Annotated in this window: 110 protein-coding genes and 6 pseudogenes; 53 read left to right on the forward strand and 63 right to left on the reverse strand. The window is 64.0% G+C overall.

The features are described 5' to 3' along the window. From ACX80W_RS10840 to ACX80W_RS10860, 5 genes and pseudogenes are all read left to right on the forward strand, one after another. Positions 1-163: pseudogene (locus tag ACX80W_RS10840) on the forward strand (acyl-CoA desaturase); the annotation flags it as partial. A gap of 272 nt (positions 164-435) precedes the next feature. Continuing rightward, a complete protein-coding gene (locus ACX80W_RS10845) occupies positions 436-1,977 on the forward strand; it encodes an alpha/beta fold hydrolase (RefSeq protein ID WP_459283339.1) in 1,542 nt (513 codons plus the stop codon). A 27-nt stretch (positions 1,978-2,004) separates the two neighbouring features. Then, positions 2,005-2,895 carry a diacylglycerol/lipid kinase family protein gene (locus tag ACX80W_RS10850; RefSeq protein ID WP_459283136.1) on the forward strand — a complete coding sequence of 297 codons (891 nt, stop codon included), beginning with the start codon at positions 2,005-2,007 and terminating at the stop codon, positions 2,893-2,895. Positions 2,896-3,250: 355 nt separating this feature from the next. Beyond that, positions 3,251-3,997, forward strand: coding sequence for a hypothetical protein (locus tag ACX80W_RS10855; protein ID WP_459283138.1), 747 nt, complete (start codon positions 3,251-3,253; stop codon positions 3,995-3,997). 66 nt (positions 3,998-4,063) lie between these two features. Then, positions 4,064-4,840, forward strand: a complete 777-nt coding sequence (locus tag ACX80W_RS10860; RefSeq protein ID WP_459283140.1) for a hypothetical protein — start codon at positions 4,064-4,066, stop codon at positions 4,838-4,840. Positions 4,841-5,466: 626 nt separating this feature from the next. Here ACX80W_RS10860 and ACX80W_RS10865 read toward each other — a convergent pair. The 5 genes from ACX80W_RS10865 to ACX80W_RS10885 form a co-directional block, all read right to left on the reverse strand. Then, the gene (locus ACX80W_RS10865; RefSeq protein WP_459283142.1) at positions 5,467-6,672 is read right to left on the reverse strand and encodes a low temperature requirement protein A; all 1,206 of its coding nucleotides are present in this window, start codon (positions 6,670-6,672) and stop codon (positions 5,467-5,469) included. 175 nt (positions 6,673-6,847) lie between these two features. Next, positions 6,848-7,765, reverse strand: coding sequence for a sugar phosphate isomerase/epimerase family protein (locus ACX80W_RS10870; protein ID WP_459283144.1), 918 nt, complete (start codon positions 7,763-7,765; stop codon positions 6,848-6,850). A 353-nt stretch (positions 7,766-8,118) separates the two neighbouring features. After that, positions 8,119-10,122, reverse strand: a complete 2,004-nt coding sequence (locus ACX80W_RS10875) for a GAF domain-containing sensor histidine kinase (RefSeq protein ID WP_459283146.1) — start codon at positions 10,120-10,122, stop codon at positions 8,119-8,121. A 2-nt stretch (positions 10,123-10,124) separates the two neighbouring features. Beyond that, positions 10,125-10,802 (reverse strand): response regulator transcription factor, encoded by a 678-nt coding sequence (locus ACX80W_RS10880; RefSeq protein ID WP_459283148.1) that lies wholly within the window; start codon positions 10,800-10,802, stop codon positions 10,125-10,127. A 9-nt stretch (positions 10,803-10,811) separates the two neighbouring features. Then, entirely contained in the window at positions 10,812-11,171 is a 360-nt protein-coding gene (locus ACX80W_RS10885) for a response regulator transcription factor (protein ID WP_459283150.1), read from the reverse strand. Between the two features lie 158 nt (positions 11,172-11,329). Here ACX80W_RS10885 and ACX80W_RS10890 point away from each other — a divergent pair, with 158 nt between their 5' ends. The 6 genes from ACX80W_RS10890 to ACX80W_RS10915 all read left to right on the forward strand — a co-directional run bounded on the left by ACX80W_RS10890 (position 11,330) and on the right by ACX80W_RS10915 (position 15,775). Then, positions 11,330-12,067, forward strand: a complete 738-nt coding sequence (locus ACX80W_RS10890) for an alpha/beta fold hydrolase (RefSeq protein WP_459283152.1) — start codon at positions 11,330-11,332, stop codon at positions 12,065-12,067. A gap of 48 nt (positions 12,068-12,115) precedes the next feature. Continuing rightward, positions 12,116-12,478, forward strand: a complete 363-nt coding sequence (locus ACX80W_RS10895; RefSeq protein WP_459283153.1) for a cupin domain-containing protein — start codon at positions 12,116-12,118, stop codon at positions 12,476-12,478. Positions 12,479-12,527: 49 nt separating this feature from the next. Further along, positions 12,528-13,487: an alpha/beta hydrolase gene (locus ACX80W_RS10900; protein ID WP_459283155.1), complete on the forward strand. Its 960-nt coding sequence runs from the start codon at positions 12,528-12,530 to the stop codon at positions 13,485-13,487. 112 nt (positions 13,488-13,599) lie between these two features. Next, positions 13,600-14,028, forward strand: coding sequence for a nuclear transport factor 2 family protein (locus ACX80W_RS10905; protein ID WP_459283157.1), 429 nt, complete (start codon positions 13,600-13,602; stop codon positions 14,026-14,028). A gap of 42 nt (positions 14,029-14,070) precedes the next feature. Then, positions 14,071-14,904 (forward strand): sulfite exporter TauE/SafE family protein, encoded by an 834-nt coding sequence (locus ACX80W_RS10910; protein WP_459283159.1) that lies wholly within the window; start codon positions 14,071-14,073, stop codon positions 14,902-14,904. Positions 14,905-15,025: 121 nt separating this feature from the next. Beyond that, positions 15,026-15,775: an SDR family NAD(P)-dependent oxidoreductase gene (locus tag ACX80W_RS10915; protein WP_459283161.1), complete on the forward strand. Its 750-nt coding sequence runs from the start codon at positions 15,026-15,028 to the stop codon at positions 15,773-15,775. A 694-nt stretch (positions 15,776-16,469) separates the two neighbouring features. On the opposite strand, the gene ACX80W_RS10920 is transcribed toward ACX80W_RS10915, so the two are convergent. From ACX80W_RS10920 to ACX80W_RS10940, 5 genes are all read right to left on the reverse strand, one after another. Further along, positions 16,470-17,072 carry a TetR/AcrR family transcriptional regulator gene (locus ACX80W_RS10920; RefSeq protein ID WP_459283163.1) on the reverse strand — a complete coding sequence of 201 codons (603 nt, stop codon included), beginning with the start codon at positions 17,070-17,072 and terminating at the stop codon, positions 16,470-16,472. A 258-nt stretch (positions 17,073-17,330) separates the two neighbouring features. Next, complete coding sequence (locus tag ACX80W_RS10925; protein ID WP_459283165.1) at positions 17,331-17,510, reverse strand: response regulator transcription factor; 180 nt, start codon at positions 17,508-17,510, stop codon at positions 17,331-17,333. Next, a complete protein-coding gene (locus ACX80W_RS10930; protein ID WP_459283167.1) occupies positions 17,498-17,647 on the reverse strand; it encodes a hypothetical protein in 150 nt (49 codons plus the stop codon). Before ACX80W_RS10930 ends, ACX80W_RS10925 begins: the two co-directional genes overlap by 13 nt. A gap of 29 nt (positions 17,648-17,676) precedes the next feature. Continuing rightward, complete coding sequence (locus ACX80W_RS10935; protein WP_459283168.1) at positions 17,677-18,294, reverse strand: GNAT family N-acetyltransferase; 618 nt, start codon at positions 18,292-18,294, stop codon at positions 17,677-17,679. Between the two features lie 401 nt (positions 18,295-18,695). Then, positions 18,696-19,067, reverse strand: coding sequence for an antibiotic biosynthesis monooxygenase family protein (locus ACX80W_RS10940; RefSeq protein ID WP_133404905.1), 372 nt, complete (start codon positions 19,065-19,067; stop codon positions 18,696-18,698). 128 nt (positions 19,068-19,195) lie between these two features. Between ACX80W_RS10940 and ACX80W_RS10945 the strand changes: the two genes are divergently transcribed. Next, on the forward strand, positions 19,196-19,381 hold the full coding sequence (locus tag ACX80W_RS10945; protein WP_459283170.1) for a hypothetical protein: 186 nt from the start codon (positions 19,196-19,198) through the stop codon (positions 19,379-19,381). A gap of 1,186 nt (positions 19,382-20,567) precedes the next feature. Then, positions 20,568-21,554, forward strand: a complete 987-nt coding sequence (locus ACX80W_RS10950; RefSeq protein ID WP_459283172.1) for a carbon-nitrogen hydrolase family protein — start codon at positions 20,568-20,570, stop codon at positions 21,552-21,554. A gap of 609 nt (positions 21,555-22,163) precedes the next feature. Here ACX80W_RS10950 and ACX80W_RS10955 read toward each other — a convergent pair. The 5 genes from ACX80W_RS10955 to ACX80W_RS10975 form a co-directional block, all read right to left on the reverse strand. Then, on the reverse strand, positions 22,164-22,481 hold the full coding sequence (locus tag ACX80W_RS10955; protein ID WP_459283174.1) for an SGNH/GDSL hydrolase family protein: 318 nt from the start codon (positions 22,479-22,481) through the stop codon (positions 22,164-22,166). Positions 22,482-22,906: 425 nt separating this feature from the next. After that, complete coding sequence (locus tag ACX80W_RS10960) at positions 22,907-23,578, reverse strand: GntR family transcriptional regulator (protein ID WP_459283176.1); 672 nt, start codon at positions 23,576-23,578, stop codon at positions 22,907-22,909. A 105-nt stretch (positions 23,579-23,683) separates the two neighbouring features. Further along, entirely contained in the window at positions 23,684-24,703 is a 1,020-nt protein-coding gene (locus ACX80W_RS10965; RefSeq protein WP_459283178.1) for a transketolase family protein, read from the reverse strand. Beyond that, positions 24,700-25,596, reverse strand: a complete 897-nt coding sequence (locus ACX80W_RS10970; RefSeq protein WP_459283180.1) for a transketolase — start codon at positions 25,594-25,596, stop codon at positions 24,700-24,702. Before ACX80W_RS10970 ends, ACX80W_RS10965 begins: the two co-directional genes overlap by 4 nt. A 70-nt stretch (positions 25,597-25,666) precedes the next feature. After that, positions 25,667-27,004, reverse strand: coding sequence for an MFS transporter (locus tag ACX80W_RS10975; protein WP_459283182.1), 1,338 nt, complete (start codon positions 27,002-27,004; stop codon positions 25,667-25,669). Positions 27,005-27,168: 164 nt separating this feature from the next. Between ACX80W_RS10975 and ACX80W_RS10980 the strand changes: the two genes are divergently transcribed. Further along, positions 27,169-27,942, forward strand: a complete 774-nt coding sequence (locus ACX80W_RS10980) for an SDR family NAD(P)-dependent oxidoreductase (protein ID WP_459283183.1) — start codon at positions 27,169-27,171, stop codon at positions 27,940-27,942. A gap of 991 nt (positions 27,943-28,933) precedes the next feature. Here the strand turns inward: ACX80W_RS10980 and ACX80W_RS10985 are convergent. The 6 genes from ACX80W_RS10985 to ACX80W_RS11010 all read right to left on the reverse strand — a co-directional run bounded on the left by ACX80W_RS10985 (position 28,934) and on the right by ACX80W_RS11010 (position 33,329). Next, positions 28,934-29,770 (reverse strand): MBL fold metallo-hydrolase, encoded by an 837-nt coding sequence (locus tag ACX80W_RS10985; RefSeq protein ID WP_459283185.1) that lies wholly within the window; start codon positions 29,768-29,770, stop codon positions 28,934-28,936. A gap of 222 nt (positions 29,771-29,992) precedes the next feature. Continuing rightward, complete coding sequence (locus tag ACX80W_RS10990) at positions 29,993-30,841, reverse strand: SGNH/GDSL hydrolase family protein (protein ID WP_459283341.1); 849 nt, start codon at positions 30,839-30,841, stop codon at positions 29,993-29,995. Positions 30,842-31,072: 231 nt separating this feature from the next. After that, positions 31,073-31,657, reverse strand: coding sequence for a hypothetical protein (locus tag ACX80W_RS10995; protein WP_459283187.1), 585 nt, complete (start codon positions 31,655-31,657; stop codon positions 31,073-31,075). 140 nt (positions 31,658-31,797) lie between these two features. After that, complete coding sequence (locus ACX80W_RS11000) at positions 31,798-32,070, reverse strand: hypothetical protein (protein WP_459283189.1); 273 nt, start codon at positions 32,068-32,070, stop codon at positions 31,798-31,800. A 235-nt stretch (positions 32,071-32,305) separates the two neighbouring features. After that, positions 32,306-32,758: a hypothetical protein gene (locus ACX80W_RS11005; protein ID WP_459283191.1), complete on the reverse strand. Its 453-nt coding sequence runs from the start codon at positions 32,756-32,758 to the stop codon at positions 32,306-32,308. Then, positions 32,745-33,329 (reverse strand): YidH family protein, encoded by a 585-nt coding sequence (locus ACX80W_RS11010; RefSeq protein WP_459283192.1) that lies wholly within the window; start codon positions 33,327-33,329, stop codon positions 32,745-32,747. Before ACX80W_RS11010 ends, ACX80W_RS11005 begins: the two co-directional genes overlap by 14 nt. A 192-nt stretch (positions 33,330-33,521) precedes the next feature. Here ACX80W_RS11010 and ACX80W_RS11015 point away from each other — a divergent pair, with 192 nt between their 5' ends. Continuing rightward, positions 33,522-33,902 (forward strand): AI-2E family transporter, encoded by a 381-nt coding sequence (locus ACX80W_RS11015; protein WP_459283194.1) that lies wholly within the window; start codon positions 33,522-33,524, stop codon positions 33,900-33,902. A 359-nt stretch (positions 33,903-34,261) separates the two neighbouring features. Continuing rightward, entirely contained in the window at positions 34,262-34,510 is a 249-nt protein-coding gene (locus tag ACX80W_RS11020) for a hypothetical protein (RefSeq protein WP_459283196.1), read from the forward strand. A gap of 121 nt (positions 34,511-34,631) precedes the next feature. Here the strand turns inward: ACX80W_RS11020 and ACX80W_RS11025 are convergent, their stop codons facing one another. Beyond that, positions 34,632-34,850 carry a three-helix bundle dimerization domain-containing protein gene (locus tag ACX80W_RS11025; RefSeq protein WP_459283198.1) on the reverse strand — a complete coding sequence of 73 codons (219 nt, stop codon included), beginning with the start codon at positions 34,848-34,850 and terminating at the stop codon, positions 34,632-34,634. A gap of 678 nt (positions 34,851-35,528) precedes the next feature. Between ACX80W_RS11025 and ACX80W_RS11030 the strand changes: the two are divergent. After that, a pseudogene (locus tag ACX80W_RS11030) lies at positions 35,529-35,660 on the forward strand (IS30 family transposase); the annotation flags it as partial. 104 nt (positions 35,661-35,764) lie between these two features. Here ACX80W_RS11030 and ACX80W_RS11035 read toward each other — a convergent pair. Further along, the gene (locus ACX80W_RS11035) at positions 35,765-36,355 is read right to left on the reverse strand and encodes a sigma-70 family RNA polymerase sigma factor (RefSeq protein WP_459283200.1); all 591 of its coding nucleotides are present in this window, start codon (positions 36,353-36,355) and stop codon (positions 35,765-35,767) included. A gap of 834 nt (positions 36,356-37,189) precedes the next feature. Here ACX80W_RS11035 and ACX80W_RS11040 point away from each other — a divergent pair. Both ACX80W_RS11040 and ACX80W_RS11045 read left to right on the forward strand, forming a co-directional pair. Further along, positions 37,190-37,960 (forward strand): GVDTG sorting domain-containing protein, encoded by a 771-nt coding sequence (locus ACX80W_RS11040; RefSeq protein WP_459283201.1) that lies wholly within the window; start codon positions 37,190-37,192, stop codon positions 37,958-37,960. A 140-nt stretch (positions 37,961-38,100) separates the two neighbouring features. Next, entirely contained in the window at positions 38,101-38,709 is a 609-nt protein-coding gene (locus ACX80W_RS11045; protein ID WP_459283203.1) for a flavodoxin family protein, read from the forward strand. Between the two features lie 292 nt (positions 38,710-39,001). Here ACX80W_RS11045 and ACX80W_RS11050 read toward each other — a convergent pair whose 3' ends face one another. The 4 genes and pseudogenes from ACX80W_RS11050 to ACX80W_RS11065 all read right to left on the reverse strand — a co-directional run bounded on the left by ACX80W_RS11050 (position 39,002) and on the right by ACX80W_RS11065 (position 42,210). Then, positions 39,002-39,778, reverse strand: coding sequence for an SDR family NAD(P)-dependent oxidoreductase (locus tag ACX80W_RS11050; RefSeq protein WP_459283204.1), 777 nt, complete (start codon positions 39,776-39,778; stop codon positions 39,002-39,004). Positions 39,779-39,824: 46 nt separating this feature from the next. Then, positions 39,825-41,066: a glycoside hydrolase family 15 protein gene (locus tag ACX80W_RS11055; protein WP_459283343.1), complete on the reverse strand. Its 1,242-nt coding sequence runs from the start codon at positions 41,064-41,066 to the stop codon at positions 39,825-39,827. Positions 41,067-41,135: 69 nt separating this feature from the next. Beyond that, a pseudogene (locus tag ACX80W_RS11060) lies at positions 41,136-41,729 on the reverse strand (trehalase-like domain-containing protein); the annotation flags it as partial. 34 nt (positions 41,730-41,763) lie between these two features. Beyond that, positions 41,764-42,210, reverse strand: coding sequence for a hypothetical protein (locus ACX80W_RS11065; protein WP_459283206.1), 447 nt, complete (start codon positions 42,208-42,210; stop codon positions 41,764-41,766). Positions 42,211-45,206: 2,996 nt separating this feature from the next. Between ACX80W_RS11065 and ACX80W_RS11070 the strand changes: the two genes are divergently transcribed. The 6 genes from ACX80W_RS11070 (at position 45,207) to ACX80W_RS11095 (ending at position 51,393) form a co-directional block, all read left to right on the forward strand. Beyond that, a complete protein-coding gene (locus ACX80W_RS11070) occupies positions 45,207-45,350 on the forward strand; it encodes a hypothetical protein (RefSeq protein ID WP_459283208.1) in 144 nt (47 codons plus the stop codon). 62 nt (positions 45,351-45,412) lie between these two features. Beyond that, positions 45,413-46,258, forward strand: coding sequence for a hypothetical protein (locus tag ACX80W_RS11075; RefSeq protein WP_459283210.1), 846 nt, complete (start codon positions 45,413-45,415; stop codon positions 46,256-46,258). A gap of 655 nt (positions 46,259-46,913) precedes the next feature. Then, entirely contained in the window at positions 46,914-47,810 is an 897-nt protein-coding gene (locus ACX80W_RS11080; RefSeq protein ID WP_459283212.1) for a ketopantoate reductase family protein, read from the forward strand. Positions 47,811-47,871: 61 nt separating this feature from the next. Beyond that, the gene (locus ACX80W_RS11085) at positions 47,872-49,080 is read left to right on the forward strand and encodes a cysteine desulfurase-like protein (protein ID WP_459283214.1); all 1,209 of its coding nucleotides are present in this window, start codon (positions 47,872-47,874) and stop codon (positions 49,078-49,080) included. A 599-nt stretch (positions 49,081-49,679) separates the two neighbouring features. Further along, positions 49,680-50,036: a YciI family protein gene (locus ACX80W_RS11090; protein WP_459283216.1), complete on the forward strand. Its 357-nt coding sequence runs from the start codon at positions 49,680-49,682 to the stop codon at positions 50,034-50,036. A 1,063-nt stretch (positions 50,037-51,099) separates the two neighbouring features. Next, positions 51,100-51,393: a hypothetical protein gene (locus ACX80W_RS11095; protein ID WP_459283353.1), complete on the forward strand. Its 294-nt coding sequence runs from the start codon at positions 51,100-51,102 to the stop codon at positions 51,391-51,393. Between the two features lie 211 nt (positions 51,394-51,604). Here ACX80W_RS11095 and ACX80W_RS11100 read toward each other — a convergent pair. Beyond that, positions 51,605-51,760, reverse strand: a pseudogene (locus ACX80W_RS11100) (IS110 family transposase); the annotation flags it as partial. A gap of 347 nt (positions 51,761-52,107) precedes the next feature. Between ACX80W_RS11100 and ACX80W_RS11105 the strand changes: the two are divergent. Both ACX80W_RS11105 and ACX80W_RS11110 read left to right on the forward strand, forming a co-directional pair. Further along, complete coding sequence (locus tag ACX80W_RS11105; RefSeq protein WP_459283218.1) at positions 52,108-53,034, forward strand: ApeA N-terminal domain 1-containing protein; 927 nt, start codon at positions 52,108-52,110, stop codon at positions 53,032-53,034. 17 nt (positions 53,035-53,051) lie between these two features. Then, positions 53,052-53,543, forward strand: a complete 492-nt coding sequence (locus ACX80W_RS11110; protein ID WP_459283220.1) for a hypothetical protein — start codon at positions 53,052-53,054, stop codon at positions 53,541-53,543. A gap of 565 nt (positions 53,544-54,108) precedes the next feature. On the opposite strand, the gene ACX80W_RS11115 is transcribed toward ACX80W_RS11110, so the two are convergent. Beyond that, complete coding sequence (locus ACX80W_RS11115) at positions 54,109-54,546, reverse strand: GNAT family N-acetyltransferase (RefSeq protein ID WP_459283222.1); 438 nt, start codon at positions 54,544-54,546, stop codon at positions 54,109-54,111. A 23-nt stretch (positions 54,547-54,569) separates the two neighbouring features. Continuing rightward, on the reverse strand, positions 54,570-54,998 hold the full coding sequence (locus ACX80W_RS11120) for a rhodanese-like domain-containing protein (protein ID WP_459283224.1): 429 nt from the start codon (positions 54,996-54,998) through the stop codon (positions 54,570-54,572). A gap of 111 nt (positions 54,999-55,109) precedes the next feature. Here ACX80W_RS11120 and ACX80W_RS11125 point away from each other — a divergent pair, with 111 nt between their 5' ends. Beyond that, positions 55,110-55,550, forward strand: a complete 441-nt coding sequence (locus tag ACX80W_RS11125; protein ID WP_459283226.1) for an Lrp/AsnC family transcriptional regulator — start codon at positions 55,110-55,112, stop codon at positions 55,548-55,550. A gap of 99 nt (positions 55,551-55,649) precedes the next feature. Here ACX80W_RS11125 and ACX80W_RS11130 read toward each other — a convergent pair whose 3' ends face one another. From ACX80W_RS11130 to ACX80W_RS11150, 5 genes are all read right to left on the reverse strand, one after another. Then, a complete protein-coding gene (locus tag ACX80W_RS11130; RefSeq protein ID WP_459283228.1) occupies positions 55,650-56,195 on the reverse strand; it encodes a hypothetical protein in 546 nt (181 codons plus the stop codon). Continuing rightward, positions 56,192-56,509 (reverse strand): hypothetical protein, encoded by a 318-nt coding sequence (locus ACX80W_RS11135; RefSeq protein WP_459283230.1) that lies wholly within the window; start codon positions 56,507-56,509, stop codon positions 56,192-56,194. The genes ACX80W_RS11130 and ACX80W_RS11135 overlap by 4 nt, the downstream gene beginning before the upstream one ends. A 197-nt stretch (positions 56,510-56,706) precedes the next feature. Further along, positions 56,707-57,975, reverse strand: coding sequence for an RNA polymerase sigma factor (locus ACX80W_RS11140; protein ID WP_459283232.1), 1,269 nt, complete (start codon positions 57,973-57,975; stop codon positions 56,707-56,709). Between the two features lie 16 nt (positions 57,976-57,991). Next, a complete protein-coding gene (locus ACX80W_RS11145) occupies positions 57,992-58,339 on the reverse strand; it encodes a YciI family protein (protein WP_459283234.1) in 348 nt (115 codons plus the stop codon). A 152-nt stretch (positions 58,340-58,491) separates the two neighbouring features. Then, entirely contained in the window at positions 58,492-58,638 is a 147-nt protein-coding gene (locus ACX80W_RS11150; protein WP_459283236.1) for a winged helix DNA-binding protein, read from the reverse strand. A 717-nt stretch (positions 58,639-59,355) separates the two neighbouring features. Here ACX80W_RS11150 and ACX80W_RS11155 point away from each other — a divergent pair. After that, positions 59,356-59,859, forward strand: coding sequence for a winged helix-turn-helix transcriptional regulator (locus ACX80W_RS11155; RefSeq protein WP_459283345.1), 504 nt, complete (start codon positions 59,356-59,358; stop codon positions 59,857-59,859). Beyond that, complete coding sequence (locus ACX80W_RS11160; protein WP_459283238.1) at positions 59,852-60,544, forward strand: 4'-phosphopantetheinyl transferase family protein; 693 nt, start codon at positions 59,852-59,854, stop codon at positions 60,542-60,544. Before ACX80W_RS11155 ends, ACX80W_RS11160 begins: the two co-directional genes overlap by 8 nt. 138 nt (positions 60,545-60,682) lie before the next feature. Here the strand turns inward: ACX80W_RS11160 and ACX80W_RS11165 are convergent, their stop codons facing one another. The 3 genes from ACX80W_RS11165 to ACX80W_RS11175 form a co-directional block, all read right to left on the reverse strand. Continuing rightward, the gene (locus ACX80W_RS11165; protein WP_459283239.1) at positions 60,683-62,050 is read right to left on the reverse strand and encodes a M1 family metallopeptidase; all 1,368 of its coding nucleotides are present in this window, start codon (positions 62,048-62,050) and stop codon (positions 60,683-60,685) included. Between the two features lie 41 nt (positions 62,051-62,091). Beyond that, a complete protein-coding gene (locus tag ACX80W_RS11170; protein ID WP_459283241.1) occupies positions 62,092-66,024 on the reverse strand; it encodes a Pls/PosA family non-ribosomal peptide synthetase in 3,933 nt (1,310 codons plus the stop codon). 313 nt (positions 66,025-66,337) lie between these two features. Further along, complete coding sequence (locus tag ACX80W_RS11175) at positions 66,338-67,858, reverse strand: CYTH and CHAD domain-containing protein (RefSeq protein ID WP_459283243.1); 1,521 nt, start codon at positions 67,856-67,858, stop codon at positions 66,338-66,340. 287 nt (positions 67,859-68,145) lie between these two features. Here ACX80W_RS11175 and ACX80W_RS11180 point away from each other — a divergent pair, with 287 nt between their 5' ends. Further along, positions 68,146-68,466, forward strand: a complete 321-nt coding sequence (locus tag ACX80W_RS11180; protein WP_459283245.1) for a hypothetical protein — start codon at positions 68,146-68,148, stop codon at positions 68,464-68,466. Between the two features lie 221 nt (positions 68,467-68,687). On the opposite strand, the gene ACX80W_RS11185 is transcribed toward ACX80W_RS11180, so the two are convergent. Beyond that, the gene (locus tag ACX80W_RS11185) at positions 68,688-69,266 is read right to left on the reverse strand and encodes a TetR/AcrR family transcriptional regulator (protein ID WP_459283247.1); all 579 of its coding nucleotides are present in this window, start codon (positions 69,264-69,266) and stop codon (positions 68,688-68,690) included. A gap of 146 nt (positions 69,267-69,412) precedes the next feature. Between ACX80W_RS11185 and ACX80W_RS11190 the strand changes: the two genes are divergently transcribed. Further along, positions 69,413-70,708 (forward strand): FAD-dependent oxidoreductase, encoded by a 1,296-nt coding sequence (locus tag ACX80W_RS11190; RefSeq protein WP_459283250.1) that lies wholly within the window; start codon positions 69,413-69,415, stop codon positions 70,706-70,708. 492 nt (positions 70,709-71,200) lie between these two features. Here ACX80W_RS11190 and ACX80W_RS11195 read toward each other — a convergent pair whose 3' ends face one another. Continuing rightward, entirely contained in the window at positions 71,201-71,785 is a 585-nt protein-coding gene (locus ACX80W_RS11195) for a TetR/AcrR family transcriptional regulator (protein WP_459283252.1), read from the reverse strand. A gap of 86 nt (positions 71,786-71,871) precedes the next feature. On the opposite strand from ACX80W_RS11195, the gene ACX80W_RS11200 reads away from it, so the two are divergent. Beyond that, the gene (locus tag ACX80W_RS11200) at positions 71,872-73,104 is read left to right on the forward strand and encodes an MFS transporter (protein WP_459283254.1); all 1,233 of its coding nucleotides are present in this window, start codon (positions 71,872-71,874) and stop codon (positions 73,102-73,104) included. A 450-nt stretch (positions 73,105-73,554) separates the two neighbouring features. Here ACX80W_RS11200 and ACX80W_RS11205 read toward each other — a convergent pair whose 3' ends face one another. The 5 genes and pseudogenes from ACX80W_RS11205 to ACX80W_RS11225 all read right to left on the reverse strand — a co-directional run bounded on the left by ACX80W_RS11205 (position 73,555) and on the right by ACX80W_RS11225 (position 77,317). Continuing rightward, positions 73,555-74,214 carry an arsenate-mycothiol transferase ArsC gene (locus ACX80W_RS11205; RefSeq protein WP_459283255.1) on the reverse strand — a complete coding sequence of 220 codons (660 nt, stop codon included), beginning with the start codon at positions 74,212-74,214 and terminating at the stop codon, positions 73,555-73,557. A 34-nt stretch (positions 74,215-74,248) separates the two neighbouring features. After that, positions 74,249-75,625, reverse strand: a complete 1,377-nt coding sequence (locus tag ACX80W_RS11210; protein ID WP_459283257.1) for an NAD(P)-binding domain-containing protein — start codon at positions 75,623-75,625, stop codon at positions 74,249-74,251. Positions 75,626-75,678: 53 nt separating this feature from the next. Then, positions 75,679-75,948: pseudogene (locus tag ACX80W_RS11215) on the reverse strand (thioredoxin-disulfide reductase); the annotation flags it as partial. A 77-nt stretch (positions 75,949-76,025) separates the two neighbouring features. Continuing rightward, positions 76,026-76,448, reverse strand: coding sequence for an arsenate reductase ArsC (locus tag ACX80W_RS11220; protein ID WP_459283259.1), 423 nt, complete (start codon positions 76,446-76,448; stop codon positions 76,026-76,028). A 194-nt stretch (positions 76,449-76,642) separates the two neighbouring features. Next, positions 76,643-77,317, reverse strand: a complete 675-nt coding sequence (locus ACX80W_RS11225) for an arsenate reductase/protein-tyrosine-phosphatase family protein (RefSeq protein WP_459283260.1) — start codon at positions 77,315-77,317, stop codon at positions 76,643-76,645. 45 nt (positions 77,318-77,362) lie between these two features. Here ACX80W_RS11225 and ACX80W_RS11230 point away from each other — a divergent pair, with 45 nt between their 5' ends. Next, complete coding sequence (locus tag ACX80W_RS11230) at positions 77,363-78,103, forward strand: MIP/aquaporin family protein (RefSeq protein ID WP_459283262.1); 741 nt, start codon at positions 77,363-77,365, stop codon at positions 78,101-78,103. Positions 78,104-78,165: 62 nt separating this feature from the next. Further along, on the forward strand, positions 78,166-78,351 hold the full coding sequence (locus ACX80W_RS11235; protein ID WP_459283264.1) for a hypothetical protein: 186 nt from the start codon (positions 78,166-78,168) through the stop codon (positions 78,349-78,351). A gap of 100 nt (positions 78,352-78,451) precedes the next feature. On the opposite strand, the gene ACX80W_RS11240 is transcribed toward ACX80W_RS11235, so the two are convergent. The 5 genes from ACX80W_RS11240 to ACX80W_RS11260 all read right to left on the reverse strand — a co-directional run bounded on the left by ACX80W_RS11240 (position 78,452) and on the right by ACX80W_RS11260 (position 83,026). Beyond that, positions 78,452-79,126, reverse strand: a complete 675-nt coding sequence (locus ACX80W_RS11240; RefSeq protein WP_459283266.1) for a winged helix-turn-helix domain-containing protein — start codon at positions 79,124-79,126, stop codon at positions 78,452-78,454. Between the two features lie 101 nt (positions 79,127-79,227). Further along, positions 79,228-80,001: a phosphate ABC transporter ATP-binding protein PstB gene (gene pstB, locus ACX80W_RS11245; RefSeq protein ID WP_459283347.1), complete on the reverse strand. Its 774-nt coding sequence runs from the start codon at positions 79,999-80,001 to the stop codon at positions 79,228-79,230. A 150-nt stretch (positions 80,002-80,151) separates the two neighbouring features. Next, positions 80,152-81,054: a phosphate ABC transporter permease PstA gene (gene pstA / locus ACX80W_RS11250; protein WP_459283268.1), complete on the reverse strand. Its 903-nt coding sequence runs from the start codon at positions 81,052-81,054 to the stop codon at positions 80,152-80,154. Further along, a complete protein-coding gene (gene pstC, locus ACX80W_RS11255; protein ID WP_459283270.1) occupies positions 81,054-82,007 on the reverse strand; it encodes a phosphate ABC transporter permease subunit PstC in 954 nt (317 codons plus the stop codon). Before pstC ends, pstA begins: the two co-directional genes overlap by 1 nt. A 50-nt stretch (positions 82,008-82,057) precedes the next feature. Further along, positions 82,058-83,026 carry a PstS family phosphate ABC transporter substrate-binding protein gene (locus ACX80W_RS11260; protein ID WP_459283272.1) on the reverse strand — a complete coding sequence of 323 codons (969 nt, stop codon included), beginning with the start codon at positions 83,024-83,026 and terminating at the stop codon, positions 82,058-82,060. 839 nt (positions 83,027-83,865) lie between these two features. On the opposite strand from ACX80W_RS11260, the gene ACX80W_RS11265 reads away from it, so the two are divergent. The 6 genes from ACX80W_RS11265 to ACX80W_RS11290 all read left to right on the forward strand — a co-directional run bounded on the left by ACX80W_RS11265 (position 83,866) and on the right by ACX80W_RS11290 (position 90,217). Continuing rightward, positions 83,866-84,132 carry an aquaporin gene (locus ACX80W_RS11265; RefSeq protein ID WP_459283274.1) on the forward strand — a complete coding sequence of 89 codons (267 nt, stop codon included), beginning with the start codon at positions 83,866-83,868 and terminating at the stop codon, positions 84,130-84,132. Between the two features lie 62 nt (positions 84,133-84,194). Beyond that, positions 84,195-84,545, forward strand: coding sequence for an ArsR/SmtB family transcription factor (locus tag ACX80W_RS11270; RefSeq protein ID WP_459283276.1), 351 nt, complete (start codon positions 84,195-84,197; stop codon positions 84,543-84,545). Further along, positions 84,542-85,051 carry a GNAT family N-acetyltransferase gene (locus tag ACX80W_RS11275; RefSeq protein WP_459283278.1) on the forward strand — a complete coding sequence of 170 codons (510 nt, stop codon included), beginning with the start codon at positions 84,542-84,544 and terminating at the stop codon, positions 85,049-85,051. Before ACX80W_RS11270 ends, ACX80W_RS11275 begins: the two co-directional genes overlap by 4 nt. 1,052 nt (positions 85,052-86,103) lie before the next feature. Next, a complete protein-coding gene (gene nhaA, locus ACX80W_RS11280) occupies positions 86,104-87,447 on the forward strand; it encodes a Na+/H+ antiporter NhaA (protein ID WP_459283279.1) in 1,344 nt (447 codons plus the stop codon). Positions 87,448-87,644: 197 nt separating this feature from the next. Further along, a complete protein-coding gene (locus tag ACX80W_RS11285; protein ID WP_459283281.1) occupies positions 87,645-88,598 on the forward strand; it encodes an ABC transporter ATP-binding protein in 954 nt (317 codons plus the stop codon). Continuing rightward, the gene (locus tag ACX80W_RS11290; RefSeq protein ID WP_459283282.1) at positions 88,598-90,217 is read left to right on the forward strand and encodes an ABC transporter permease; all 1,620 of its coding nucleotides are present in this window, start codon (positions 88,598-88,600) and stop codon (positions 90,215-90,217) included. The genes ACX80W_RS11285 and ACX80W_RS11290 overlap by 1 nt, the downstream gene beginning before the upstream one ends. A gap of 45 nt (positions 90,218-90,262) precedes the next feature. Here the strand turns inward: ACX80W_RS11290 and ACX80W_RS11295 are convergent, their stop codons facing one another. Continuing rightward, positions 90,263-90,475 carry a hypothetical protein gene (locus ACX80W_RS11295; RefSeq protein ID WP_459283283.1) on the reverse strand — a complete coding sequence of 71 codons (213 nt, stop codon included), beginning with the start codon at positions 90,473-90,475 and terminating at the stop codon, positions 90,263-90,265. Between the two features lie 298 nt (positions 90,476-90,773). Here ACX80W_RS11295 and ACX80W_RS11300 point away from each other — a divergent pair, with 298 nt between their 5' ends. Beyond that, the gene (locus ACX80W_RS11300) at positions 90,774-91,118 is read left to right on the forward strand and encodes a hypothetical protein (protein ID WP_459283284.1); all 345 of its coding nucleotides are present in this window, start codon (positions 90,774-90,776) and stop codon (positions 91,116-91,118) included. A gap of 1,015 nt (positions 91,119-92,133) precedes the next feature. Here ACX80W_RS11300 and ACX80W_RS11305 read toward each other — a convergent pair. Together ACX80W_RS11305 and ACX80W_RS11310 are read right to left on the reverse strand one after the other, a co-directional pair. Beyond that, complete coding sequence (locus ACX80W_RS11305; RefSeq protein ID WP_459283286.1) at positions 92,134-92,841, reverse strand: MFS transporter; 708 nt, start codon at positions 92,839-92,841, stop codon at positions 92,134-92,136. Continuing rightward, positions 92,796-92,987: a hypothetical protein gene (locus ACX80W_RS11310; RefSeq protein WP_459283288.1), complete on the reverse strand. Its 192-nt coding sequence runs from the start codon at positions 92,985-92,987 to the stop codon at positions 92,796-92,798. The genes ACX80W_RS11305 and ACX80W_RS11310 overlap by 46 nt, the downstream gene beginning before the upstream one ends. Before the next feature lie 923 nt (positions 92,988-93,910). Between ACX80W_RS11310 and ACX80W_RS11315 the strand changes: the two genes are divergently transcribed. Beyond that, complete coding sequence (locus ACX80W_RS11315) at positions 93,911-94,423, forward strand: hypothetical protein (protein ID WP_459283290.1); 513 nt, start codon at positions 93,911-93,913, stop codon at positions 94,421-94,423. Positions 94,424-94,705: 282 nt separating this feature from the next. Here ACX80W_RS11315 and ACX80W_RS11320 read toward each other — a convergent pair whose 3' ends face one another. From ACX80W_RS11320 to ACX80W_RS11340, 5 genes are all read right to left on the reverse strand, one after another. After that, complete coding sequence (locus tag ACX80W_RS11320; protein WP_459283292.1) at positions 94,706-95,797, reverse strand: fatty acid desaturase family protein; 1,092 nt, start codon at positions 95,795-95,797, stop codon at positions 94,706-94,708. Between the two features lie 1,073 nt (positions 95,798-96,870). After that, positions 96,871-97,065 carry a hypothetical protein gene (locus ACX80W_RS11325; RefSeq protein WP_459283294.1) on the reverse strand — a complete coding sequence of 65 codons (195 nt, stop codon included), beginning with the start codon at positions 97,063-97,065 and terminating at the stop codon, positions 96,871-96,873. Positions 97,066-97,163: 98 nt separating this feature from the next. After that, positions 97,164-97,787: a hypothetical protein gene (locus ACX80W_RS11330; protein ID WP_459283295.1), complete on the reverse strand. Its 624-nt coding sequence runs from the start codon at positions 97,785-97,787 to the stop codon at positions 97,164-97,166. Between the two features lie 157 nt (positions 97,788-97,944). Next, entirely contained in the window at positions 97,945-98,811 is an 867-nt protein-coding gene (locus tag ACX80W_RS11335) for a DUF2382 domain-containing protein (RefSeq protein ID WP_459283297.1), read from the reverse strand. Positions 98,812-99,168: 357 nt separating this feature from the next. After that, positions 99,169-99,819 (reverse strand): MarR family winged helix-turn-helix transcriptional regulator, encoded by a 651-nt coding sequence (locus ACX80W_RS11340; protein ID WP_459283299.1) that lies wholly within the window; start codon positions 99,817-99,819, stop codon positions 99,169-99,171. A 741-nt stretch (positions 99,820-100,560) separates the two neighbouring features. Here ACX80W_RS11340 and ACX80W_RS11345 point away from each other — a divergent pair. Next, on the forward strand, positions 100,561-101,334 hold the full coding sequence (locus tag ACX80W_RS11345; RefSeq protein ID WP_459283301.1) for a GAF and ANTAR domain-containing protein: 774 nt from the start codon (positions 100,561-100,563) through the stop codon (positions 101,332-101,334). A 9-nt stretch (positions 101,335-101,343) separates the two neighbouring features. Next, a complete protein-coding gene (locus ACX80W_RS11350; protein ID WP_459283303.1) occupies positions 101,344-102,057 on the forward strand; it encodes a GAF and ANTAR domain-containing protein in 714 nt (237 codons plus the stop codon). A 108-nt stretch (positions 102,058-102,165) separates the two neighbouring features. Here the strand turns inward: ACX80W_RS11350 and ACX80W_RS11355 are convergent, their stop codons facing one another. Then, positions 102,166-102,903: a GAF and ANTAR domain-containing protein gene (locus ACX80W_RS11355; protein WP_459283305.1), complete on the reverse strand. Its 738-nt coding sequence runs from the start codon at positions 102,901-102,903 to the stop codon at positions 102,166-102,168. A gap of 528 nt (positions 102,904-103,431) precedes the next feature. On the opposite strand from ACX80W_RS11355, the gene ACX80W_RS11360 reads away from it, so the two are divergent. The 3 genes and pseudogenes from ACX80W_RS11360 (at position 103,432) to ACX80W_RS11370 (ending at position 105,139) form a co-directional block, all read left to right on the forward strand. Then, positions 103,432-104,082 (forward strand): ANTAR domain-containing protein, encoded by a 651-nt coding sequence (locus ACX80W_RS11360; RefSeq protein WP_459283307.1) that lies wholly within the window; start codon positions 103,432-103,434, stop codon positions 104,080-104,082. A gap of 454 nt (positions 104,083-104,536) precedes the next feature. Continuing rightward, positions 104,537-104,920 (forward strand): annotated as a pseudogene (locus tag ACX80W_RS11365) (GAF domain-containing protein); the annotation flags it as partial. A 3-nt stretch (positions 104,921-104,923) separates the two neighbouring features. Next, the gene (locus ACX80W_RS11370) at positions 104,924-105,139 is read left to right on the forward strand and encodes an ANTAR domain-containing protein (protein WP_459283349.1); all 216 of its coding nucleotides are present in this window, start codon (positions 104,924-104,926) and stop codon (positions 105,137-105,139) included. Positions 105,140-105,196: 57 nt separating this feature from the next. Here ACX80W_RS11370 and ACX80W_RS11375 read toward each other — a convergent pair whose 3' ends face one another. Continuing rightward, complete coding sequence (locus tag ACX80W_RS11375; RefSeq protein ID WP_459283309.1) at positions 105,197-105,454, reverse strand: hypothetical protein; 258 nt, start codon at positions 105,452-105,454, stop codon at positions 105,197-105,199. A gap of 423 nt (positions 105,455-105,877) precedes the next feature. Continuing rightward, a complete protein-coding gene (locus tag ACX80W_RS11380; protein WP_459283310.1) occupies positions 105,878-106,549 on the reverse strand; it encodes a TetR/AcrR family transcriptional regulator C-terminal domain-containing protein in 672 nt (223 codons plus the stop codon). A 313-nt stretch (positions 106,550-106,862) separates the two neighbouring features. On the opposite strand from ACX80W_RS11380, the gene ACX80W_RS11385 reads away from it, so the two are divergent. The 3 genes from ACX80W_RS11385 to ACX80W_RS11395 all read left to right on the forward strand — a co-directional run bounded on the left by ACX80W_RS11385 (position 106,863) and on the right by ACX80W_RS11395 (position 108,765). Then, a complete protein-coding gene (locus ACX80W_RS11385; protein WP_459283312.1) occupies positions 106,863-107,168 on the forward strand; it encodes a hypothetical protein in 306 nt (101 codons plus the stop codon). 302 nt (positions 107,169-107,470) lie between these two features. Next, on the forward strand, positions 107,471-107,767 hold the full coding sequence (locus ACX80W_RS11390) for an alpha/beta fold hydrolase (RefSeq protein WP_459283314.1): 297 nt from the start codon (positions 107,471-107,473) through the stop codon (positions 107,765-107,767). Between the two features lie 95 nt (positions 107,768-107,862). Further along, entirely contained in the window at positions 107,863-108,765 is a 903-nt protein-coding gene (locus ACX80W_RS11395; RefSeq protein ID WP_459283316.1) for a diacylglycerol/lipid kinase family protein, read from the forward strand. 610 nt (positions 108,766-109,375) lie between these two features. Here ACX80W_RS11395 and ACX80W_RS11400 read toward each other — a convergent pair. Continuing rightward, the gene (locus ACX80W_RS11400) at positions 109,376-109,612 is read right to left on the reverse strand and encodes a hypothetical protein (RefSeq protein WP_459283318.1); all 237 of its coding nucleotides are present in this window, start codon (positions 109,610-109,612) and stop codon (positions 109,376-109,378) included. A gap of 224 nt (positions 109,613-109,836) precedes the next feature. Here ACX80W_RS11400 and ACX80W_RS11405 point away from each other — a divergent pair, with 224 nt between their 5' ends. Both ACX80W_RS11405 and ACX80W_RS11410 read left to right on the forward strand, forming a co-directional pair. Further along, on the forward strand, positions 109,837-110,490 hold the full coding sequence (locus ACX80W_RS11405) for a maleylpyruvate isomerase family mycothiol-dependent enzyme (RefSeq protein WP_459283319.1): 654 nt from the start codon (positions 109,837-109,839) through the stop codon (positions 110,488-110,490). 182 nt (positions 110,491-110,672) lie between these two features. Then, positions 110,673-110,948: a hypothetical protein gene (locus tag ACX80W_RS11410; RefSeq protein ID WP_459283321.1), complete on the forward strand. Its 276-nt coding sequence runs from the start codon at positions 110,673-110,675 to the stop codon at positions 110,946-110,948. A gap of 622 nt (positions 110,949-111,570) precedes the next feature. On the opposite strand, the gene ACX80W_RS11415 is transcribed toward ACX80W_RS11410, so the two are convergent. Beyond that, positions 111,571-112,497, reverse strand: coding sequence for a glycosyltransferase family 2 protein (locus ACX80W_RS11415; protein WP_459283323.1), 927 nt, complete (start codon positions 112,495-112,497; stop codon positions 111,571-111,573). Between the last annotated feature and the right edge of the window lie 630 nt (positions 112,498-113,127).

Consider the following 113,127-nt stretch of genomic DNA (forward strand, 5'->3'; position numbering starts at 1 on the left):
CGCCGTGATCGTCCGCGAGCACTGCGAGACCCTCAAGGTCCCCTACACCGAGGTCGGCGTCGGCGCCTCCTACGCCGCCGTGGTCACCTACCTCAACCGGGTCGGCCTCGCCGCCCGCGACCCCTTCGACTGCCCCCTGGTCAACAAGTACCGCCGCCCATGAGCCCCACCACTCCCCGGGCCTTCACCGCCGGCCAGCGCATCCGGCGCGTCCGACGCCCCGGCCCAAAGCGGGTTGGTTTCACCCGGCTCCGCACCGCTCTCAGGCACAGCAGATCCGCCTCCCACCACAGCGCTGCCTCCGGTCCGGCGGCCCCTGCGCCCACGGCGCCGTTCGACAGTGACGATGCCGCACCGGGATATCGGCTTCACTCCTCCCGGCCTGCAGGCGCGGCTCCCAGCGCACCCGTGTTTGTGCTGGTCCACGGCCTCGGCATGTCCCACCGCTACTTTGCAGGGCTTCAGAGCGAACTGGATGCCTCAGGAGAAACCCATGTGTTGGATCTTCCCGGTTTCGGTGGCACACCCACGCCTGGCCGCACGCTCAGTGTCGGGGACTACGCGGACGTCATTGCCGAGGCCATGGATGCCGCGCAGCTAAGTTCCTGCACTCTGATCGGTCACTCCATGGGCGCCCAGTTCGTCACCGAACTCGCCGTACGCCGCCCGGATCTGGTCGCAGGAGTGGTACTCATCGGGCCCGTCACCGACCCGTCCCGCGCGTCGGCCTTGTCGCACACCCTGTCCCTGGGGTTGGACACACTGCTGGAACGTCCGCACACCACGGTGCTTGCCGCCGGCGCTTACGCCCGGTGCGGACTGCCCTGGTACTTCACCGAACTGCCCGTCATGCTCAAGTACCGCCTCGACGAACGGCTTCCCCTGGTTGCCCGGCCCGTCCTGATTATCCGCGGCACCCTGGACCCCATCGCCCGTCGAAACTGGTGTGCCCGGCTCGCCGGTGCCGCCCGGCACGGACGACTCGTGGAGATACCGTGGCAGGCCCACGCCGCGCACCGGGCAGGCGCCGCCGCCGTTGGCGCAGCCATCACCCGTTTCATCACCGACTCCCCGGGCGCCTCGGCCTTAAGTACAGCGCCCTCCAGCACCCTCCCCTCCCCCCGGCAGGTGGCCACCGTGCAGGACGCGGCGCAACCCGGGGCACCGTCGGCACCTACACCCGGGCAGCTAAGCCTTACCGCCGGAGACCGGCAGGCCCGCGCCCATCTGATCCCCCATCGGCCGGGCGGACCGCTGCCAGCCGCGGAGGGGGACGTGCCGGTACTTGTCCTCATCCACGGCATCGGCATGTCCCACCGATACCTCAAACGCCTCGGGGACCAGTTGTCAGCCCACGGACGGGTGGTACTGCTCGACCTGCCCGGCGCCGGGCGCACCCTAACCCCAACCGCCACAATGCCCAACGCCGCGAAGGCGAAAATCATCGGGGACCTCCTCGACGAAATGGGGGTATCTTCCTGCGTGGTGATCGGGCATTCCATGGGGGTCCAGAGCGCCACCGAACTGGCCCTCGAGCGCCCCGGACTGGTATCGCAGCTGGTCCTGATCGGTGCGGCCGTGGACGCACACCGGCGCACAGTCCCCCAGCAGGCACTGACCCTTGCTTTGAATAACGCGCTGGAAAAGCCGTCGTTGAATGGCATCCAGTTCACCGACATGCTGCGCTGCGGCCCGCGCTGGTATTTCGCCGAGCTAGCAGTGGCCATGGAGTACCCCCTCGAGGAGCAACTTCCCTTGGTGGAGCAGCCGGTTCTTCTCATGCGCGGCGCCCGCGATCTCGTCGCCGGATCCGCATGGACCCACGCACTGGCAGAGACTGCCTTCGACGGGGAACTGGTCGAGGTTGAGGGTGCCTTCCACGGCGTGCACCACAGCGCCGCCGGGACTGTCGCCGAGCGGATTATGACCTTTCTCGCCGACACAGCGGACCGCCTCGATGAACCTGAAGCCGCCTAGGACAAGCCCACAACCAAAGGCAGACCCATGAACACACCCCACAAGTTTGACTCGATCACCATCATCTTCAACCCGAACAGCACCGGCGACGCCCCCATGCTTGCCGAGGAACTCCGCGACCAACTCGTGCCAGCGCTGCCCGAAACAGATGTCCGGCTCCAGCCCACCGAACACGCCGGCCACGCAGTGGACCTGGCCCAGAAGGCGGCCTCGGCACCCAATTCCCTGATCATTTCGGTGAGCGGGGACGGCGGATACAACGAGGTCGTCAACGGCGTTATGGCCAGCGGCAGCACCGAGGCCGTGTGCGCGGTCCTGGCCGCCGGCAACGCGAACGACCACAGCCGCGTCACCGGCCGCAAACCCCTGGCCGAGGCCATTCTTGAGGGACATGTCCGCCGGATCGACCTGCTGCGCATCAGCATAGACAGGGCCGACACGGCCCCGGTGTATGCGCACTCGTATATCGGGTTCGGGCTCACCCCGGTGATGGCAATCGACCTGGAAAAAGGCAGCAAGGGCGCACTGAAGGAAATGTTTTCCGTCGTGCGCACCTTCTCAAAGTTCAAGCCTTTCGAGATCCGCCAAAGCGATGGCAGACGCCGGAAGTTCGACAGCCTCGTGTTCGCGAACATCTCCCAGATGGCCAAGTACGCCACCCTCAGCGAAGCCGACGACCACCCCGCCGACGGGAAGTTCGAGGTGATCATCTTCCCGCACATGGCCAAGTGGCGGATCCTGTTGACTGCCCTGCGTGCCACCACGAAGGGCCTAGGCGATCAGCCCAGCTACGCGCAGTACCGGTTCTCCACGCTGAAGCCCATGCCTTACCAGATCGACGGCGAAGTGAAATCAGTGGAGACCAGCACCGACATCATGATCGACAGCATCCCCCGGGCCCTGTCGATCCTCGGTTGAGCGCCCTCAAGGAACCGTCCCGGCCAGGACGTCCTCAGTGAACGCCACTACGCACTGACCTGCGAGAACTCCGGCATGGCACCATCAGCGGCACCCGAACTTGGTCCGGCGCGTATCACCATCGGGTGGTCTTGGCACTGCTGCATCCCCCGCTGCTGGAGTGGGGCATGTTCGTTGCGGGCAGCGATCTGCTTACCGACGATTAGGATCGGGCATACTGATATCGGCGACCTCGAAGTCCACGTTTTCATCTCTGCCTGAACAAAGGCCGCTTACATGCTAATCGGCTGCCCCTACGAGAAAGGCTCACTCGGTGGCTCCTCGACGGGTGTTCCGGGAAGGCGCCTGGCGTCTCATGGAGCCGATGCAGAAGGGCTTGGTCCTTGGCGTGCTGGGCGGCTCGGTGCTTTCCCTATTGACAGGGCAGCTGCCTTGGATGGCCGCGGGGGTTTTCCTTGGTGTCGGGGTGGGCCACATCATTGGCCGCCGCCGACGGCACGTGAACCCAGAGCCGGTTACGACACACAAAATCGAGCCTCCCCTACGGCGTATGCGCGCCAGCCCGGAGGAGACAGGCGAGGACCGGGAGGAACAGTTGCGCTGGCCCGCCACGTTCCGGGGCATCCGGATACTCGATTGCAAGACGGACCGTGTAGGCGCGCTCGAGCAGATCCGCGACACGGTTCCCGGCTTCCCTCCTGAGCGTTACGAAGCCGAGCTCGACGAGGCCCTGGCCCGAATCGAGGAGTACCGGGTGGGCATCCGGACCCGCCGGGCGGAGCTCGTCCAGGAGGCCCGGGAAATGGATGCACTCAACGGGGTGTTCGCCCTTCGGTATTTCAACCGCCGCTTTTCCGGGAACCTCGGAGAGTACGGCCTGGGGCCAATCAACCTCCCGCAGGCGCTGGGCGACCTGTATCCGCGAGAGGTGATTGAGGAGGCGGTGGCCCGTTCCGATGCCATGATCGATGAGGGCATCGGAATGGGCGTCGGCTCATGGGATCACGAACCCAACATCGCCTATCTGCGCCAGGCACACCCCGGGTTCAACGACCGGGCGCTGAGTGACGCCCTCGACTGGGGTCACCTCATTCATCGCTGAGTCCAAAGCTGGGCAACGCTCACCTTGAGGCCCGCCATCACGTCAACCCTCCACGATAGGACGCCCATGAAGAAGTGGCAGCTGGGCTGGCGGATGATGACTCCGCCGCAAAAGGCGGTGACCGCCGCGCTCATCGCCTGCGCTATAGTCGCCCTGGTGCTCCCCGAGATTCCATTCCTGATCCGCGTGGCCGGCCTGGGCGCACTCGGCGCCTGGCTGCTCGCCCGCCCGCGCCGACAACGGCCCCTTCATTATCTGACGGTTGACATGGAAGATGATCTCAGCCCTTACCGGGAGCCCACCCATGAGGTCCTTACCGCAGCGGACCGAGCCAGCATACGCACGGCCGGCTGGTACAACGGCTGCCGGATGGCCGAAGGAAAGACCAACCGTGCCGGGGCGCTTCAGCGGATGCGCGATACCATCCCCGGTCTCCCGGCCGAGCATTACGAGGCCGGACTCGACGAAGCCCTGATGCGGATTGAGGCGTTCAAGGCGGAGGTTCGCGACCGCCGCGCCCGGCTCGTGGCCGAAGCGCGTGAATCGGACGCGCTCAACGCCGTCTTCGCCCTTCATTACTACAACCGCCGCTACTCCCGGCATGTCGGACAGTACGGCCTGGGAGAAATTGACCTTGAGGACGCTCTAGGCGACCTGTTCTCACGGAAGCAGATTCATGAGAAAGTGATGCGATCCGATGCGCTGATAGAGGAGGGCATCCGCATGGGCAGGGGCTCCTGGGACCACGAACCCAACATGGCCCATCTCCGTCAGACCCATCCCGGGTTCAACGACCAGGCGCTAAGCGACGCCCTCGGCTGGGGCCACGTCATGCACCGCTGACGGTGACCCCGGTGTAGGTGCAGCACCACTTCCCTCCACGCCCATGAGGCGCATGACGAACAGACTCCGGTGCGGCCCGACTTCATCAACTTGCTCACTCCGGCCACTGACTCGACCGACCACTTGCGCAGATCGAATGTGTTCACGCCCTCAATAGGCTCGACCTGTGCACCCGAGATCGTCGACGCCGCCAATATCCCGCTGATCGACGAGGCCTGCAATGTTCGGCCTCCGGCCTTCGAGCCTAGCCGCAACGGATGGGCAAGACCCTTCGAGCGCCGGTCGATACGATCCTTGAATTGGCGGCGCTTCATCTGCTCGGCATTGAGGCAGCGTGCACCCGCTACGACGCAGGTGTCTGCTGACGGGGTGGCGGGGGAAGGACTTGGTCAACCGAGCCGCTCAGCGAGGGAGATGACCAGGCCAGCTAGAGAGCAAGAGGGCCTCTGACTAGCGGAAACATTTGCCTGAGGTGGGACTCGAACCCGACTCCAGCCCCTCATGGTCGCCTGCTTTCGCGGTGGTGATCACCCGTGCGCCGGGACGAAGCGAACCCAGCGGACCGGGTGTGTTTTTTACATCTGGTCCGATCGGTCATCGGTCGTCACCACGTTCCGAGAGGCGGCTTAGGCGGCGGAGTGGCTTCCCCGGATCTCTGCGCGCTGTTGCGCATAGACGGTTCTTTCGATGAGGACAAGGAGCAGGCAGAGTCCGAACACCATTCCCAGGGCTGTCAACGGGGCGAATCCGGAGGCTGCCGGGATAAGGGCCACCAGGAGGGCGGCCGTGCCGAGCCTCCAGGGTTTCCAGGACCTGCGGATCCTGCGACAAAAGGCGGCATGGGCGAGAAGGTACAGCGCGGTCCCGCCGAGCAGCGCCCCGGCTCCCAGCCAGCCGTAGCCCGACGGTTCATCGACATGGGCGAGGGCGTCCTCGACGCCGAGCGCGGACAGGACCACCCCGGCGATCAGGGGAAGGTGGAGGTAGGAGTAGGCGTCCACGGCCAGTGCCGACCTCGCACGGCCCCGGAGCCGCGCCAGCACGTGCTCGGCTGCGATCGCCATTGTGTCGAAGTACAGCCACCACAGGCAGATGGACAGTCCGACGCCGAAGACGGACCCGACGATGATCAAGGTGCCCACGGGAAGCTGTGAGGCGCCTACGCCGATGGCGACAATTGATTCTCCCAGGGCGAGGATCACAACAAGCCCGTACCGCTCGGTCCAGTGGGCGGCGGAATGAACCCGCCAGTTACCCCCGGTGGAGGTGAGGTAGGTGAGGGTGATATCCACGGCGAGCCCGGCGAGCCAGAACCAGGTTTGGGCCGATCCGCCGATGAGGGCTCCCGTGATAATGATGCCGGAGCCGGTGAACATGGCGCTGGATGTCTTGATCACCTGGCGCCGGAGCGGGACGTCGTCCCCGGCGGCGATGAGGTACAGCCCGAGGTGAACCAATCGGACGATGAAGTAGGCGACTGCGAGCACCAGGGGGCCATTGAGGCCGCCGTCGAGGTCGTGGAAGGCCTCGGGGATGGCCAGGGCCGAGATGAAGATCGTGATCATGGCCACCGACATTCCGAGGCGGACGATGCCCTCGTCGACGTGCGTCTGGTTGGCGAGCCAGGAGTACGTGACCCAGGACCACCAGAGGATGCCCAGGATGATCATCCCCTGAAGGACGCCGAGGCCCGTGTGTTCGTGAGCCATGAAGGCGGTGACCTGGGTGAAGGCGAAGACGAAGACCAGGTCAAAGAAGAGTTCGAAGGTCGTGACCCGGTGGGATTCGTCCGAGACCCGGATCTGACGCATCAGTCTGAAGGGAGAAAACATAGGGGTGCGGGGCCTTTCTGCCGCGGGCCGGGCGGCGTGTTGAGCGGGTTCGCTGTCTGTTTGCCATTCCACCGGCGGCCGGTTCCGCCGTCGTGCGGGCTGTGCCCCTTTGAATTTCATGGTTGTCTTCGTGGACCGGTTGCAGGCTGGCACGCCCCGATGCCGCGGCAGGAGTCTAGGACCGCCGTTCCCGTTCGAGTGGGGGAACCGAAAAACCCGCCGCAGTCAACGCTGCCCTGCTTGTTTCGCCGTCGCGACGGCCCGCCTCTTCCGGTGCCATGGCATTAGCGGCCGCAGAAAAGGTTTCCGGGCCGGCCTGGCGCAGGTTGCCTTTCTCCCGAAGGATCTGCAGCACGTCCTGGATGGGAAGTTCGCCGTCGCCGGGGAACATGCGTCCGTTCAAGCCCTCTTCGAGCAGAGTCGCCGCGCTGGGCCCCTTCGTGCCATCGGTCAGCTGCACGCTCCACAGGTATTCGGCGGGAACCTTCCGCAGCAGTTCAAGGTCCAGGCCGCCCTTATAGAAATGCCAGATATCGATGGTGAGTCCGGAGTTCGGGCTGGCCGCGGTGCGGACAATGTCCCACGCGGCGGCGAGGGTCTTGACGCCGGTCACCGGCGTGAACTCGAGCTGGACCTTGGCTCCGCGCTCCTGGGCCCGGTCGGCGAACCGGCCGAACCCGTCGGCCAGTGCCTCCAGTTCCAGTCCCTCGGTGCCGTCGAAACCGGGAAAGGCGAGGATCGTTTCCATCCCGAACGCATCGACCATCGCCAGGATGTCATCGGAACTGACATCGAAGCGGTCCTTCAGGGGTCCCTCCAGCCAGGAGGGGTAGCGCACCGGGGCCCAGTCGGTAATCGTGTCGATGTGGCGCAGCGGAGCACCGGCATCGGCGGCCATGCTCATCATGTCCCGGTCCGACAGCCCAGAAGCCCGGGCCGCCCGGTAGCCGTCGGGCGACAGAGCGAAACTCGTGAATCCGCCGGCGGCGGCGGCCTTGAGCTGCTCCTCGAACGGGCGCGTCCGGACCGAGGCGGTCCAAAAGACCAGATCGAGGGCGGGCCCGGAGTCTGAAACGGGTGTGGAGGTGGTCATGGTGGTGGCTCCTGCCAGGGGTGGTTCATGGGCGGGTGGGTTCCGCAGCCGGCGCAACACAACGCCTCGGCCGCGTTTCCGGCATCGCCACCTGACGCGTACCCGCCTCTTTCGGGCAGTCTTCTCGCCAAGTCCCGAAACCTTTCACGATCGACGACGAGTACGAATTGGGCCCTCCCTCAGCCTCCCACTCCGTCTGCTCTCCAGCAGGGGGGGTTTACCAGAGAATTAGTCTGGGCATCCCCGGCACGGCAGTGTGCACGGAGGACGAGACTTGATCTGTCACTGGCTCAAGACCTCTGGACAAAGGGCTCAGCGATCAGGGCTCCGACGCTGGGGTTGGGCGGCCCCCATCACCTGTCCCGGTGGTGACGGGAAGCTGAGGACAGTGGAAGAGTCACTTCCAAGTCCGTGCCAGATCCTGGTGGGCTCGCGATGGTGATCCTTCCACCGGCGGCCTCGATGCGGTCGGTGAGTCCCGTGAGTCCGGTTCCCATGTCTGGGTCGGCGCCGCCCACGCCGTCATCACGCACTCGTAGGTGAAGCTCGTCGCCTGCTTCCGAGAGCCAGGCTGTGACGTCCACATGCTCTGCATGCGCATGCTTGATGGCGTTGGTGATCGCCTCGGCAACAGTGAAATACCCGGTCGTCTCGACAGCCGCGGGAAGTCTGGGCAGCAGCAGGTGCAACGTGACCGGCACCGGCAGGTCGGCGACGAAGGATTCGATGCCGGCCACAAGACCTCCTCGCGTGAGCGCGACGGGCAGGATGCCCCGCACCAGGTCCCGCAGTTGCCGGTTGGCTTCTTCGGCGTGCGTCAACGCTTCCTGAATAAGGGCTGCCGTGGACATCCCGTGCGCGCCTTGGTCACGGGCGAGCTTCAGCGCCAGGATGGTGTGTACCAACCGCTGCTGCGCTCCGTCATGCACATCGCGTTGCAGCTGGTGCCGTGCGTCGTTTGCGGCTTTGACCATGCGCTCCCTGGATGCGATGAGCGCTTCCCTGGTCCAGGCGTTGGCAATAGTGGCCGCAGCGAGGTCAGCAAAAGCTTCCAGATGAGTCCCAGCAGGGTCCGCCTTGGGATTCGAACGGGGCGCAATGAGCAAAGCGCCGGACAACTGGTCTGCGACTGTAACGGGTACAGTGACGTCGGCTTCTGCGTCGCTCCCGAACACGCAACGAGCGAGGGACTTCATCTCGTCGACATGCCTTGAGCCGCGCCGGCTCCGTTCCACGAGTGATTCCTCGCCCCCGGGCAGTCTTGTCCCTACGGGGATCCCGCTTCGACAGGCCGCCGCTATTACCGGGCCATCCGCGTCGAACCGCACGATCACGACCGGCGTGTCATCGAGCAGGAGGGATAGTTCGGTCGCGATGGAATGGAAGACGTTCGACGGAGCTGCGCCGCTTGCAATGAGCTCGGCAATCCTGCGAAGTGCTGCCTGCTCCTCGGCAAGGTGGCGCAGGTGCAGGCGGGTCAGGATCGCGGACACGACCTGGCCGGCGACCTGCGCGAGGTTCCTTAACCGTGCACTGGTTGTGTCGGCTAGTGGGTGAGTCTGCGCTTCAATCTCGAGATACGCCCAGGTGCGCTCGTCGGTCTGGATGGGGTAGGACAGGGATAAATGGTCCTTTGCTGTCGAGGTCGAGCTTTCTGGAGGTGATGGAAGTCTCATCGGGGGCGGACTGATCGATGCCCGCGCCACGCCTCGCAGGGTGAGCGCGTGATCCACGGTCATGATCAGCGCCCTCTCGGATGAGGTGCCAGTGACTGATTGCTCGGCCAACAGTCGGATCGCGAGATCGTGCTGGGCCATAGCACGCAGTTCCTCCCGAGCCTCAATGTTGGCGATCGTCGTAACAACGAGTTGAGCGAAGCTCTCAAGTCTGTCTTCAGTACGCCTGGGTAGGGGTCCGGTCAGTGAGGTGGCTGAGAATGCACCCCAGACGACGCCTTCGATGATCACCGGTACTGAAACGCACGCCCGAAGCCCATATTTCTCGGCGAGAGCGGCGTTAACCTCGAGCCTGAAGTCATCGACACGCACGCTGCATTTCTGCTGGCGTACGCGATACGGCTGGGTATCCGGTCCGAACTTTATGCGGGTGCCGATCGGCGTCGGGCCGGCATGGGCGGCCACGACCGTGATTTCGTCGACGGCGGTGTATCGAGTGATGGTGACTGCGTCACCATCGAGTTGCCGGGATGCCTCAATCGCTGCCATTTGGAACACATCTTCTGTGCGGCTCGCTCTCGCAACGAGGTCAGCGATGTCGCGGAGAGAGCGCCCTTCGCTGGCTAGTCTCTGTAACCCATCGAGGTCATGATCGGGAACTGGAAGCTCGGACGGGCTCATGATCAGGGGCCCTGAGCGGCGAGGTAGCGGAGTACGGCCTGCACCCGGCGGTGGCCATCGGTCTGCTGTGCGAGCCCGAGCTTCCGGAACGTGGCCGTGACGTGCTTCTCGACAGCCGCTTCGCTGATGAGAAGAGCACGGGCGATGCCTCGATTCGATAAACCCTCTGCCATGTGGGCCAGGACGCTGCGCTCGCGGTCGGTGAGGTCAGCGAGCTCGGAAGGCACAGAGCGCGGCCGCAGCATCCGTGTGACAACCTCGGGATCCAGGGCGCTTCCTCCATGGGCAACTCGTCTAACCGCCGCTACAAAATCGTCGACGTCCCCCACACGTTCTTTGAGTAGATAACCGACGCCCTGCGGCCGATCACCAATCAGGTCGATCGCGAATTCGGGCTCGCAGTACTGCGTCAGCAGCACCACTCCCGTACCGGGCAGGCGTTTGCGGACTTCGATGGCGGTACGCAGGCCATCGTCACCGCGATGTGGAGGCATTCGAACATCGACGATGACGACATCGGGACGGAACGCCAAAGTCATGGCGAGAAGTTTGGTCGCATCCCCGGTCGAAGCGACGACATCCAGTCCTGCACCCAGGAGCACCCGCGTCACTCCCTCACGGAGGAGTACATCGTCCTCTCCGACGGCAACGCGGACCGGGGACGGTGCGGGTGAACTCACCAACCTTCCCTACCCGTCGCCGATGATCGACCGAAGCGTCGAGCACGACAACTCGCTTTTCGGAATGAACCCGTCCGCCCCGACCGCGGCGGCTCCCTCAGCCGAGGTTGCGTCGCTATCGGCGGAAATCAGCACTACCCGCACCCGGTACGGTGCTCCGGTGAGTTGCCGGCTCAGTTCCAGGCCGTCGCTGTCAGGAAGCCCAATATCGACGAGTGCGACGTCTGGTCGCGAGGCGGCGGCACAACGCAATGCCTCGGCCATATTGCCAGCATCGCCCCCTGGCGCGTACCCGCAGCTCTCGAGCAGTCTTCTGGCCAAGTCCCGAAACCTTTCATCATCATCGACGACGAGCACGAATTGGGCCATCCCCCAGCCTCCCACTCAGTCTGCTCTTCTGCAGGGGGGTTTACCAGAGCATTACTCCGGGTATCCCCGGCGCGGCGGTGGAAACGACGGACGAGACTTGAGCTGTCAAAGGCCCGCGTGGGCACGGCACCCGTGCTCACTGCACAAGGGAGAACATCATGAGCATCACCGAACCGTCCCCCGCCAAGCCCACCGTCGTGCTCGTCCACGGCGCGTTCGCGGATTCATCGAGCTGGAACGCGGTGATCAGCCCGCTTCTGGCCGAGGGCTACCCGGCGATCTCCGTCGCGAACCCGCTGCGCGGGGTCACCGTCGATTCCGAATACCTCCGGGCCCTGCTGGCCGACATCACCGGCGAGATCATCCTGGTCGGGCACTCCTACGGCGGCACCGTCATCAGCGGCGGCGGCACCGGCAACCCCAACGTGAAAGCCCTGGTGTTTATCGGCGCCTTCGCACCCGAGGAAGGAGAGACCCCCGGGGAGCTTGCCAACAAGTTCGAAGGCTCCACCCTCGGGGACACGCTCGCTGCGGTGGATGTCCCCGGCGGCAGGGACCTTTACATCATGCAGAGCCGCTACCACGCGCAGTTCGCGGCCGATTCCCCGGCGGAGGTCGCCGCGGTGATGGGTGTCGGCCAGCGCCCCATCCTGGAGGCCGCCTTCTCGGAGGCCTCCACAGAGCCGGCGTGGAAGTCGGTGCCCTCATGGTTCCTCTTCGGTGCCGAGGACCGGAACATCCCGGCCGCCGCCCACCGTTTCATGGCCGAGCGCGCCGGGTCACGGAAAACGATCGAGCTTCAGGGCGGCTCCCACACGGTGGCGATTCCCGAGGCAGCCCAGGTCGTTGACCTCATCCGCGAAGCCGCCGCCGCGACCACCGGCCGCCGCCAGTAAGAGGATAACCGGGCAACACGAGCTGCCAAGCTCAGAAGGATTAGGAACATGGCCGAAGCACAAGAGGCCAAGCCGGCTCTGACCCGGGTCAGTTTGCAGGATGCGTCCAGTCCGGTGCAGGGCTGGAGGATCCGTCAGACCCTGGTGGAAATCCCCGAAGGCACCTCCTCCGGCCGGCACAGCCATCCTGGGCCCGAAGTGGGCTACATCATCCGCGGAGACGTGTCCATGGAGTTCGACGACAGGCCCCCGCTTGAGCTCCACGCCGGAAGCCCCTTCCTTATTCCGCCAGGGGCCATTCACAACGCGGTGAACGTCGGTTCGGTCACCACGAGAATGCTCTCGACCTACTTCGTCGAAGCGGACCAGCCACTGGTCACCAACTACCCCGCACCGGAACGTGCCGAATGAACCTCAGTGCACATCATCCATCCATGCAGCAGCCCCGAAAGGTACCACCATGTCCAAAGTAGTGCTCGAACCAGGTGCCCAGATCATCGCCGACGCCACCGCCCAGCCACCGGCTCTGGCCGACCTGGGGGTCGAAGGTGCCCGCAAACTGCTCGATGACCTCCAGGCAGCCCCGGTCGACAAGGTCGAGATCGGCGAGGACAAATGGATCACCGTCCCGGCCGAGGTCGGAGACGTACAGGTGCGCATCATCAAACCCGTGGGCGCCACCGGGACGCTGCCGGTGATCCTCTACGTCCACGGAGGCGGCTGGATCCTGGGCAACTCCGGCACCCACGACCGCCTCATCCGGGAACTGTGCGCCGGGGCCAACGCCGCCCTGGCCTTCGTGGAATATGACCGCTCCCCCGAGGCCCAGTACCCGAAGGCCATCGAGCAGGCCTACGCCACCGCGCAGTGGGTCACGAAGCAGGGCGCCACGGAGGGCCTGGACGGGTCCCGCATGGCCGTTGCCGGTGACTCGGTCGGCGGCAACATGACCGCGGCCCTGACTTTGCTCGCAAAGCAGCGCGGTGACGTGACCTTCGTCCACCAGTCCTTGTACTATCCGGTCACGGACGCCGGCCAGGACACCGAAAGCTACCGCACCTTCGCCGACGGACCGTTCCTGACAGCCAGAAGCATGGCCTGGTTCTGGGACGCCTACCTCCCCGACGTCAGCCGTCGCTCGGAGATCACCGTCTCACCGCTGAGGGCCACGCTCGAGGACCTTCGAGGGCTTCCGCCGGCCCTGCTGCTCGTGGACCAAAACGACCCGCTCCGGGACGAGGGCGAGGCCTACGCGGCGAAACTCGTCGAAGCCGGGGTGCCCACCACCAGCGTCCGCTACAACTTCGTCACCCACGACTTCATGATGCTCAACCCCGAACGCGTCACCCAGGGAACGACCGCCGCCATCGAGCAGGCAATCCGCTCGCTTCAGAAGGCGCTGGGCACCGGAAGCAACTAGAGCGGACCTCCCCCAGCATCCTCCACCCGGTCCCGAGGCCTCAGCAACCAGCCCACGAGACCGGGAACAGGTGTGGGCTCCCCTGAACGCAGGAACTGAAAGGCACATCACTATGGATCAGGACCAGATCAGTGCGGCGGAGCGGATTGCTCTTGCCATGGAGTACTTCAGGAAAGTCGACTCCGGTGACCCCAACCTGCTCGATATGTTCACCGATGACACCGAGATCTTCTTCCCGAAGTTTGGATTCGCGCATGGGAAAGCGGAGATCGTTCCGTTTCTCGTCGGCTTGACCTCGGCCGTGACCTCGTTCGATCACCCACAGTCCCGCATGACCTTTACCTCCAGCGACAACCGCGTGGTTGTCGAAGGAGCGGAATCGGGCATGCTCGCCTCCGGAGTGCCTTTCCCCGGTGACGCCCGGAGCAGCGGTCTTTTCTGCAATGTCTTCGAGTTCCGCGGCCAGCTGATCAGCCGCCTGCATGTCTACGCCGACCCGGATCTGGCCGGCCAGCAGCCCGCACTCTTCGCCTGGAACTGAACGACGGCCACTCCAAGCGCATCCGCCCAACTGAGGAGAGAAATGAGTGGCGTGAAGGAAGGTTCCCCGCCGGCGCCCAGTGTGGCGGGGACGGGCTTCTGGATCGTTCTCATTGGAGTCGGAGTGGTGGGAGGGCTCCTGTCCGGCCTGTTCGCCATCGGCGGCGGAATCATCATGGTGCCGCTGCTGATGGCCCTGGCGAACTTCGACCAGCGCTCGGCCGCCGCGACCTCGCTTGCCGCGATCGTACCGGCATCGGTCGTGGGCTCCACCACCTACCTGCTCGCCGGTGAGATTGACCTCCTCGCGGGGTTCTTCATCGCCATCGGCGGCATCGTCGGGGCGCTGCTCGGAAGCGCCCTCCTCAAAAGAATCCCCATCGTGTGGTTGCGCTGGATGTTCATCGTCTTCATCCTCCTGGTCGCAGCACGCATGGTCCTGGTCTCGCCGGTCCGCGGAGAAAGCCTTGAATTCTCCGCGCTGGTCGCCCTTGGCTATGCCGTGCTCGGCCTGGCCATGGGGATACTCTCTGGCCTGTTCGGAATCGGAGGCGGAATCATCGTCGTACCGGCCCTGATCGGAATTTTCGCCGCCAGCGACCTCATCGCCAAAGGCACCTCCTTACTGGTCATGATCCCCACCAGTGCCATCGGCACGGCCGCCAACTGGCGGGCCGGCACCGTCGACGTTGGAGCCGGCCTCATCGTTGGGGTGGCCGCAACGGCCGCTTCCATACCGGGCGCTGCACTCGCTCTGGCCCTGCCGGCGCGGTTGTCCGGCATTCTCTTTGGCCTGCTGCTCCTCGTCGTCGCCGCGCAGCTCACCCTCCGCGCCATCAAAACATCCCGCACCCCGCACGCCTCCCCGGCGAGATAACCCCTTGACGCCCGGGAGGAAAACGCACTCGCGACCGCATGCCATGTCCATAATTGACCATATCGACAAAAACAATCTACGATGAGACATCCAAGTCCTATTAGAAGAACAGAGGCCCGCCATGGGACAGCTTGAGAACAAAACCGCATTGATCACCGGAGGGACATCGGGCATCGGCTTCGCCACCGCCCAGCGCTTCGTCCAGGAGGGAGCGCAGGTCTTCATCACCGGCCGCCGCGAGGCGGAACTAAATGCCGCGGTCGCCGCACTGGGAGATAGGGCGACAGGAATCAGGGGCGACGTCGCGGATCTTGACGATCTCGACCGCATCTTCTCCGTTGTGGCATCCAACGGGAAGGACCTGGATGTCCTGTTCGTGAACGCCGGCGGCGGAGGGTTCGCAACCCTTGAGCAGCTGACCCCCGAGGCGTTCGACCAGACCTTCGGCGTCAACGTGCGGGGGACGGTCTTCACGGTGCAGAAGGCGCTGCCCAGGCTCGCGGATCACGCCTCCGTCATCATCACGGGATCGAACGCGGCAAGCAAGGGAAACCCTGCGTTCGGCGTCTACGCCGCAACAAAGGCAGCACTGCGCTCATTCACGCGCACCTGGGCGGCCGAGCTCGCCGGCCGCCACATCCGGGTCAACACGATCGCCCCGGGCCCCACCGAGACCCCCGGCCTGACCGGACTCGCCCCCGACCCCAGCCAGACACAGGACATGCTCGATGCGATGGCCGGAAACGTCCCGCTCGGACGCCTCGCCCAGCCGGCCGAGATCGCCAACGCCGTGCTGTTCCTCGCCTCGGATCAGGCAAGCTACGTCACCGGCACCGAACTGTTCGCAGACGGCGGGGAAACCCAGGTCTAAATATCCAGCGGGATTCGGGCAGCGCTCCACCGTGGAACAGCCCGAACGGCCCTGATTGCCTCGAGAACACCGCGAATAAGCCACCAGGTTCAATAGCGCGAGTACGCGACCAGGTTCAATAGTTGGAGCTCTCCCCGACAAGGGAAGAGCTCCAACTGCGTAAGGCAACTCATCCAAACTCAGCACTGCTCACCCGTCCGGCCACGGGAGATTATGCAGAGACGCAGGTGGCTCTTCCTTGCACGGCACCGGGTTAAAAACCCTCACCGCAGTCATGCACTCACACCGCCGCTCCCCCCCTTGAAGTAGTTATAAAACCCGAACCGGGCTTCGCGGGAGAAGGAGGCACCCTGCCACCGGGAAACCGCACCCCAGCCACCAAACCCGGCACCCCGACCGCGCACACTGCGCCGGATTGCCCACAGCCAGAGAGCAAAACCGCCTCTGACTTTACGTTCCATGCACAGTCGGTCACGGAGTAGACAGCGGTGCTTGCCGAGCTTCAGTGGGAGCTGTCGAATCGCGGTGACGCGCCCGCGCGCGGTTGCGGCTGTGCAGGCGATGAGCGCGGAGGTCGAGTCTTCGAGCCAGCCCGCTTCACTGTCACCTCGTCGTCGCTGAACTCCTCGAGGGTCGCTGACTGCTCCAGGGTCCAGCCATCCGTGAGGGCTTTGGAGGCGTGTCCGGCTGCCGGTTAGTCCGGCCTGCGTTCCGGCGCGGACAGGATGCGGAGCGAGGTCAAGGCAATAGCCGTCAGTTCAGTCCTATTGACGCCAGCCGCGCCCAGGACCTCCATTCCCCGCGTCAGGGCGAGGAAGAAGGACGCCAGTGGCGCAGGATCGAGGGTTGGATCGACCTCCCCGCAGCGTTGCGCATCCTGAATGCACTGGTGGTAGATCTGCTCAAGGTCACGGAAACCCTGCAGGGCGGAGTCGGACACATCGCTGTCCCGGCTGCCTATTTCCACTGCGGCTTTGGTGAAAAGGGTTCCACCGCCATTGCCATCGCTGAGGGTAATCGCGAGCTTTATTAGGTAGGCCCGGATCCGCTCCAGCGGAGTAGCTGTCAGGTCGCCCAGTGCTTCATTCAGGGCCGCCACCGCGTCTCCAGTGTCGGAGCTCAAGGCCCGCAGGAAGAGTTCGCGCTTACCGCCGAATGCGTTGTACAGGCTTTGCTTTCCCAAGCCTGTCGCCCCGCTCAGGGCATCGAGGGTGGTGCCGGAGTAGCCATTATCCGTGAAGGCCCTGCGGGCGGAGTAGATGACGTCGGCTTCGAGGAACTTGCGTGGCCTGCCCATCAGATAAGTATGGAGCTAATTGACCTTTCCGTCAATAATCTCGCGCAACCCGCTCGGCTACATCAGGGTTTCACCTTGGAGCGGCCACTCACATTCCGCCCAGGAGACACCCGAGAGTGATCCACCGCCGTCGACGAGCACTTTCGGACTTACCTCCCGCAACTGCCGGGGGCCCGCACGCATCACCGACCGTCTGGCTCAGCAGATCCCTGAAAGCGGCGGGGGTTACGGCCTCGGGCACTACCCCTTTCGGGCGGGCTAGACCGTGTCGAGGAACTTGATCACGGCGAGGATCCGGCGGTGGCTGGCAACACCGGCGGTGCCCAGATCGAGCTTATCCAGGATGTGATGGACGTGTTTCTCGATGGTGCCCTCGGAGAGGTAGAGGGCTTGGCCGATGCCCTGGTTGGAGCACCCCTCGGCCATCAGGGAGAGCACGTCCCGCTCCCGGCGGTGAGCGCGTCGAGCGGTGTGGAAACACGACGGGCGAGGAGCAGTTCCTGGACTAGGGAGGGGTCGATGACCGAATCCCCGGTGCAGACCCGCCGGAGGCTGGAGATGAAGTCATCGATCATGGGGACGCGCTGTTTCAGCAGATACCCAGCTAAACCGGGCTGCCCATCAGCGGATCCAGTTCGACCCCGCACTCAGCTGCCCATTCCCGGTCCAGTATCGCGAAAGCACACTCGCTTCCCCATGCTCCTTTGAAGAAGATGTTCTCCTGGAAATACGCCTCCCTCCGCATCCCCACCCGGTCGAGAAGCAGGGCCGCGGGATAGTTGAGGGCGTCGGTGACCGCGGTGAGGCGGCGGAGGTGCAGTGTCCCAAAGGCGTAGCCGAGCAATCCCTGAACTGCCTCAACGCCATAGCCGTTCCCCCAATACTTGGGCGCGAGGGTGAACCCCAATTCGGCCATACTCGGTTCGGCGTCATCGACCTTCAATGCGAGGTCGCCAATGAGGGCGCCGCCCTCGCGCTCCTCGAGGGCGAACTGGTACCACTGCCCCGGTACGCCCGGCAGGGCGTCGTGCATTGAGTCGATCAGGGCTCGGCCCTGTTCGATGGTGTAATTGCTCCAGCTTTGGTACCGCTCGACGTCGGGATGGGCTCGATAGGCGGTGAAGGCACCAGCGTCCGCCGCAACAAACGGGCGGACGCGAAGACGAGGTGTTTCGAAATGGACAGGGATGGACCCTGATCGGGAGCTCTTGTTCACGGTCATTCTGTGCTTCTCTCTGCATGACGGTTGGCTTTGCTGATAGGTGCTGTGGTTGCTGAGGGTGCCCCAGGATGAATGGTGCCCTGGCTTCATTTTGGGGGTCTGGTTGCATTCCAAATGCGCGGCACGCGGGAGGGAAACCTATGTTCCCAGCTCGCTCCGCGCTCAGATGTCCTGGCTGACGGTACCGGCCACGGTCGAGCTCCAGATGCTGGATCAGCTCGCGCACTTTTGGCGGGCAGTAGCCAACGCCGGCGACACAGTGCGCTTCCGACGTCTCCCCGTCACCGAGGAGGAGGTTCAGTCGTCCGCCCCCGCCAGTCACAGCGACTCCGCCGTCTTGCGGGCAGCTGGCTGGATCGCGGGCTGTGGGAGGGCTGCACCCTCCCCCGCGTTGCTGGAGACTACCGGTCTACACAGATTCCCGACACCGCCACCTTTTGGAAGAGGTGGGGCGAGGCAACTGTTGAGTCGGGGTACTGGGCAAATTTGGCCTGGAAGTGCGGATCGCCGAAGGCGTTGCGGAAGGCCTCAACCGACTCCCAGATGGCGTAATTGAGGAACACTCCGCTTCCGGCGATGCCTCGGTGCAGCTGGGTGGAGATGAAGCCCGGTTTAGTCTTCAGGTAGGCGGCATCGGCAGCCCAAGCGTCTAGCAGCTGGTCGGCGTCTTCTGTCGCGACCCGGAAGGTGTTGATGAGAACGACGGGCCCCACTTCATTGGAAAGTTGGCTGTTCAAGGTGACCCGGTCGTCCATCTCGCTGATTTGCAACATCATGGTCTCCTCTGGCATGAACGGGCAGATATTGCTGGATAGACGCATCCTACGCCGCAGGTCTCATGGCGACGGCGTCAGCTCCTTAACGCCCATGCTTGGCGACGGCGCTGATCGAACGAGTGGTGATGGCACTTCAGTCCTACACCCACATCGCTCCAATTCTCGGAATCGCCGAGGTGCCCGACACGTCGATCAGCGTTGTCCTGGCCGCACACGGGTTTGCGGGCATCGCCGTGCTCATGATGACCGGGCAGGACCACGACATCCTGGCTCATCCTGCACACGACGGTGGCAATCACACTGGCGGCTAGCGGAGCCCTGTGGCTGTTCGGACTCATGCCCCATTTGGAAACGGCCTGGACCAATATGCACGACGGTGGCGTATGAGGGGGACGATGAGGATTGCTCGACTCCCAACCAGAAAGAGCTGACTGGGCTAGTTGTCCTGAACAGCAGTGCGGGGAGGATAACCAGGCCAAAGAACCTTGACCGCAGTCATGCAGCTACCCCGCCGCTCCCCATGAACGCAAGGAAGCCCAACCCGGGCTTCGCGACAGAAAGGCGGCACCCGGTCCCAGGAAAATCCAGCCCAGCCACCAGAACCGGCCCCCGGACCGCAGAATTGGGCCACCTGTCCACAGTCAGAGAGCAAAACCGCCTCTGACTAGGAGAAACATGTGCCCGAAGTGGGACTCGAACCGGACTCCAGCCCTTGCGGATACTGGGCTCCTCAGGAAACATGCGCGATCCGGGCCAGTCCGACCGATGTACGACCCGATCCGAGACCCAAAGTGTGGACACTGTCCACACCCCCGCTTTTCCCGACCAGTGGCCTTCCCCAAGACTGCCGCACCCCGCACTGACAGGGTGCGGCGCTTCTTCGCCGTAAATAATCCGATCCTGGCGGAGTGATTCAGCCGCGGCCGTGACCCCTGGCGCACGCGCTCGTTACCGAGTCCCGGGCACGCCGCACTCCGCACTCCGCACGCCATGCACGGTCTCCAGACTCTCCATCACGACGTCACCTCCCCTCAAACCATTCATGATCCGAGCGGCCGACAGCTGCATGACAGATTCTCTCGCTTCGCCGAATCGGCCAGGTGCCATCCCGACGCTTCAGACGCACTGCCCCTACTGTGCAGATATCGGTGATCACTAAAAGAGTGAAATGCGCCGCGAAGATGAAGTCTCTGATCTCTCCTGCTAACACATCACCCGCAAGCCAGTCCCCACCGCAAATCAGACTATTCACCTCGAGTGCACGGCCTCCGCCTGCTGCTTCGCTCCTAACGACATAACCCTGAACCTCGTCGTACAGTAGGCACACCCCCCACCTTCATCGAGCCGTGTCCCCCGCCGGTCGTTGAGTTCGGCGGCTACCCCGTCGAGGTCCGCTTCGCCGTGGAGGTTCAGGTCCGTGCCTTTAGGTCCTAGCCGGCCGGCATATGAACCGCCGCACTGTTGACGAGGCGCGGAAGTGCATGCCACCGTTGAGTCATGTCCGCAGGAACTGTGCGCATCGCTGCTATCCAAGCCGCTCCGGTAATCCTGGAGGCGGAGGCATCGGTATCCAAGGCGCTCCGTCTCCTGGGAGAGGCAGCTGGCCAGGGTGTGAAGCTCGCGGTGTTCCCCGAAACCTTCATACCGCTGTACCCGTCAGAGGTTTGGGCCCATGAAGCGGCCCGATTCGACGGATTCGATGAACTGTGGACCCGCCTCTGGGCGAACTCCGTCGACGTCCCCGGACCGCACATCGACCGCTTCATTGAGGCGTGTGCCACCCATGACATGTACTGCATGCTGGGAGTGAACGAACGGGAATCCGCCAGGCCCGGAAGTCTCTATAACACCATGATCCTGCTTGGTCCTGAGGGTTTGCTTTGGAAACATCGGAAGTTGATGCCTACGATGCACGAACGCCTTTTCCACGGCGTCGGGTACGGACATGACCTGAACGTCATCGAAACCACTCTGGGAAGAGTTGGAGGATTGATCTGTTGGGAGAACCGCATGCCTCTGGCCCGATATGAAATCTATCGTCAGGGCGTACAGATCTGGGCGGCTCCGACGGCTGATGATTCCGCCGGCTGGATTTCCACGATGAGTCACATCGCCATAGAATCCGGCGCCTTCGTGGTCTCAGTCCCGCAATACATCCCTCGCTCTGCGTTTCCCGATGACTTCCCGGTTCGGTTGCCCGAGAACGGTCCGGCGCTCGGACGAGGTGGAGCGGCGATCTTTGAACCCCTTGATGGCCGTGCTATCGCAGGTCCTCTCTATGATGAAGAAGGGATCGTGATCGCAGACATCGACCTGAGCCGCACCCTCGCCGCGAAGCGATGGTTCGACGTCGTGGGGCACTACAGCCGCGAAGACGTCCTCTACCCGCCAGCCCTACCTCACCCCGCGGCGGCCAACGCACATTCCGGCGCGGCATCGACCTCCCCCAGGCGAGATACTACTAATCCCGGCCACACCAGCTGAACCGGTAAGCAACCCGGCGAACCGCGACCTGCCGAGCAGATTCGGGGCCACACTCGTACGTGCCCTCCAGTCGCTGACCAAGAGGACGCGGTCCCTGTAGACACTTCTCGGTGCCTGTCATCGGTCGGTGATGCACAATGTCTGCGGACACTGGCGATGCAGGCGGAGTCCAGGGAGCGTCCCGTCTGCGGTTCATGCGGCTATGAGCTCCCAGCCACCGGTATCTGCGACGCGTGCGACTAACTCGACAAGAGGTTCCGTGATCCGAAACCAAGGCACACATACAGGTCCAACCGGACGGCTTGAGGACTGCAGCGTCGATCGACTTCCGAAAGGTAGCTCCCTCGCCCGGCCCGTCGGGGTTGCTGCCAACGGACGGCCGAGCCGACTAGTGAGCGAGAGCGACCGCTTCTTGTGCGCACTGTGGGCGCCCTTCATCACGAACGCCACGAACATCAAGGCGAGGAGCGAACACAGAGTGTCGGAGAATCCCGCAAAGTGCCCACTGAAGGATCGCCGATTCGGACGGTACCGATGTATTTCCTCCAGACTTGCTATCCAAGGTCGTCTGGATGATGCGCAGCGGTCGAGCCAGGCGCGCCGTCCTTGTTAGTTGAGATTCTGGCTGACTGCGTGGTAGATCGCTTGATGTCCCCCGCTGTCGGGGTGTAGTCCATCGATGAGTTGGTCTCGGTGATGGTCGAAGTAATTCCACTGATGAACCCGCGGTACAGCCAATTGTCTGCACACGTTGGTCAAGCGCGTCTTGAGTTCCAGTGCCGGATCGTAACCGAAATAGGCTCCCAGGAGCGGCATTGTGCGGGATGTGTCCGGGCTGATCAGACCGATCGTGTGCACGTCGCTACCAATCGCTCGAATGTCTTCAATATTGGCGGTGAAGAGCTCGACGCACTGGTCCAGGTCCATGGGGAATGGACCGGACGACGACCCTATCCGCCTCGTGTCGTTGATGCCCTAAGCCACCGGCACAAGGTCGGGGTTTCGCAGGGGAACTTCCCGCTGAATAATTCTGCGCACTTCAGCTGAACCGATGCCCGGTTTCGATAAATTGTAGAAGCGGTTGTTATCGGGATCTTGGAACGAGTGCTCCCGTCGCAGCAATCCACTCCAGCCCGCACCCTGTTCGACTCCATAACCGTGAGCGATACTGTCTCCGACCACGACGATTCGTTGAGCCCGCAAGTCAGCGACCGTTCGTCATCGCCTGAACCGGCCGGCGCGGAAAACCCGAATTGCAATTTCTCCGCGGTTTGCTACAAAAATTGTTGGAAACATGTCCTGCTCCTCTTCCCGGGCCGGTCTCATCGATGTGGTCCGGCAAGTAGTTGGAGCTACGAGCCGTTCCCAATGAGGCTTTGCGTTGTCTCGTTCATGTGGTCTTCGACCGCGCGTATGGCGTGCGCGGCATTTCCGGTCTTGATGGCTTCGACGATGCCCACGTGGCGGTGGGCGCTCATGTTGCTGACCGCCTGGTCGACGCCTGCATACATGATGCTCATACGGATGGATCCCTCGAGGGACTTCCATGTGTGCACGAGTGTCCCGTTGTCCGTCAGCGTGCAGAGAGCGTGATGGAAGTCCAGGTCCGCTTGAATACGCTCGTCGAGGGTCCCCTCGCTTGTGTCCTCCATGTGCCGGATGTGCTGTTCGAGTTCCCTCACGGCTTCATCCCGGTCCTCCCGGTCCGCCAGGGATCGTGCGGCCAGTGATTCGAGGGCGGACCGCACTTCGAAGATGTCCCGGACGTCGGCGGTGTCGAGGTGCCGCACCGCGAGCCGGCCCCTCGCTCCTGCCGCGATGAGTCCTTCCTGCTGGAGCTGTCGCATTGCCTCCCGGAGGGTTCCGCGGCTGATCTGCAGTCGGTCGGACAGGTCGGTCTCGACGAGATGCGTGCCGGGAGGCAGCTCCCCCGTGGTGATGGCACGACGGAGGGCCGCGAGCGCCTGCTGGCGCAGGTTGGTCTTCTCCAGCCCTCCAAGAATGAGAGGTGGTGCTGCCGTCATGACGTATCGCGCCCTTCAGTGGGGGACTGTTGACAGATAGCTGTCGACAAAGACGATCTTACGCATAGAACCCCACCTCGCACAGGAGCCACCCGGGGTTCCCTTTCAGGACAGTTCCCCAAGCACCTTCTGGACGATGCGGGTGGTGGACAGCCCGTACTTCTCGTGCAGCGTAGGCAGCGCACCGGCATCGAGGAAACGATCGGGAAGTGCGACAGGAATGATGCGCCGCCCGCTGCCCTGTCGGACGGCGACACCGGCCACCGCTTCGAACAGTCCGCCGACCTCGGTGTGGTTCTCGAGGGTGACCACCAATCGGTCCTGCTGCAGTTCACCGAGGATCGTGGCCGTGTCGAAGGGTTTGATCGTCGGCGAGTGGACGACGGCGACGTCGACATGATGGGCAGCGAGATGCTCCGCCGCCTGCAGAGCCCTCATAGTCATCAGTCCGCTCGAAATGAACAGGACGTCGGCGCCGGGGCGGAGCTGCTTGGCCTTGCCTAGTTCGAACGTGTAGTCGTACTCGTCGAGCACCGTCGGCACGTTGCCCCTCAGGAGCCGCAGGTAGCTGGGTCCGGGCGACGCCGCGAGCTGGGGAACGGCCTGCTCGATGTCGACCGAGTCGCACGGATCGATGATGGTGAGGTTAGGCATGCCGCGGAAGATCGCCATGTCTTCGGTGGCCTGATGGCTGGGACCGTACCCGGTGGTCAGACCCGGCAGGCCGCCGACGACGTTGACGTTCAGGTTCGGCTCTGCGATGTCCAGGCACAGGAAGTCGTAGGCACGGCGGGCAGCGAAGACAGCGTAGGTCGAGGCGAAGGGGACCAGCCCGGTCTCGGCCATTCCGGCGGCCGCTCCGAGGAGGAGCTGTTCGGCCATGCCAATCTGGAAGAACCGGTCCGGAAATGCCTTCGCGAAAATGTGCATGTCGGTGTACTTGCCGAGGTCTGCCGTGAGTCCGACGATGCGCGGATCGGCCTCGGCTGCTTTGACGAGTGCATGGCCGAATGGCGCGGATGCGGTCTTCTGGCCGCGATCGGCGAAGGACGCGATCATCGCCGAGGTCTTCAACTTCGGTTTCGTGGCTGTTGCGGTGTCGGGAGCCTCGCTGGTGGTGCTCATGCTGAAGCCTTTCCTTCGTATCCTGCGGTCAGCTGCTCGCGGCAGATCTGCCATTCGTGTTCCTCGATGCGCATGAAGTGCGCCTTCTCCCGCTCCTCGAGCAGGGGTACTCCTTTTCCGACCTTTGTGTCGCACAGGATGACCGACGGTTCACCCGTGGCCCCGGTGCGGCCGGCGATATTGTCCAGTGCGGTCAGGAGGGCCTGCGCACTGTTGCCGTCCACCCGCTGCGTGTACCAGCCAAAGGACGCCCATTTCTCCTCGGCCGGTTCAATGCTGAGGACGGTCTTCGTGGCACCGTCGGCCTGCAGGGCGTTCATGTCCACGAGTGCGGTCAGGTTGCCCAGCTGATGATGATGCGCTCCCATCGCTGCTTCCCAGGTCGATCCCTCGTCGAGTTCGCCGTCGGACAGGAAGTTGAAGATACGGGCCGAGGAGCCCTGCAGCCGCATCCCCAGCGCCATTCCCACGGCGACCGTCAGGCCGTGTCCGAGCGATCCACCGGAAATTTCCATACCGGGCGTATAGGACGCCATACCCGACATCGGGAGCCGGGAGTCGTCTGACCCGTAGGTGTCGAGCTCTGTGATGGGAACGATACCGGCATCCGCCAGGGCGGCGTAGTGGCCGATGGCGTAGTGGCCGGTGGACAGCAGGAAACGGTCCCGTTCGGCCCAGTGGGGGTCCTCCGGGCGGAAGCGCAGTTGATCCCGGTACACCGATGCGAAGATGTCCGCGGATCCGAGAGCCTGGCCCACGTATCCCTGGCCTTGGACTTCGCCCATGTTCAGGGCGTATTGGCGGGCGCGGTAGGCCGACTCCTCGACTTCCACCACTCGGGCAGTGAACTCCGGTGACGGCAGCGTTGTCGTTGTTTCTGGTGTGAGGGTCATAGCTGACTCCTTCTTGGCAGGTTGGGGCTCAGAGGGTTCGGGCTCAATGAATCTGGTCCGGGACTTCCGTTCAGACGTGTTGTGGGAGCGGAGTGGCTTCGCCAGCTTCGGCGGCGAGTTGGCGTTCCTTCGGGCCCCAGGTCTCGCGGGTCATGAGTGCCGCTATAAGACCGATGAGGGCGTAGGTGGAGAACAGGAGTGCCGGGCCGAGCCAGCCGAGCTGGATGTACAGCAGGGTGGTGATGAACGGGGTGAACCCGGAAACCATGGCTGAGATCTGGTAGGCCAGGGAGGCGCCGGAGGCCCGTGTCTTGGCTCGGAACAACTCGGGGAACCAGGCGCCCTGCGCGCCGGCCAGTGAGTTCTGGCAGACGGCGTAGGAGATGACGATGGTGATCATCACGCAGATGAACAGGCCCGTGTTGGCGAGCAGGAACATGGGGATGCCGAACAGGACGGCAAAGGCGCAGGACCAGATGTAGACAGGACGACGTCCCACCCGGTCCGTCAGGCGTGCCCATGCCATCGTGGCGAAGATACCGATGAATGACGCCACGCAGAGGGAGGTCAGGGTTTCTGTCCGTGTCGCGAGCTCGGTTGTGTTGAGGTAGGAGATCATGTACGTCACAGCAACCGCATAACCGGCTGTTTCGGCGACGCGGAGGCAGATGCCGCGGACGATGCTGCGCCAGTCCTGACGGATGACCTGCACGATCGGATTCTTGACGATCTCGCCATGTTCCTTCACGTCTTCAAAGACCGGTGACTCGGGGACCTTCGATCGGATGATGAGGCCGACGGCGACCAGAACGATGCTGGCCAGGAACGGAATCCGCCAGGCCCAGTCGCCGATAAGGTTGGCGCTGGAGAGGAAGACCAGGTTTGCCAGCAGGAGGCCGACGGGGAATCCGGCCTGCACGATGCCGGTGTACTTGCCCTTGGACTTCCACGGCGCGTGTTCGTAGCTCATCAGAATGGCGCCTCCCCATTCGGCGCCGAAGGCCAGGCCTTGAATGATGCGGACGACGACCAGCAAAATCGGGGCGAGGATACCTACCGTCGCGTAGGTGGGAAGCAGACCAATGGCGAAAGTCGCCAACCCCATAATGATGAGGGAGGCTACGAGGACGGGCTTGCGTCCGACCTTGTCCCCTAGGTGGCCGCCGATGATGCCGCCGAGCGGGCGGGCAGCAAATCCGACGCCGAGGGTCGCGAACGACGCGAGGGTAGCGGTGACAGGGTCGGCACCCGGGAAAAACGCCGGCCCGAAGTACAGCGCCGCGGCCGTACCGAACCCGATGAAGTCATAGGTCTCGATCACTGCACCAACACCTGACCCGACAGCTACCTTGCGGGCATCCTTCGTCCCATGGACGTGGCCTCGCATCTGGAGAGCTTCATTGCTCATGGGACTCCTCGTTTGCTTGGGAAGGGAATTCACTGTTGACAGTCAACAAGGTGATTCAGCTAGTGTGATCTAGTGCACACTGCACTGTCAACAGTCGACAGTGTGTTCTTGGGAAATATTGACTACGGATCGGTTCCGCACACACAAGGATTCAAAGGAGCATCATGACCGGTATACAGCGCACCGCCGTCATCACGGGAGCCACCTCGGAAAAGGGCATCGGCATCACGACCGCCCGCCGCTACGCCAAGCAGGGTTGGGCGGTCGTCATTCTCGACCTCGATCAAGATAAGTCAGCCGCGACGGCAGCGGCGATCGGTGACGAATTCGGCGTACCTGCCTTTGGGCACCTGATAGATGTGGCCGACGAGGAATCCGTGGTTCATGCCGCGCGGGCCGTCGCCGAGCAGGTGTCTGCAGGAAGCCTGCCTCCGGTAGGCGCTCTCGCCAACATCGCCGGCATCACCTCGCCCGTCCCGTTCCTCGAAACTACTTTGGATCTGTGGAACAAAGTCATGGCCGTCAATGCGACCGGCACTTATCTGGTCTCCAAGGCTTTCCTGCCCGGGATGCTTGAAAACGAATGGGGGCGGATCGTCAACATGTCGTCCGTTTCCGCACAGCGGGGTGGCGGGGTATTCGGGAAGGTCCCCTACTCCGCCGCGAAGGCGGCCATACTGGGCTTCACCAAAGCCCTGGCCCGGGAACTCGGCGACAGCGGGGTGACTGTTAACGCTGTGACCCCGGGGGCGGTCGACACCAACATCCGTGTAGGCAGCACGGACGAGCAGGAAGCCGCGCTGGCCAGAGACATCCCTCTGGGACGCACCGCGACAACCGAGGAAGTGGCCGCCGTGATCACGTTCCTCTCGTCCGACGACGCGGCCTACCTCACCGGATCAACCGTCGACATCAACGGCGGCAGCCACCTCCACTGAGGCCCTGCCACGCCCGCACACCGGTCAGCGGCGACCCCACCCCCAGAATCTCGCATCAATCGAATCGTCAGTAGCCGACCTCTATTCATTTAGGTGGACGCTACTTCTACCTGTGGCTGTTGGGGACGGCCCCGACTTTGCTTGATTTGAGGTGACGAAACCTGCTGGAGCTAATTGACGTATGACGGGTCTACAGATCAGCCCCAGGATCCCATCTGACCGATTCCCGTATCTCTGCAGCCACCTGCAAACAAACCCAAAGTCGCCGCAGCCTGCGGCTGGTCGTGATGACGGCACTCATGAGTCGTTGACTCGAAGCGGCCGCTTAGCCTGAGCGGCCCGACGGGTAGGATGACCAGGTCAAAAACCCCCACCAAAGTCATGCAGCTAACCCGCCGCTCCCCCATGAACTAGTAAGCAAGCCCAATCCGGGCTTCGCGAGAGAGAGGAGGCACCCCACCCCTGGAAAACCCAACCCGGCCACCGAAACCGGCACCCGGACCGCAGAATTGGGCCGGCTGTCCACAGCCAGAGAGCAAAAGAGCCTCTGACTAAGGGAAACTTGTGCCCGAAGTGGGACTCGAACCGCACCCCAGGCCCCGGAAATCCGCCAATTCCCCGTAAACATCCGCAATCCGGATCAGTCCGGCACCAATACGACCCAGTCCGAAACCCAAAGTGTGGACACTGTCCACACCCCCTATCCTCCCCGCCAGAGGACCTCACCCCAATCGGCAGCACCCCGCATCGAAAGGCTGCGGCGCCTCTCTTGCAGGACGAAGCAACGCATCGAGCTGAGCGCATCGACATTCGATCCGCCACCGGTCATCGGTCATCGCGCCCCGCGGCACAGCTCCTCCGGGCTGCAACGAGGCGCCCGTTGACGACAAAGCCCGTCGCAGAAAGTGTGCTTCAGCAGTGGTGTGCTGGCTGCGTTGAGCATCCTCTTCAGCGAAGTGCTCGAGGTGCTGCTCAGCACAGTAAGCGGCCTTTAGCCGGGGTGCCCGTCGCGTTCGTTTCTCCGAGCGACGCTCTGGGCTTGGCCGGCGTGGATGTCGCTCACCCATTCCCAGCCGGGCCTAGCGGCGGGACCGATGCGCGGGTCGCTGGGATCACGGCTGTCGCGCAAGGCATGCACGTACGCGCGATCCAGTTCGATCCGTGCGCGCACCTGGCCGGCCGTGCCGATGGAGCCGTGACCCGGGATGACGGCATCCACCTCGTCCGCCACGCCCTCCAGCATCCGCAGTCCAACCAGGTACTCCTCGACCGGGTCATTTGTGCTGGTGAAGTCATCGAGCATCGGAATGAACACGTCGGAGAGCATGTCGCCGGCCACGAGAACGCCGCGCTCTACGATCACCAGCGCCGCATGCCCCGGGGAATGCGCCGGGTGCTCGATGATTCGAACCTCGGGGCCCGACCATGGGATCTGCGCGGTCCCGGCGGGCAGGCCCGTGATCAGCCCGAAGAGGTCCAGTGGCGTGTCCTCTGCGATCTCCGGCGGCAGCCCTCCGACGACGCGGGCCTTCCAGTCCCCGTTCAAGCGCAGGTCTCGCAAGAGGGCTGCGCAGCGGGAGGTGGCATACCGGGGCGCGTCGCCGAGCGCGGCATCCCAAAGCACGTGATCCCAATCGGGATGCGTCGAGAAGCCCGCCACGACGGGCTGGCCCAACTCCCGAAGGTCGTTCGCGAGGCATGCCATCTCCTCGCCGGTGATCCCGGCGTCGATAACCAGCACGCCGGCCCGGCCCTGCACGACAACGGTGTTGTTCAGGAGGAGCTCGCTCTGGTGGACCAGCACCCCCTCCGCGACCTGCGTTAACACGGGATCTCCTTTCGCGCGAGGCTTGCGACGGGCTTGACGGTGTTCATGGTGCCCTTCCGGGTCGGTAGCGCACATTGGCGTCGGGGTCGGCCTCGTCGACGCGATAGAGGGCGGATGGGGCTAGGTAATGATACGAAATGTGGTTAGGGACAGGGGCTGTTCAAGGCAGGTAGTCGTTTTCCGCTGTGCACCGCGTGGATGTAGTTCCGCTCTCCTGCCCTTCTAAATTCCTGCACCAGGGGGCATGCAGGGGCCGAAAATCGTCGTCGCCTCCGGGCGCTTGGGGGTGATCCCGTCGCCCGCGGAGCGGTTGTGCAGCCGCCGCAGCACCCACGGCACCAAGTACTCGCGGGCCCAGACAGCATCCTCGGTACGGGCCATGCGCCAGGTCTTCGGCGGAAGCGGCTTGGCATGCATCGGTTCCAGGGTGTGGTTCACGGCCAGCGTATCGAGGACCATCATTGCCACCGTGTGGTGCCCCAGGGGCGAGAAGTGAAGGCGGTCGTCGGACCACATCTGGGGATCGGAAAGCTGCCGCAGCGCCCACATATCGGCGATCACGGCGTCGTGCCGCGCGGCGATGACGCGGAGGTTCTCATTGAAGACCGCCATCTTCGGGCGCATCCCCACCAGGACCGTGTCGCGTACGTCCGGCCCGGTGAAGAGCACGACCGTCGCGCCGCCGCTGCCGAGGTCCTGCACAGCCGCATCGAGGCGGGCCGCCATCCGGTCCGGATCCGCTCCAGGACGCAGCAGGTCGTTGCCGCCGGCCGAAATGCTCACGAGGTCCGGCTTCAGTGCCAGCGCGGGCCCGACCTGCTGATCGATGATCTGCTGGAGCAGCCGTCCGCTCACCGCAAGGTTCGCATAGGAAAAGCTGCTGCAGCCGCAGCCGAGCTCCTCGGCCACCCGGTCGGCCCAGCCCCGGTTCCAGCCGATGCTCTCGGGGCTTGGGTCACCGATGCCCTCGGTGAAGGAATCCCCCAGGGCGACGTAGCGCCGCCATGGGTGCGGTACCGCGACGGCGACGGCCTCCGTGGAGGAGATGTCGGCCGGATGGGCTGGCTGCATTTCACTCACCCGCCCATCCTGCCAAGCCGGGACCGCCCTACGCGACCGTAGGCAGCCTCCTCGACCCATATGTGACGCCAACACCCGGTGCAGCGCGTGGGCTACCCTCACCGGGCATTTTCTCGGGCAGGGTATACGCGACTGAAGGGCGCCAAATTCCACATGCAATTCGCTTTTCCCGGCCGGCCGGCAATAGTGTCGCGGTGACGGAACGGTCTGGGGACGTCGGTCCTAGGGTGTGGCCAGCGGCGTGAGTGCGAAGTCAATGGCGGACTCGACTGCCTCGCGGCGCGCGTCGGTCGATTGAACAAGAAGTGACTGAATAGTTTGGATCAGCGCGACAAGCTTGGGTGTTTGGATCGATGAAAGGCGTGCCATCGAAGTGGCAAGTGCTTCCGTTACGAGGGCGTCCACGTGGATTCCGAGAGCGCCCGCGTGAGATCCGTCGGGGGCTATATGGCTCCCTCCGATCGAGATGTCGCCTAGGAGCGCTAACAGAGGTACACGGATCTCGTCCGGAACATCACCGCCCGCGACCGCTGCGATGAACGGCACCGCATAGGCTGTTGCTTGATAGACCGTGCCCTGATGACAGATGTTCGAGTAGAGTCCGTCATTGATTGCCAGGGAAGAATCAGCTCGAAGCGCAGCCAAGGATCGCGACACGTCGCCTGCGATGGCGGGTGACATGTTCCCGGCGACGCCCAGTGAAACGGCGCCTTTTCCGTAGCAGTGCTCCAACTGACTCCAGTCGACCTGATCAAGTTCGTCCAAGGCATCGAAGCCTGTCCCGTTCGGTTGATACGGAGCGTCCATAAAGGTGAGAGTAACCAAACGCGGACGCCAAAGGATCCTGCAACGGGCGTTGGTCCGAGCCCTTAGGACGTGTAAACCATGAAGGTGACGCCCGATCTGCACGCGGGCGGAACGGATTCCGTGAGCTCGGGCGCCTCGCTTTATCCGCCCCCTAGGGAGACCTGCTGACCCAGCGGGATCGTATCGAACCCCATGTCGAGTTCGCCTGCATCGTTGAAGTGGGTGCCGGCGGGGAATTGGATGTTGTAGGTCGTGCCGTCGGAGGCGTGAGCTAGCAGGAACTCGTCCCTGCTAGCAAGCAGGACGCCCACGAATGCTGCTTCGGGCCCGGATCGCCCATCGCGTTGCTCGTCCGAGATCAGAACCTTGAGCGCGGTCGACTCGTACTTGCCCACGCGACCTCGGGAGTACATGTGGTCACGCTCTGAGCACCAGCGAAGACGACGGCCAATACGAAGTAGCGAACCTTCACCCCAGCACCCCCTCAGCGATCCACCTCTCGTTCAGTGCACCATACGGCGCGAGGCGACACGCGGGTCATTCGCAACGACCTGCGGACATTGCAGCCCACGGGCGTGCCAACGGTGTTGAGGAACTAGCGTCATCACTATTGGCCGCCGAGGGACCGCTGAGCACGACCCCTACCGGTTAGGAATGTCGGTGAGCAGTCTTTGGGCGCCTGTCACGGGCGGCCCAGAGGGTTCCGAGGGTCAGCAGCAGCGGAATGGTGAAGAACACGCCTGCGCCGCCGCCGGCATTGATGAATCCCACGACACCGATCCACCAGCACAGGGCCGCCGTGAAGACCCCGATGATGGTCAGGGACCCTGTGGGTCCTTGTCGAAGGCGGATGACGGCCGGCCGGCGGCGGGGTTCCCGGAGGTGTTTGGGCGCACGGGGTCTGCGCCTGCGCGCGGCCAGGACCGTTCCAAGGGTCAAGAGAACTGGAACACTGAAAAATACGGCGGCGCCGCCGCCGCTGTTGACGAAACCGGTCAGACCGATCCACCAGCACAGGGCGGCGGTGAATCCGCCGATTAGGATCAGGGACTTCCTCAGATCCTGCCGGGCCAAAACCGGATCGGGACTAGTGCCGCTCACCGTCACTCCCCTCAGAGAACCAGCCGGGCGTCTGGTTCCATGACAGCACCGATCCTGGTATTTGGCGAGTCCCGCTCCCGGCGACGGGTGGGTCAAAAATTCTCACCACAGCCGTGTACCTACCCCGCCACTCCCCCATGAAGTAGTGAAATGCTGCGCTTATCATCACCAGTACGCAGGGAAGCCGGAAGCTGACATGCGGGTTTGGGCGGCGCCCAAAGCGTGAACCTCTTAAGGGTCTCCAGCGAAGCGGCAGCGCAAGGACGGTATACAGCGGAAAGAAGATGACAACAATGCCCGCTGCCACGGCCGCTCCTGCCGCAAGCACAGGGACCAGAACGGCTAGGGGCAGGGGGTCTTCATGCCGCATCGCACCGTCGATTCCCAACCAACGGAAGCCCGCGACGGAGGCGACCATCATCGCCAGAACCAGCAGAAGTACCGCCGGCGTCCTGCTGATCCCGCCGGGGAAGAGGCCGGAGGTGAAAGCCTTCACGGCGATTGCGCCGGCCAGGAAAGCGAGGGCGGTTCTGATCCAGGCGAGCAAGTTCCGCTCCTTGCCGAGGGTCACCTGGGATCAGGTTCCTCGCCGCCGCCCATAATCCTCGCCGCGAACCTTCCCCGGGGCGCCTGGGTCCCGGCCTTCGATGCCTCTGCTGCATCGGAGGCGTCACCCGCGGATGACCTCACGCGCCTGTCCTAGGGACACTGCAGCGGTCTCCGGCCCGGCCGGGGCACCACTCCGCTCCTTCCCCGTATTGCCATGGCCCTTCGGCTCCCGCAGTGCCCAACGAGTCAGGCCGGACTTCCGCCCGCGGAGGAACCTCCTGTCAGCAGCGCCGCACCGACCCCTTGGGAGAGGCCTCTGGGCCGGGCAGCACTGACTGCTCTTCAGCTCCTGCTGCTGGCCCTGTTCACTGTTTCCGTCTACGCGCTCATCCAGTTGCGGCTGGTTGTCATACCGTTGCTCCTGGCGCTCATCCTCGCCTCCGCCATCGGTCCGTTCGTGCTGTGGCTTCGGCGCAAAGGGTTGTCCAGCTCGCTAGCGACAGCTCTGGCCTTCGGTGTGCTGCTCTTCCTGATTGGAGGCCTGATCACCGGTGTCGTGTTTGCGGTGGTGGCCCAGACCGACGCGCTGGTCTAGAGCGCCGTCGAAGGAGTGGGCCTCTCCATGCTCCTGCAGCGCGGTGCGGCGCGTCCGGGCCGCGGATTACTTTCGGTACCTAAGTTCCAAGGTTGCTGCGCTCCCACTCTCCTGCTGGTGACTTGCCTGGAGCACCGGTGGGCGCTACGGCGGGAGCCCTTGGATGGGCGTGGCCCACCTGCATCTCGAGCCGCTGCGCCGCTCCTTTCGGCGGCCCAGCGTACCGCCTGCTTCTGCCCGGGATCCCGTACGTTCGGCGTCTTTGGTTCCGCTGTCTTCAGTTCCGCTTTACGGGCCGTTCACCTCATCGTGAAAGCCTTGACGCGGGTAGATCAGGCGGAGCCGAACAGGAGGACGATGTGTCCGATGCAGTCAAGGGACGCCAGAACCCGGTGAATACCGGACCGGTGGATGGCGGGATGGACTGGCGGTACCTGCGCCACGGCCAGCCCGTCACCGCGGAGCCGGTCGATGGCCACCGACTTCCGGGGTGGGTGGATGATCTTGCCGAGGACCGCAGCATGCTGTGGATCCAGCTCGGTGACGGGCGCGGACGCCGGCTGATCCACTGCCAGGACGGCATCACCGTTCAAGCCCGCCGCGGTTAAGCGCTCCCGGTCCGGTTTCCGCCGCAGGCAACGGTCACGGAACCCGGCGGACTAAGCCACAGGGCGCGGCACCGAACACCGGCGCCGCTGCGCCCCGCCCGAAATGAACAGACCCTCCGGTCTAGCGGTCGTGGTGCTGCCGGGCGAATTCGCGGTGGATTCGGTCCCGTGCACTGTGCTCCAGGAGGGTCGGGATGTAGGTGCGGATCCGTCCCCCATCGAGCATGGCGTACTCTTCCTCGACAATGCCTTCGACGTGCACCCGCGGGGCCTGCGGATAGCGGGCGGCCAAGCGGTCGACTACGCGCATGACGATACGGTCCTTGCTGTTCTCCTCCATCGCGTCAGTGTAGTCAGCAGATCATCGAGGCAGCAGATCGTGGCAAATATTTCATGCGGTCCCGACAGCGGCACGCGCCGGAGGACGACCGGCCGGATTGTCCGCCGGCTGCCTGGAGGTCCGCCTGTCGGCTTCCGCCCCACGGGACGCCTCACAGCGGTCGACCTGCCCGCAAGGTGCCCGCTGAAGGACCCCTGTGGGGTTCGGCGGCTGACATTCTTGCATCCGGATAATGTCGGACCGCGGCGATAGTGTCCACCTACCATTTCGGTTCGACATGAACAGGCAGACAATGAACATGGGGGCAAAAAATGAACGCACCTGATCGCCGCGTAAGTGTCAGGTTCCACTGCAGGAACGCTCATGAGCACCCGTTGTGTGTATCTGGCCCCCGCCAGGTCCCGAGATATCTCCGCTGCTCCCCGGATCAGGGACAGGGCTATGGGTTTGGTGGCGGCGGTGGATGCACAACGCCGCCTGATTTGGCACAACAGGTCGAACGGGAGTTGCGCGACTCCTTTCAGGAAAGCAAGCGACAGGGGTTCGTCCTGATCCGGGAGTGAGCGGCATGGTCGGGTCCCGCTCCCAGAAGGGGCGGCCATGCTGGCGGTGGCGGTGGGGGAGATCGCCTGCGGGTGGGGTGCCTCGGATCCAGTAGGCCGCGGTGTTCAGTGGACCAAGGGCACGGATCTGAGCATCCACAGCGAAGCGGACCGCGACTGGGTCGCGGCCGAACTCAATGACCGGCCACGGAAAAGGCTAGGGTTCCAGAAGCCGATCGAACTGATCGGAAACCTCCAGTTGCAATGACCGCCAGAATCCGCCGACCCTCATTCACGGCAGTCCCGCACCCGAGCGCCCGAAAGCTTCTTGTTCGAGTGAGCGCGCATTGGAGTGGGCTGAACGTGCCGGGATCAACTCGCCCGGACGCAGGCGCCGAGCTGCCGTAGACCGTCTCGAATACGCGATTTCGCTGTAGGTTTGGGGATGCTCAGATGCGCGGCCACTTCGCTGTAGGTCATGCCGGTGTAGAAGGCCAAATGGATTGCTTCGCGCTGAAGAGCAGACAACTCATTCAGGCACGCGGAGACAGCTGCGCCTTCCAGACGGATGGCAACGGTGTCAAACACGTGGCCGCGGTCCACGTTCTGGTTTTTGATGCCCCAGCGAAGATCCCGTGCACGGTGGGACTGCTCCGAACGGACCTTGTCCACGGCTTTGCGGTGCGCGATGGTCAGAATCCACGACATGGCTGTGCCCTTGCCGGGCTCATACCGAGTGGTGCCTCCCTGCCAAAGGGTCAAGAAAACCTCCTGCGTGGTTTCGGCGCTCATTTCCGCATCCAGGACAACGGCGCGCACCAGCGCATACACCCGGGGCGAGCACTGCCGGTACAGCTCCTCGAAGGCTCCCTCGTCACGCTGGGTGATGCTGCACAGCAGATCCGACAGTTCCGCGGGGGACTTGCCTGCTATTTGGTAGCCGGGCGGTATGGGGAAAGACATGTGGTGAGACCTTTGAGAGGAAGATGAGGCGGCGCAGGACATGCCAGCGAGAGCCTCGACAGTGCCCACCAAAAAGAAGCACCGGCAGCGCAGAGGAGATCGCCCATCGGCAGCACCACGGCGATACTGCCCTCCCTAGGACTGAACCTAACCTGCCACCGCCCCAACATCAACCACTGCAACCCCATTAGGGCGCGGAATGGACGCGCGGTGTCTCCGGTGTCGTTAGTGCGACACAGCACCTGCGCGGCGAACGTCTTTCCAAGGGAACGGTGGATGCGTCCATGGTCCCGACAACCGGCGGGCTACAGCTATCCGGAAAGAGAGGGCTCCGGGTGAAAGAGCGCCGGTCTGCGTTCAGCGGGACTGACTGGCCCGCGGAGTGCTCCCAGAGGCGTGAAAACGCCGGGACCACGAGGAATCAACTCCGTATCGTATGTCCCGGCGCTGTCGGTCGGGGAACATGTCTCCGGCCAACCCACCGTCCCCCGCACATGAGGAAACAGAAACCATACCGCCGATTTCTGGGACTTACCTGACGATAGCCTGACCGGGAACTTCGTTCCACGGCTATGGTTCCGCCGGGCCGGCCGGCGACTGCCGCAGCCCCTGACCCCCGGCAACCCCGAACCTGCAAGTCACATCTGCACCTGCCGCCCCTTCCCAACCGGGACTATTCCTGCCACAGTGTGCATGCGGGAGAAATATAAGCCTGCTGGCTTTTTTGCAGGTGGTTTCATCCGCCAACCAATCCGGGCAGTAAAGCGTGACGAACAAACGATAGGCACACAATCGACGTGTGCGCTCACCGCACAGTGAAGGAAATTGATCTCCATGAACAAGAACATGCGGCTCCTCGCGGTACCCTCCCTCGCCCTGGGCATGCTGGCCCTTTCCGGCGCCTCCGCAATGGCGGCGGACGGCTCCTACTCCTCGACCCTGGGCCAGCTCAACGGCAGCACCGGCGCGGGCACCATCACCGTCGACGTCAAGGGCGACCAGGCGACGGTCAACCTGCAGGTCTCCGGCCTTGCCGAGACCTTCATGGACGGCCCCTACCCCCACGTCCAGCACATCCACGGCGGCGCCCAGGGCGTCTGCCCGACCCCCGCAGCGGATACCAACGGCGACGGCGTGGTCAACACGACCGAAGGCGCCCCGTCCTACGGCGGCATCCTCACCACGCTGTCCACCAGCGGCGGCACCGGCCCCGAAGAGGGCCTGAACGTCAAGCTCGGCGGCCAGGGTGGCAGCTACACCATCCAGCGCACCTTCGACATCAACGCCGACACGAAGGCTTCCCTCGAGGCCGGCACCGCCGTCGTCGTCGTCCACGGCCTGGACCCCGCAACCCTGAGCCCGGCCGCCCAGGAAGCCAAGAGCGACCTGACCCCGGACCTTCCGCTGGCAGCAACCTCGCCGGCACTGTGTGGCACCCTCGTCGCTTCCCAGATGGGCGCCATGCCCAACGGCGGCGCCGACACCGGAGCCACCCAGGAAACCGGATCCAACGTTGGTGCCCTCGCCCTCGGCGGCGGCCTCGTCCTGGCCGCAGCAGCCGGCGGAACCTACATGGTCCGCCGCCGCAGCACCGACCAGGCCTAAGCAGCACCAGCACGATCCGGCGCCGGGCAGGTCTATCCTGATCCCCTATCCGGCACCGCCGGCCACCGCCGGGGCTTCCCGCCCCTGCGGTGGCCGGCCCGGTTCCCCGCTCTTTGTTCCGTAACCCGGAAAGGACCGCCATGACCGAGCTTTCCGCCATAGCCCTGATCTGTTCCCTCACCCCGTCCCCCGCAGCCTCGAGCAGTGACCTGATGGCACACCATGTTCTCCAGGAACTGGCCACCTTGGGTGTCACCACCTCCTCGGTCCGGGTCGTTGATCACAATGTCATGCCCGGGGTGCAGACGGATATGGGCGCCGGCGACGACTGGCCCGCTATCCGGGCCCGGATCCTCGCCGCGGACGTCCTGGTTCTCTCCACCCCCATCTGGATGGGCCACCCGTGCAGCATCGCCCAGCGGGTGGTCGAGCGCCTCGACGCCGAGCTGTCCGAAACCGACGAAGCGGGCCGCCCCACCATGTACCAGAAGGTGGGCGTGGTCGCCGTCGTGGGCAACGAGGACGGCGCCCACAAGACCATCGCCGACATGCTGCAGGCCCTGAACGACGTCGGCTTCAGCATCCCGGCCCAGGGCGGCACCTACTGGGTCGGAGAGGCGATGCAGACGGTCGATTACCAGGACCTGAACGCCGTCCCGGAGAAGGTGGCAGCCACCACGGCCGGCGTAGCCCGCAACGCCGCCCACCTCGCCGGCCTGCTCCGCGACCACCCCTACCCCGCCGGATAGACCAACAATTGGTGCATGACACCCAATCTGCAACAGCATGCCCCTTCAAACGAACTGCCGCAGTTTGGAGAAGCGCTATTGGTTAATACCGGCCAAGGCCGCTGCTTGGATGCAGTCCTCCAACACCACGCGGTCCGAGTCCGCGACATCCCTCCAGATTGCCCCATGCGCTATCCAGAGGTGACGAACAAGCCACGTCTAGTACCGGCTTCGGCTGGCAGGTCGAAGGGCACCGGCCGGTGGGCTGTGACGCCACGGGCGGGTGGTCGCCCGTGGCTGGTGGGTGGTTCCATTAGGCTCCCTGTCCTGCCATCTGCATCAGCCCGCCGTCCATCACATAGGTTGTCCCGGTGACGTAGTCCGCGTCGGGGGAGGCCAAGAAAACCGCCAGACGGCCGATTTCCCTCGGTTGGGCTGCGCGCTTCAGCGGAATCGTTTGGACCTGCTGCTCGAGGTATTGGGGGTCGTCGATGGCTTTCTGGTTAAAGGGGGTCAGGACCATCCCTGGGGCGATGTTGTTGACGGTGATCCCGAGTTCGGAAACCTCGAGCACGAGCGTGCGCGTCAGGTTCCGCAGGGCACCTTTGGAGCAGTCGTAGTCGGCGGCTCCGGCGCGGGGCTGCTCTTCGTGGACGGAGGTAGTGTTGAGGATTTTGCCTCCGCCGCCTTGGTCCTTTCGATGATTGATGAAGTGTTTGCAGCAGATCAGCTGCCCGATGAGGTTGCTGCGAAGGGTACGTTCGAAATCGGCGATGTCGAGGTCGGCAACGTACGTTCCGGAGGCGTCGGCGCTGGCATTATTCATGAGGATGTCAATGTGGCCGAAGGCGGCGATTGCCGTCTTGAACATGTTGATGACCTGATCCTCGGACCCGTGGTCTCCGTGCACGACGACGGCTCTGCGTCCGAGTCCTTCGACCTGTTCCTTTGTGGAGGTGGCTCCGTCCTGATCGTGGAAGTAGTGAATGACGATGTCGGCGCCCTCGCGGGCGAACTCGATGGCGGTGGCCTGCCCGATACCCGAATCCGATCCGGTGATGAACGCGACCTTGTCCTGCAGCTGTCCCATCTGGGGTCCTCCGTTTACTTGTAGTGGGTCCGGTTGGTGGTGTTCCCTAACCCCGGTCTTCGGCCTGGGTAATGGCCCACGCCGCGTTGATCAGGCCGATATGTGAAAGGCCCTGCGGGAAGTTGCCGATCAGGGTTCGGTCCTTGATGCTGATTTCCTCGGAAAGAAGCCCGAGGTCGTTGGCATGCCCGGTTACGGTCTCGAAGATTTTCCTCGCCCGATCGGCCTGCCCCGCCATGGCCCGGGCGGTGGCCAGCCAGTAGGAGCAGATAATGAAGGCTCCCTCATCTCCGGCTCCTGTCCATCGTTGGACCAGGGATCCGCTGGACAGATCCCGTTCGATGGCGTCCAGGGTGGCGAGGATCCGCGGATCCTTTGCAGGAAGGAATCCCATGAGAGGCATTAGGAGGGCACCGGCGTCCAAATGAGCGGAGCCGAAGGCGCCGGTGAACGCTTCGGCGGTGCTGTCCCATCCTTGGTCCAGGATGGCGGCCCGGGCTTCGTCGCGTTCGGCTTCCCACACGGAAGCCCGGTCAGGGACAGCGAGTTTCGCGGCTAGTTTCACCGCTCGGTCAAGGGCGACCCAGCACATCAATTTGGACGTGAGGTAGTGCCGGGTGCCCTCCCGGCCTTCCCAGATTCCTGCGTCCGTTTCCTGCCAGGTTGCTGCGGCAAGGTCGGCAACTGCCACGAGGAAAGTACGGGTAGCTTCGGGCAGGTCCCCCAGCACGTTCCGCAGAACCCAGGCGCATTCGAAGATTTCCCCGAGGACATCGAGCTGTTTTTGGGTCCAGGCGTCATTGCCGATCCGCACGGGGCGGGACTGCAGGTAGCCGGCGAGATGATCAAGGGTGTGTTCGGTCAGGTCATGTTCCCCGCCGACCCCGAACATGACGGGCAGGTGCCCTTGGTCGAGGGATCCGGCGGAGGCGGTCATCCAATCGAAGAACCGTTGGGCCTCGTCTGGACAAGCGGCGGCCCAGAGGGCCTTGAGCGTCAGGCTGCCATCGCGCAGCCAGCCAAACCGGTAATCCCAGTTCGCGCCTTCGCCGGGTTCTTCGGGTAGGGAGGTGGTCGGGGCGGCCACCACTGCACCGGTGGGGGCGTAGGTGAGGGCCTGGAGTACGAGCGCGCTGCGGTGGACCTGGTCCTCATAGGCCCCGCGGTAGCTTCGGTGCATCTCGCTCCAAGATATCCAGGCCGTGATGGTGTCCTCCACTCCGGTGACGTCTTTCGCCACCGGGGCACCCCGGTCGGTGGAAGCGCTGTGCTGCAAGGAGAAGTCCATGCGCTCCCCGTCCTTGAGCAGGAACGATCCACCTAACCTGCTGTCCGCGCCCCTCAGTACCGGGGGTGCTGTCAGTGTCAGCCGGTCCGCGCCGCCGGTGATTTCCCACCCCGTGGGGGTTCGCGTGAAGTGCGGAGTGACCAGTCCGTACTCGGGTCGCGGGGCCACCTCTACCAGCACCCGGATCTGCCCGCGGGTTGCCTCAACGCGGCGCAGCAGCACGTGCGGAGATTTCTCCCCAATCCCATGCCCGCGCTCCCCCGGACCCAGAGACAGGCAATCGGTCAGACGCATGGACCCGCGTGGGCAGTGGAACTCTGTTTCCACGACCATGGTTCCGGGCAAGTAGCGGCGGGACACCGTGTACTGCTCCGCAGGGCGGATGACCCAGTGGCCCGCGTGCGGATCGAGCAGCCGCCCAAAACTACTCGGGGCATCAAACCGTGCCGGACACCACCAGTCGATTGATCCGTCCCGTGAGACCAGAGCCGCTCCCTGACAGTCACTGAGCAGCCCGTAGTCCGCGATGACCGCAGCCGCGCGTCCCTCCCCGCCGACAGATTCAGGGTCCATCTCTCTCCTCCACAGCATCAGGTGGAGTTCCCACTGCCTGTCGGAGGCTGACTCCACCGGATCCGGGATCACCGGTCGCGGGAACGGCATTGTGGTCGGCGGCGGCTTCCTGCCGGTCGGTTTCCTACCGTGTTTGGGGTGGGGCGAGAACGTTGTCGTAGAGCACCCCGGTCGCCGCCGCCTGAACGAGCTTGTTGGTCAAATCCACGGTCCAGTCCTTCGCACTCCACGTTCCGGGCTGATACAGCCCTAAGGCCGTGTTAAGCAGCACATCGGTGCTGTAGACGACGGGGAACACCACGGCCACGGCTTTGGCTCCGCGCAGGCCGGCATGGGCTGTGATTCCGTAGGCAGTGCCCCACATGGTGCCCAGCGCGTAGTGCGTCACCGTGTTCAGCCGCTCGCGCCCCTCCTGCGTCTCCGGGTGAATGGGCAGGACGCGTTCGGCGAAGTCCGCCGGAGCGTAGCTGGCTTCCCGTCCGGACAGGGGTATCTCCACATACTTCTGAAAGGCCGTCATCACCGCGGTTCCTGCGACTCCGGCCACCATGCCGCGGAGTATTGATTCCATTAGGGAAGTCTTCTTCTTCGGCATGCTGTGAGTATGGTCCCCCGCGGTGGTGTCCGCAACCAATTCCCGGCGGATTGCCCCGGCCCGCGTTGTCTCCGGAGCAACCACAGATCAATTTCTTCTTGGTCTAACGCACAGGGCTGCTCATCCGCGCCATCTACGCCCTCCTGCACGACGATTTACACCAGTACAGGGTCTCCGCCGCTTCGCATCGCCAGGCCGGATCCACCGCCACAGTGGGGGATCGAACTATGGGACACCGGAGCTATTCGGTGCCGGATTTCCCGATAAGGAAACCAATCGGGTTCACCCATGGCAAACGCCGCCTCGCTGGGATCCCTGCCGGGAGCATGCGCCTCCATGCCGCAAAGGATGCGCCCTCCGGTGGGAGTCGGCCGAAAGTCTTCCCGGCCGCCACTGACCAACTCCGGCCTGGTAGCCGAGATGGAAGGGCCCGGCATGGCGGGCCGCGGGACCGATACAGTCCGGGTCCGCGCGGACCGATCACCTCCCCTATCGATCCCATAATGAAGTTCCGGTGGGCGTCGCAGGAGCTTCGTCGGCGGCACTGACCCTGAGCCTGATCGGCGGGGACTGTCCCGCCGGATCAACGGGTGCGCACTAGCCCGCCCGGATTCTGAAGGGTTTCTGGGCAGGCGCTTTATGCGCCCGTAGACTATCCGCCATGGGCGGCGTCGGGCGGCTATCCGGGTGGGCGTTTGGCGACGCCAGGCGCGAAGCGGAGCCCGGTTACCTTGATCAGTTGAAGGAATACGCGCGGCACCTGGCTGAACAGGAAGCCTCCAATTACAGGGTTCCGGTCCTGCCCGGTTCCGAGGAGTTCACCTTGTGCAACGAGTCAGATCGATCCGGGTGTGCTCGGACTGACCGGGAGCGACTTGTCGTCCGCTGCACCGTCCTTGCCCCTGGTCTGAAGGCGGTTCCCGCTCCACGCTGAGCCGAGGGAACAGTCCGCCTACCAACTGGCTTTTCACCTTGACAAGCAGGACATCAAGGAACCGCTCGAGTGGCCCCCGGGGACCGGGGGCCTATTCGGCCTCCTCCTGCGGACCGGCGGGGTCCTCGTTGTCGGGCAGGTCCGTGGCGGATGGCTTTGCCTGCCCGTGTGTAGGCGGCGCTGATGCACTCCTCGAGTTTGATGCGCTCGTTGCGCCATTCGCCGCGTCCGCCGAACTGGATGGCCTCCACCTCCGGTGCGGATCAATCGGCGGATGGTGGGGTCCTTGGTAGTGACCTCCTGGGCCGTCTACTCCAGGGTCAGGAAGCGCAGCGGTGCGGGTTGTCCGCTCCCGTCCCCGGTCCATTCCCTCATCGAATCATCCTGTCTGAGTGTCTTCTCGTGTGGGCGGTAGTGGTTCAGGTGAGCATATACGGCACCTGCTGCGACCATTCCGCTGCCTGCCCGTCACCGATTTAGGGAGGTCCGTACCGTCAACCCCACCGGTTCCACGGTCCATGGACATGGACCTGACCCCAATTTGCTTGACTCCTGACCATACGGAGCCGGCCGGGGCTAAAAGTCATATGACGGGGTCGGAGGGTCGGGCCCCAGATCCCCCGTGGCCGCCTTCTGTGTCCCTGTAGCCGCCAGCGAACACACCGGACGTCGCAGCAACCGAAGTCCGCTCGCGGTGATAGTGCTCATCAGTCGTTGGGTTTAGGCGGCTGCCCCACCTGAGCTGCTCGGCAAGGCGCACGACCAGGTCAAAAGATTCCACCAAAATCATGCACCTACACCGCCACTCCCCCATGAACTAGCAAGAAAGCCCAAACCGGGCTTCGCGAGAGAAAGGAGCCACTCCGCCCCCGGGAAACCGATATCCAGCCACCAAAACCGGCAACCGGACCGCAGAATTGGGCCGGCTGTCCACAGTCAGAGAGCAAAAGGGCCTCTGACTTGGGGAAATATGTGCCCGAAGTGGGACTCGAACCGGACTCCAGGCCCTGAAAATCCGCCACTCCCCCCGAAAGCTCCCTAATCCGGCCCATTCCGGCACCGGTACGGCCCAGTCCGAGGCCCAAAGTGTGGACAGTGTCCACACCCCCAGCTTCTCCCCAGCAGAGTGCCTCACCTTAATCGGCCGCACCCCGAAACAGGGTGCGGCGCTTGATCGTCATACTGAGGATCGAACTTGACTGCTGTAGGGGTGCTGATCGAGCTCTCTGCCACCGGTTGGGCATGCCGCACGGCTGGTGAGAAGCTCGAGCCTGGGCGGACGCACGCTTCTTATCTCCGACGTGTCGAGTCCCTGCGCTCATGGTACGGCGTAGTCAGCAAATCTCTGTCAATGAATGACCACACAGGGTTCGTCTCCCAGTACCCAGGCGTCGTGCCAAGGGGCCATGGGGAGCCGGCGCTTCGCCCAGAACGGGAATCTGCTCTTGCGCTATCAGGCCCCCTTGGTGCCTGCTGAGCTCGGCGTCCACCCCAACCACAACGATCAGGGGGGCTTCGCCGTGCTGTGGCCGCGTGGCATCGTCAAGCGGGCGCGGATAACATCGGGCGGGTCAAAGGAGGTTGATCTGCGAATTTAGGTCCCATCCCACGGTCTCGAGCAGGGCCCACCGATGCCTTTACCTGGCCATCCTCACCGGACAAAGACGGCGTGGGGTCAGCACCCAATAACGATGATGCGCCAACGATGCCCCCCGTCATAGTGCACCTCGAAGAGAGCCAGAGTGATGTGTTCGCTCGGCGCCCTGATTCAGCTCGTAGGTAATCTACGGTAGGTATCTGCACGTTGCGCCCCCCCCGTTCCTAAATGCCGGAATCGTCGAGTACATCGGGAATCCAAGCCAACGCGCCATATTTTTTCTGGGGCTCCCTCAGCCATATTGGAGCGTCCGTGAGAGGGAGGCCGAGCGCTCATCCGGATCGGGAACCAATATGGTCAGTCCTATCTTTTAGACTGCCTTCAATGCCCTCTTTTTCCGAGTGGCAAAGCTGGTGAAGCGTCAACCGCACAGGAGTTCAGATGTCTGAGAAGCAGTACCGCGACAAACTGGCGCAGCTTGCAAAACAGGAAGCGGCGGAACGGAGCAATTTCGCCAAAGCTAACAGTGCAGCGGCCAGGTTCCGTGCGGGCGCCTGTCGCTTTATTTCCCATCTGCTCGACTAATGCTGGATAGACCGCTTTGACCGTGATTCCATCGTGGATTCTGACGAAATGAGGGCGACAAAATGGCGAGAAGGAAACTCGATGTCGAAGTTCCCGATGGACAGCATCTTGGGTTCTCAAGAGACACTGCCGGTGCGTATCGCGCCCATCTCTTCGACGATCAAACGAACGATCTCGTGGGTCATGCGGAGCTATTCGAGCCCAACGAAGATGACGAAGATCCACCGCACATTCAGTACATCTATGTTCCGGATTCGGGAGCAACAGAGCATCGCGAGCTTACGGCAGAAGAACTCGCCGCAGCGGTTGTGGCCCTGGTTCGCCTTGGCATCATCGTCGCGACTCTCGCGGCTCGAGCTGCTCCGCGCGTCAGGAGATGGTGGCATAGGGCGATCCCACCCATCAAGTCGACGAGCGATAGCGCGTTCTTGACCATGAAGTCAACGTGGAATCGATTCTCCGGATCGAGCAAGCGCGGGGCGGCCCCTGCTGTGACGATTCCCGGAAACGTACCCGTGCGGGCCGAATCCTCCACGGAACTTGTGGTTGCGTTCCAGGACTATCGAAACCGCATGAGCAGCGCAGAGGCACGGAAACGCTTCGTCGCGGCTGTAATGGCCCGAGCATTCAGTGAAGAACAGCTGAAAATGCTGCATAACGTAAAGATCGGGGACGAAAACGATCCAGCTACCTTAAGGGCCGCCATGGAGGCACTCACCCCCCAACAGGTTGGAGAGACCATCACATCGCTGCTGGAAAAGAATCAATCCCTCCTCGACCGAGCGTCCTTGGCTGAGCTCGGATCGATTGTCGGAGAGATTCGACCCGATGGCGAGCATGTGCCGCTGACAGTCGAAAGGGTGAATGCACTGCCCCGCGTAACGGGAGGGCAGGTTGGTTCTTGGTAAGAGGGGACCATGCGCCCATTCGATCGAAGGACGCGCTGTGTATACCTCTGCGGTGATCCTGCACAGTGGAGGCTGACGGCGTGCACCAAGGGATCCGCTTGCAGGCGGTCAACTCGTTTTCTGTTTCTGAATGTTTGGCCGCAGCGTCCGCGCCTCGCAATGGATGGGTTTCATGACACAGTGGTGAGACACGACCACTCCCCCATCTCTGCTGGTCCTTGTGTATCTTGCTACGTTGTCTTCCAACCAAGTGCGGCAATGCCGACAGGAAGTCGGTTGCAAGACAGTTTGCGGTACTCGGCATCGCGGAGTGGCTTAGCCTTCTCGTCCAAACCCGTTCCATCCACGCAGTAACGGACTGGGTAGGTTCAGGTGAGGGTGAACGAGGGGAGCTAATGGACGGATGGGGCCGGATCGACGGCGGAACAAGCGTGAGTTCTGGCTTCGACTGCTGCCTTCCCCTTGGCCGGGGCTCGCCCCGTACCGGTTTCCGCGTCCGCGGGCGGGTGCGCGGTGGGCAAGGAAATCGCGGTCTTCCGCCTCAGCCGACGCCACCAGGTTCCGCCGGCCAGGGTCTGACGCTACCGGCGGCTACACACTGCGGGCGCGTTCATCCGCCTGTCATGTGGTTCGTTATTTAGGAGAAGGAATTATTGTGCGGATACTCGTTGTAGGGGCAGGAGCCACCGGAGGCGCCTTCGGAACCCTGCTGCAGGAAGCAGGGAGAAACGTCACGTATCTCGTTCGTGATCGCAAAGCAGAAGCGTTGCGCCGTGACGGTTTACGGTTCGTATCCCCCGATGCCGACCGGACCCACGCGGTGCAGTTCCTCACGACCGCCGACACAGCGCCGGCCTTCGATCTCGTGCTCATCGCCGTGAAGGCGACTGCCTTCTCCTCCGCGGTGACGGACATTCACCCGTTGATTGACGCGGACACGCGCATCCTTCCAATCCTCAACGGCATGGCTCACATCGACCAACTCCAAGCAGCGTATCCGGGACAGGTACTTGGCGGTTTGGCCCGCATTGTGGCGACCCTCGACGGGCACGTCGTTCACCAAAAGACGCCCATGAGCTCACTCATGGTTGGCTCCCTGACAGACGCTCCGGTCCCGGACGACATCCGCGACGCACTTGACGTCCCGGGCATCGACTTCTCGGTTACCGATGACGTGGTGGGCGCCCTATGGGACAAGTGGGCGTTCATCGCCGCTGCCAGCGTCGTCAACTGCCTGTTCCATGCTCCCATCGACCGCATTCTTGATGCCGGCGGCGAGGGCGCGATACGAGCGGCAATCGAGGAGCTCGAGGCCGTCGCCACCCAGTCAGGACACCCGGTGTCGGATCCGGCGCACCGTCAGGCAGTGGCGCTCCTGACTGAACCGGGATCCTCCTTCACCACGTCGCTGTACCGGGACCTCGCGGAAGGACTTCCATCAGAGGTTGACCATATCCTCGGCGACTACGCACTCCGGGCGAAGGCGCTGCAGCAACCCACTCCGCTCCTCGACCTGACACTCATTGCCATCAGAGCAAACCTCTCGAACTGATCCATTACAACTCGTACCCGCACCGTTTCCCGTATCGACGCTCACCTGAGAAAGTGACAACATGACCTTCGACATCGCGTCCTTCCGGGCGCACTTCCCCGCCCTGCTCAGCGGCACCGCATATTTCGACGGGCCCGGCGGAACGCAGGCCCCCGCCGTCGTGGGAGCCGCGATAGCCGATGCCATCACCGGGCCGCTGTCCAACCGCGGCTTCGAAGTGGTCTCGCAGAGCAACGCCGAATCGGCGGTCAGCGGATTCCGGGCGGCGATGGCTGACCTGCTCGGGACACATCCCCGCGGTGTCATCTACGGGCGAAGCGCCACGCAGCTCGCCTACGACTTCTCCCGCTACCTCGCCAAGACCTGGCAGCCAGGCGACGAGGTCGTGGTCTCACGCCTGGACCATGACGCCAATATCCGCCCCTGGGTGCAAGCAGCCGACGCGGTCGGCGCCACCGTGCGCTGGATTGATTTCGACCCGGACACCACGGAGATCAACGAAGCGTCCGTCGCAGCCGCGATCACCGAGCGCACGAAGCTTGTAGCGATCACCGCCGCGTCGAACCTGCTCGGCACCATACCGCCGGTGCGTCGCATCGCCGACGCCGCTCACACGGTCGGCGCACTGGTCTACGTGGACGGGGTGCACTACACCGCTCATGCGGCGGTCGATGTGAAGGCGCTGGGAGCTGACTTCTTCGCCTGTTCGCCCTACAAATTCCTCGGGCCTCACTGCGGTGTTCTCGTAGCCGACCCGGAGCTGCTGGAATCGCTGCAGCCGGACAAGCTGCTGCCGTCCACGAACGAGGTTCCTGAGCAGTTCGAGTTCGGCACCCTCCCGTACGAGGTCATGGCCGGAGCCACGGCGGCCGTGGATTTCCTCTCCGCGATCGCGCCCGGCGCCGCAACCGGCCGCCGTGCGCGCCTTCTCGCATCCGCTCACGCCGTCGATGAGCACGAGCTCGCACTGCGCTCCCGCCTTGAGGCAGGGCTGGCCGATCTGGGCGGCGACCTCGCGCTGCACTCCAAAGCCCAGGACCGGACACCGACACTGCTGGTGACGTTCCCGGGCCGGTCCTCCGCGAACGCCTACCGGTTCCTCGCGGATCGGAACATTCTGGCGCCAGCCGGTTCTTTCTACGCGTACGAGGCCTTCCGCCGCCTGAACCTTGAGGACAGCGCGGCCCTGCGAATAGGTGTGGCGCCGTACAACAACAACGATGACGTCGACCGCCTACTGGCCGCGCTCGGCGAGTTCGTTGCTTCCTAGCGCGGGATAAGGGTTTCCCGTTGCACGGGTTATGCGCCGATGCCTGTAGCGACGACGAGCGGGATGCCGCCGGTTCGGATGGGTGAAGGGTGCCCGGGCCAACAACCTGACCGCAGCGGCCGCGGCCGCGGAGCCGCTCTCGAGCGTCTCGAAAACCTAAAGCTATCCAGGACAGGCGCAGCAGTCTCAGTTACTTGTCCTACCGTGTTTCGTCTCAGAAATTTTTTCCTCGAGCGTCTGTGGGTGACGATGGCGGGATGAGGCATCTCGAATTCACCAAGGCCAACACATCGGGCAAGGACTGGCAGGTCAGCTAATTACGCTCGTGCCGCAGGTGGGATCGGGCTGGTGGCCCCGGAGGTAAGTTCGGTGGACCTCTAAGGTCTGACGGGCGCGAGGTCGTGTTTCGTGTGCTCGCAGAGACCTCGGTCCATGCCGGTCACCTCGATAACATGCGTGCACTCAACGATGGACATCAGAACCTCGTCGTACAGTAGGCACACCCCCACACCTTCCTCGAGCCGTGTCCCCGCCCCGAAGCGAAGATCCTCCTTCGCCCTGAGGTGCCGTACCAATCCATGTCATCGAAAGGCCAACTGATGCCTCACTTCGCCATCCTCATCTACGCGGACGAATCCCTCCATGCTGTGGAAGCAGCAGAGTCCGAACTGGAGGAGAACGACCGACACGCACAGGGCCTTCAAGCCTCCGGCTCCATGACCCTTGCTTACGCCCTCACTCCACGCGCATCCGCCGTGTCTATTCGCCAAGACGGCACAACAGCCGGCCCCTTCGTGCATGCCGAGCAATTCGTGGCAGGCTTCTATGTCCTCGAAGCTCCCGACCTTGAGGCCGCCATAGCGATCGCCCGCCTGAACCCGGCAGTCCGCACAAGCACCGGCGGAGTTGAAGTTCGTCCCGTTCACAGTGGCGGGATCACAACTCCTACCGCGTGACAATCCACTCAACACCCTGCGGCGAGCGTCGCCACCAGTTGTTTCAGGCAAGGCCTCATGCCGCAACCACCACGGCTCTAACCGGGTGTTTTCAACTGGACTCTCGGTGGCAGCTTCGGCTGAACCGCCCGGCTAGGACGATGACCGGGTCAAGAAAACACTCACCCAAGTCATGTACCCACGCCGCTGCTCCCCCATGAACTACTGAGAAAGCCCAACCCGGCCTGCGCGACAGAAAGGCGGCACCCAGCCACTAGGAGAACTTTAAAACAGCCACCAGTACCGGCACCCGGACCGCAGAATTGGGCCGGCTGTCCACAGTCAGAGAGCAAAAGGGCCTCTGACTAGGGGAAACATGTGCCCGAAGTGGGACTCGAACCGGACTCCAGCCCTTGCGAATACTGGGCTCCTCAGGAAACAGGAATCCGGCCCAGTCCGACCGATGTACGACCCGATCCGAAGCCCCAGGTGTGGACACTGTCCACACCCTTCCTCAAGACTGCCGCACCCCGCGCTGACAGGGTGCGGCGCTTCTTTGCCGTGAGCAATCCGATCCTGCCGGAGAGATTCAACCGCGGCCGTGACCGGGTGGCGCACGCGCTCGTTACCGCATCCCGGGCACGCCGCACTCCGCACGCCATGCACGGTCTCCAGACTCTCCATCACGACGTCACCTCCCCTCAAACCATTCATAATCCGAGGACTGGTGTGCCCGATGCCGGCGGCGCCGGTTGGCGCTGTGGAGCGGGGGCGCATAATCCGAAGGAGTCTCAATGATGTTGTCAGCCGCTCCCGGTTCTCCCAGCCCTACTCCTGCCAGGACAATCAACGCCAGTTCTTCCTGGGTTCAGCCGGATGAACCCACGATCTGCGGCGGGTTCGCTGTCGTAGTAATTCCAGGTACTGGCCAGGGTTGCATCAATCGGTACCAGCAAAGGCAATCGTCGCCGTGCAGCACCGAGGGTGGAAGCTTTCGGTTGATGCTGGCCAGCCCTCTATTGACTGCTATACCCAGCGGAGGATCATCGGAGTACAAACATCGGCCACGATGATGGAGGACAACATGGCAACCAACAACGGCGGCAGCACACCAATCCAAATTGAGATGGTGTCTGGATCCTCCGCGGACGCCGCGGCCTCACAGATACCTGGTGCGATCAGAGCCGCAGCACTCACGCCAGGCGTGGTGGCTACAATCTTTGCGGCCGACGACGGCGAAAGGTCGTTCTATAAGGACCGTGCCATTTTGCGTGCCGGCGGCTCAGGCCAGACCTATACGGGCACGTCGGGACCCACTCCTGAGATCGATTTCTCGGAATCATTTGATGTCGGCGGCGCAGTCGGAGACGGCGAATAAACCTACCGCCGTAGATTTGCGCAATGGTCGAATCACCGGACAGTAACGCATCGCTCGCTGCAACTATTGAACGCGCAGGTAACGACGCCGTCCGAAACGGCAGTAGACGGGCGCGACCGGGTGGCATCGAACCGGGCATTCGGTCACGGAAAGGGGAGATCCTTACTCCAATACATCGCGCCGCCCGCGCATGGGGGGCTGGTTGGAGCCCATAGGGAAGGTTGTCGCGGAGCATGGCCCAGAGGACGTTCAGTCGGCGCCGTGCCAGGCGGATGATTGCTTGGGTGTGTGATTTCCCTTCGGCGCGTTTGCGGTCGTAGTACGTCCTGGAGGGCGGATTGCTTTTCAGACTGGACATGGCCGATAAGGTGTCCCATACACTCCAATGTAGGGGAACTCGATGCACTAGCTCAGAAGTGACACATAGATTTTGGCACTGAGTATCGCTACAGGAATGGAGCTTGTAGAGGCACTTCGCTGGTGCTGAACATAGATGTAGCAAATACGTTCAATTTCGGTACAACGATGAGAGCTACCGTTGGGCCTGCAATGCGGCGGAGCCCGAGTTGTTGGGAACGAATCCGATCGGACCCCGCCGATGCTATGAAGCGGCAGCACGTCAGAGAGAACGCATATGCTCGCTAGACAGCAGCGGAAGACGTTGACTGTGAACTGGGCGCAGCAATGTACCGTCGAAGCTGAAGGAGTGCAGCAGTGCAGAATCGAGGTTTCAACCAAGGAGACTCATTACCCGGACTGCTTATAGACGGCATTGAGGAATCTCCATGGGTCACCGGCGTCCTTACCTTCGAAGCTGTACAAGGGATTACCCTTTCGATCCCCTTCCTGCGAGGATCTGATCAGTTCAGCACTGTCTCGGGGTGGGTAAGTACGAATACCTGTCCACCAAACCTTGTGCTCTTGACAGGTAGTGGAAGGTTCAGCCTTCATGGATGCCGGGTGGGATCTTCTTCCGTCAACTTTGGAGGATCAGGATTCTCAACACTGCAAATAGTCCCGCATGAAGTTGTCTATAAGGACCGCGACGGAGATTTTGAGGACGAACTACTAGTCACGGAACTACGTTCACACATCGACGGCCTCGCAGAGTGGACCAATTTTGCAGCTACCTCTTACTCAGTCACTCGAGGTGACGACGATCGAGTCAAGCAGCTGAACGTAGAAGTGAAGGCGGGTGATCTGATTGAGTGGCGTCACGGCGATGCCCACTACCAACTAAGTACCGACTGGAGAACAGACGAAAGCGAGCCGGGATTTCGGGTCCGCGAGTGGGTCTGCTTAACCACTAAGTTCCCCACTCCCCGATCATCCTCAGAACATCTTGAACACCAGCGCAAGGTCAGCAACTTACTGGCGTTGATGTTCGGAGTGCGCGCCTCATTCCGCCGCCACGAGATCAGAGATCCCCGCTTCAATCAGAAGGTGCTCTCCGGCGACATAGTAGACGTTCCTTTGATCGTCCTGGTGAACGAGAACACGGCCAGCGACCACAGCCGTCCAAACCAGAAGTTTAAGGATCCCCTCGCCACTGTTACTGGCCTTGGCACAAAAGGCTTGAACGCTTTTTCTCGGCCTACGAAGAGTGGAACCGCGTCATACACCCTGCCGCTGGGACTATGAGCCGATCGGAGGCTTACGTGGAAGATCACATCGTCAACGCCTCTGTAAGTCTTGAAGCAGCAGGTCGTCTTCTCGGGCAGACGGAGGGAGAAAGCGAGACATACAAACCGGGAAGCACTCACCCGACGACAGCGACGTTCGTCTACAGGAGCATCACAGCCGTCGGTGTTGATTGGTCCGAACTAAGTACCTCAAACCTCCACTTAGCGCGAGCAATCGCCAGCAACTACAACGACGTCAAACACCCCAGCCGAGGAGCAATGCCTCCCGCCGAGCACACATACGTAGCTGGAAAAGTTGCACTAATGATCGTCCGTCTACTCACACTTCGTTTAGCCGACCCAACATTGACGTCGGTGAAGGCGTATGGAGACAGCCACGCTTTCAAGCAGTACAAAAGAAACGTCCGAGGTATGGGCGTGTTTGCCGGTTCGCTAGGTAAATTCGAGGACGTCCCAGACGTACAAGCAGACCGGGGATGGTTCTGGTTCGTTGGAGCTAGTGGTTAGGGTTTGCCGACGTATTCCTAACCGAACCAGATGCTCCCTGCTTGCTGGCATGGTAGAAAAATGCCACAGCGAGTTCGGGTGGAACTGATCGATGACCTCAACGGTGCGTAAGCACAAGGTCCAAGGGCGATGCGGGCGGTTCGCCCTTCTCCCCGTCGACCTCACTCATCAAAGGTCATCGAATGCGTTGTTGAGGACTTGGGAGGTGAGACACGTTGCTGAGACCGCCGCGATGTGAGCAGCTCGACGAGTGCTGTGGTCATCGACCGTCGCAGAGCTCGACCGCACGTCTGGTCAAAGGATCCTTTGCTTGGACTGCGGATGACCGGGCTACAGCCCGCCCGGACGTCCATATGTCTGGCCCCCGCCGGCTACTTTCTCGAGGAAGTCGGATCGGCAATAACGGAAAAATCGGGCCCATAACCAGAACCGTGTTCGAGGGAATGACCGACTTGTGGCGCTGGGGCTCTGCGAGCGGGTCAATCCGTCCGGTATGGGTGGTGAGACTCAGCCGGTCAACGCACCAGCTGAGTACCACCACAGGTCCTGGCTTCGCGCGAGGCGTTCATAAGGTTGGCAGTACCAGCGTGAAACGCTCCTTGGGCTGATGCGTAGCTCCTACCCGTTCGTAGAACTGGATTGCTCGGGTGTTCCACGTTGGGGTTTGCCAGTGCAATTCTCCGTATCCATGGGTCAAGACTTCGGTCACGACTGTGTCGATGAGCAGGCGACCGATACCACTACCGCGATGCGTGTCTGCGACATAGAGGCAGTCGAGGTGTGCGAAGGACTCGCCCTTCCAGGTGGCAATGTCAGTCGTGATCGAGGCGTACCCGACAGGCTCATCCCCGGTGTGGGCAACAAAGATGATGATGCTTCCCGCACCGATGAACCCGATGGTTTTGTCCACCCAATCCGTGGGAAGGATGACGCCACTTCGCTCATACTTGATGTGGGCCTCGACCAGAGGGCGAATTGTGGTGCACTCCTCGATCGTAATCACTCTTGTAATTGATATCGGAGCTTTCATGCCGAAGCGGCAGTGGGTGCGGCGAGTGGGTCGGGTGAGCGGCGCCCGCGGCCGTTATCGCTCATGGTCGCAAGTCCCTCACGCGCCCAGTACTCGAAACCACCGATGAGTTCGCGCACATTCGTGTAGCCCATAGCCGCGAGGATCAACGCACCGCGCGTGCTGCCGTTGCAGCCCGGCCCCCAGCAGTAGACGACGATCGCAGTATCCAGCTCGGGAGCAACCTCTCCGATACGTGTATTGAGGTCTGCGTTTGGGATGTGGACGGCGCCGGGAATGCGGCCCTGGCCCCAGGAAGCGGGTGAGCGGGTGTCGATCACGGTGGGAGGGAGACCGGCTGCCCGCTCAGCTACAAGGTCCGAAGGATCAATCTCATAGGCAAGTTTGGTGGCAAAAAATTCAGCGGCCGAAAGTGGAGTAGACATACATCTATCGAACCGTTCTCGGCGCCTCTGAGGAACAGCACTTCAAGGCACTTGAACCATTTTGGACCGCAATCTGACGGTATATTCGACAATATGCCCTCGAATCCACGGATGGACCTCGATACCACCGATCACACGATTATCAAGCACCTGCAGCTAGATGGCCGGGCGAGTGTTGCGCAGCTCGCCCGCAAAATTAACCTATCGCCCAGTGCGACTGGTGATCGCGTACGGCGCCTCACCGACGCCGGGATAATCACGGGCTACTCGATCACGGTGGACCCCGAAGCCCTCGGATACAACGTGACGGCGTTCGTTCGATTGGCTTACCCCACCGGCAACTACAAGCCCTTTCACGACCTGGTCGACTCGCTCCCCGAAATCATTGAGGCGCACCACGTCACCGGCGCCGACTGCTTCATCATCAAGGTACTTGCGCGTTCCATGCGCGACCTTGAACGCATTACGGGCAGGCTCGCCACCCTCGGCGGCATCACCACCAGCGTCGTCTACTCAAGCCCAATACCCTCCCGACACATCACCCCTGCCTGACCTACTTCACCGACGCCATAGTGCTCTTGATCTCACCGGTGAAGCCCCATCTAGTCAGAAAGAACAATGGCTGTCGCATGGTTGCTCCCCGGTGCTGGGTCAAACTTTCGGGGCATTCCCGTCAACCGAACCTTTGCTAAGACAGACACGAGTGTCCTCACGACATTCTCCATTGGCATTCACGGCGATCAGTCCTCGTTCATACAGGCTGTCGCAACCGAGTAGGCAGATCAGCATGGCCACAGATGCGAAGTCTTTGCGTTCCTCTTCACTACACGTCCACCGCGGTTTAATGTGTCCAGCGACGAGTAGACTTTCCGGCACCTCACGGTGGCACATCGAACACCGCAACTGTGACCCCTCAAGGAGGATGGCTCGCAGGTACTGCTGTTCCACTCGCCGCTTCGCCAGCACAAGCTTGTCCGTCTCGGTCAGGTCTGCCCCTGAGAATGGCTCTGCATAGCTGTTGATGTCCTTTTCTGGGATTTCAGTGACCTCGATGGCAGCGAGCGCCAGCAGCTTTCCAGCGGTGCTTTCCGACAGCGGCGACAGGTAGATGCCCCGCTTCAACCCTCCATGCTTGTTGAGCGGACCGGTGCCACCGGGCTCGATGAACGACAGGTCTTTCAGCCGGTCTATTCTCAAGCCGCTGGCAAGCGGTTCGACCAGGACGAGCCAGCCTTCGTCTTTTCGGTTCCGCTTTCTCTGTCCTGGTAGCCAGGGGGACGATAGGTGATGGCGGGTTCGCTGACAATGGTGCTGACCGTTCGGATGAACTGACCGTCGCAGTGGAACACGATGTCGCCCCGACGCGTGTTCCCAAGGGCGGCGGAGCCTGCTCGACTAGCCCCCTTCGCGTCGAAGAAATTAGTCCACAAAGTTCCTTCCACCCGCTCGAAGTTGTTGGACTGATTTGCCCACCAATAGTTGGTCACTTCGTCGCACCCTCGGCTGGTCATCGGTGAAAGGGTATCCGGCTCGTCACGATTTGTCGGGATGCCATGCTGAGGTGAGGGTCATACCGCCGTCCGGATGGCACGTATGCACAATCTCCCATTAAGAACGAAGAGGAAGCTTGATCTTTATCGTCCGTTGGGCTGCTTTTACTTATTCCAGGCCTGCCACCTCCGAAGTCATAGGGGGGAGGCATCCGGTGTCACCCGTCCTCCACCACCATGTGCAGCCGGTTCTCGAGGAAGGCACGCTCGACGGTATTGTCGGTCAGCAGCAGCGCCTCGGTGTAGGCCAGGCGCGCCTCACGCGTCCGCCCGAGCCGCCGGAGCAGATCCGCCCGCGCAGCCGGCAGGTAGCCGTACCCGGCGAGTTGCGGTTCCCCGGAGAGGGCATCGAGGGCGGCCAGGCCGGCAGCAGGACCGAGAGCGAACCCGACGGCCACGGCACGGTTGAGCGCCACCACCGGAGAGGGCCACAGCTCCACCAGCACGTCGTACAGGGCGAGTACCTCCCGCCAGTCGGTCTCCTGCCAGCTGGGCGACTCCGCGTGCACGGCCGCGATCGCTGCCTGCAGCGCGTACCGCGACGGCGGCCGGGCACCCAACGCCTCCCGGACAAGGATCACGCCCTCGGCGATGGCGGCGCGGTCCCAGCGCATCCGGTCCTGCTCCTCCAGCAGCAGCAGTCGTCCCTCGGGTGTGGTGCGGGTGTCGCGGCGTGCATCGGTGAGCAGGAGCAGGGCCAGCAGGCCTGCCACGGAGGGATCGTGCGGCAGCAGCTGACGCAGCATGCGGCAGAGCTCGAATGATCGTTCCACGAGGTCGCGGCGCACCAGTTCGTCCCCGGCAGGGGCGGTATGACCGGTGGTGAACAGGCTGTGTATCACCAGGAGCACGGCGTCGACCCTGCCCGGCAGGTCAGCTACCGAAGGCACCCGGTAAGGGATACGGGCAACGGCGATTTTCTTCTTCGCCCGGGTGATGCGCGCGGCCATCGCCGCCTCGCTGACCAGGAAGGCCCGCCCCACTTCAGCAGTGGACATGCCGCACAGCAGCCGCAGCGTCAGGGCGACCTGGGCGGCACGGTCCAGCGCCGGATGGCAGCATGTCACCACCAGACGCAACCGGTCATCAGGGATCGATGCCGCCTCACCGCCGTCGACGGTGTCTTCGGGACCGGGTTCAGCCTCGTCCTCGACCAGCAGGGGAAGATACCTGGCCTCGACCTGCCGGTGGCGCAGCACGTTGAGCGCCCGGCGTCGGGCCACGGTGGTCAGCCAGGCCCCGGGGCGGGAGGGCACACCGGTGCGGCGCCAGTCCGTGAGCGCGGAGGCGAAGGCGTCCTGCACGCACTCCTCGGCGAGGTCGAGGTCGCGGGTGACGCGCACCGTCGCTGCGAGCACGAGGGCCCACTCGCGGCGGTGCGCGTCGGCGACGGCGACCGAAACCTTGGACGTGTCCTGACTGGTCATCCCGTCCGGCCTGAACTCAGCCGCCGAAGTCGATGACGGGCCGGACCTCGACGCCGCCGAAGCGGGCCGGAACGGTCTTGGCGACGGCCAGTGCCGTGTCCAGATCCGGGGCGTCGATAAGGTAGTAGCCGCCCAGGGCCTCCTTGGTCTCGACGAACGGGCCATCGGTCACCTCGGACCCGCCGCGGACGCTGGTGGCCGTTGTGGTCGGGTGCAGCCACGCTGCGGAAACCATGCTGGCGCCCAGCGCAGGCACGCCGTTGGCGAAGGCATCGTGCTCACGCATGATCTCCTCCATCAGACCGGACGGCGCCTCGGCGTACGAGGTCTCGGTTTCGTAGATCAGGATCATGTACTGGGACATAGCTGTTCCTCTCGGTCATCGGGGATCGGTTCTCGACCCCTCTACTTATACGACACGCGGGGTCCGGCCACATCGACAGTGATTCGAGAATTTGTGAGATCAGGTCACGAACGTCCCGGTGGCCGACTGACCAATGCGCCACGGCCCTGCGACTACTCCTGGGCCTCTGCGAGCTCCCCTGGAGTGACGGGCCCGCCGGCGCGGGCGAGCAGGAACAGGATGTCCAACTGGGTCCGGGTGAGCGCCGTCCCCCCAAAGGGCGCGGACCGTGGGCCCGCCATCGCCCGGGAGAGACGCACAATCCTGTCCAGGATCGTGCTGACCTGACGTTCCCGCCCGGGGAGGGGGGGTGAGGCCGTGCGTGCTCACGTGCTCACAAACGGCATCTGTCGGACATACGTACGGTCCTCGGCCTGGGTGAGGATGAAGTCGGCCAGATCATCCCGGCTGATCTGCGTCGACGCGTCAACTCCGACACGCTGCAGCTGTGGCCATATGACGGGGGCTAAGGGCAAGGAGGATAGCCAGCCAAAAACCTCACGACAGTTATGTAGCTACACCCCCACTCCCCGATGAAGTAGTAAGAAAGCTCAACCCGGGCTTCGCGCAAGAAAGGCGGCACCCACCCCTAGGAAAGCCCCAAAACAGCCACCAAAACCGGCACCCGGACCGCAGAATTGGGCCGGCTGTCCACAGTCAGAGAGCAAAAGGGCCTCTGACTAGGGGAAACATGTGCCCGAAGTGGGACTCGAACCGGACTCCAGGCCTTCGAAATCCGCCACTTTCCCGAAAACATCCCCAATCGGGCTCAATCCGGCTCCGGCATAGCCCAGTCCGAGCCCCAAAGGGTGGACACTGTCCACACCCCACTTCTCCCGACCAGAGGCCTTTCCGGCCATGCACGCCCCGCCCGCGCGCCTACCGCGTCAAGGTGATGGGCAAGATCATGCAGTATTTGGCGGGGACCTCCCGGTAGGCTGATGTTGATGGCTGACCGGTGCTCGATCGCGGACGCGATGACTCTCCGCGCGGGACGCTGGGCCGTACTGGTGTTGCGGGAACTGGACTACGGCGGGCGCCGGTTCAGCAAGATCCTCACTGCGAGGGGGGCACCGCGGGACATGATCACCACCAGGCTGCAGGAACTGGCGCACGCCGGACTGATCCGCCGCGAACAGTACTCACAGCACCCCCCGCGGGACGAGTATCACCTGACACCGGCCGGCGAGGGACTCGGCCCAATCCTCATGTTCCTCGCCGCGTGGGGGAAAAAATGGGGTGAATACTCTGACCTGACCGCGCCGTTCGACTTCCGGCACGCGGATCATCACCTCAGCGGCGGCGGGCCTGCGCACAGTGCAGGGTCATCGTGGAACCGGGCAGCGTCTCAGCCCGGTCCGATCTCGGTCTGGAGGCCGGTGATGTCCCGCTGGGCCATTAGCCGTGGGAACAAACGGGCGGCGCTTGACAGGTCCCGTGGCTCATCCACCGATGTGCGGCGGGCCGGCGGTTGTGGCTGAGGCTTCAGCGACACCATCCCTGATCCCGAACCTCGTCCCGACCGATGTCATGGCAGAGGAGGCCTTCACCGACGCGTCCGCGGTGGAGCTCTATCCGGAGGAGGAAGCGGTTCTCGAAAACGCCCTGGACGAGCGGCGCCGCGAATTTGCGACGGTTCGGCTCTGTGCCCGCCGGGCTCTCTCGCGGCTCGGCATTGAGCCCGGCCCTCTTGTGCCGGGGGTGCAGCGTGCACCGCTCTGGCCGGTCGGCGTGGTGGGGAGCATCACTCACTGTGAGGGGTACCGGGCTGCGGCTGTAGGCCGCGTTTCTTCCGTCGCCTCTGTCGGGATTGACGCCGAACCTCACATGCCTTTGCCCGACGGCGTACTGGGGGTGATAAGCCGTGAGGAAGAGAGAAGCGCGATCGCCTCCCTCTCGATGTCACGTCCGGCCATTGCCTGGGACCGGCTCCTCTTCAGCGCGAAGGAGAGCGTGTTCAAGGCATGGTTCCCTCTGACCGGACAATGGCTCGATTTCACCGACTGCGCAATAACATTGCAGCCCGATGAGTTCACCTTCACCGCAGCTCTTCGAGTTCCGGGTCCGGTGGTGAAGGGAAGACGGCGCAATACTTTCCCCGGGCGATGGTCGAGTTCCGGAGCGCTGGGCCGAGGCCATCTCGGAACGGCCGTTACCATCCAGTGACGCCAGCTTTACCGGTGGCGGCGTGCAGCGCGGGTTCCGGGCACTTGGCTGGGGCCGCTCGAACGACCTAGCCTCACGGCGGGTTCCCCGCAGGGGCCGTGGGAAGGATTCCAGCCGGAGCGTACGCGGAGGAGCGCCCTAAAGTGCAGGCAGCGGCAGCCGGTACAGCCAGGGAGTGAGGATGGTGCGGGCATCGAAGCCCGGGACGGCACCGCAGATCCGGTCGGCGGTGCCGCACAGGGCACTGGTTGTTACTGATCCGAAGCGGTGTTCCTCGGTCCAGGCTCGGAGGAAACTGAAGAACGGCCCGTCCCCGGCGGCCCGGCGGAGGGCGTGGACCGCGAGGGCGCCTCGTTTGTAGACCCGGTCATCGAACATGCTCTCTGGCCCCGGATCGCCCACCATGAGGTCCTGCGGGCTCACCGACAGCCCACGCCATGCGGCCCCGGCCCGGTCCGCTGCCGTGGAGTTCCCGGAGGCCTCGGACCAAAGCCACTCCGCGTAGCAGGCGAATCCTTCGTGGAGCCAGATGTCGGACCACGTGGTGGCGGTCAGTGAGTTCCCGAACCATTGGTGGGCCAGTTCATGGGCGATGAGACGCTGGGATTCCCAGTCCTGGGTGAGGTGGTTGGGCCCAAGGACGGACAGGGACTGGGCTTCGAGCGGGATTTCGAGTTCGTCGCCGGCCACGACGACGGTGTAGGTGGGGAACGGGTAGGGCCCAAAAAAGATCTGGAAGCTTTCCATCATCTCCCCCTGGCGCGCCAGGGCCGTCTGGGCTTTGGCCATGAGGGCCGGCGGTGCGCCCAGGTACTGAAGGACAGGCCGGCGCCCGTCCCGCCCGCCTGCCCGGTGGTCCGTCGTGTCGGCGGGGAACGTCAGGGTCCGCAGGTCATAGCGGCCGATCTGCACGGTCGCGAGGTAGCTGGCCATGGGTTCCGGCTGGTCGAAAACCCAGGTTTCTCGGCTGGCTCTGGCGGAGTGGGAGACCAGGACGCCGTTGCAGATAACCCGGTAGTTGGCGTCGGTGGTGATCGTGTATCCGAAGCTGGCCTTCTGGCCCGGATGGTCGTTGCAGGGGAACCAGGACGCCGCACCGGTGGGTTGCCCGGCCACCAGGACCCCGTCGGTGAGTTCTTCCCAACCGACCTCGCCCCAGTTCCCGCGCAGGGGTGCAGGGGTCCCGCCGTAGCGGATGTCGAGGCTGAACCAGGTGCCGGCCGGCAGGGGCCGCTCCGGAGTGATGATCAGCTGATCGCCGCGCTGAACGAACCGTTTCACGCGCTGCCCGGCGAGCTGGACCTTCTGCACGCGCAGCCCGGCGAGGTTCAGGACAACCGTGGCGAGTGTGATGGATGCCCGTGCCGTGATGGTGGCGTGGCCGGCGAGCCGGTTGGAACTGACCCGGTAGTCAAGGTTCAGCTCATAGCGGGAGACCCGGTAGTCCAGGCTTCCGTGGCCGGGCGTGTAGGAATCGGCGGGACCGTGGGCAGCGGTGGCTGGCATGCTCGAGGTTCCTTCAGTGGGAGCGGGCTGGCGGTCGAGGGTCACCGTGCCAGGGCTTTCGAGGCAGGGGCGGTGGGCGGCTCCGTGCCCGGCGGGGCGGTCCATGGGCTGACGGGGTTGCCGATCCAGTAGCTTCCGGCTGGAACGGTTTCGCCGCGCATGACAAGGGAAGCCGGGCCGACGGTGGCTCCGGCGCCTATCCCGGCGGCGGGCAGGATCACCCCGTGCGGGCCCATGGTGGCACCGTGGTCGAGGGTGACGGTGTCAATGCTCATGACCCGGTCGTGGAAGAGGTGGGTCTGGATGACGCACCCGCGGTTGACCGTCGAGTTCGCGCCCAGGCTGACCAGATCCGCTTCCGGAAGCCAATAGCTTTCACACCAGGCACCCGGCCCGATCCGGGCACCGAGTGCCCGAAGCCACCACACCAGGGCCGGGGTGCCGGCGGCGGCCCGGGCGAACCAGGGTGCGGTGACCATCTCGACGAAGGTGTCTACGACCTCGTTGCGCCAGATGAACGAACTCCACAGCGGATGTTCTCCCGGGCGGATCCGACCCACCAGAAGCCATTTCGCCGCGACGGAACTTCCCGCGGCGACACCGCCGGCGCCCAGAATCACCACGGGTCCGAGCAGCGCCGCGGCGGGGTACCCGTTCGACGCAGCGATCAGGTCAAGGACTGCGAGGATGCCGGCGGCGATCGCGGTGGTCAGGATAACCGGGACCGCCCGGCCCAGCTCCCAGCAGGAGCGGTAGATTTTCAGTCGAAGCGACGGGTTGAAGGTCAGGCTCTGGTCCATGTCCATCCGCGCCCGGCGTAGCCGGACCGGCGGGCTGCCCAGCCAGGATGTTCCGGACTTGGCTTTGACCGGTGTCGCGGACAGGACGGCGACAAGGGAGTTTTTCGGGACATTGCGCCCGGCCCCGGTCATGCCGGAATTGCCGAGGAAGGCCCGTTTCCCGATCCTGGCCGGGCCGATCTTCATCCAGCCGCCGCCGAGTTCGTAGGAGGCGATCATGGTGTCATCGGCCAGGAAAGCCCCGTCTCCAACCGTCGTCATGGACGGCAGGAGGAGCACGGTCGATGCTTCGACGTTCCGGCCCACCGTGGCGCCGAGGAGCCGCAGCCAGACCGGGGTGAACAGGCTGGCGTAGAGCGGAAAGAGCAGGTCCCGTGCGAGGTCCAGGAGGCGTTCGGTGGCCCAGACCCGCCAACCGGTGAGGCTGCGGACCCGATAGTGGCCAGGGGCAAGGTTGCGCCCAAGCAGCCGGACAATGGCTGCGATGAGGATCATGTTGGAGAGGAACCAGAGCAGCGCCGCCACCGGAACCGCCCACAGCAGCACGGGCCAGGAGGACCAGAGCGAGTCCTGGCCCTCGATGGCACCGGCCACGAACACGGCTCCTGCCGCGGCGGATAGGTAGGGCACGGTGGCCAGCAGTGCCGATCCGAGGGCGTAGGCGGGGAACCAGAACCGTGTACCAGGCCGTCCCGGCGGCGGGGCGGGCCAGTCGTGCTGTGCTTTGCCGAGGCGTTGTGCCGGTGAACCGGCGAACCGTTGGTCGGCCTTGACCTTGCCGGTGACCGCCGATCCGGGGGCAACCTCCGCGCCGGCTCCGATCCTTGTGCCGGGCATCAGGGTGCTGCGGGAGCCCACGGTGGCGCCCGGACCGACCCGGATGTCTCCGATGTGCACCAGGTCTCCGTCGATCCACCACCCGGAGAGGTCCACTTCGGGTTCGATCGAACATCCCGCACCCAGGCTCAGCATTCCGGTCACGGGGGGCACGGAATGCAGGTCGACGTCCTTGCCGATCTTTACCCCGAGCGCACGCGCGTAGTAAGGGATCCAGGGCGCTCCGCCGAGGCTGACTGCGCCGGAAAGGTCCGAGATCTGCTCGGCCAGCCATAGCCTCAGGTGGACCTTCCCGGAGCGCGGATAACTGCCCGGCGTGACGCCGCGCAGCAGGACCCGGGCCACCCCGGCCGAGACGGCCATCCGTCCCCACGGGCTCACGAAGACGGTCCAGGAGGCAAGCACCCACCACCAGGACACGACGGGGGCCAGCCGCAGCGCCCCCGAGGACGCGAGGAGATTGTTGATGGCCATCAGATACGTCAGCCACCGCATGGACACCAGCAGCTGCAGTGGTATTCCGGCCAGGATCTGGAATATTTGGGACTTCACCGCGGTGGGTCTGACGGTGCGTTCCGCCCCGGCGGCCGCTTCGTCACCGCCCTCCGGGTCGGACAGGCGGGCCAGTTCGGCGAGGGCGCCGAGCCGGGGGCGGGCATAGATGTCCGCGACCGTGATGGTCGGGTAGCGCACGCGCAGGGCCGAGACGAGCCTGGCCGCGGCCAGGCTCGCGCCGCCGTGGGCGAAGAAGTCGGCATCCAGGCTTTCCGGCGCCGAGCCCAGGATGTCGGCCCATTGCTGCGCGATCCATGCTGTCCGCTGATCCAGGTCCAGGCCCGGACCGGGGACCCCGGAGGGGGTCGAGTCCAGCGGCCAGGGCAGGGCGTTCCGGTCGACCTTTCCGCTGGTCTTGACCGGAAGGGATTCAACGGCGGTCAGCAGGGGGATCAGCGCCGCCGGCAGCCGATCCGCCAGCAGTTCCCGCGCACGGGCGAGATCCGGTGCGGTGCCCGGGGCGGGCGCCAGGTAGCCGATGAGGACCTGGTTGCCTGCGGCCGTGGTCTGCACCGCGGCCGCGGCGCCGTGGATGCCGGGCAGGGTCTGGAGGGCGGCATCTATCTCGCCCAGTTCGATCCGGCGCCCGCCGAGTTTGACCTGGTCGTCAGCGCGCCCGAGGAAGACCAGGCCTTCGTTTTCGTAGCGGACCAGGTCACCGCTGCGGTACGCCCGGGTCCAGCCCAGGCTGGCCATGGGCGCGTATTTCTCCGCGTCCTTTGATGCATCGAGGTATCTGGCCAGGCCCACGCCTCCGATGATCAGTTCCCCGCTCTCCCCCTCGGCCACGGGGATCCCGTCCGGGTCAACCACCGCGAGGTCCCAGCCGTCCAGGGGCAGCCCGATCCTCACCGGTCCCGCCCCGTCCATCCGGGCCGCGCACGCCACCACGGTCGCCTCGGTAGGCCCGTAGGTGTTCCAGACCTCGCGTTCCTCCACCGCGAGGCGGGCGGCCAGGTCCGGCGGGCAGGCCTCGCCGCCGAAGATCAGCAGCCGGACCGCTTCAAGCGACTCGGCCGGCCAGAGCCCGGCAAGGGTGGGAACGGTGGAGACGATGGTGATGCCGTTGCTGATCAGCCACGGGCCCAGGTCCATTCCCGTCCGGACCAGGGACCGCGGGGCCGGGACGAGGCAGGCTCCGTTGCGCCAGGCCAGCCACATTTCCTCGCAGGACGCATCAAACGCCACGGACAGCCCGGCCAGTACCCTGTCGGAGGTGTTCACGGGTTCCTCCGGGAGGAACAGGCGCGCTTCGGCGTCCACAAACGCCGACGCGGAGCGGTGAGTGACCGCCACCCCCTTCGGGGTGCCGGTGGATCCGGACGTGAAAATCACCCACGCGTCATCGTCCGGGGTTGCCTCGCGGGGCGCGGGAAAGGGCCGTAGACGGTCCGGGGAGGCGCTGATCTCGCCTGCGCGCACGATCCCGGCTACCCCTGCCTCCTCGAAGACCAGGCGGGCACGCTCGTCGGGATCGTCGGCGTCGACCGGAACGTAGGCCGCCCCGACATACAGGATTGCCAGAATCGCCACGTACAATTCATTTGTGCCGGACGGGATCCGGACGCCGACCTTGTCTCCGGCACCGATACCGGCCTCATGCAGTGCCGCGGCGTGCCGCTTCACCTCGGTGAGGAGCTCTGCGTAACTGAGCGACGCATCTCCGTCATCCAGGGCGGATGAGTCAGGAAACCGTTCTGCGGTTTCCCTCAGCACATGGACGAGGGTGCGTGGCGGAGCCGCATGGGCAGCGCGGGCCAGCTGCGGACGGAGGGCTCTCACGGTCCCATTCTGTCCGAGGACTGGCCCGGTCGGCTAATTGCCGCCCGGCGCGTCCCCCGCCCGGCACTATTGTGGCGCAGTTCCGGTGCATTGCGACGGAATGATATCCGCCGCTGCGTCTTGCCTTGGACCCCGACACCTCCCAGCTTTACATCGCGGCCCTCAGCGGGACGCATCAGACCCGGTCCCAGCAGGTACTTGTGCCGTTGGAGCAATACCTCCGAGATCGGGCGCAGTTGGTGTCGACCCCTTCCGGGCCGCGCGCTGACGTCAGGGGCGGCCCCGTTCCGAGACGTCCCTTCTTCAGGAACCGCTATTTATTCAGTGGCGGGCTCCGGAAGTTTTTCCATTCGCGGTGGAATCGAGCCTCTGCCGCCAGGGCGCGGGATTGCTCAAGGGCGTGGAGGCGGCCGAAGGTGAAGCCGTTTTCTCCGTGCCGGAACGCTTCGGTGCCGAGCCGGCGCAGCAGCTCGCGGGTGACAACGCTGTCTTGGTGGTCACCGAGGATTTTCTGCACGCCGTGAGCGGCGTCAGCCAGTTGTGCAGCCCGCGCCGGGCTGATCGGTGCTGCTGCTTCGGCGGCGTAGCGCAGGCGTTTGCCGTCCTTCCGTGCTTCGTGCAGCGCCGGATCGTCTCCGGTGCCGGCGGTATGCTTCACTGCCTCCCGGGCTGCCTTGCGCAGCCGTTTCACGTCGCGTCCGATCAGTTTTGGAATAACTTTGTGCGCGCGTCCAGAAGCCAGCGGCGTTAGTGCCGGGGCGATAATCAAGGCTTCGAGCGCGTCAAGCAGACGGAAGTACCGTTGCCCGTCCAGTGCATTGACCACGTCTGTATGTGCATTTTGGTAGTCGGCTCCGAGCTGCAGATCGATCCTGCGCACGACGGGACCCATGACCAATTCGCCGGGCTCCGACGCGACCAGATCCTTGAGCCGTTCATGCATGACTTCGGCGTCCCGGGCTTCGCCGAGAACACCGGCCAGCCACTTCAACTCCTGGCGCAGGAAATTCACCGCGTCGGCGTCGGCCAGCAGTCCGCGGTAGGTCGCCAGCACTGAGCGTATGCGCCGGGTGGCGACCCGCATTCCGTGAATCGCGGCGTGGGCGTCCAATCGCACCCGGGGGTCCTGATCCTTCAGCGCCTGGACCTGCTCCCGGAGGTAGGCAAGCAGAACGTCGGCGGCGGAAGCCTTGCGCTTGGGAGGCGACAATGCCGCGGTGCCGGGGTTCAGGTGGGGGCCCAGTGCACGGGCCAGCTTGGATCCGTGTGCGGCCGGCCGGACACCGGCGGCCGCAAGGAGCTCCTGCCCCGCATCGAGCAGTTCCCGGGATCCGTCGACGAGTTCGAACTCCCACTCCCGCCAGTGCAGGTCAGAACCTTTCGGGACGAGGACCTTTGCCCTGACCCGGTCCTCACTGAACTCGGCCAGGACACCGTCGCTCTCGCCGCGGAGGAGGTGAACGGTGCGCCGGGTCCGCAGCCGCACCACCGGAACCAGGGCCGCGTCCCTGCTGTGGACACGGATCAACCGCAGCAGCGGTTCTGGGACGCCGTCGGCCTCCACTCCCAACGGCTCTCGGTACTCACACCGTTCATCCGCGGCCAAGGGAAGCTTTAAATGCCATCCTGCGTCACCGCCGCCGGTCCGCCGCCGCAACGTGATGCGCAGCGATGCCAGGAGCAGGTCCGCGGTGTCGAAGTACGTGGCCTCAAGCCGGTGCTCCGCCGGCGGGTCCACGCGGGCAACGCCGGGCAGATGCTCCAGAGGTGGAACCGCGGTCCCGTCCCCGACGTCGTACTTCCGCTCAATTTCCACCACCGGTGTGGGATCCATAGCCGGAGTTTATCTCCGCCACCGGGGAAATTTCAGAAACACGATATGACCGTGGAGGATCGGCTGCCTGGGGCATCAAAGCTTGCTTTGCGACCGCGGACCCGTTAATAGAGGTCCGGCGGACCGTCGTCGTGCCGGCCGGTCAGCGCGCGGCAGGTCAGGGTCGGCGTGTCCATTCCCGGTCGCGATTCTCGGCCTCCTCCATTACGTGACGATTGACCGGGGTGTTCACCGGACTTTCATGCTCCGCCAACCGGTTGGACACCGCGGGAGCTTAGGCTCGGATGATGAATCCGGATATCGACCTGAGTGAGGTACACGCCCTGTCTGTTCTTCGTGCGGATAGTCCGCTGCGTGAACGTCAGATACTCATGCTGCAGCAGAGCCTTCACAATGCGGGCGTTCGCACCCTTCCCGAACGGGCCAGGGTGATTGAGGTGTGCACCGGCCGCTCGATCACCTCGTTACGGGAGATACGACAAGGTGAACTGCGTCCAATCCTCCATCACGTCCAGACCATGATGGACAAGGTCCATGTTGACCCCGAAGGGACCCTGGCTACCGTTCCTGCCCACGATCGCACCTTCGAGGCGCCCACCCCGGGGTAGGGATAGCAGAATGACGGCGGAGAAGTGGGCCGGGAATCAGGTTCCACCATGCGACGCTCAGGTCACAAGAAGCCGGCGGCGCACACCACTCCTCAACGTTGATAGCAGTCAACGCTGTGGGTGCCCGGGCAGGCGTCCGGCATGCTCGGCGTAGCCCGGCGTGGAATGCACCGATCAATCGGATGGCTTGTGTCCGGACGTGATGCTGCGAGCGTCTGGAGCTAGCGGTCGCTGGTGCCGCTGAACAGCATTGCGAGGAGAACGCGCGCGTGACGGTCCGGGGCGAGAGGCTGACCGAGGACTCCTTGCGCAAGCGCCGGGACGCCGAAGGGCAGCATGCCGGCGAACAGAAGGAGCAGCAGGAACTCGTCGTCGTCCACGTCGGGCAGGGCACCGCGGGCCCGTAAGCGTGCTGCGACAGGGGCCACGGCGGCCCGTGCGCTATTGAGACTTCCGAGGAGGTAGTCGAGGCGATCGTTACGGACTGAGCCCTCGTGGACGAGGAGCCGCGCAATGTCGGGCTGGCGTGCGCAGGCGCTAACAAAGCCTTCGATGAAGGCTGCCGTGTCCGGCTCACAGGGGCTTTCGGTTTCGGTGCGCGTGATGGCGTCCTCCAGTGGCTGGAGGGTGGCTGCGAACTCCGCGTCCGCGGCGTCCACGACGGCTTGCCAGACGCCTTGCTTAGAGCCGAAGTGGTGACGCACCAGGCCGTGGGTGACGCCCGCGGCCTCCGCAATCTCACGGGTGCCGACAGCGTCAACGCCTCGCTGGGCGAAGAGGGTACGGGCTGCTACTACCAACTTCGCTCTGGTTTCCGCGGCCACCGCATCGGGACGGCGACCGGTGGTGCGGCGGGCAACCCGGTGTGGCCGCGGAGACGTCATCGCCACATCTTGACAGAGGCAGCAACACGGGTCAACCTTTTGCTATGCGACCGGATAGCAAAATGAAGGTCGGCATTCTGGGCGCCGGGCCAGCCGGCCTCACGGCCGCTGTAGCCCTTCAGCGGTACGCGCCGCCCGGATCGGTGGACATAACCGTGCTCGATCGTTACAACAGCACCGCGGACTACCCGGGCGTGGAGTACGGCATCCAGGCCCGCGCAATGCGAGCCCTCCACCGGGTACGGGCCGACGATGCGGCCCGGCGCCGCGGTAATCCCGTCGACCGGATCGAGTTCTACAAAAGGCATGGTCACCGGCAGTTGGCGCTGCGGGTCGACCCGCGGTGGTCGATCGGTGTGATGCGCCGGGAGTTCCTTGCGGATCTGGCGTCCCTGAGCGCCGCCCCGCTGCTTCGGGGACATGACGTCAACGCCATCACGGCGGCCGACGGTGGACGAAGGGTCGAAGTCACCTTCGCGGATGGTCAGCCCGCCCGCCGCTTTGATCTTCTCGTTGCTGCCGACGGTGTGCAATCCGTCGCCCGCAGGCAGTTTTTCCCCGATGACGCGGTGACCCACGACCGCGGCTTCAGCTCCATCTACCTGCTGGTGGACGCTACGAATGCACCGGACGGCAATATGCCGCCCGGATTTTCCAGCATTGCCAACGGCCGCACGATTCGTTTCATGCGCGGCTCCTTCGCCACCGCCGCCTGGTTCCCTGCCGGCAACGGCCGACTGACACTGGCGCTTGGCTTCGATCACGCCACACGCGCACAGATCTGGGTTTCGCAAGGGCTCCCGCACGATGCTGCCTGGCAGAATCTCCCGGGCGCGCAGCGGCGGTCCCTCGCCCGGCGGATCGCTGCGGATGTTCCCGGACCCGGCGGCCTGGTTCTGCAGGCACTGGACCTCGTCGAAGATTGGGTCAGCCCGGACGTCTACCTGTGGTCAATGCGCGACAGTGATCCGCTGGCCCAGCCCTACACCGCTGGCCTGCCGGTCGTCCTGCTCGGTGATGCCGCCCACGCGTTTCTGCCCACCATTGGCATGGGCGCCAGCCTCGCCATCGAAGACGCAGAAATCTTTTCCGGCATCCTGGCACGTCACCTGGCCGGCGGCGGAAGCCCCGATGGACTCCACACCAAGGTCCTGCAACGCTTCGGGGACCAGCGGCGAGGCGTATGGCTGGACCTCATGACTCGAGCGCGTGATGCCGTGACGAACTGGCGGCACGAAACCGTCGAGCAGGGTTTCGTTCTCTCACCATTTGTACCCACCCGCGTAGGATCCGCCCTCGGGCGCGGGTACGAGCAACTTCGCGGCCGCAAACTCACCCCTACCGACCACGCCGCCTAGATGTCATCGGCCATGAGCACCGCGGTAATCGAACTGGCGTAGGGCTCCTCGCCCAGCCCGAATCCTACGGAACGCGCTGGCATTCAGCAGCCGCGATGTCGGGATAGGTCGCCGGCTCCTGAACTGAGTCAGCGGGCCGAGACGGCGCCGCGGCGGCCACCTGGAACAGGCTGGTGCATTGACCGCTCGGATAACGAGCGGTTTCCCGCGGACACTCGGACACCACTGGCGCACTGCTCCCCTGGCACGTGTGCAGGTCCCGCGCACACTGTCACCTCTTTCATGCCCCAACCTTGCTTGGAGGCAAAAAGCGAAATAATCAAGCCATGGGCTGCGTACCTGCCCTGAGTTCAATCCTTGGCACCATGCCAACAATGGGAGCCGGCATTCTTGCCCGGCTTCAGGAAACTGGTGTACCGAGAAACGGGAGCCCAGCGTGGATGTGCTTAGTCTGAACGTCCACTGCGAGAATCTCGGAATCGGCTCTACTGGCTAGCTAGGGGTACCTTCAGCTGCTTCGATAACGGCGCCTGCGATGTGAAGTCCGAGGCCAACGGCTCTTTCGGTATCCATGCCCCGGAGCAGCATTCCGAGCACCCCGGTGTAGACGAGGACAAGTTGCGCGACCAGGGCGTCTGCGTGGTCCGCGGCGACGACTGGGACTGCCAGCTCCTTCAAACGTGCTGTTAGCAGCTGCGTGTCACTGGCCAGTGCCTTCTGCAGTTCCGGTCCCGGATGAGGTGATTCAGCAGCTACCCCAAGGAACGCGCACCATCGGGCAGCCGTCACACTCCTCCGATACCGGCCGAGGGCCGGGAATACTGCCAGCAGCCTTTCCCTGGGGGTGGGGGCTTCATCGATGGCCGACTGCCACGCCTCATCCCAACGCACCAGGCGACGCTCAAGCGCCTGAGTGATCAAACCTTCCTTATTACCGAAGTGCGCATACAGGGTCGCCGGGGCCACACCCGCACTCCGAAGGATCTCGTCCACGGGCGTGGCCGCCACCCCTTGCGTGAAGGCGAGGCCCTCGGTGGCGTCAAGCAGTCGTTCCCGCGCGCTGGGGTGTACTTCCATGACTTCATCCTATAACGTTCGTTTCAATGAAACGGTCGTTACATAATGAGAACAGCGTCGCAGACCCGATCTTTACTGCGTCATCCGTGGCACTCATCGCGGCCACCTACGGCCTGGCCAGGCTCGGGTACGGTCTCTTCCTTCCCGCCTTCTCGGCGGCCTTCGCCCTCACCGCCGCGATCGGCGGCCTGCTCGCTTCCGGCGCCTCCGTCACGTATTGCATCTCGGCGGTGCTCGGATTCCGCTATGCACCGACCCATCCCCGCATGGTCGCCGTCTTGGCCGGGCTGACGGCCACCGCGGGAAGCGCAGGTATCGCTGTGGCCCCCGGCACGACGGCCTTCGTGGGTGCGGTGCTCCTCGCAGGAATGGGCGCCGGGTTCTCCTCCCCTGCCCTGGTGGAACTGGTGCAACGCAATTTCAAGCCAGCAGAGCGGGACAGGCTTCAATCGGTCGTGAACTCAGGTACTGGTTTCGGCGTCATGGCTGCCGGGACCTTCTCCTTGATACTTGGATCCTCCTGGCGCCTTGCATGGGCACTGATTGCTGTCATTTCCTTCAGTGCGATGATCGGCGTACTGCAGTCAGATACCTCCCGCGGTGGTTCCGCCCAGAGCCCCGGCCCGGGCTTCCGCCGGCCGCCGGTACCGGGGACGCGGCACCGAAGGGCCGGGCTGCGTCCGCTTCGGCGTCCAATCACCGCCGCCGTCATCTTCGGCATCGGCAGCTCCGCGATCTGGGTCCACGGCCGGACTCTTCTTGAAGACCATGGCGGAATGGCGGTCGAAACCTCTGCCGCCGCGTGGATAGCGCTCGGTGCCGGTGGAGCCGCAGCAGCACTCACCTCACCCTGGCTGGCGCGGCATGCCATCAGGACAACGTGGCCGGTTACCGTACTGGCCGTCGCACTCGCGACCGGAACGTTCGGTATCGCGCCGCACAGCACGCTCCTCAGCTTCGGGGCCGCGGCGCTGTTCGGGCTCGCCTACACCGCCGCAACATCGGTGCTCATTATCTGGGCGGCCCGGACGGCAGAAAGCAACGCCGCCGGCACGTCAGTGCTCTTCATCAGCCTCGTCCTGGGACAGGCACTGGGAGCAACACTGACCGGCGCCCTGATCGAAACACTGGAACCCGGCCCGGCATTCATCATCGCCGCGATCATCTGCGGCATCGGCGCCCTACACAGCCCTTCACCCGCCACGTCGCGACGATCCGAACCCCGGGAGGCTCCAGAACCCGGAGCGAACACTCCTGTCCGTAAAGACATCTGCCCCGGACCACAAGGTCACAACGCAGCCCGCCACACCAATCGCTAGGGCAGGTTCCAACCCCGGTGCCGCGCTGGACCCGCCCGCAAATGCGTCCGCTGATCTCCTTACGGGCACCCATCTGCGCCGTGGCGCTTTGCGCCATGCCATCACACTACAAAGGGCCCGCCATCCTGCGCGGAGTTACAGCTGAAGCTGTAATGGCGCTTCTTCCGCTGTCGGGCTCTGGTTAGAGGTCATGATGACGACGTCCATGCGTCGAGCACCTCGTCAGTGACCGGTTTGGGGTGTTCGCCGGTAACGTCGAGACCCAGTTCGGAAAGGGACTCCACCGCCTTGGACTCAGGGCGTCCCCCGAGGCGGGGCCAGCGGAGGCGGTGGTGACGGAACCGCCTGCGAGGTGATTCATCAGGCCCGCGGTGATCCAGGCGATCCCGCCGTTCTTGCGGCAGACAAAGAGCACCCCAGGGCGTTTGCGTGGGGCGGATGTTTCCTGCGTCACGGGTGTGATGGTTCCTGGGAGAGTGAATGGACCAGGATTTTCACCCGGTCGTGGATCCGGTCCCGGATGTCCCTGACGATTTCGGGGCTTTGTCCGGCCGGATCGGGCAGGTCCCAGTCCTCGTAGCGTTTGCCGGGGTAGATGGGGCAGGAATCCCCGCAGCCCATGGTGACCACCACGTCGGAGGCGCGCACCACGTCGTCGGTGAAGGGCTTGGGGTACTTCCGGGACAGGTCCAAGCCCATTTCGGACATGACGGCCACCACAGTCGGGTCGAGGTCGGCGGCGGGCAGGGAACCGGCGGAGCGGACGTGGATTCTTCCCCTTGCTTCTACGGCGAGCAGGGCTGCGGCCATCTGGGACCGTCCGGCGTTCTGCACGCAGACGAACAACACCTCGGGCACTTCGGAGGCGAGAGCTCCCTTGGAGGTGGCCAGGGCGTTGAGCCGGTCGCTGGCGAAGTGTTCGGTGGTGGCGGGCAGGAAGGTGGTGATCCTCGCGGTGCGGGCCAGGGCGGTGTAGGACTCGAAGACGTAGCGTTCGACGGTTTCGGCGGCGAAGATCCCGGTGTACCTGTCGGCGAGGCGGGCGCTGATCCGCTGCAGGAGCACGGTGTTGTCCTGCAGTCCCAGAGGGCTTTCGTGGTGCTCGTTCATGACTCTCCGATGCTCGGGTGGTGTCAGTGAAGGGTTAGCTGCTGCCGGAGCGGCCGTGGGCCAGCCCGGTGGGGTATCCGATCAGGACCGGCTCCGGCGTGGCGCAGCATCCGGGCTGCTCTGAGGCCGGCGTGGCGGCGGCGGGGATGTCGCAGCTGGTGCCGGCGTCGGTGGAGCAGACGCCGGTTTCGGGCAGTTCGAGGTGGACGGTGTCGGCGGCCTGGTGGTCTCCGGCCAGGGCGGCTGCCACGGAGCGGACCTGCTCGTATCCGGTGGCCAGCAGGAAGGTCGGGGCCCGTCCGTAGGACTTCATGCCCACCAGGTAGAAGTCCTGTTCGGGGTGGGCCAGCACCCGGGCCCCGTGCGGCGGGACGGTGCCGCAGGAGTGGAACTCCGGGTCGATCAGCGGGCCCAGCTGCACCGGGGCCTCCACCGCCGGATCCAGGTCGAGGCGCAGCTCGCGCAGGATGCCCAGATCCGGGCGGAAGCCGGTGCAGGGCACCACAATGTCGGCCTCCAGGGTGCGCCCGTCGAGTGCTTCGACACTTACCCCGGAGTCGGTGGGGGTGAGGGAGGCGATGCCGAAGCCGGTGTGCAGTTCGACCCGGCCGGCCTGAACGAGGCGCCGCAGGCGGGATCCGAGCTGGCCGCGGGCGGGCAGCCCGTCCGCGTCCCCGCCGCCGTAAACCTTCTCGGCCGACGCCCCGCGCACGGCCCAGAGGATCCGGGTGGCCGGGTCCTCTTTGGTCAGGTCCGTGAGGTTGATCAGGGTGTTCGCGGCGGAGTGGCCGGCCCCGACGACCAGGACGCGGCGGCCGGCGAACGCTGCGCAGTCCCGGCCGGTGACATCGGGAAGCGGCGCCGAGATCCGGTCCGCCGCGGCCTCCTCTCCGAGGGCGGGAAGCCCGGAGGTGCCCAGCGGGTTGCGGGTGGAGAAGGTGCCGGAGGCGTCGATGACCGCCGCGACGGTATGGTCCCGGGTTTCCCCGGTGTGGCGTTCGACGCGGACGGTGAACGGTGTGGCCTCTCGGTTCCGGGTATGGGTCTTGTCCATCCCGGCCCGGGTCACCGCGGTCACCCGGGCCCCGGTGTGCAGCCGGGCGCTGATCGCCGGCAGGGCGGCCAGGGGTGTCAGGTAGCGGTCGATCAGTTCCCCGCCGTAGGGCACGGCCGTGGGCCGGGGTGGCTGCCAGCCGGAAGCCTCCAGCAGGCGGGATGCGGCCGGGTCGAGGTTGTACCGCCAGGGCGAGAACAGCCGGATGTGCCGCCACTGCTCGACGGCGGCCCCGGCGGATTCCCCGGCCTCGAAGATCAGCGGCTCCAGGCCGTTCTCGAGCAGGTGGGCCGCGGCTGCCAAGCCGACGGGCCCGGCCCCGATCACCGCAACGGGAAGGTTAGGTGTTGATTCCATGGGGTCCTCGGTCTCATCCGGCGGTGGGGCAGGTTTCGGCGGTTCTACAGGGCTTAGGCGTGGGTGGGTTCTTCCACCAGGGCGGTGGCGATGCTGTCCGCGTCTCCGAGCGCCGCGAGGTAGCGTTCGGCGTCCACAGCCGCCGCGCAGCCGGCCCCGGCGGCGGTGATGGCCTGGCGGTAGCGGTGATCCACCGCGTCCCAGCAGGCGAACACACCGTTCAGATTGGTGACAGTGGTGGGCGCATCGACCCTGATGCAGCCCTCGGCCTCCAGCTCCACCTGACCGGCAACCAGTCCGGTGCGCGGCAGATGCCCGATGATCAGCTGCTCGGTGGTTGAGGTGGCGCTCACAGTCTGTCCCACGTGGAATCTCCTGGTGCTCCGGTCGGGGTCGGGCGTTACTTCGCGGCGGGGGTCAGGGATGCGATGAGTTCCTCGATGCGGCCCCTGATCTCGTCCCGGATCGGGCGCACGGACTCCACGCCCTTGCCGGCGGGGTCCTCTAGCACCCAGTCCTCATAGCGCTTGCCGGGGAAGAACGGGCATTCATCGCCGCAGCCCATGGTGATGACCACATCGGAGTCCTTCACGGCCTCGGAGGTCAGCATCTTGGGGACCTCGGCGGACATATCGATGCCGACCTCGGCCATCGCCGCCACAGCGGCCGGGTTGATCTTCTCCGCCGGCTGGGAACCGGCCGAGCGGACCTCGATGGCACCCTGGGACAGGCTGGTAAGGAAGGCCGCGGCCATCTGGGACCGGCCGGCGTTGTGGACGCAGACGAACAGGACGGAGGGCTTCTGGGCGGTATCGGTACTCACGGGATCTCCTGGGGGTGGTGTGAAATCGGAATGGATAAGTGGTGCTGGTTTATCCGCTCTCCGCACGAAACCGTACGCATTGATGCATGTCGATATATGGAGTATCGGACGGGGATCGATGATTGTCAATTTCTGTACCTGGGCAGCTCAGTGGCGCTCCGGGCCGCCCGTGGCGCAGGGTCACCCGGCGGCGATCAGGCGGCGTAGAGGCGCGGGGCGAGGTCATGGACGCGTCGGGAGATATCGGCAAAAGCGTCTTCGAAGGCTTCCTCGGTGTTGGACCGCAGCGGGTCGGGCACGGACCAGTGGATCCCCCGCACGGTGGGAAGCTCCTCGTGGGCGTTGTCGCACACTGTCACGATGAAGTCCCCTTCCCCTGCCACCTGGTCCAGGTCCTGCGGGGACCGCTCCGCGAGGTCGAGTCCGTGGCGGCGGGCGGCTTCGAGGGCGCCTTCAGCGATGTGGTCCGCGGGGTGCGTTCCGGCCGAGGCCGAGGGGATGGTGCTTACCTGCTGCCAGAGGGCGGCGGCCAGCTGGGACCGGGCACTGTTGCGGGTGCAGACAAACAGCACCCGCCGGACTCCGTGCCCGGCTCCGGGAATCAAACCTTCCAGGGCTCCGGAGGCGAGCCGGATATAACTACGGCGCCTGTCGGCCTCCGAGCGGCGCCTTGTCACCAGGCCCGCCTCCTCGAGGGTCCGCAGGTGATGGGCCAGCAGGTTCGAGGGCATCACCAGCTCGGCCTGAAGCTCCGTCGGGGACCAGTCCCCCAGTGTCAGCAGGTCGACAATGCGCAGCCGCGCCGGATCGGCCAGGGCGGCATGCCTGGCGGCCCGCCGACGAAGCGCCTCTACTGATTCAGTGTCCATTGACTCAACTTTGACTGAGCCAAATGGATCCGTCAAGCTGGTGCCATGACTTCCCCCCTGCCGCCATTGTGGCGCCGCGCCCTGGCCGAGTTCCTCGGCACCGCCCTGCTCGTGATGACCGTGGTCGGATCGGGGATTGCAGCCCAACAGCTCTCCCCCACCGACGTCGGGCTGCAGCTGCTGCAGAACAGCACCGCTACCGCGCTCGGTCTCACCGTGCTGATCCTTATCTTTGGCCCGGTCAGTGGCGCACACTTCAATCCGGTGGTGTCCCTCGTCGACTGGGTCCTGGGCCGGCGCCGCGGCGCCGGGCTGACCCTGACCCGGCTGGGCATCTACGTACTCGCCCAAACCCTGGGCGCGATCAGCGGCAGCGTAACCGCGAATGCCATGTTCGAGATGGCAACCACCATATCGACCACCCACCGGGCCACAGACGGACACCTGCTGGGCGAGATCGTTGCCACAGCCGGGCTCATCCTGCTGATCTTTTCCCTGGCCGCCACCAAGCGCGGAGCCCTTGCCGCACCGGCCGTGGGTGCATACATCGGGGCCGCCTACTGGTTCACCTCCTCCACATCCTTCGCCAACCCCGCAGTGACGCTCGGCCGAATCCTCAGCGATACCTTCGCCGGTATCGCGCCGGACTCGGTGCCCGGCTTCGTCGCCGCGCAGCTCATCGGCGCCGCGGTCGGCGTTGGCCTGCTCCTGGTCCTGTTCCCCTCCGACTCCAACACCGCAGAGGACGTCGCGCTGCCCCGCGATGCGGAACTGAGAAAAAGCTGACAACATTTAGGGCCGCAGGTAGTTCCCACATTGGTGTGCATCAATACGCGCATCATGGGTACATGCACCCTCAGCCCACCCTCGCCCCGGCCCCGCCCCCGGGCGACGCAACGTGCAACCCGGCGGGGCGCCCTGCCCTGGATGCCTCCCAGGCGAAGGAGCAGGCAGTGGTCTTCAAGGCGCTGGCCGATCCGAACCGGCTGCGGCTGCTCCCCCTGGTGCCCTGGAGCACATTGCTGACATCCTGACCCGGCTCTAACGAGCCGAAATCCCCTTCACCCTTGACCGCGGCGGATAAGTTGCAGTTCTCCACCGATAGCGGCCCGACTCACAACGGCCGCGGTCGGTTTAGTGGCCTTCCACTCCCAGCCGGTATCCCATTCCGCGGACTGTCTCAATATAGGTGGCTCCGCCTGGTGAGGCTTCAGCAAGTTTCCTGCGGGTGCGCGCGATGGCCATGCGGGTGCGTGTGGCCCCGCCGGCCCCGGCGTCCCTGACGTGGGCGCTGATCTCTTCAACACCCACGACGCGCGGGGCTTCCATCATCAGATAGCGCAGGACTTCGAAGTCCTTAGGTGCCAGGTCCACATGGACTCCGGTGAGGGTCGCGCGCAGGGACTGCGGGTTGACGACAAGCTCGCCGACGCGCAGCTCGACGGCCGCATCGGACCGGAACACCCCAAGCCGGGCGATAGCCGCCGCGATCTCTTCGGCGGTTGCGGGCAGAGGGATGAGCCCACGCGCACCGAGTTGCAGGCACGCGAAGCCGAGCTGGTGGCTGGCCTCGGTGCCCATGTCGCCGACGAGGACCGGGACCGCGGTGAGTTCGACCACGGTGTGAACGAACTCCTCGACCCCAATGCCCGTAAGGTCCGTTGGGGCGATCACGATCTCGGGGTGGGAGGCGCCGATGCCCACAAGGGCACTGGGGCCGTTCTGATATTGGCGCAACTCGATCCCCCGGTTGAGCAGCATCGACGGGTCGTCCTGGCAGGTCGCGGCGGAGGGCGAGTCGACGCTCACTGCGCGGCAGGGCCACCGCACGGCGAAGCTGTGCGGACGGTTACGTTCCCTGGGCTCCAAAATCGTGGGGTCACGGTCTGCTTGTTCGACCACGGCGGCGCTCACCCGAACCGGCCGGAGATGTAATCCTCGGTCCTTTGATCTTTGGGGTCTTCGAAGATTTGGGACGTCTTGCCAAATTCCACCAGTACACCGGTACGGTCCCCGGTTCCCTCATCGGCCAGGGCCGTGAAGAACGCAGTGCGGTCCGCGACGCGGGCGGCCTGCTGCATATTGTGGGTCACGATCACGATCGTGTACTCGCGGCGCAGCTCATGCATCAGGTCCTCGATGCGCATGGTGGAAATTGGGTCCAGCGCCGAGGCGGGTTCGTCCATGAGAATCACATCGGGTTTCACGGCGATGGTGCGCGCGATGCACAGGCGCTGCTGCTGGCCACCCGAGAGCCCAAACGCCGACTGCTTGAGTTTGTCTTTGACTTCTCCCCACAGGGCCGACTTGGTCAGCGCCTCCTCCACCAAGTCATCCATATTCTCGACCTTCATCCCAGTTACCCGGGGGCCGTAGGCGATGTTGTCGTAGACGGACTTGGGGAAGGGGTTGGGTTTCTGGAAGACCATGCCGATGCGTCGGCGGACCTCGATGGCGTCGACCTCGGGGGCGTACATATTGGTGCCGCGGAAGGCGATGGTCCCATCGACCCGGGCCCCTTCGATGAGGTCGTTCATCCGGTTCAGGGCGCGCAGCAGCGTCGACTTGCCGCATCCGGAGGGCCCGATGAGCGCGGTGATCTCCTTCAGCCCGAAACCCAGGTTAACTCCGGTGACGGCGCGGAAATTGCCGTAGTACAAGTCGACGTCCTTGACGCTGAGGATCGTCTCGTCCGGGGTGTCGGGCAGTTGCGCGGCGCGGCGGCGGCCGGTGAGGTGGACGGCCATGCCGGGCTGTTGATGCAGCAGCGTATGGTCCTCCAGGGACCGGCGTTCGGCGGCTGTGGGAACGTGGGAGGAGCTGTTCATGTGTTCTTACCACCGTGTCTGGAAGCGGTTGCGGATGTAGATGGCCAGGCCGTTCATCAGGACGAGCAGGGCGAGCAGGAGGATGCTCGCCGCGGCGGCGAGTTCCTGGAATCCGGCCTGGGGACGGCCGGTCCAATTGAAGATCTGGATGGGCATGGTCGTGAACCCGCTCAGGATGCCGTTGGGATCGAAGCTGACGAAGACTAGGGCGCCGAGCACCAGCAGGGGCGCGGCCTCACCGAAGGCGCGGGAGAGGGCGAGGATAGAGCCGGTGGCTATGCCGGGCACCGAGGAGGGCAGCACCTGCCGCCACACCGTCTGCCATTTGGAGGCGCCGAGGGCCAGGGAGCCCTGCCGGATCTCCATCGGCACCGAGCGGATGGCTTCTCGGGTGGAGATAATGATGACCGGCAAGATCAGCAGGCTCAACGCCAGCGCTCCGCCGATGACGATGTTCTTGTTCTGCACCCCGAGCAGGGTCAAAAACGCCAGGGCGAGCAGCCCGTACACGATCGCCGGGACGGCGGCGAGGTTCTGCACGTTCAGTTCGATGACCCGGTTGATCCACAGTTTCTTGTCGGCGAACTCCTCCAAGTGCACCGCAGCGGCGACCCCGAGCGGGATGGTCAGCACGGCCGTGGTGGCGATGACCCAGACCGAGCCCAGAATGGCCGGCCGGGCCCCGGCGCGGTCCGGCGAAGAGGCCGGGTATTCGGTGAACAGGGTGGACGTGAACTTATTGGACCCATCGATAATGGTGGTGACGATGAGCACGAGCAGGAATAGAAAAGAGAAGGCCAGGCACGCCCAGATCAGCAGCAGGAAGATCAGGGCGGCCGGGCTTTTCTCGCCGCTGTATTTGGATGTGCGGTGTCCCAGTGGTGGGACGGTGTCGATAATGGAGCGCATCAGTAGGCCTCCCTGAAGCGGCGGACGAAACGGATGCTGATGAAGTTCACCAGCAAGGTGATCAGGAACAGGAGCAGGCCCACCGCAAAGAGGGTGTCATATTCGAGGGAGCCGACCCGGGAGTCACCCAGGGCGGCGTTGGCGATGAACCCTGTCATGGTCTGACCCTGCTCGAGCGGGTTGGCCACGAGACGGGCCTGGCTGCCGGCGGCCAGGGCGACGATCATCGTTTCCCCGACGGCCCGGGAAACGCCCAAGACAATGGCTGCGACGATGCCGGACAAGGCGGCGGGGAAGACCACGCGGACGCTGGTCTGCATGCGGTTCGCGCCCAGGGCCGCCGAGCCTTGGCGCAGGGCGCCGGGGACGGCGCTCATCGCGTCCTCGGAGATGGAGGCCACGGTCGGGACGATCATCACTCCCATGACCAGGCCCGCGGCGAGGACGCTGAACGCTCCGGTCTCGAGGCCAAGCCATTCGCGCAGCACCGTGGCCTGGACGAAGGTCAGCGCGAAGTACCCGTAGACGACGGTGGGGACTCCAGCGAGGATTTCCAGAATGGGTTTGAGAACCCGGCGCAGGCGCGGACTCGCGTACTCCGAGAGGAGCACGGCCGCACCGAGCCCGAGGGGGACCGCGATCGCCAAAGCGATTCCGGTGGTCCACAGAGTCGCGGAAATCAGGGGCAGGACGCCGAAGGAGGCGTCGGCGAAACGTGGTGACCACCGGTCGCCGAGGAGGAAGTCCGTCACCGGGACTTCCCGGAAGAACCCGAGGGCCGGGATCAGCAGGGCCAGCAGGATCCCGATGGTGGTCAGCACCGTCACCGCAGCTGCCAGACGCAGCACCATGATGATGATGGCTTCCCCTGGCCGGCTTTTTCCCTTGAACGGGGATGATTGCCGGTGGCCCGGCGCACTGGCCGGACCGCCCTTTTCCTGTACGGCTGTCATAAGTGGAACCACTTCCCTCACGCTCTTGTCCTACCGGCCGAGCGGGTTCGCTAACCGATGGAGGCGAGCTGTTCTGTTGCAGTGGCTTGCTGCTCGTCGGTGAGTCCGATGAACAGTGCCGCCTCGGCGACCTCGTTGGCGTTCTCGACGTAGTAGTCCACGAAAGTCTTCACCTCCGGCTTATCCGCATAGGCGGCGTTGGCGACGTAGATGAACAGCGGGCGGCCCAGCGGTGCGTAAGTTCCGTCCTGAACGGTCTGCTCGGAAGGAGTGACGCAGCCTTCACCGTTGTCAATGTCGACGATCTTTACTGCGTCAGGGTTTTCCTCGGCATAGGACAGACCGAAAAAGCCGATGGCCCCTTCGTTGCCCTCCACGCCTTGAACGGTGACGTTGTCGTCTTCGGAGGGGCTGTAGTCGGTGCGGATCGCCCCTTCCTCACCGTTGACGGCCTCGGTGAAGTAATCGAAAGTTCCCGAGTCGGTGCCGGCACCGAACAGGGCGATTTCCTGATCGGGGAAAGACGGGTCGACCTGGTTCCAGTTGGTGACCTCGCCCTCAGAGTCCGGGCCCCAAATGGTGGCCAGCTGCTCGACGGTCAGGCAATCGGCCCAGTCATTTTCCGGGTTCACCACAACGGACAAGCCGTCGTTGGCCATGACGACCTCGGTGTAGTCGATCCCGTTGGTCTCGCATTCGGCGACTTCCTCGTCCTTAATCGGACGGGACGCATTGGAGATGTCGGTTTCACCGGCGCAGAAAGCCTTGAAGCCTCCACCGGTGCCGGAGGTCGCGACGGAGACATTGATGCCGGACTCCACGTCGCGGAACATGTCGGCGGCCGCCTCGGTCAGCGGCGCAACGGTCGATGAGCCATCGGCCACCACCGAGCCGGAGGCGGCCTCACCGCTGGCTGCGGGTCCTTCTGCGCTGTCCTGCTGTCCTCCGCAGCCACTCAGCAGGAGGGCGACAGTTGCCAGCGATACTACGCCGGCACGTCGTGTAAGAGTTTTGTGCACTGGAGGGATCCCTTCCAACGGCGGCCAAAGTGGCCCGGGTGATAGGAGAAATCGGCGGTGCCGACAGTTCAATGGAAGCCACTAGACATGAATTCCAGGTAAATATCGGAGGGACCGAGGGCGTACTTGTGAAAATTCTTGCCCCCTTAAAACCTCAGGTTTCACTCCCGGGCCCTGACGTCACTCACTGCCTGACTTGCAGGCTGCCTTATGAGCCGGGTTCCGCTTCCCTGCACACTGTGCGGTAGGACCGCCGACCGGCGACAGGACACGATCTGGAGGCCTAACGATCCTTCAGTGGGCAAATTGGGGCTGCGCCTGACAGTTTCGGCCGGGCGTGACAGGATGCAGTTTGATGGGAAAGGCCTTCGAGGTTCTGGTGTCGACGTCGTACGCACAGCTCTAACTGCTCAACGGGACGGCGGAGCTGGTGAACCCGCCGGAGGCTTTCGCCGGGCATAGCAACGGGCTGTGCGACGGAAGCGTCGACGGGACTGTCTTCCTGCGCACCGGCACCCACACCGGGCAGATCCCGGTGCGCGTGCAGATCCTCGACACCGCACCCGCACTCGGCGACTGGGAAGAAATCGTCGAAATCAGCTTCACGCCACGCGGCCCTCGCACCGCCCTGGACGGGTGGGTGGCCGACGCGAGCATCGTCTTTGACCTCCCGCACCCCCGCTACAGGTTGCGGTGGTCAGCCTCCGTTGCACCTCTGAGGACGCTCAGTACTGGCACCACCCTCCGTCAGCCGGCGGCAATTATCAAGACCACCATTGATCCCGCATCGATCGCTCCCTTGCTGGGTTCCACCCGCCCGAGAAAGGGCCGGCACAAGGATGGGTTCACGAGACGGTTCTACGCCATACATTGGCGTAGAACCGCTACAGATCTCGACGTCCTTCGCCAATCCCGCCGTGACGGTCGGACGGACCTTCACCGACACCTTCGCCGGTATCACCCCATCCTCGGGGCCCGGCTTTGTCGCCACGCAACTGATCGGCGCCGCGGTCGGCATTGGTTTGCTCCTGGTCCTGTTCTCTTCCGCTGCGGAGACCGCTGACGACGCCGCGTTTCCCCATGACAGGCAACTGACCCGAAACTGACTACACCCAGGCCGCAGCCAGCGGCCGGCATTGATGTGCATCGATACGCCATAATGGGGTGCATGAACCCTCAGCCCGCCCTCGCTCCGACCCCCGGCGAAGCAACGTGCATCCCGGCGGGGCCCGTTGCCCTGGATGCAGCCCAGGCGAAGGAGCAGGCGGTGGTCTTCAAAGCCCTGGCCGATCCGAACCGGCTCCGGCTGCTCTCCATCATCAAGGCAGCACCGGCCGGGGCGGTCTGCGTCTGTGACCTGACCGACCCGCTGAACCTGAGCCAGCCCACCGTGTCCCACCACCTGAAGGTGCTTCTCGACGCGGGCCTGCTGCAGCGTGAAAAGCGCGGCATCTGGGCGTACTTTTCCCTCACCCCCGGCGCTCTGGACGACGTCGCCGGCAGCCTCGCGCAGCTATGACCGTGGCAGCAGTCCGCCCCATGCGTGAGGAGGACTGGCCGGCCGTCCGATACATCTATCAAGAGGGCATCGACACCGGCCACGCCACCTTCGAGGCAGAGGCGCCGGACTGGGACGGGTTCGATAGGTCCAGGCTGGCCCGGCACCGCTTCGTCGCCGAAACCGTGGACGGCAGAATCCTCGGCTGGGCAGCCGTCTCCCCCGCATCCGCCCGTCCCGCCTATTCCGGAGTCGTCGAACACTCCGTCTACGTCGCCGCCGACGCCCGGGGGCGTGGCGTGGGCTCAGCGCTGCTGCGCGCCCTCACCGAATCCACCGAAGGAGACGGAAATTGGACCCTCCAGGCGAGCATCTTCTCCGAAAATGAAGCCAGCCTGAAACTCCACCTCGCCGCCGGTTACACGATCATCGGACGCAGGCACCGCATCGCCCGCATGACCCACGGACCACTGGCAGGACACTGGCGGGATACCCTGCTCATCGAACGGCGATCAGAGGCCCCCTGACACCGGACTGGGTGGGCTGACCAGTGGGCACGGCCCCCGTGGCCCCGAACCGGTCGGGTTCCCCTGATGGCTATGTCGCATCTCCGAGTCGTGTCCGCAGGAGGTCCCGGTCTAGTGCTGGCTTGGATTGATACTCCGGGGTTGATGCTTCGGCCGAACTGCCCGGCGAGGAGGATGACCAGGTCAGAAATACCCACCACAGTCATGCAGCTAACCCGCCGCTCCCCCATGAAGTAGTAAGAACGCCCAAACCGGGCTCCGCGAGAGAAAGGCGGCACTCAGCCCCCAGGAAAACTCCAACCTCGCCACCAGACCCGGCACCCGGACCGCAGAATTGCGCGGCTGTCCACAGTCAGAGAGCAAAAGGGCCTCTGACTAGGGGAAACACGTGCCCGAAGTGGGACTCGAACCGGACTCCAGCCCCTGCGAATACTGGGCTCCTCAGGAAACATATGCAATCCGGCCCAGTCCGACCGATGTACGACCCGATCCGAAGCCCCAGGTGTGGACACTGTCCACACCCCCGTTCTTCCCTGTCAGGAGCCTTCCCCACGACTGCCGCACCCCGCACTGACAGGGTGCGGCGCTTCTCTGCCGTGAAGAATCCGATCCCGCGGCGTGATTCAACCGCGGCCGTGACCGGGTGCCCGCGCTCGTTACCGAGTCCCGGGCGCGCCGCACGACAGGCACGGTTTCCAAACTCTCCATCACGACGTCACCTCCCCTCCACCCATTCATGTTCCGACCGGCCGACAACTGCATGACCGTTCCTCTCGGTCCGCCGAATCGGCCAGATGCCATCCCGACGCTTGAGACGCGCCGCCCATACTGTGCAGATATTGGTGATCGCTTCCGCACCGCGATGGGTGTGCTTCGTGTGAGGGACGCCGTCGCCGCCGAGCGACTCATCGAGCCGGCCAAGTTGCTCCCATGGCGTGCGGCGATCCGGCAGAACCCGTCCCTCGAAGGACGCGGGCCGGTAGACTGGCTGGAGGCGAGCCGGGAAGTCTGGTCGGCATGTTCTTTGTCGAGCCAGTGTTTAGGACACCGTCATGAGTAAAGACCCGTCAGCTGCCCCGCGTCCGTCCGTCTTGGGACGGGGAAGCTATGGCGAAGTGCTGCGGATCGGGGAGATCCTTCGTAAGGAGACCGTGGGCGGCATCCTGCTCGTCGCCGCAGCCGTTATCGCCCTGGTGTGGGCCAATTCGCCGGCTTCCGACAGTTATTTCGCGTTGCGTGACTTCCGCATCGGGTACGAACCGTGGCATCTGGAACTCAGCCTCGGCGCGTGGGCTGCCGACGGATTGCTGGCCATCTTCTTCTTCCTGGTGGGGGTGGAACTTAAACGTGAGTTCGTCGCCGGAGACCTCCGCCAATTCAGCAGATCCGTGGTGCCCATCGCGGCGGCGGTGGGAGGCGTGGTGGTCCCCGCGGGGATTTACGCCCTGATCAACCTCGCCAGCCCTGAAACCCTGCGGGGCTGGGCCATCCCTACGGCAACTGACATCGCCTTCGCCGTCGCGGTACTGGCGATCATCGGCTCGCACCTGCCCAGCGCGTTGCGGATCTTCCTGCTGACCCTGGCGGTGGTCGATGACCTCATCGCCATCACCATCATCGCGGTCTTTTATTCGAGCGACATTCAGGCCGGGCCGCTTCTGCTGGCGCTGGTTCCGCTGGCGCTGTACACCTTCCTGGCCCAGAAATACCGCCGCTTCTTCGGCACCAGGCCCGCTGCGGCGTGGTTGATCCTCCTTCCGCTCGGCATGATCACCTGGGCGCTGGTACACGCCTCCGGCATCCATGCCACCGTCGCCGGAGTGCTGCTGGGCTTCGCCATCCCCGTGATCCGGTCCCAGGCCAGCGGGGGCCCGGCGGCGGGTCCTGGCCTGTCCGAGATTTTCGAGCACCGGTTCCGGCCGATTTCCGCCGGCATCGCGGTCCCGGTCTTTGCCTTCTTTTCCGCCGGGGTCGCCGTGGGCGGCTGGGACGGGCTGGTCTCGGCTTTGACCGATCCTGTGGCCGTCGGCATCGTCCTGGCCCTGGTGGCGGGGAAACCGGTCGGGATCCTGGGCACAACCTGGCTGCTGACCAAGGCCACCCGGGCGTCCCTGGACAAGTCCCTGAAATGGATTGATGTGTTCGGGGTGTCCCTCCTGGCCGGCATTGGCTTCACGGTGTCACTCCTCGTGGCGGAACTGAGTTTCGGGCACGGCAGCATCCATGATGATCACGCCAAGGTGGGGATCCTCGCCGCGTCCCTGCTGGCGGCACTCCTGGCGACGGTGGTGCTCGGAATGCGGAACCGCCGGTATCGTGCCCTGAAAGCCGAGGAAACCATCGATACCGACCGGGACGGCATCCCGGACGTGTACGAAGAGGACCACCAGCAGTGAGTCGACCCGTACCCAGCACGCTGCGTTGACGGGCGGGTCCGGGCACCACGCTTCTACGCTTCCCTGAAGGGTTGTCCCGGACGTAGGCTATGGCTCGGAGAGCCGGGAAGCCTGGTCGGCCCGCATGCGGAAACGCCTGCGGCATGCCTTGGCGACCGCCTTGGCGTGTTAGCTGCGACCACGGAACGGATCCCGTCATGCACCCAGACTCATCTCCCGTCATCTCCACCACCCGACTTGTGAAGAACTTTGGACATACCGCCGCGCTTGCGGGCCTTGACCTATCGGTGCTGCCGGGTGAGGTCCACGGATTCCTGGGGCCGAACGGGGCAGGGAAGTCCACCACCCTCCGGATCCTCCTGGGACTGATCCGCCCAACATCGGGAACCGCCCGCGTGTTCGGCATCGACCCGTGGGCTGAGCCGGTGCGGGCACACCGGGAGGTTGCCTATGTCCCGGGGGACGTGACGCTCTGGCCCAATCTGACCGGCGGTGAGGTCATCGACCTGCTAGCCGGGCTGCGCGGCGGCGCGGATGAAAACCTGCGACGGCAGCTCATTGAGGAGTTCGCCTTCGATCCCCGGAAAAAGGCGCGGACCTACTCCAAGGGCAACCGGCAGAAGGCTGCCCTGATCGCGGCCTTCTCCCGCCCCGCCAGGCTCTACCTGCTGGACGAACCAAGCTCTGGCCTGGACCCGGTAATGGACGCCGTGTTCCGCCGCCATGTCCGCCGCGTCACCGAGGACGGGGCCACGGTGCTGCTGTCCAGCCACATCCTGGCCGAGGTGGAACAGCTCTGTGACAGGGTGACCATCATCCGGTCAGGGGTGGCCGTGGAATCCGGGACCCTGGCCGAACTCCGGCACCTCACCCGCACCCGCTTCCGGGTCATATCGTCAGCGAAACCTCAGGTGCTGTCCACGTGGCGGGGCATCCACAACCTCCGCGTTGACGGGACATCCATGGAGTTCGACGCCGACGCAGCCGACCTGGGATACGTCCTGGAGGCTTTGGCTACAGCAGGCGTCACAGGCATCACGGCCGCTCCTCCTTCCCTGGAGGAGCTGTTCATGCGCCACTACGGCGTGCAGGATGCGGGTCAGGCCGCCGGCCAGGCGGACCACAAGAACCAGAAGAGCCAGGTGCTGTGATGCGCGCCGTTCTCCGGCTGGCCCTGCTCCAGGCGCGCAGGGACCGCGGAACCCTGGCCGCCTGGATCCTGGGCATCGCGGGCCTAGGCTACGCGGCCGCCACCGCCGTCACCACACAGTTTGGCGAGGACAATGAGCGGGCCGCCCTGATCTCCGTGGCGGCTGCCAGCCCGGCGTTCCTGTTCCTCCGAGGGCTGCCCGACGGCATCAGCCTCGGGGCTGTCACCTTCTTCCAGGGCTATTCATTCACGGCGGTGCTCGCCGGGCTGATGAGCGCATTCCTGGTGGTCCGGCACACCCGCGCGGATGAGGACCAGGGCCGGTTTGAGCTGGTCGGTTCCACCCAGGTCACCCGGGTGACGCCCCTGTACGCAACCCTGCTCCTTGGCACCTGCGCGAACGTGGTCCTTGTCCTGGCTGTTGCCGCCGGATTCATCGGTGCCGGCCTCCCGGTCCAAGGATCGTTCCTGGCGGGAGCAGCAGTTGGCGCTGTAGGCCTGTTCTTCATGGCGGCCACCGCACTGGTGGCGCAGGTGATGCCCTCCGCCCGGAGCGCCAACGGTACAGCCGCCGCACTGGTGGGCGGCGCCTACCTGATCCGTGGTGCCGGTGACGCCCTCGGCACAGCCGACCCGTCACTGCTGCACGTCACCGCCGCCTGGCCCTCACTGTTCTCACCCATCGGCTGGGGCCAGCGCATCCGCCCCTTCACCGAGACGGACACGCTGCCGTTGGTGGTCATCGGGGCAGTTGCCGTGGTTCTGGCCGCGGGTGCCGTGATGCTCCGCAACAGCAGGGATCTCGGCTCCAGCTACATCGCTGCGAACGAGTCGGGCGCCGAACGGGCGGGAGCCGGCCTGGCATCGATGCTGGGCCTGACGTGGCGGCTGCAGCGCGGAAGCCTGGCCGGCTGGTGCCTCACCACTGGTGCGATGGGTGCCGTGGCCGGAGGTCTAGGCCCGGTGGTCCGCGACGCACTCGAAGGAAATCCCTCCGTGGCGGAACTGATGAGCCGCATCGTCCCCGGTGACGCGGGCCTAGTGGACCTGTTCACCACCGCCATGCTGGGCATCGCCGGGGTCCTCGCCGCCGCCGCGGGCATCGAAGCCGTACTGCGGCTCCAGACAGAAGAGGCGGAGGGCCGGGCCGAACTGCTGCTGTCCGTGCCGGCGTCGCGATTCCGCTGGCTGGGCAGCACCCTCGCCGTCGCAGCAATCACGACGATCGCCGTTGCCGTTGCCGCCGGGGCCTCCGCCGCCGTCGTGCTCGCCCTTACACAGGCAGGGGGCAGCAGCCCCGGCATTGTGTTTGCCGCTGCCTTGGCGCACATCCCGGCAGCACTCGTCTTCCCCGCCCTGACAGTGCTGGTGTTCGCACTAGCACCCCGTTGGAGCAGCGCCGTCGGCTGGGGCGCCTTAGCCGCCGCGCTGGTACTTGGACAGTTCGGAGAACTGCTCGGTCTGCCGGTGTGGCTTCAGGACCTGAGCCCGTTCCGACATTCATCGGCCATGCCCGTAGAGGCCTTCAACCCCGAAGGAGCCCTGATGATGGCAGGCATCGCCGTCGTTGCCGCGGCAGCCGCCTGCAGCCTGATCAGGCATAGAGATGTGGCGGCCTGAGAGCGGCGCTGGTGGCACCAAAGAACTCTATTTGCACGCCGGGACCTACCCACCGCGCCGGTGCCACGGATTCACTCCCCGGCCGTCCCCGCCCGGCTGGGTAGGGACCGCCCCCCGTTCGCCGGTGACGAAGTGCGCGACGCGGCGGGCGAACAGAATCACGGCCACGATGACCCCGACGCCGACGCCGATGGCCAGCTTTTGCGTGGCGACGGTGCCGATCACGGTGGCGGCCAATTTTTTGGGCGGGGTATACACGAATCAAGGTCATCAGGTTCTGTGTGGGACTCTCAATGTTGGCGCGGCTCCGAGATAATGTTGCGGTGGAGGAACCGCTTACGGGCGGAAAGATCAGGTCGCCGAAGGGCCTAACCCGTCTCGCTCCACTCCTCACTTCTTACTTGGCCACATCTCGGCACTACCCCTGATTGCCTGAACAGGAGGGCAGACTTATTCGAAGGTGACGCACGCCTACGATTGACCTAACGCCTGGCGGGATGATCAACGTACCGCCGCCGATCCTTATCTTTAGGGGCAACTCATCAAGACGATTCGGATGATCAAGAGGTTCGGAAGAGAGATGCCGCAACCCGTACGGGCCCTCTGGTGGGCGATACTGCCAATGCTTCTTCTGGGTGTCCTGCTTGTCTCGCTGACGGGTGCAAATTGGACTATACGCAGTGCTCTTGCTGCGGCGGGGGTCATGGTGGTTATTCTCGGTTTTTGTGTCTTTCGAGATATCAATGACGCCGCTACAACATGGTCGCGCCTGTATAAAGAAGGCCGTGGCATCTCTCCTATGCACTTCACCTTCGCAGATGTCGGCACCATCAAAGGCATGGGGTTCTTCTATATGGTCATCGGCATTTTTTGGATTGGTATCGCCCTCTTTGGGCAGTGAAAGCTAGTTGCACTCAACCCAGGTCCCTAGAGCAATCCACACCGTGCAGGTGGTCGCGCCATACCGCATACGCTCGCCCGCCGGCTTACGGGCGCATCCTCTGCCGGATCGCGAGGTCACCCATCTAGCTCCAACGCAAGAATGCCGGGCATATGCTCAGGTCTTCGCAGGCACGAGGACGTTAGCCGCACCGTGGTTGGGCATGAAATGATTTGCAGTATCGGCGGAGCCGGCCTCCCCAGACTGATCTGGTGTCCTCTCGTGGAGGGCGTTGTACCACGTGCAGTCCTGACGATTGCAGTGACTTCCTGTGCGTAGAAGGATCGGCATACGGACAGCGCGCCAGACAGAATTCGTGCTGGACTTCGACCGATACGATGATCACCAAATTCACACATAAATTCAGACGTCTTCCACTAGTCCTCATGGTCTTGTGGACTGACCAACTCGCATCAGGAGACTAGAGCAATCGCATGGCTGACCAGCTAGACAACGATCGAGCCAAGAAGCGTGACGCCCGCGCGCAAGCAATCTCACTTATACTCATGCTCCTCCTCGGGGGTTTCTTCGCCATCTACAAGTACTTCGACGTCGTATCGGATTACTCAATTCTCTTCGACCTAATGATGGGGATAGCTCTTCTCAGCGCCCTAGCCGCGATAGCACTATGCATTGGGCACTACGGGCGCTGGATCACTCAGGCTCCGAGGATGGCTTCTCGTCGTCTAGGTATTGCTGTGGGAGCTTCCGGAGCAATGGCTCTCCTATTTTGGCTGATTGGTCTCCTCTCTCGATGACCTACGAAGCGCCAGCTCGGAGAATTGATCCGAGTTGGCAGTCTCGCTAGAGGATCCCCTTGCGTCCGGCTCTTGTTCCGCTGGGTGTACTTGACGCAACACTCCCCCGCGACCAACGCAGGTATGAGGTGCAAATTTCCCTTGGCGTACGGGTGGGCTCCGTAGTGGACTTCGGAATCCGGGATTCCAGAGGGCGGTCGGGAAAGGTCCGTGAGGGCCTATGGCTGGATGTCGGCGGCGGTGATTGCCTTGTTCGTGAGGGCGGGCATCAATCCCAGCAGTGCCAGGGTCAGCATTCCCATGATGGCGAACATGGCTTGGAGGCCAAGCCACTGGGCCAGCAGGCCGCCGGCGGCGGCTCCGAGCGGCATGGTGCCCCAGGCCAGCAGGCGGTAGGCGCTGTTGACTCTTCCGAGCAGGCGGTTGGGCGTGATGCGTTGGCGCAGGGACACTGTGATGACGTTCCACAGCACGATCAGCAGGCCTCCGGCGAAGAAGATCGGTCCAAGGACATAGGGGTTGTCGGTGATGGCGGGCGCACCGATGAACAAGGCGGACCCAAAGATCGTCAGGGTCAGGGATGCCGACCTGCCGAGCCGTGCCTCCACGCGTTCGGCGATGAACGAGCCGGCGAACGCGCCCAGGGCCGAGGTGGTCAGGAGCAGGCCGAAGCCCGTTGCGGACAGGCCCATCGGTGAAGCCGGACCGACGGCGAACAGCACCAGGACCGCGAAGGCGGCGCTGGAGGCGAAGTTGAAGACTCCGGTCATCGCCGCGAGGGTGCGAAGGATCCTGTGGTTCCGCAGGAACCGCAGCCCTTCGCCGATGTCGAACCGCAGTGTCGTCTTGTGCTCACGCTCGGTGTGGAAGGATCCCTGGATCAGGAGCAGGCCACCGGCGGCCACCAGCCACAGTGCCGCCGGCACGGCGAAGCCGGCACGGCGAAGCCGGCAGCGACGCCGAGTGCCACCAGCAGCCCGCCCAGCGGCGGCCCAATGAACTGGTTGGTGATGAGCTCGACGCCGTAGAGCCGGCCGTTGGCGCGCGAGAGCTGATCCCTAAGCGGACGCACCCCTCAACAGCCGGCGGCGACGGTGGGACCGGATGGTTTCCGAGGATCACCGGCCAGCAGGAGCAGGCCAATTCAGAAAAACCCTCACCGAAGTCATGCAGCTACCCCGCCGCTCCCCCATGAAGGAGTAAGAACGCCCAACCCGGGCTTCGCGAGAGAAAGGAGGCACCCCGCCCCTTGAAAATCCGTACTCAACCACCAAAACCGGCAACCGGACCGCAGAATTGGGCCGGCTGTCCACAGTCAGAGAGCAAAAGGGCCTCTGACTAGGGGAAACTTGTGCCCGAAGTGGGACTCGAACCGGACTCCAGGCCCCGGAAATCCGCCACTCCCCCGAAAACATACCCAGTCCGGACCAGTCCGGCACCAGTACGGCCCAGTCCGAGGCCCCAAGTGTGGACATTGTCCACACCCCCACTTCTCCCCACTCCTCACGACTCATACCCAGAACGGGCCGGGCTTACTCCCTTCGGCGTCGACGTGCCCTGGAGCGTCGGGCCTGTCAGAAGGTTCGGTCACTGCCGTGAAACTCTGGATCGCGCCCCCTGCCCGCAGCCTTGCCAGGTTCTCCTCAAACTCAGCACCACCGGGTTCGGCCGCGGTTAGAACTGCGAGCACCACCCCTGGGCCGCCGAAGTAGTCCGAGGAGGTTTCCGGGGGAACAAAGTCGGCCGTATGAGCGCCACCATCGGGCGCTATGACCACTGTTTGAGGAATCTCCGGGCCTTGCCTGCCCTTCATGGCGGCCTCCTAGGTGGGTGAACCTACGCCGAGCTCCAATCTCGCTTCACCCGGAACAAACGGTCCGGCACACATTCAGGCCGGCGCAGACCCTTTCGAGGGCGGCCATCGAGTCATCTTCACACGTCATATGGGTGCTGGATGCGCGCACGGCTCAGGAGTGCACAGGACGTCACTCGTCCTTGGTTGTCCATGATTTTGAGGAGCAGAAGAAGGCTGCGGTCGGTGAGGATCGGAGGAAAACACTTGCCAAGCGTCGTGTCGATCTCATCAGGCGCAACGGACCGGTCTTCAGTGAAGATGACGTGAAGCGCTTCCCTGGGTACATGGAACTAGTGAAACAGGTAGCGGCTGTTGTCGCGGCCAAAGGCGCGAAAGACGCGGAAGCATACGACGTTGATTCGATTGAAAGGCTTTGGCGCGCGTCGGCTGGATCGGCGCATGGCAAGCGCTGGCCCTCACACGAGTTGCAGATCGTCCTTCCCCAAGAGGAGTTCCTTCCGGGCCAGTTCAACACGTCGCAGATGCCTGACCCCGCAGCCATCACTTCCATCACGGAACTGGCCGCATCACTTACTTCTTATGCAGTGCTTCGATTTGCGGACTACTCGGGGTACGAACCCCAGTTGTCAATAATGATGGAACAAGCTCGGGACCGGCTCTCAGCCAGGATTACACGTCGGTCAGGCCTCTAACGTTTTGACTGGCTGGGACGAACCGCACCGGGACCCGTGCTTCTGCTCCCGGTGTCATGAGGACTCCGTGAAACGGCCGTGCGGAACGCGGTGATACCAGGGTCCGGGGTAACGGTTCCGGCGCATGGTGCTATCCGTGGGCTGTCAAGGGGACGAGGATTCGGCAGGGGAAGGTACACGGTCCGGTTCTTGGAGCGCGGGGAGGAGGGACGGTCCTGCGCCGGGTCGCCGGCTCCTGCGTTCTGGATCCTCTTTCCGCTTCCAGGTAGCATGGCGCCCCGGTCAGCGGCGGCGGTAGAGGTGCGCAAGGGGGCAGTCGAAGGGATCCCGGGCGGCGAGGCCGACCCGGTTGAGATGGGTGATCACCGCGGCATAGGAACGCAGGACGCCGACCTCGGTGTAGGTGATGCCGAGGCGTTGGCAGTGTTTGCGGACGATCACCGCGGCCCGGCGCAGGTGGGGGCGGGGCATGTCGGGGAACAGGTGATGCTCGATCTGGAAGTTCAGGCCGCCGAACGCGGTGTTGGCGAAGGAACCCTCGCGCACGTTGCGCGAGGTCAGGACCTGGCGTTGGAAGAAATCGAGGCCGCCGTCGTTGGGAAGCATCGGCATTCCCTTGTGGTTTGGGGCGAATGAAGCCCCCATGTATATCCCGAAGACGGCGAGCTGAACCCCCAAGAACGCCACTGCCAATCCAGCTGGCAGGAACCAGAACAGTATGCCCAGATAGGCTCCGAATCGTGAACCAATGAGCGCCAGTTCCAGCCACCGGCCCTCGACCTTTCGACGTCGGGTGAGGGTCCGGATGGACTGCACGTGGAGGTTGAGGCCTTCAAGGCTTAGAAGGGGGAAGAACAGGTATCCCTGATGCCGGGTAAACCATGCCTGGAAACCTGTCCGCGGGGCTGCGTCTTCCTCCCTGAACGCCAGAGTGCCCATGGCGATGTCCGGGTCCTTCCCCACAGTGTTCGGGTCATTGTGGTGGCGCGTGTGCTTGTCGATCCACCACGCGTAGCTGATCCCCACCACCCCGGCGGCAAGAAACCGCCCAACCCGGTCGTTGACCGCCCGCGACGTGAAAATCTGCCGGTGGGAGGCCTCGTGCCCCAAAAACGCGAACTGGGTGAGGATGATACCCAGGACGCCGGCGATGATCAGCTGAAACCAGGTATCGCCGAGCAGCAGAAATCCTGCCGCCGCGGCGCCTGCAGCCAGCATCAGGATCAGGATCACGGTGAGGTAGAAACGCCTGCATCTCACCAGGAGACCGTCCCGCCGCACCTCCTTCAAGAGCGCGGCATAGGATGCGACCACACTGTTCTGAGGCAGCAGTTGAACCCTCCGCACGGCTTTGTCCTTATTCCTGAGGGCCATGGCCGGTTGCCGTGGTGGCACACCGTGGGAAGGGACTGCTGGAACATCGGATCGGACTGCACCGGATGCTTCGCTGCCAGGTTGCATGTGCTGACCCCTTGCCTGGAATCCGGCCGGAGTTTCCGGTCGTAAGCACTGACGGGGTCTCGGGCAGCAATACCAGCGTAGATCAATTCGTGCACCACCGCCGGAACTTATTTGTCCATGCGCCACGGGCAGGTTTGCGGGTATAAGTAGTTGGCTGATTCCTTCGTTGATATTTGGCGGCGGGGTGTCCGCCCGGCTCCGGTCCGCCGACGGAGTACCGCTCGACCCGAGGCCTCCTGTTGGCCCACCGAAAGTGACTCCCTATGAGTGAACCGCTTTCACCAACCCCTGGCCCCGTCGAGCGGCGCGATGACTTTGCCCATGCCGACGCGGGCCTCGGTGCGCCGATCGTGAAATGCGGCAACGTGACAGGCGCGGCAGTGTTTATCTTCAGTGCCACTGCCGCCGAAACGCTGCTCTCCTCCACCGACCCTGTCGCCCGGGCTTTGGAGGTGAAAGAGCCGCATGGGCTTCGATGCCGGTATGCGTCCTCATTCAGAAGTTCGATAGCGTAAAAAGAGACGACCAGAGACCGGAAAACAACCTGACTATTGCTTCGAACGCTCGAACCCGCCGCACCTTCACCAGGCTTTCGCGGGCGGGGTGAACGAGAATCACGGCCTCCGGTTCAATGTGGGTTTTTGGAGGCGGTCCGGCCCGGAAATAGTGTCGCCGTGGAGGAATGGCTAATACGCGTCGTGGTTACCGAATCCTAAGGATCCGGACAAAGTTGACCAGACGTCCACCTAATGAAGGCGTCCCCTGGAGCGCCGGTCCAACTCCCCAGGCCCGTCAAGTAGTGCTGATGTCATGATGGGAAGGCAGGTGAGAAGCGAGCTCTCGTTGCCGGGAGGCGACCTTCGACATTCCACTGATGGCGGTGCCGCTCAAGCCGCTCACAGCCAGAACATCCCGACGGGCACCTGCTCACCTCCTCTTGCGGACCTAGCCTCCCCCAAACCGTGCTGCCAAGATAACCCTAGGGCTCAGCTGTTTTCAGGTTTCACCAAGCTGTCTTCGTCCACTTCGAGGGCGGGAGCTTCGGAGAGCTTGTCAAGAAAGTTTTCTGCCTGCCCGGAATCCCCTTCGGAAGGTTCATCAAAAACGTCCTGGTCGGCTGGATCCTGTCCGGCGCGGGGTGTGGAGCTGTCGTGTGCATTAGTGGGGACCTCGTTTGGCATGGTGCCTTGCCTCAACAATCTGGTGGAGTGATGGAAGACGGCCTGGCCGGGCCCGCAGTAGTGAAAATCACGGGCCCGGCTAGGCCTGGTGTATTGGGTTAGGAGGTCAGCCCGGCCTGGTGGTCGATGCCGGCCTGGTCGACTTTCCGGTGGAAATGCATGCCGGCTTTGCCGCCAAGGATCGCCCCGATAAGGGGAACCAGGACGGCGATGGCCAGGGCGATGAGACCACTGGCGCTCAGGAGACTACCGTCGACGGGGATGCTGGGCGCTCCGCCGATGCGTGAGAGGACGTTGAACTGGTCTCCCGCGATTGCGGCGAGGATGGCGACAACGATGGCGATGATGATGCCCCACAGCCAGACCGCGAGGCCCTGCTTGACTCCGTCGAAACGAGCCATGCGGCCGGCGACGTAGCCACCACAGTAGTAGGCGAGGAACAAGATGACTGCCAGCACGATGCCACTGACAATACCGACGGTTTCCGCGTTTTGGGTTGCCTGGCTGGCGGCTTCGCCCGCATCGGTGTTGTTGGCGGCTCCGACTCCCACGCCGATCGCGGTGGCCAGGGCGCTCAGGATGACCGTCATACCGGTCGCGGTCAGCCAACCAAAGAAGGCTGACCCGAACTTGATGCCCCCGAACTTTTCCTTCTGGGCGTTGACGACATCGTTGCGCCGGCCCTTCGGTGTGCTCGCGCCTGCGTTGTGGTCCTGTGCCATGACTCTCCTTGGAATGGTGTTTCGCACTGCTGTCCGGCACCGCGCTCGTCGACCGGGATGCCGGACATATTCATGTAGTGCACTTCCAATGACCGTACGCCGGCCTGCGGAAGGAACTTCCCCGGGAGCCGATGACGGCGCCCGGGTATTCGATGGACTATCGGCGGTCGGCCTTGCCGGGGTTCTCAGCGTCCAGCACTTCGATCTGTTCCTTACGCACTTCCCCGGACACGGTTTCCTGGGCCTGGACCGTTTCCTTGTTCAGGCGCACACGCTCGACGGGGACGGCTTCCTTACTGATGACGACCTTCTCCTCGCGGAGGACGACTTCGTGTTCCTCTTCGCTGATGCCGGGCCCGTCCATGGCGTTGCCCCGGTTCGCATCGGTGATGGGTTCGCGCTCGATGCGGATCTCCTCGCGCCGGACCGGGACCGTCTTGGTGACCGTTTCCGTCACCACGTACTTGCGCAGGCGCACCCTGCCGGCTTCCCGGGTTTCGGTTCCGACCCGGAGCCGTTCCTCGGAGCGGGTCATCGCTTCATCGGTGGTCGGTCCGGAGATGTCGTGACCGACCGCCCTGCCCTCGCCTGAACGGTCGATCCGCTCATCACCGGACTGGAAACCCTGCTTGAAGCCGGTCGTGCCCGTCCCGATTCCCGTGACAAGGGGCGCAGTCGAGGTGTTCGCGGCGGTACCCTGGAAGCCGCCTGCCAGGCCGTAGTGCCGGTACAGGGTGTCTTCTTCGTCCGGGTTGAGGGCACCGTCCACCTCAATGCGCGGTGCACCCTTGACCTGGTCCTTGCTGTAGCGGACCTTGACATCGCTGCCGTCGGCCTCGGCGCCCTGAAGGGGAACGAAGGACTCGGAGGTGCCAAAGAGCCCGGTCTTCGCCGTGACCCAGTTGGGATCTCCGGTGTGGTCATCGACGTAGATCTGGCCGATGGAACCGACCTTGGTGCCCCGGGCGTCAACAACGTTGCCGCCCGTGGACAGGATGGTGTCGAGATTGTGCTGCGTGATCATGGATTTTCCCTAAAATTGTGACTGCGATGAAGGTGGATCGGTGGAACGCCGGGTACCTCAAGAGCTAAGAAACTTGTTGCTCCAAGGCGCCGCCGCGGCTGATTACGGTGGTGCCGGAGCCGCGGTGGGTCCGCCGGCCGATCGCTTCACTGTCGCGAATAACTGATCATCAGCATGCTTACTACTTTGGCCGCGGTGGCAATGATGCGCAACTTTTGGTTTTGTCGGGTGCGGTCGCGGATTTGTGCACCGGCGCCGGCAGAATCCGTGCGGCACCTGCATGGGAGCACACCGCCCCGGATCTTAGGCTGCCCTGCTACCTCGGGGCAGGAACCGTGGGGCTGCCTGGCGTGTTTTTCACATATCGGGGCGGGGGCGGAGAATTTCGACAAGGTCCGCCCGTATTCCGTCTAGGAGACGTGCATCGGATGCTTCAAAGGACCCTTCCACTTCCTTTACGCTGAGAAGGATCTCCGTTCCACGGTGGGTGAGGCGGATGATGACGTGCCGCTGATCGCCGTGAACGCCGACCCGGGCTATAAGGCCCCGCTCTTCGAGGCCCTGCAGTGTCTTGCTCAATGTCGGACTGCGGACCTGCAGCCGGGCGGCCAGTTGTGCCTGCGAGATGGGCTGTTCAGCTGCCAGTTCCTGCAATGCAAGCACCGCCGCATGGGTCATACCCAGATGGGCGAAACGCTCATTCCAGGTCTGAGAGACCATGTTCGCGGCGATGCTTAGCAGCTGGCTGGCGGGCCACTGGTACATCTCGATGGTGGTTGTACTGGTCTCCATTGTTTCTTCCTCTTGGTTTACGCCTATATCCATGCCCGGAGGAAGATCGGGCGGCTGCCGGTGGCGTTGTCCGCTCGGACTTCCGGTGCTGCGCTCTGTTAGTGTCGTCGGCGCCGCCCGTTGTGGTGCGTCTGCAGATTCCACCACAGGGCGGGTCGAGATTCCGGTTTCCGGAAGCACCACACCGTTGGCGGCGCCGGGTTCCTGCCGCGCCATCAGGATGCCCCCGACCTGGCCGACGGCGTCGCAGCCGGTGAATGCGTGCTCGAGGTGGGCGATAGGTGACTGGTCCTCAACGAGGAGCGGCGGGTAAGGGTCGGACCGACCGCGGGTGAGTCGGAGCTGATGAAGTGACCGGCTTCCTCCAGGGCGGCTTCGAGCTGATCCAAAACATGCAGCGAGCTCACCTTGACGACGGAGCCGCTGCGGACACTCTCGGCGGCCTGTCGACGAGACGGCGGTTCAGCGGCGCGGGGCACCAGATGCGTTCCGGTGGCCGGGGGTTTCGGTGGACCCGCGCGTCCAGACGGCATCCCGATGTGGTGTGTACTGGGGTGGAAAGGTCCTGCTTCCGGTGTCATGTGGACTCCCTGATAGTCGTGAGGAACGAGTCGATACCAGGGTCCGGGGTAACAATCTCAGCCTGCGCGGATGGCGGCGGAGTGTCAAGGATTGCCGGGTGGCCGGAAACTTCCGTTTCAGCAAGTCCGAGCAGTAAAGGGCAGCGGGCTGAGCGCGGGAAAAGCAGAGCACAGGATGCGCGCGGATGGGCAGAGGAGGGGATGGGGAAACCACCGACCCCCCGCTGAACTGCTTTTTCGCTGCCCCACCGGTAGGTTTGGGGTATAAGATAACGGGCTGTTCCCTTCGGTGAATCGGCGGCACCGTAGGTTCCGGTCCGCCGGTGGAAACAGTTCGACCACAGGCTCCCAGTTCATTTACCGAGAGTGACTCCCTATGAGCGAACCGCTCCCCCCCGCCTCCGGTCCCCTCCGGGGCCGGGATGACGGTGCCGGTCCCGGCGCGGGCCTGAGCGCGCCGTTCCTCAAATGCGCCAACGTGACCGGCGCGGCGGTGTCCGCTTTCACCGCCACCGACGCCGAAACCCTTCTTTCCGCCAGCGACCCTGTCGCCCGGACCTTAGAGGAAGCCCAGTTCGATCTGGGTGAAGGGCCGCGCTGGGACGCCGTGCGCACCCGCCTTCCGGTCCTGCTCCCGGATCTCAAGCAGAGTGCCCACCTGGTGTGGCCGGCCTTCGGCGAGGTCCTTGCCGGACTCGATGTGGCCGCGCTGTTCGTCTTCCCCCTCACGGTGGGAGCCATCGACCTGGGCGTTGTTGAGCTGTACCGGACAGGCCCGGGCTCCCTGAGCGGCAGTGAACGTCTCGCTGTTGACGTTCTGGCCGGCGAGACCGCCTGGGCCCTGCTTCGCTGGACCCTTCACGAGGCCCACCCCGATGCTCCCGCCATTCCCCCTTCCGGGGGCGGATTCACCACCGGCACCTCGTCCAGACCGGCGGGGCTGCCCAATTCCCGGCGGGAGATTCACCAGGCGACGGGAATGGTCCTTGCCCAGGCCAATGTCAGTGCGGCCCAGGCTCTTGTGCTGCTGCGCGGACATGCGTTTTCGCACCAGCAGACCCTTCAGGAGACGGCCCTGCAGGTCATTCGCCGGGACCTTGATTTCATTCCAACGGACAGCGCTCCCCCGGAGGGGCTCGGTCTGGCCTAGAATGCTTCAATGGCGACTATTACGCGACCCGAACAGGTCAGCGCCGCTTTCCTCAGGCTCACTGAGACCCTCATCACGCAGTTCGACATCTTGGAGCTGCTCCACATCCTTGTTGAAGAGTCCGTGAGGCTCCTCGATGCCGCCCAGGCCGGTCTTCTACTGGCGGATCCCTATGGGGAACTCCAGCTTCTTGCCTCGACCAGCGAGGAGAGCCAGCTCGTGGAGGTCCTGCAGCTGCAGGCCGGTGAAGGCCCCTGCATCGATTCCTATAAGACCGGTTCGGTAGTCACCATCGATGACATCACCACCCTCTCCGGGCGGTGGCCGGCCTTCCGTCAAGCCGCCCTAGATGAGGGCTTCCTGTCCGTGCACGCAATCCCCCTGCGCATCCACGACCGCACCATCGGGGTCATGGGACTGTTCGGTGTGGACCGCGGAGCGCTGAACCAGGAGGACGCCGCCATCGGCCAGGCCCTCGCCGACGTCGCGACCATCAGCCTCATCCAGGAACGCACCGCCCGCGAGAGCCAGATCGTCAATGATCAGCTCCAACGCGCCCTGAACTCACGAATCACCATTGAACAGGCCAAAGGCGTCATCTCCCACACCGCCTCCGTGGACATGAGCGAGGCCTTCGCGCGCCTGCGCACCTTCGCCCGCTCGCACAACCAGTCCCTCCACGACACCGCCGCCCAGGTCCTCAACCGCACCCTCCACCTTTAATCCAAGGGGAGCACCCAAACTGCCCGCGAACGGCCCTCTCCCGCCGGTCACGGCCCGGCAGCGCCGCCCGATGCAGGGAACCAGAACCGGCGCCTGGGCGGAACGCGTTCAGTCCTCGAAGTGGGTGTGGGCCTTCTTTTGGCCGGAGACGTGCGCCACGATGTCCTGGCAGAGGCTGTGAAGTTTGATGTTACGGGTGCTGGAGGCGCGCAGCAGGAAGTCCATGGCCTCCTGCTGGGAGCAGCGGTTCTGGGCCATGATGATGCCGCAGGCCACATCGATCGCGGTCCGGCCCTCCATTGCGGACTTGAGGTCACCGGAGAGCTGGTCTGCAGTGACGGTCCGCAGGGCAAGATTCAGGACCCGGCCAGCCATGTCGGCGAACAGTTCGGCATCTCGGATTGTATCGGCGGTGAACAGCCCGGTGGCGGGGGCGAAGAAGTTCAGGACGGCCACGGAGTCCGTTTCAAGGTCCATCGGCACCCCCAGGACGCTCAGGTACCCGGCCTGGCCGAGGCTCCGGCTGTACTCGGGCCACCGCCGGTCAGAGGAAACATCTCCAAGAAGGACCGTGGCTCCGGTCCGGTGGGCCTCCACACAGGGCCCCAAGCCCAGATCCTGCTCGATGCCATCGAGCAGGATCGCACCATCGCTGCTCCCGGCGATCGTGGCGCTGCGCTTGCTGCGGCGCAGCGTGACAGCGCACTCAACCCGGGCACCGGTGACCCGGGTCATCACCCCGGACCCGAAACCGGTCACACCGTCGAGGAACGCCTTGAGGTCCGCCGTCCCGGAAATCAGCGCGTGCAGGCGCTCGAAATCGTCCGCGTTCTCCTCGGAAGTCATGCCTAACAGTAGAAGCAGCGCCCCGACCGCACAACTCGCCACCGCACAGCCCTCCCCCAAAGGGTACAAGCCTGCGCCGGCCTCAATGCTGAAAAATCAGGCTCTCCCGGGACTGGTGGGTTACTGCTCCCTGATCTCTCCGACCCCAGCAGCTCGCCCTGCGGACCGTGCACGAAACCCGTCCGTTCAGATGCGCCGCAACATCATGGCCCACCCCGGTGCCGTTGATACTGAAGAAATGCACCAAAGCCTTTCTTCGCGGTGATACCCAAACCTGCCAACCGGGAACTCATCAACCGCAGCTGCCCGGTTTCATCGCGGAGGTGACCGAGCAAGACATCCCCGCGCAGGGCACCGCCTGGATCGGCCGGTTCGTACTGCGGCAGTGCGCGGCAGCGACCGGCCAAGTGCCACGGCATCAACCACCGGCCGCTTCACGGCTCCACCCAGAGCCCCGCCGGCACGGTGTTGACCCCCGGCCCTGGTCCAATGGGAGAGGAGGGTGCATGCTGCCACACGGTTCTGGTTGTGTCCCTTGCCGAGGCCGTGTCCAGCATCGAGTACTTCATTGACTGCCCGACCGGCACCGTCGAGCAGTACTTCGCCGACGGTGTCCTGCGCTGGTCCGGTCAGCCGTGCCGGATCCGCGGCTATGAACGCGGCGATATTGGTCCGACCCTGGAACTGGGTCTGTCCCACGTCGAACCACACGACAGGGACGCCATGCGGGCCTTCTGGGACAACGTCCCCCGCACAGGCGGGCCCCTATCGGTCTACTCATCGATCCGTGACGTCAACGGCCAACTCCACAAGATCCTGTTGTCCGCGGACCTCCTTAACGACGGCGGGGAGCCGGTTGGGGTATGGGGCCTGGTCGTTGACCTCACCCGCTCGATCCACGCCGACCAGCACCAGCTCGCCGACGAGGCCGTCGCCGCCTCCGCGCTGAACCGCGCCGTCATCGAACAGGCCAAAGGCATCCTCATGGGACGGGCCGGCCTGAACGCCGCCGACGCCTTCAAGCGGATCAGCCAGTACAGCCAACGGACCAACCGCAAGGTCGTGGTCAGCTCACAACAAATCATCGACCGCGCACAGCAGCTCAACGGCCAAGACAAGCACCAATCCAGCACCGAGACCCTGCTGGATCTGTTCCAAGTACTCCGAAAGACCACCTAGATACCGGAACAACGCTTTCACCAGCAGCCTGAGCGGATTGCCGGTGACTAGGCGCCTGCAACCGGCGTGAATGCCTGTCGGGTGGCGGTTCGGTCATGTGTGTGAACAGGGGTGCAGGGCGGTGGGCCCTGCACCCCTGCCGCCCTCGAAGCCGGCTGCTTGACCCGAGGACTCTTCCCAGTGAAGGGGCATCCGATCCGGGAATCAACCATTGGTTGCCAGGTGCCGGACACAGGGAAGTATGGGATGGGCCTAGAGTGGGGATCAGGTACGAGGAGAGCACCGTGAAACGAACCGAAGGAAGGTGCGGACTGTGAGTGAGGAGCCCGGCGTGGGCAGGGGTATGCCGTCCTCTCACCATGACGGGGATGAGCGGGCCCGTGATCTGGCGACCGAACTCGCGGAACTCGCCCGGTCCCTGTAGCACCAGCCTGACGGGGATGCTGTTCTCGCCGGATTCGTTCATGCAGCACTGGACCTGATCCCAGGAGCGGATGAGGGCTCCGTCAGTGTGGTCCTGGGGCGGAAAAACATCGGATCGAAAGCCCCATCCGGGAACCTGCCCGAGCGTATCGATGCGTTGCAGATGGAAACCAACGAGGGCCCGTGCCTTGAAGCGGCTTATGAGCACCGCACCGTCCGTGTCCCTGACATGAGCGCGGAGCAGCGGTGGCCGCTCTTCGCACAACGCGCCACCAAGGCAGGGGCCCGCGGGATGCTGTCCATCCAGCTCTGGGTGGAAGGCGATGACCTTGGCGCACTGAACCTCTACTCACACGAAGCGAACGCGTTCACCGACGAGTCCGAGAACATTGGCCTACTGGTCGCATCCCACGCCGCCGTGGCGTTCGCCGGTGCGGAGAAGAACCGGCAACTCAACGAGGCCGTCGATTCCCGGGACGTCATCGGGCAGGCCAAAGGCATCCTCATGGAACGCCATAAAATCACCGGGCAACAAGCGTTCATGGTGCTATCCTTCGCCAGTCAACGCACCAACTCCAAACTCTTGGAGGTCGCCAACAACCTCGTCAACAGCGGCGAACTTCCCGCACGCTGAGGGACTCTTTCACGTGTAGGGCTAAACGCGGTGGGTGTACTTGTCGAAACGCCTGCGTCAAGGATTGGTGCGGACCGGAATCAGCCCGGTGTTCATGCGCTGCATCCTGTCCAGGTCCAGACCGGATGCGGAAACAACCCGGTGGAGGAACAACAAGGCTCCTGCCGGGATTAAGGAGATCCCTGACGCCGCCTTCGGTGCTGCACTGGGTCCCTGGGCCGCGGTCAGCCAGCTCACGGGCGTGCTGCCCTTCGATGCGCCAATACCAGCACCCGGATGGATTGTGATCCACCCCGCCGCAGCATTGGCCGCCATCCACATCACCAGGCCTCCACGCCCGAGTCAGGCACCGCAAGACTTTGTGAAAAGCACTCCCCCGCCGCGTTGAGCCCGTTCGCAAGGCGCCCGCTCAGGGATCGGCTTGCGCATCGCGGGCCGCTCCCGGCGCGTTGGGTTGTTGTCGCCGGTAATACGGTCGGGTCAGCGCGATGGTGAGCGGCTTGCGCGGCTCCGTACAGGATGCACGCTCGATGCCTGCAGTGCCTTGTGCCCGGTTGTTCCTGCCGGTGTCGTCGCACCAGTCTATATTGTGCGGCATCGCGATGACGGCCGCTTCTCCTGCCGCCGCCTGGGTCGGGACGCGGATGAGGTGGGCAGTTTCAGTGCCCGGGCCGCCCACAGGTGCGCGATCTTGTTCCCCCCAGGAGGTCATAGCCGGGCCGATCCCTATGTGAGTAACTATTGTGGTCGCTGTGCCGGGCCGTCGAGTTGTGCTTGGAGGCCGTGAAGGACGATGGTGATGCCTTGATCGAGTTCGGTCTCGCCGTCGTAGTCCAGCAGCTGGGCGGCGAGGCGGCGCAGGTGGGGGAAGTCCTCCGGGGGCAACCGGTGCAGGCCTAGGCGCAGCCCCGCTTCGTCCTCGTCGGGGTTGACCACGAACTCCTCGAGCTCGTTGATCAGGTGACCGATGAGGAAGCCGTAGTAGGCGCGGTAGGCGTGGAGCGCACCCGAGGGCCCGAACCCGGCGCGGGTGAGGACGGCGAGGAGCTGTTCCAGAGGCCGCAGCGCACCCGGCGGGCGCAGCCCCAGGGGGGTGGACAATGGTCGGGTCACCAGCAGCGGCATTACGTGGGGGTGCTGCAGTACCAGGGAGCGGAAGCGGTGGGCGGCCTGGCGGAGCTGATCCTGCCAGGCTTCCGGGACGTCCCCCTCCGCGGCGCCCGGTATCGCCCACTGATCCAGCAGAAGTTCGGTCAGGCCATCCAGGAGCGCGTCCCGATTGGCGGCGTACCGGTAGAGCGCCATGGGGTCCCGATCGAGCCGGTGCCCCAGACGCCGCATGGATAAGGCCTCCAGACCGTCAGCGTCGACCAGCTCAAGCGCGGCCCGCAGCACGGCGCCGCGGCTCAACGGGCTCCGCCGCTTATCCCCACCGCTTGATTTCGGGTCCGAGGCGGCAGCCCCAAAGACGCCACGGTGGACAGACCCCCCCCCCCCCCGCGGCGACGGGACCATCGTGCTGGTTGGCCGGAACCATCAGTAACCACCTCTTAGTAAGCCCCCTTGCTATTTACAACTCTACACCGTAGAGTCTACGGTGTAGAGCATCCCGTGAAGCAACCCGCGGCCCTCATGCTCCAAATCCCCAAGGTGGCCCCGCTCGCTCTGACCACCGGAGTTCACCGCCGTCTAATGGCACCCACACTTCTCAAGGAGATCCACCATGTCGAACAGCAATAACAACAACGGTTACAGCCACCCCGCCGACACCCACAACGGCAACCTGGTGGTCGCTGACCGCCGCTCGACCGAGACGAAGGCTTCGACGAAGACCACCGAGTTCTTCGCCTATGTCGCCATCGTGCTCGCCACCGCCCTCACCGCCCTGGTGGTCGGCGACGGCGGAGAAGGTGGAGACGTCTTCAACGCCCACGACGCCATGAAGCTCATCACCTTCCTGACCATCGGCTACATGGTCTCCCGCGGCCTGGCCAAGTCCGGCAGCCGCGAGCACTACACCAACTCCTAAGCACCACGTGATGTGATCCCCCCGTGGAAGCCCGTGCTTCCGCAGGGGGATCACCCTGTTTGCCTTCCGCCCGGTGCGGGTGACACGGGAACCGTCCAGCGGACGACCCGCAGCAGATCAGCAATCGGAAACTCCCCAGGATAAGCCCATGAGTGAGACCACGGCATCATCGGGCGAAGCACGCCGGCGGGCGTGCGAGCCTTGCCGCCGGGGATCGGCAGAGCCGCGCCCACCTGATTCCCTACCGGCCCGCCGACGCGGCGGCCTCCCCGCCCGTGGCGCCGGAGATGCAGTCTGTGCCGGTGATCGTACTCATTCACGGCATCGGCATGTACCACCGGTACTTTCAGCGCCTCGGTGACCAACTGTCCGCCCACGGTCCAGTGGTCCTCCTCGATCTGTCCGGCTCCGGGTCCACCAAAACGCCAACGGCTGGCATGACGAACGCTGCGAAGGCGGAATCGGTCGGTGCCCTCCTGGCCGAAATCGGTGGAGCCAACCACTCCGTGCACCGCAGCGCATCCGAGGCCGTCACCGCCCGCATTCTGATCTTCCTCACCGGCACCGCGCACCACCTCGAAGAACGTCGAACCGCCTAAGGCAGCATCCACAGCACCGAATAACCCTTCTCTCGCCGGGACTAAGAAGGCCGCTCATCGCCGGCAACAACCAGCAGACAACCGAAGGAAGACCCATGAGTACACCGCTGAATGCACCGCGCAGGTTCGACACCATCACGATCATCTTCAACCCGAACAGCACCGGGGATGCCCCCAAGCTTGCCCGGGAGCTACGCGACGAGCTGGCGCCCGAACTGCCTGAAACCGAGATCCGTCTGCAACCCACCGAACACGCCGGCCATGCAGTGGACCTCGCGCAGAAGGCAGCATCCGCGCCCAATGCCCTCATCGTGTCCGTGAGCGGGGACGGCGGATACAACGAAGTCGTCAACGGAGTCATGGCCAGCGGCAGCGACGACGCCGTCTGCGCAGTCCTGGCCGCCGGCAACGCGAACGACCACAGCCGCGTTATCGGACGCAAGCCGCTCGGCGAAGCAATCATTGAAGCCCAGGTCCGCCGGATCGACCTGCTGCGTATCAGCATGGATGCGCCCGGGTTCGAGCCGGTTTACGCGCACTCCTATATCGGTTTTGGGCTCACCCCAGTCATGGCGATCGATCTGGAAAAAGGCAGCAAGGGCGCCATCAAGGAGATGTTCTCCGTCGCGCGCACCTTCTCGAAGTTCAAGCCCTTCCAAATCCGCCACAGCGACGGAAAGCGCCGCACCTTTGACAGCCTCGTGTTCGCCAACATCTCTGAAATGGCCAAGTACGCCACCCTCAGCGAAGCCGATGACCACCCGGCGGACGGGAAGTTTGAGGTCATCATCTTCCCGCACATGGCCAAGTGGAGAATTCTCCTGACCGCTCTGCGCGCCACCACAAAGGGACTGGGCGATCAACCTAGCTACACGCGGTACCGGTTCTCGACGCTTAAGCCGATGCCGTACCAGATCGACGGCGAGGTGAAATCCGTCGAAACCAGCACCGACATCACGATCAACAGCGTCCCACGGGCCCTGTCGATCCTCGGCTGACCCGCCCCCTCGGCACCGCCCCGACCAAAACTTCCATCATGGATGTCAGGATCGTCGCCCCTCTCAGTGACCTATTCAGCCGACAACGGACATACTCGCCGCCTGCACGCTCATCGGGACTCTGTGAGATGTCGGCGCATCACCTCTTCGGTCACATCTCCCCTCGTGTTGTCGCGGCGGTTCATCGCAGCTCATGCGCGCGGAGGCATCAACTGGGCGGCGAACCGCCTCGATCATCTGCCGTTTGACGATCACCGGACGTGTTCAGGTCGAACCGAATGGTGGCCGGGCTTGCTGTGCCGGGCGGGAGGCGTCGCGTCCTGCACAGCATCCGCGGCTCATACTCGGCGTAGTCCAGCTCTCGGGCATCCTGTCCTCCGGAACCGCTCATCGGCGAGGGGTCAGAACGAGACCTACCGGACCGGGCTTGCTCCTATGTTTGCGGGTTGGCGGGCGGTGTCCCTGCGACGTGATACGTACGCCGGCGCTGTGGGGGAAAGGTACGGCCCCTCGGAGTGGAGGGACCTTTCAGGTCGTGTGACGCGCATCGATCAGGGTTCGGTGCGATATCCAGGAACTTGTGGAACTGGTTTGGCGGAAGCCGGGAGCGCTATGCAACGTACCGTGTCCAGCGTGCAGCGGCGCCGCCGTCATGATGGGAAACCGGGTTCACTGCAAGGTACACACCAAACAAAATGAACAATATGCCGCCGACTATGATGACTTTCTGCAGGATCCTGACTGTTCGTTTCGGGTCGCGTTTTCCCGGAACCAGGTTGATGGCAGCAGCTTGCATCAGGGAGAACGGCTTGCGCATTACCATCATGCCTACGCCAGCAACACTCACAAGGATTCCTGGTAAATCGCAGACGGGTTATGGCGGCGGACAGCGGTGCGCTATCTGGCGGCCGTTTCCATGACAGCAGGTCTGGTGCTTCCATCGCTCGACCGTACCGCCTGGCCCCGGTTCGGCAGGAAGGGGTGAGCCCTGATGCTTGGATCTGGTTCCCTCATCCACTCAATGGGACAGTCCCGCCTAGTTGGCCGGTCGTTTCGTGGTTATATTGCCCCATGCATTCCCGACCATCGGCGGCGGTGTGGCCAGCCGTTCACAGCGAACGCCAGATCCTCATCCGAGAACTTGAGTCCCTCACCCCGGAGCAATGGGCCCAGCCCTCGCTCTGTCCCGGCTGGGACATTCACGACGTCGTCGCTCATCTCGTGGATTCCGCGAAGACCACTCGTCTTGGCTTTCTGCGTCGACTGATCGCCGCGAAGTTCGATTTCGACAAGGACAACGCAAACGGCATCGCCAAGGAGCGCGCCGCGACTCCGGAAGCGACCCTGACCGAGTTCCGCCGCATACGCCAAGCAACCACGACACCGCCGGCTACTCTAGCAACTCGACTCGTCGAAATAATCGTGCATGGTGAGGACATTCGGCGTCCCCTGGGGATCTTGCGTTCCTACCCGAGTGAGTCGATCTGCGCGGCCTTGCATTATCAACTCAAAACCGGCATCTCTATGGGCGGTGGCCGGGAACGCGCAGCTGGATTTCGTCTGCAAGCGTCCGATTCGGGGTTTGAGCACGGTTCTGGCTCCGCGGTCAGAGGAACCTCGTTGGCACTTCTCATGGCGATCTCGGGCCGCCCCGTTGAAAAGGAAACTTTCTCAGGTGAAGGGGCGGCAACATTCCTACGGAAGCTGGAACAAGCGTCTAAATGAGCGGCCTCGAAATCATGAGCAGAGTGGCATCAACCGTTCCAACACAGCCCGGCAGTCAGCCTACTTCCGCTCCAGGGAAGGAAACCGGGCCGATCGTCCAGAGTCAAAACCTGCCGTGCTCAAAGGAACCTTTCTGCCATGCCATGAATAGAGGATTCATGGCCCGCGTGTAGGTTTCCTTCATGACCACCTCCGGATTCACCTCAACGCAGGTCGAGCTGAGGACGGAACGACTTCGGCTTCGCCGGTTGCGTGAAGAGGACAGCCAGACGGTCCGGGAGCTGTGGTTGGAGCGGGATCCGCGCGTACCTCGGCGGATCAACCCCTCGGGCCGCCCGTCGGTTGAGGACGTACGCGAGCCGAGCGCGGCGCAGCTGATCGAATCCGAGAGCTCTAGGCTGTCTCTCCTGGCGATTGAGAACATTCCGGTCCTGGATTTGTTGGGTACTGCGGGCTGACGGTCGACGCCGCCTCCTATGCAGAGCCGGCGATCGTCTCCGAGCTCTTTTGCGCCCGCTCCCAACAGCACCGCGTAGCGATTGTTGCCGGCTACTGCGTCTCGGAGGACCTCGATTACGGCATCATCAATGTCTGCTGCGCTCACCTCGCGATCTGTCAGCTATCGGAATCCCGAAGCTGGAAGAAACGCGTAAGTTCCTGCCGATGTCCTCAAGCTGCGCATTGACAGCTGAGTCGATGCGGGGAATGGACAACGAAAATATCGAGCGGATGTGAGACCGGTCCCCGTTCTGCTCGCGCGCCTGTTCCCCTGATCATCATGGCCGTATTTCCTGATCGCTCAGACCCCCCCCGTTGCCGTTCTCATCCGGGGTGTTCTCTTCCGGCTCGAACCTGATGGTTCTTCTGTCGAGCTGACGGCGATACGGTCGCCGCTGTCGGGAGTTGTCCCCCCGGGTCTGACCCCTTCACTCCTCAATCGTCTTCATGGCCGTCCTGCGTGGTCGTCATTGAGTCCTCCGAAAGTCACTTACCCGCCCGGCAGGCCTTTCTGACTCTAGGCTCCGTGGGCGAATGCTGCTTCACAACCTGGGAGATCCCGCGACTCTGGCGCGAGCTTTGTTAGCCTCCGCCACCTCCGGTTTTTAGGTGTCTAGGACGTTCATGCCGATACGCCCAAGAGTAGAGCGCTACCGCCGACGCCCTCAGGCCGGAACTGTAGATGACGGCACCCGCTGCGTACATTGTTCGAAGAAGCTTCAACGGCAAATAAATGGACCGGAAAATCATCGACGGCACCTTCAAAGCCCACCCGTTTACTTGGTGAGCCCGGTAGGTCCGGTCGAAGCGATCAACGTAGCGTCGATAGCATCCAGGGGAATCCTCCAGGCGGCGGGCAGAGACACCAGCGACCATGGTTGATAGATACGCGATTCCCAGCCCGTTGTCACTGAGGTGCAGTGACAGGTCGATATCCTCATGCATCTCATCGGATGCATCCCGGCATGTTTGGGACCGGATCAGTTCCCACGCAGTTCGGCGGACCGCCATATTGGAGCCGAACAGGAACGGATACCGGGGTGAGGCCCACCGCATCACCAGTTTTCTAACCGCATTATCTGCCTTCAACCCCAACCGGCGCCACGGCATATCGTAGTAGATCACAGGACCGGTAACAGCGGCGATGCCCGGATCCATGAAAGCCTGTTGGACCTGTTCTACCCAGTCCGGTTGCAGCAGGGAATCCGCATCGATACGACCCAGTACCTCACTCACCGCCGCCTGAAAACCGAAGTCCCGGGTAGGTATTATTCCTTGCTCTACGTTCTGTTGGAGCAATACGATCCCGGTGCCGGGGTGTTCTTCCTGCACCCGGGCCACTACGGCGCCCGTGCCGTCCGTGGAACCGTTATCAACCACGATGATCTGCTCCGCCGCCACGGTCTGATGAATTGCCGCCAGCAGGCAACGCCTGATCACGGCTTCTTCGTTGAATGCCGGGATTACCAACGAAACGTTCGGCAAACCAGCGTGGTCATCGACGGACACCCCGCCCACGGTAGCAGTCCTTCGAGTTCCATCATCGGCTCTTACCACCAGCTCCAATGGCTGGCTTTCACCCAGCCTGAACCAAACCACTCCCCAGCGATCTCGACGTTCGTCTGGGTCATCAGAGCCAACGTTGACACCCTTGGGGGAAGACGCAGTCCACGGACTCGGACTGAGTTCGGATGAACTGCCAGTCCTCGTCATCGAGGAACGGTTCCTCAGTGGGACCTCCGGCCTCGGCGATACTGGCCTGCGCTTCTCCCGGGATACCAGCCACCCCTTGGTGTTCTCGCAGCCACTGCTTCACTCCGGTATGAACGTCCGGTCACCACTGCTCAATTCAGTGTGCTTTCACAACTGCTCTCCTCCTGTTTGGGACTGACCCCCGTCCGCTTGACTCCTGACCAGCCGGAACCCGCTGGACCTGATTGTCATTTGACGGGGTCTGAGGATCGACCCCGGAGCCCACTTGGCCGCCTTCTGTGTCCCTGTAGCCGCCAGCGGACAGCCCGGATGTCCCCGCAGCCTAGGCCTCCTCGTTCTGATGGTGCTCATGGGTCGTTAATTCTAGCTGGCTGCTTCGCCTGGGCTGCTCGGCGAGGAGGATGACCCAGTTCAAAAACCTTCACC

Source organism: Arthrobacter melezitosi (genome assembly GCF_054511055.1).

Excerpts from the sequence above, each read along its gene's own strand:
- ACX80W_RS10845 (WP_459283339.1), top strand. The coding sequence starts at position 436 with ATGTCCCACCGCTACTTTGCAGGGCTTCAGAGCGAACTGGATGCCTCA.
- ACX80W_RS10850 (WP_459283136.1), top strand. The coding sequence starts at position 2,005 with ATGAACACACCCCACAAGTTTGACTCGATCACCATCATCTTCAACCCG.
- ACX80W_RS10855 (WP_459283138.1), top strand. The coding sequence starts at position 3,251 with ATGGAGCCGATGCAGAAGGGCTTGGTCCTTGGCGTGCTGGGCGGCTCG.
- ACX80W_RS10860 (WP_459283140.1), top strand. The coding sequence starts at position 4,064 with ATGAAGAAGTGGCAGCTGGGCTGGCGGATGATGACTCCGCCGCAAAAG.
- ACX80W_RS10865 (WP_459283142.1), bottom strand. The coding sequence starts at position 6,672 with ATGTTTTCTCCCTTCAGACTGATGCGTCAGATCCGGGTCTCGGACGAA.
- ACX80W_RS10870 (WP_459283144.1), bottom strand. The coding sequence starts at position 7,765 with ATGACCACCTCCACACCCGTTTCAGACTCCGGGCCCGCCCTCGATCTG.
- ACX80W_RS10875 (WP_459283146.1), bottom strand. The coding sequence starts at position 10,122 with ATGAGCCCGTCCGAGCTTCCAGTTCCCGATCATGACCTCGATGGGTTA.
- ACX80W_RS10885 (WP_459283150.1), bottom strand. The coding sequence starts at position 11,171 with ATGGCCCAATTCGTGCTCGTCGTCGATGATGATGAAAGGTTTCGGGAC.
- ACX80W_RS10890 (WP_459283152.1), top strand. The coding sequence starts at position 11,330 with ATGAGCATCACCGAACCGTCCCCCGCCAAGCCCACCGTCGTGCTCGTC.
- ACX80W_RS10895 (WP_459283153.1), top strand. The coding sequence starts at position 12,116 with ATGGCCGAAGCACAAGAGGCCAAGCCGGCTCTGACCCGGGTCAGTTTG.
- ACX80W_RS10900 (WP_459283155.1), top strand. The coding sequence starts at position 12,528 with ATGTCCAAAGTAGTGCTCGAACCAGGTGCCCAGATCATCGCCGACGCC.
- ACX80W_RS10905 (WP_459283157.1), top strand. The coding sequence starts at position 13,600 with ATGGATCAGGACCAGATCAGTGCGGCGGAGCGGATTGCTCTTGCCATG.
- ACX80W_RS10910 (WP_459283159.1), top strand. The coding sequence starts at position 14,071 with ATGAGTGGCGTGAAGGAAGGTTCCCCGCCGGCGCCCAGTGTGGCGGGG.
- ACX80W_RS10915 (WP_459283161.1), top strand. The coding sequence starts at position 15,026 with ATGGGACAGCTTGAGAACAAAACCGCATTGATCACCGGAGGGACATCG.
- ACX80W_RS10920 (WP_459283163.1), bottom strand. The coding sequence starts at position 17,072 with ATGGGCAGGCCACGCAAGTTCCTCGAAGCCGACGTCATCTACTCCGCC.
- ACX80W_RS10930 (WP_459283167.1), bottom strand. The coding sequence starts at position 17,647 with ATGATCGATGACTTCATCTCCAGCCTCCGGCGGGTCTGCACCGGGGAT.
- ACX80W_RS10935 (WP_459283168.1), bottom strand. The coding sequence starts at position 18,294 with ATGACCGTGAACAAGAGCTCCCGATCAGGGTCCATCCCTGTCCATTTC.
- ACX80W_RS10940 (WP_133404905.1), bottom strand. The coding sequence starts at position 19,067 with ATGTTGCAAATCAGCGAGATGGACGACCGGGTCACCTTGAACAGCCAA.
- ACX80W_RS10945 (WP_459283170.1), top strand. The coding sequence starts at position 19,196 with ATGGCACTTCAGTCCTACACCCACATCGCTCCAATTCTCGGAATCGCC.
- ACX80W_RS10950 (WP_459283172.1), top strand. The coding sequence starts at position 20,568 with ATGTCCGCAGGAACTGTGCGCATCGCTGCTATCCAAGCCGCTCCGGTA.
- ACX80W_RS10955 (WP_459283174.1), bottom strand. The coding sequence starts at position 22,481 with ATGGACCTGGACCAGTGCGTCGAGCTCTTCACCGCCAATATTGAAGAC.
- ACX80W_RS10960 (WP_459283176.1), bottom strand. The coding sequence starts at position 23,578 with ATGACGGCAGCACCACCTCTCATTCTTGGAGGGCTGGAGAAGACCAAC.
- ACX80W_RS10965 (WP_459283178.1), bottom strand. The coding sequence starts at position 24,703 with ATGAGCACCACCAGCGAGGCTCCCGACACCGCAACAGCCACGAAACCG.
- ACX80W_RS10970 (WP_459283180.1), bottom strand. The coding sequence starts at position 25,596 with ATGACCCTCACACCAGAAACAACGACAACGCTGCCGTCACCGGAGTTC.
- ACX80W_RS10975 (WP_459283182.1), bottom strand. The coding sequence starts at position 27,004 with ATGAGCAATGAAGCTCTCCAGATGCGAGGCCACGTCCATGGGACGAAG.
- ACX80W_RS10980 (WP_459283183.1), top strand. The coding sequence starts at position 27,169 with ATGACCGGTATACAGCGCACCGCCGTCATCACGGGAGCCACCTCGGAA.
- ACX80W_RS10990 (WP_459283341.1), bottom strand. The coding sequence starts at position 30,841 with ATGCAGCCAGCCCATCCGGCCGACATCTCCTCCACGGAGGCCGTCGCC.
- ACX80W_RS10995 (WP_459283187.1), bottom strand. The coding sequence starts at position 31,657 with ATGGACGCTCCGTATCAACCGAACGGGACAGGCTTCGATGCCTTGGAC.
- ACX80W_RS11000 (WP_459283189.1), bottom strand. The coding sequence starts at position 32,070 with ATGTACTCCCGAGGTCGCGTGGGCAAGTACGAGTCGACCGCGCTCAAG.
- ACX80W_RS11015 (WP_459283194.1), top strand. The coding sequence starts at position 33,522 with ATGGCCCTTCGGCTCCCGCAGTGCCCAACGAGTCAGGCCGGACTTCCG.
- ACX80W_RS11025 (WP_459283198.1), bottom strand. The coding sequence starts at position 34,850 with ATGGAGGAGAACAGCAAGGACCGTATCGTCATGCGCGTAGTCGACCGC.
- ACX80W_RS11035 (WP_459283200.1), bottom strand. The coding sequence starts at position 36,355 with ATGTCTTTCCCCATACCGCCCGGCTACCAAATAGCAGGCAAGTCCCCC.
- ACX80W_RS11040 (WP_459283201.1), top strand. The coding sequence starts at position 37,190 with ATGAACAAGAACATGCGGCTCCTCGCGGTACCCTCCCTCGCCCTGGGC.
- ACX80W_RS11045 (WP_459283203.1), top strand. The coding sequence starts at position 38,101 with ATGACCGAGCTTTCCGCCATAGCCCTGATCTGTTCCCTCACCCCGTCC.
- ACX80W_RS11050 (WP_459283204.1), bottom strand. The coding sequence starts at position 39,778 with ATGGGACAGCTGCAGGACAAGGTCGCGTTCATCACCGGATCGGATTCG.
- ACX80W_RS11055 (WP_459283343.1), bottom strand. The coding sequence starts at position 41,066 with ATGGACTTCTCCTTGCAGCACAGCGCTTCCACCGACCGGGGTGCCCCG.
- ACX80W_RS11065 (WP_459283206.1), bottom strand. The coding sequence starts at position 42,210 with ATGGAATCAATACTCCGCGGCATGGTGGCCGGAGTCGCAGGAACCGCG.
- ACX80W_RS11070 (WP_459283208.1), top strand. The coding sequence starts at position 45,207 with ATGTCTGAGAAGCAGTACCGCGACAAACTGGCGCAGCTTGCAAAACAG.
- ACX80W_RS11075 (WP_459283210.1), top strand. The coding sequence starts at position 45,413 with ATGGCGAGAAGGAAACTCGATGTCGAAGTTCCCGATGGACAGCATCTT.
- ACX80W_RS11085 (WP_459283214.1), top strand. The coding sequence starts at position 47,872 with ATGACCTTCGACATCGCGTCCTTCCGGGCGCACTTCCCCGCCCTGCTC.
- ACX80W_RS11090 (WP_459283216.1), top strand. The coding sequence starts at position 49,680 with ATGCCTCACTTCGCCATCCTCATCTACGCGGACGAATCCCTCCATGCT.
- ACX80W_RS11095 (WP_459283353.1), top strand. The coding sequence starts at position 51,100 with ATGGCAACCAACAACGGCGGCAGCACACCAATCCAAATTGAGATGGTG.
- ACX80W_RS11120 (WP_459283224.1), bottom strand. The coding sequence starts at position 54,998 with ATGTCTACTCCACTTTCGGCCGCTGAATTTTTTGCCACCAAACTTGCC.
- ACX80W_RS11125 (WP_459283226.1), top strand. The coding sequence starts at position 55,110 with ATGGACCTCGATACCACCGATCACACGATTATCAAGCACCTGCAGCTA.
- ACX80W_RS11135 (WP_459283230.1), bottom strand. The coding sequence starts at position 56,509 with ATGACCAGCCGAGGGTGCGACGAAGTGACCAACTATTGGTGGGCAAAT.
- ACX80W_RS11140 (WP_459283232.1), bottom strand. The coding sequence starts at position 57,975 with ATGACCAGTCAGGACACGTCCAAGGTTTCGGTCGCCGTCGCCGACGCG.
- ACX80W_RS11145 (WP_459283234.1), bottom strand. The coding sequence starts at position 58,339 with ATGTCCCAGTACATGATCCTGATCTACGAAACCGAGACCTCGTACGCC.
- ACX80W_RS11155 (WP_459283345.1), top strand. The coding sequence starts at position 59,356 with ATGACTCTCCGCGCGGGACGCTGGGCCGTACTGGTGTTGCGGGAACTG.
- ACX80W_RS11165 (WP_459283239.1), bottom strand. The coding sequence starts at position 62,050 with ATGCCAGCCACCGCTGCCCACGGTCCCGCCGATTCCTACACGCCCGGC.
- ACX80W_RS11175 (WP_459283243.1), bottom strand. The coding sequence starts at position 67,858 with ATGGATCCCACACCGGTGGTGGAAATTGAGCGGAAGTACGACGTCGGG.
- ACX80W_RS11180 (WP_459283245.1), top strand. The coding sequence starts at position 68,146 with ATGAATCCGGATATCGACCTGAGTGAGGTACACGCCCTGTCTGTTCTT.
- ACX80W_RS11190 (WP_459283250.1), top strand. The coding sequence starts at position 69,413 with ATGAAGGTCGGCATTCTGGGCGCCGGGCCAGCCGGCCTCACGGCCGCT.
- ACX80W_RS11195 (WP_459283252.1), bottom strand. The coding sequence starts at position 71,785 with ATGGAAGTACACCCCAGCGCGCGGGAACGACTGCTTGACGCCACCGAG.
- ACX80W_RS11205 (WP_459283255.1), bottom strand. The coding sequence starts at position 74,214 with ATGAACGAGCACCACGAAAGCCCTCTGGGACTGCAGGACAACACCGTG.
- ACX80W_RS11210 (WP_459283257.1), bottom strand. The coding sequence starts at position 75,625 with ATGGAATCAACACCTAACCTTCCCGTTGCGGTGATCGGGGCCGGGCCC.
- ACX80W_RS11225 (WP_459283260.1), bottom strand. The coding sequence starts at position 77,317 with ATGGACACTGAATCAGTAGAGGCGCTTCGTCGGCGGGCCGCCAGGCAT.
- ACX80W_RS11230 (WP_459283262.1), top strand. The coding sequence starts at position 77,363 with ATGACTTCCCCCCTGCCGCCATTGTGGCGCCGCGCCCTGGCCGAGTTC.
- ACX80W_RS11235 (WP_459283264.1), top strand. The coding sequence starts at position 78,166 with ATGCACCCTCAGCCCACCCTCGCCCCGGCCCCGCCCCCGGGCGACGCA.
- pstA (WP_459283268.1), bottom strand. The coding sequence starts at position 81,054 with ATGCGCTCCATTATCGACACCGTCCCACCACTGGGACACCGCACATCC.
- pstC (WP_459283270.1), bottom strand. The coding sequence starts at position 82,007 with ATGACAGCCGTACAGGAAAAGGGCGGTCCGGCCAGTGCGCCGGGCCAC.
- ACX80W_RS11265 (WP_459283274.1), top strand. The coding sequence starts at position 83,866 with ATGGGTTCACGAGACGGTTCTACGCCATACATTGGCGTAGAACCGCTA.
- ACX80W_RS11270 (WP_459283276.1), top strand. The coding sequence starts at position 84,195 with ATGAACCCTCAGCCCGCCCTCGCTCCGACCCCCGGCGAAGCAACGTGC.
- ACX80W_RS11275 (WP_459283278.1), top strand. The coding sequence starts at position 84,542 with ATGACCGTGGCAGCAGTCCGCCCCATGCGTGAGGAGGACTGGCCGGCC.
- nhaA (WP_459283279.1), top strand. The coding sequence starts at position 86,104 with ATGAGTAAAGACCCGTCAGCTGCCCCGCGTCCGTCCGTCTTGGGACGG.
- ACX80W_RS11285 (WP_459283281.1), top strand. The coding sequence starts at position 87,645 with ATGCACCCAGACTCATCTCCCGTCATCTCCACCACCCGACTTGTGAAG.
- ACX80W_RS11290 (WP_459283282.1), top strand. The coding sequence starts at position 88,598 with ATGCGCGCCGTTCTCCGGCTGGCCCTGCTCCAGGCGCGCAGGGACCGC.
- ACX80W_RS11300 (WP_459283284.1), top strand. The coding sequence starts at position 90,774 with ATGATCAAGAGGTTCGGAAGAGAGATGCCGCAACCCGTACGGGCCCTC.
- ACX80W_RS11320 (WP_459283292.1), bottom strand. The coding sequence starts at position 95,797 with ATGGCCCTCAGGAATAAGGACAAAGCCGTGCGGAGGGTTCAACTGCTG.
- ACX80W_RS11325 (WP_459283294.1), bottom strand. The coding sequence starts at position 97,065 with ATGCCAAACGAGGTCCCCACTAATGCACACGACAGCTCCACACCCCGC.
- ACX80W_RS11330 (WP_459283295.1), bottom strand. The coding sequence starts at position 97,787 with ATGGCACAGGACCACAACGCAGGCGCGAGCACACCGAAGGGCCGGCGC.
- ACX80W_RS11335 (WP_459283297.1), bottom strand. The coding sequence starts at position 98,811 with ATGATCACGCAGCACAATCTCGACACCATCCTGTCCACGGGCGGCAAC.
- ACX80W_RS11340 (WP_459283299.1), bottom strand. The coding sequence starts at position 99,819 with ATGGCGCGGCAGGAACCCGGCGCCGCCAACGGTGTGGTGCTTCCGGAA.
- ACX80W_RS11345 (WP_459283301.1), top strand. The coding sequence starts at position 100,561 with ATGAGCGAACCGCTCCCCCCCGCCTCCGGTCCCCTCCGGGGCCGGGAT.
- ACX80W_RS11350 (WP_459283303.1), top strand. The coding sequence starts at position 101,344 with ATGGCGACTATTACGCGACCCGAACAGGTCAGCGCCGCTTTCCTCAGG.
- ACX80W_RS11355 (WP_459283305.1), bottom strand. The coding sequence starts at position 102,903 with ATGACTTCCGAGGAGAACGCGGACGATTTCGAGCGCCTGCACGCGCTG.
- ACX80W_RS11375 (WP_459283309.1), bottom strand. The coding sequence starts at position 105,454 with ATGGCGGCCAATGCTGCGGCGGGGTGGATCACAATCCATCCGGGTGCT.
- ACX80W_RS11385 (WP_459283312.1), top strand. The coding sequence starts at position 106,863 with ATGTCGAACAGCAATAACAACAACGGTTACAGCCACCCCGCCGACACC.
- ACX80W_RS11395 (WP_459283316.1), top strand. The coding sequence starts at position 107,863 with ATGAGTACACCGCTGAATGCACCGCGCAGGTTCGACACCATCACGATC.
- ACX80W_RS11405 (WP_459283319.1), top strand. The coding sequence starts at position 109,837 with ATGCATTCCCGACCATCGGCGGCGGTGTGGCCAGCCGTTCACAGCGAA.
- ACX80W_RS11410 (WP_459283321.1), top strand. The coding sequence starts at position 110,673 with ATGACCACCTCCGGATTCACCTCAACGCAGGTCGAGCTGAGGACGGAA.